At 68.3% G+C, this 113,743-nt stretch carries 100 protein-coding genes and 1 tRNA gene (1 of these 101 cut by a window edge); 45 read left to right on the forward strand and 56 right to left on the reverse strand.

Translation table 11 applies throughout. The features are described 5' to 3' along the window. The coding region (locus JJL56_RS22885; protein WP_282188946.1) for a 1-deoxy-D-xylulose-5-phosphate synthase N-terminal domain-containing protein at positions 1–725 on the reverse strand (725 nt) is incomplete at its 3' end. Between the two features lie 256 nt (positions 726–981). Here JJL56_RS22885 and hpnH point away from each other — a divergent pair. Next, positions 982–2,109 carry an adenosyl-hopene transferase HpnH gene (hpnH, locus tag JJL56_RS22890; protein WP_145629511.1) on the forward strand — a complete coding sequence of 376 codons (1,128 nt, stop codon included), beginning with the start codon at positions 982–984 and terminating at the stop codon, positions 2,107–2,109. Here hpnH and JJL56_RS22895 read toward each other — a convergent pair. From JJL56_RS22895 to shc, 3 genes are read right to left on the reverse strand one after another with little or no spacing between them, the layout of a single operon-like run. Next, positions 2,050–2,757 (reverse strand): phosphorylase family protein, encoded by a 708-nt coding sequence (locus tag JJL56_RS22895; RefSeq protein WP_200486446.1) that lies wholly within the window; start codon positions 2,755–2,757, stop codon positions 2,050–2,052. The two genes, hpnH and JJL56_RS22895, sit on opposite strands and share 60 nt — an antisense overlap. Before the next feature lie 6 nt (positions 2,758–2,763). Continuing rightward, on the reverse strand, positions 2,764–3,159 hold the full coding sequence (locus JJL56_RS22900) for a DUF2141 domain-containing protein (protein ID WP_247889676.1): 396 nt from the start codon (positions 3,157–3,159) through the stop codon (positions 2,764–2,766). 11 nt (positions 3,160–3,170) lie between these two features. Next, positions 3,171–5,102: a squalene--hopene cyclase gene (gene shc, locus JJL56_RS22905; protein WP_200486447.1), complete on the reverse strand. Its 1,932-nt coding sequence runs from the start codon at positions 5,100–5,102 to the stop codon at positions 3,171–3,173. A 160-nt stretch (positions 5,103–5,262) separates the two neighbouring features. Between shc and JJL56_RS22910 the strand changes: the two genes are divergently transcribed. Beyond that, entirely contained in the window at positions 5,263–7,950 is a 2,688-nt protein-coding gene (locus JJL56_RS22910) for an MMPL family transporter (protein WP_200486448.1), read from the forward strand. On the opposite strand, the gene JJL56_RS22915 is transcribed toward JJL56_RS22910, so the two are convergent. Together JJL56_RS22915 and JJL56_RS22920 are read right to left on the reverse strand one after the other, a co-directional pair. Beyond that, entirely contained in the window at positions 7,862–8,878 is a 1,017-nt protein-coding gene (locus JJL56_RS22915) for an SMP-30/gluconolactonase/LRE family protein (protein WP_211111950.1), read from the reverse strand. The genes JJL56_RS22910 and JJL56_RS22915 overlap by 89 nt on opposite strands. A gap of 125 nt (positions 8,879–9,003) precedes the next feature. Continuing rightward, positions 9,004–10,131, reverse strand: a complete 1,128-nt coding sequence (locus JJL56_RS22920) for a sulfotransferase family protein (RefSeq protein WP_200486449.1) — start codon at positions 10,129–10,131, stop codon at positions 9,004–9,006. A gap of 174 nt (positions 10,132–10,305) precedes the next feature. Here JJL56_RS22920 and JJL56_RS22925 point away from each other — a divergent pair, with 174 nt between their 5' ends. Further along, a complete protein-coding gene (locus JJL56_RS22925; RefSeq protein ID WP_145629505.1) occupies positions 10,306–10,926 on the forward strand; it encodes an ABC transporter substrate-binding protein in 621 nt (206 codons plus the stop codon). A gap of 4 nt (positions 10,927–10,930) precedes the next feature. Further along, complete coding sequence (locus JJL56_RS22930) at positions 10,931–11,908, forward strand: NAD-dependent epimerase/dehydratase family protein (protein WP_200486450.1); 978 nt, start codon at positions 10,931–10,933, stop codon at positions 11,906–11,908. 102 nt (positions 11,909–12,010) lie between these two features. Here JJL56_RS22930 and cueR read toward each other — a convergent pair whose 3' ends face one another. The 3 genes from cueR to JJL56_RS22945 all read right to left on the reverse strand — a co-directional run bounded on the left by cueR (position 12,011) and on the right by JJL56_RS22945 (position 15,121). Beyond that, positions 12,011–12,445, reverse strand: a complete 435-nt coding sequence (gene cueR / locus JJL56_RS22935) for a Cu(I)-responsive transcriptional regulator (RefSeq protein WP_425599141.1) — start codon at positions 12,443–12,445, stop codon at positions 12,011–12,013. After that, a complete protein-coding gene (locus JJL56_RS22940; RefSeq protein WP_200486451.1) occupies positions 12,442–14,835 on the reverse strand; it encodes a heavy metal translocating P-type ATPase in 2,394 nt (797 codons plus the stop codon). The genes cueR and JJL56_RS22940 overlap by 4 nt, the downstream gene beginning before the upstream one ends. Positions 14,836–14,914: 79 nt before the next feature. Beyond that, positions 14,915–15,121 (reverse strand): heavy-metal-associated domain-containing protein, encoded by a 207-nt coding sequence (locus JJL56_RS22945; protein WP_145629500.1) that lies wholly within the window; start codon positions 15,119–15,121, stop codon positions 14,915–14,917. A gap of 163 nt (positions 15,122–15,284) precedes the next feature. On the opposite strand from JJL56_RS22945, the gene JJL56_RS22950 reads away from it, so the two are divergent. From JJL56_RS22950 to JJL56_RS22960, 3 genes are all read left to right on the forward strand, one after another. Continuing rightward, positions 15,285–16,124: a TIGR02587 family membrane protein gene (locus JJL56_RS22950; protein WP_200486452.1), complete on the forward strand. Its 840-nt coding sequence runs from the start codon at positions 15,285–15,287 to the stop codon at positions 16,122–16,124. A gap of 14 nt (positions 16,125–16,138) precedes the next feature. Continuing rightward, positions 16,139–16,564: a hypothetical protein gene (locus JJL56_RS22955; RefSeq protein ID WP_145629498.1), complete on the forward strand. Its 426-nt coding sequence runs from the start codon at positions 16,139–16,141 to the stop codon at positions 16,562–16,564. Between the two features lie 61 nt (positions 16,565–16,625). Continuing rightward, positions 16,626–17,186: a hypothetical protein gene (locus JJL56_RS22960; RefSeq protein ID WP_040134496.1), complete on the forward strand. Its 561-nt coding sequence runs from the start codon at positions 16,626–16,628 to the stop codon at positions 17,184–17,186. A 33-nt stretch (positions 17,187–17,219) separates the two neighbouring features. Here the strand turns inward: JJL56_RS22960 and JJL56_RS22965 are convergent, their stop codons facing one another. Then, positions 17,220–17,918 (reverse strand): pirin family protein, encoded by a 699-nt coding sequence (locus JJL56_RS22965; protein ID WP_200486453.1) that lies wholly within the window; start codon positions 17,916–17,918, stop codon positions 17,220–17,222. Positions 17,919–18,087: 169 nt separating this feature from the next. On the opposite strand from JJL56_RS22965, the gene JJL56_RS22970 reads away from it, so the two are divergent. Both JJL56_RS22970 and JJL56_RS22975 read left to right on the forward strand, forming a co-directional pair. After that, positions 18,088–18,720, forward strand: coding sequence for a trimeric intracellular cation channel family protein (locus JJL56_RS22970; RefSeq protein ID WP_247889674.1), 633 nt, complete (start codon positions 18,088–18,090; stop codon positions 18,718–18,720). A 43-nt stretch (positions 18,721–18,763) separates the two neighbouring features. After that, positions 18,764–19,042, forward strand: coding sequence for a GNAT family N-acetyltransferase (locus JJL56_RS22975; RefSeq protein WP_145629496.1), 279 nt, complete (start codon positions 18,764–18,766; stop codon positions 19,040–19,042). Positions 19,043–19,047: 5 nt separating this feature from the next. Here JJL56_RS22975 and JJL56_RS22980 read toward each other — a convergent pair whose 3' ends face one another. From JJL56_RS22980 to JJL56_RS22990, 3 genes are all read right to left on the reverse strand, one after another. Beyond that, complete coding sequence (locus JJL56_RS22980) at positions 19,048–19,752, reverse strand: ABC transporter ATP-binding protein (RefSeq protein WP_145629512.1); 705 nt, start codon at positions 19,750–19,752, stop codon at positions 19,048–19,050. A gap of 90 nt (positions 19,753–19,842) precedes the next feature. Next, positions 19,843–20,586 (reverse strand): sulfite exporter TauE/SafE family protein, encoded by a 744-nt coding sequence (locus tag JJL56_RS22985; protein WP_145629495.1) that lies wholly within the window; start codon positions 20,584–20,586, stop codon positions 19,843–19,845. Between the two features lie 117 nt (positions 20,587–20,703). Further along, a complete protein-coding gene (locus tag JJL56_RS22990) occupies positions 20,704–22,320 on the reverse strand; it encodes an acyl-CoA synthetase (protein ID WP_200486454.1) in 1,617 nt (538 codons plus the stop codon). 137 nt (positions 22,321–22,457) lie between these two features. Between JJL56_RS22990 and JJL56_RS22995 the strand changes: the two genes are divergently transcribed. From JJL56_RS22995 to JJL56_RS23005, 3 genes are all read left to right on the forward strand, one after another. Continuing rightward, complete coding sequence (locus tag JJL56_RS22995) at positions 22,458–22,991, forward strand: RT0821/Lpp0805 family surface protein (RefSeq protein WP_345772625.1); 534 nt, start codon at positions 22,458–22,460, stop codon at positions 22,989–22,991. Between the two features lie 59 nt (positions 22,992–23,050). Further along, positions 23,051–25,213 (forward strand): tetratricopeptide repeat protein, encoded by a 2,163-nt coding sequence (locus tag JJL56_RS23000; protein WP_200486455.1) that lies wholly within the window; start codon positions 23,051–23,053, stop codon positions 25,211–25,213. Between the two features lie 115 nt (positions 25,214–25,328). After that, entirely contained in the window at positions 25,329–25,574 is a 246-nt protein-coding gene (locus tag JJL56_RS23005) for a hypothetical protein (protein WP_145629490.1), read from the forward strand. A gap of 1 nt (position 25,575) precedes the next feature. Here the strand turns inward: JJL56_RS23005 and JJL56_RS23010 are convergent, their stop codons facing one another. Then, complete coding sequence (locus tag JJL56_RS23010) at positions 25,576–27,255, reverse strand: CHAT domain-containing protein (RefSeq protein ID WP_200486456.1); 1,680 nt, start codon at positions 27,253–27,255, stop codon at positions 25,576–25,578. A gap of 88 nt (positions 27,256–27,343) precedes the next feature. Here JJL56_RS23010 and JJL56_RS23015 point away from each other — a divergent pair, with 88 nt between their 5' ends. Then, positions 27,344–28,108, forward strand: coding sequence for a glycosyltransferase family 2 protein (locus tag JJL56_RS23015; protein ID WP_200486457.1), 765 nt, complete (start codon positions 27,344–27,346; stop codon positions 28,106–28,108). On the opposite strand, the gene JJL56_RS23020 is transcribed toward JJL56_RS23015, so the two are convergent. From JJL56_RS23020 to JJL56_RS23045, 6 genes are all read right to left on the reverse strand, one after another. Further along, a complete protein-coding gene (locus JJL56_RS23020) occupies positions 28,099–28,332 on the reverse strand; it encodes a hypothetical protein (RefSeq protein WP_035678364.1) in 234 nt (77 codons plus the stop codon). The two genes, JJL56_RS23015 and JJL56_RS23020, sit on opposite strands and share 10 nt — an antisense overlap. A gap of 375 nt (positions 28,333–28,707) precedes the next feature. After that, on the reverse strand, positions 28,708–28,914 hold the full coding sequence (locus JJL56_RS23025) for a DUF1656 domain-containing protein (RefSeq protein ID WP_200486458.1): 207 nt from the start codon (positions 28,912–28,914) through the stop codon (positions 28,708–28,710). After that, positions 28,911–30,983 carry an FUSC family protein gene (locus tag JJL56_RS23030; RefSeq protein ID WP_200486459.1) on the reverse strand — a complete coding sequence of 691 codons (2,073 nt, stop codon included), beginning with the start codon at positions 30,981–30,983 and terminating at the stop codon, positions 28,911–28,913. Before JJL56_RS23030 ends, JJL56_RS23025 begins: the two co-directional genes overlap by 4 nt. Next, the gene (locus JJL56_RS23035) at positions 30,980–31,885 is read right to left on the reverse strand and encodes an efflux RND transporter periplasmic adaptor subunit (RefSeq protein WP_200486460.1); all 906 of its coding nucleotides are present in this window, start codon (positions 31,883–31,885) and stop codon (positions 30,980–30,982) included. Before JJL56_RS23035 ends, JJL56_RS23030 begins: the two co-directional genes overlap by 4 nt. Before the next feature lie 90 nt (positions 31,886–31,975). Next, on the reverse strand, positions 31,976–32,440 hold the full coding sequence (locus JJL56_RS23040; RefSeq protein ID WP_200486461.1) for a MarR family winged helix-turn-helix transcriptional regulator: 465 nt from the start codon (positions 32,438–32,440) through the stop codon (positions 31,976–31,978). Between the two features lie 57 nt (positions 32,441–32,497). Then, on the reverse strand, positions 32,498–33,397 hold the full coding sequence (locus JJL56_RS23045) for a LysR substrate-binding domain-containing protein (RefSeq protein WP_145629483.1): 900 nt from the start codon (positions 33,395–33,397) through the stop codon (positions 32,498–32,500). Positions 33,398–33,526: 129 nt separating this feature from the next. Between JJL56_RS23045 and JJL56_RS23050 the strand changes: the two genes are divergently transcribed. Continuing rightward, positions 33,527–34,720 (forward strand): MFS transporter, encoded by a 1,194-nt coding sequence (locus JJL56_RS23050; protein ID WP_200486462.1) that lies wholly within the window; start codon positions 33,527–33,529, stop codon positions 34,718–34,720. A 40-nt stretch (positions 34,721–34,760) separates the two neighbouring features. Beyond that, entirely contained in the window at positions 34,761–35,585 is an 825-nt protein-coding gene (locus JJL56_RS23055) for an aldo/keto reductase (RefSeq protein WP_200486463.1), read from the forward strand. A 9-nt stretch (positions 35,586–35,594) separates the two neighbouring features. On the opposite strand, the gene JJL56_RS23060 is transcribed toward JJL56_RS23055, so the two are convergent. Continuing rightward, the gene (locus JJL56_RS23060) at positions 35,595–37,376 is read right to left on the reverse strand and encodes an SLC13 family permease (RefSeq protein WP_145628418.1); all 1,782 of its coding nucleotides are present in this window, start codon (positions 37,374–37,376) and stop codon (positions 35,595–35,597) included. 32 nt (positions 37,377–37,408) lie between these two features. Then, positions 37,409–39,427 carry an AsmA family protein gene (locus tag JJL56_RS23065; protein ID WP_200486464.1) on the reverse strand — a complete coding sequence of 673 codons (2,019 nt, stop codon included), beginning with the start codon at positions 39,425–39,427 and terminating at the stop codon, positions 37,409–37,411. 190 nt (positions 39,428–39,617) lie between these two features. Here JJL56_RS23065 and JJL56_RS23070 point away from each other — a divergent pair, with 190 nt between their 5' ends. The 3 genes from JJL56_RS23070 to JJL56_RS23080 are packed head-to-tail and all read left to right on the forward strand — an operon-like array spanning position 39,618 to position 42,434. Beyond that, on the forward strand, positions 39,618–40,721 hold the full coding sequence (locus JJL56_RS23070; protein ID WP_145628414.1) for a hypothetical protein: 1,104 nt from the start codon (positions 39,618–39,620) through the stop codon (positions 40,719–40,721). 2 nt (positions 40,722–40,723) lie between these two features. Next, positions 40,724–42,034 carry a hypothetical protein gene (locus JJL56_RS23075; protein ID WP_200486465.1) on the forward strand — a complete coding sequence of 437 codons (1,311 nt, stop codon included), beginning with the start codon at positions 40,724–40,726 and terminating at the stop codon, positions 42,032–42,034. Between the two features lie 19 nt (positions 42,035–42,053). Further along, on the forward strand, positions 42,054–42,434 hold the full coding sequence (locus tag JJL56_RS23080) for a hypothetical protein (protein ID WP_200486466.1): 381 nt from the start codon (positions 42,054–42,056) through the stop codon (positions 42,432–42,434). On the opposite strand, the gene JJL56_RS23085 is transcribed toward JJL56_RS23080, so the two are convergent. The 3 genes from JJL56_RS23085 to JJL56_RS23095 form a co-directional block, all read right to left on the reverse strand. After that, complete coding sequence (locus JJL56_RS23085) at positions 42,431–43,357, reverse strand: DMT family transporter (RefSeq protein ID WP_014198227.1); 927 nt, start codon at positions 43,355–43,357, stop codon at positions 42,431–42,433. The two genes, JJL56_RS23080 and JJL56_RS23085, sit on opposite strands and share 4 nt — an antisense overlap. An 85-nt stretch (positions 43,358–43,442) precedes the next feature. Then, complete coding sequence (locus JJL56_RS23090; protein ID WP_200486467.1) at positions 43,443–44,645, reverse strand: CaiB/BaiF CoA transferase family protein; 1,203 nt, start codon at positions 44,643–44,645, stop codon at positions 43,443–43,445. Between the two features lie 170 nt (positions 44,646–44,815). Further along, on the reverse strand, positions 44,816–46,018 hold the full coding sequence (locus JJL56_RS23095) for an acyl-CoA dehydrogenase (protein WP_145628406.1): 1,203 nt from the start codon (positions 46,016–46,018) through the stop codon (positions 44,816–44,818). 108 nt (positions 46,019–46,126) lie between these two features. On the opposite strand from JJL56_RS23095, the gene JJL56_RS23100 reads away from it, so the two are divergent. From JJL56_RS23100 to JJL56_RS23120, 5 genes are all read left to right on the forward strand, one after another. Continuing rightward, positions 46,127–47,044 carry a LysR substrate-binding domain-containing protein gene (locus JJL56_RS23100; protein WP_200486468.1) on the forward strand — a complete coding sequence of 306 codons (918 nt, stop codon included), beginning with the start codon at positions 46,127–46,129 and terminating at the stop codon, positions 47,042–47,044. A 301-nt stretch (positions 47,045–47,345) separates the two neighbouring features. Further along, positions 47,346–48,443 (forward strand): ABC transporter ATP-binding protein, encoded by a 1,098-nt coding sequence (locus JJL56_RS23105; RefSeq protein ID WP_247889618.1) that lies wholly within the window; start codon positions 47,346–47,348, stop codon positions 48,441–48,443. Between the two features lie 95 nt (positions 48,444–48,538). Beyond that, a complete protein-coding gene (locus tag JJL56_RS23110) occupies positions 48,539–49,585 on the forward strand; it encodes an ABC transporter substrate-binding protein (protein ID WP_145628402.1) in 1,047 nt (348 codons plus the stop codon). 170 nt (positions 49,586–49,755) lie between these two features. After that, positions 49,756–51,018, forward strand: a complete 1,263-nt coding sequence (locus JJL56_RS23115) for an ABC transporter permease (RefSeq protein WP_145628399.1) — start codon at positions 49,756–49,758, stop codon at positions 51,016–51,018. Further along, complete coding sequence (locus JJL56_RS23120) at positions 51,015–51,845, forward strand: ABC transporter permease (RefSeq protein ID WP_186453036.1); 831 nt, start codon at positions 51,015–51,017, stop codon at positions 51,843–51,845. The genes JJL56_RS23115 and JJL56_RS23120 overlap by 4 nt, the downstream gene beginning before the upstream one ends. 61 nt (positions 51,846–51,906) lie before the next feature. On the opposite strand, the gene JJL56_RS23125 is transcribed toward JJL56_RS23120, so the two are convergent. Further along, positions 51,907–52,491 (reverse strand): cupin domain-containing protein, encoded by a 585-nt coding sequence (locus tag JJL56_RS23125; protein ID WP_145628397.1) that lies wholly within the window; start codon positions 52,489–52,491, stop codon positions 51,907–51,909. A gap of 140 nt (positions 52,492–52,631) precedes the next feature. Here JJL56_RS23125 and gabD point away from each other — a divergent pair, with 140 nt between their 5' ends. The 3 genes from gabD (at position 52,632) to JJL56_RS23140 (ending at position 56,410) form a co-directional block, all read left to right on the forward strand. Next, a complete protein-coding gene (gabD, locus tag JJL56_RS23130; RefSeq protein WP_200486469.1) occupies positions 52,632–54,092 on the forward strand; it encodes an NADP-dependent succinate-semialdehyde dehydrogenase in 1,461 nt (486 codons plus the stop codon). 28 nt (positions 54,093–54,120) lie between these two features. Next, the gene (gabT, locus tag JJL56_RS23135) at positions 54,121–55,407 is read left to right on the forward strand and encodes a 4-aminobutyrate--2-oxoglutarate transaminase (RefSeq protein WP_200486470.1); all 1,287 of its coding nucleotides are present in this window, start codon (positions 54,121–54,123) and stop codon (positions 55,405–55,407) included. Positions 55,408–55,525: 118 nt separating this feature from the next. After that, a complete protein-coding gene (locus JJL56_RS23140) occupies positions 55,526–56,410 on the forward strand; it encodes a CgeB family protein (protein ID WP_200486471.1) in 885 nt (294 codons plus the stop codon). A gap of 9 nt (positions 56,411–56,419) precedes the next feature. Here the strand turns inward: JJL56_RS23140 and JJL56_RS23145 are convergent, their stop codons facing one another. From JJL56_RS23145 to rocF, 8 genes are all read right to left on the reverse strand, one after another. Further along, a complete protein-coding gene (locus tag JJL56_RS23145; RefSeq protein ID WP_145628391.1) occupies positions 56,420–56,785 on the reverse strand; it encodes a DUF1428 domain-containing protein in 366 nt (121 codons plus the stop codon). A gap of 40 nt (positions 56,786–56,825) precedes the next feature. Continuing rightward, on the reverse strand, positions 56,826–57,260 hold the full coding sequence (locus JJL56_RS23150; RefSeq protein WP_145628389.1) for a VOC family protein: 435 nt from the start codon (positions 57,258–57,260) through the stop codon (positions 56,826–56,828). A gap of 34 nt (positions 57,261–57,294) precedes the next feature. Beyond that, positions 57,295–57,759 carry an SRPBCC family protein gene (locus JJL56_RS23155; RefSeq protein ID WP_145628387.1) on the reverse strand — a complete coding sequence of 155 codons (465 nt, stop codon included), beginning with the start codon at positions 57,757–57,759 and terminating at the stop codon, positions 57,295–57,297. Continuing rightward, entirely contained in the window at positions 57,746–58,396 is a 651-nt protein-coding gene (locus JJL56_RS23160) for a TetR/AcrR family transcriptional regulator (protein ID WP_145628386.1), read from the reverse strand. Before JJL56_RS23160 ends, JJL56_RS23155 begins: the two co-directional genes overlap by 14 nt. 273 nt (positions 58,397–58,669) lie before the next feature. Further along, complete coding sequence (locus JJL56_RS23165) at positions 58,670–59,845, reverse strand: hypothetical protein (protein WP_200486473.1); 1,176 nt, start codon at positions 59,843–59,845, stop codon at positions 58,670–58,672. Positions 59,846–60,321: 476 nt separating this feature from the next. After that, entirely contained in the window at positions 60,322–61,437 is a 1,116-nt protein-coding gene (locus tag JJL56_RS23170) for a M14 family metallopeptidase (RefSeq protein ID WP_145628383.1), read from the reverse strand. Between the two features lie 247 nt (positions 61,438–61,684). After that, the gene (gene rocD / locus JJL56_RS23175) at positions 61,685–62,902 is read right to left on the reverse strand and encodes an ornithine--oxo-acid transaminase (protein WP_200486474.1); all 1,218 of its coding nucleotides are present in this window, start codon (positions 62,900–62,902) and stop codon (positions 61,685–61,687) included. Positions 62,903–62,930: 28 nt separating this feature from the next. Further along, positions 62,931–63,896: an arginase gene (rocF, locus tag JJL56_RS23180; protein ID WP_200486475.1), complete on the reverse strand. Its 966-nt coding sequence runs from the start codon at positions 63,894–63,896 to the stop codon at positions 62,931–62,933. Between the two features lie 130 nt (positions 63,897–64,026). Here rocF and JJL56_RS23185 point away from each other — a divergent pair, with 130 nt between their 5' ends. Beyond that, positions 64,027–64,455, forward strand: coding sequence for an Lrp/AsnC family transcriptional regulator (locus JJL56_RS23185; RefSeq protein ID WP_200486476.1), 429 nt, complete (start codon positions 64,027–64,029; stop codon positions 64,453–64,455). 16 nt (positions 64,456–64,471) lie between these two features. Here JJL56_RS23185 and JJL56_RS23190 read toward each other — a convergent pair whose 3' ends face one another. The 16 genes from JJL56_RS23190 to hisG all read right to left on the reverse strand — a co-directional run bounded on the left by JJL56_RS23190 (position 64,472) and on the right by hisG (position 80,019). Then, the gene (locus JJL56_RS23190) at positions 64,472–65,548 is read right to left on the reverse strand and encodes a ParA family protein (protein ID WP_200486477.1); all 1,077 of its coding nucleotides are present in this window, start codon (positions 65,546–65,548) and stop codon (positions 64,472–64,474) included. 131 nt (positions 65,549–65,679) lie between these two features. Then, positions 65,680–66,465, reverse strand: a complete 786-nt coding sequence (locus JJL56_RS23195; RefSeq protein WP_200486478.1) for a galactosyltransferase-related protein — start codon at positions 66,463–66,465, stop codon at positions 65,680–65,682. Then, complete coding sequence (locus JJL56_RS23200; protein WP_200486479.1) at positions 66,462–68,948, reverse strand: tetratricopeptide repeat protein; 2,487 nt, start codon at positions 68,946–68,948, stop codon at positions 66,462–66,464. The genes JJL56_RS23195 and JJL56_RS23200 overlap by 4 nt, the downstream gene beginning before the upstream one ends. 10 nt (positions 68,949–68,958) lie before the next feature. Then, positions 68,959–69,681, reverse strand: coding sequence for a hypothetical protein (locus JJL56_RS23205; protein ID WP_200486480.1), 723 nt, complete (start codon positions 69,679–69,681; stop codon positions 68,959–68,961). A 22-nt stretch (positions 69,682–69,703) separates the two neighbouring features. Next, positions 69,704–70,681: a glycosyltransferase family 10 domain-containing protein gene (locus JJL56_RS23210; RefSeq protein ID WP_200486481.1), complete on the reverse strand. Its 978-nt coding sequence runs from the start codon at positions 70,679–70,681 to the stop codon at positions 69,704–69,706. 166 nt (positions 70,682–70,847) lie between these two features. Then, positions 70,848–70,923, reverse strand: a tRNA-Phe gene (locus tag JJL56_RS23215). A gap of 98 nt (positions 70,924–71,021) precedes the next feature. Beyond that, the gene (yacG, locus tag JJL56_RS23220) at positions 71,022–71,207 is read right to left on the reverse strand and encodes a DNA gyrase inhibitor YacG (protein ID WP_145628363.1); all 186 of its coding nucleotides are present in this window, start codon (positions 71,205–71,207) and stop codon (positions 71,022–71,024) included. Positions 71,208–71,210: 3 nt separating this feature from the next. Next, positions 71,211–72,452 carry a ribonuclease E/G gene (locus tag JJL56_RS23225; protein ID WP_200486482.1) on the reverse strand — a complete coding sequence of 414 codons (1,242 nt, stop codon included), beginning with the start codon at positions 72,450–72,452 and terminating at the stop codon, positions 71,211–71,213. Further along, positions 72,449–73,054 carry a Maf family protein gene (locus tag JJL56_RS23230; RefSeq protein WP_200486483.1) on the reverse strand — a complete coding sequence of 202 codons (606 nt, stop codon included), beginning with the start codon at positions 73,052–73,054 and terminating at the stop codon, positions 72,449–72,451. The genes JJL56_RS23225 and JJL56_RS23230 overlap by 4 nt, the downstream gene beginning before the upstream one ends. A gap of 56 nt (positions 73,055–73,110) precedes the next feature. After that, entirely contained in the window at positions 73,111–73,329 is a 219-nt protein-coding gene (gene infA / locus JJL56_RS23235) for a translation initiation factor IF-1 (RefSeq protein WP_014198195.1), read from the reverse strand. Positions 73,330–73,472: 143 nt separating this feature from the next. Further along, the gene (locus JJL56_RS23240) at positions 73,473–74,552 is read right to left on the reverse strand and encodes a lysozyme family protein (RefSeq protein ID WP_145628357.1); all 1,080 of its coding nucleotides are present in this window, start codon (positions 74,550–74,552) and stop codon (positions 73,473–73,475) included. A gap of 110 nt (positions 74,553–74,662) precedes the next feature. Further along, the gene (locus JJL56_RS23245; protein WP_145628355.1) at positions 74,663–76,966 is read right to left on the reverse strand and encodes a hybrid sensor histidine kinase/response regulator; all 2,304 of its coding nucleotides are present in this window, start codon (positions 76,964–76,966) and stop codon (positions 74,663–74,665) included. A gap of 136 nt (positions 76,967–77,102) precedes the next feature. Beyond that, complete coding sequence (locus tag JJL56_RS23250; protein WP_145628353.1) at positions 77,103–77,564, reverse strand: arsenate-mycothiol transferase ArsC; 462 nt, start codon at positions 77,562–77,564, stop codon at positions 77,103–77,105. Between the two features lie 16 nt (positions 77,565–77,580). Next, entirely contained in the window at positions 77,581–78,063 is a 483-nt protein-coding gene (locus JJL56_RS33280; protein ID WP_145628351.1) for a UPF0262 family protein, read from the reverse strand. After that, positions 78,060–79,367 carry a histidinol dehydrogenase gene (gene hisD, locus JJL56_RS23260; RefSeq protein ID WP_200486484.1) on the reverse strand — a complete coding sequence of 436 codons (1,308 nt, stop codon included), beginning with the start codon at positions 79,365–79,367 and terminating at the stop codon, positions 78,060–78,062. Before hisD ends, JJL56_RS33280 begins: the two co-directional genes overlap by 4 nt. Next, positions 79,351–80,019, reverse strand: coding sequence for an ATP phosphoribosyltransferase (gene hisG / locus JJL56_RS23265; RefSeq protein ID WP_200486499.1), 669 nt, complete (start codon positions 80,017–80,019; stop codon positions 79,351–79,353). Before hisG ends, hisD begins: the two co-directional genes overlap by 17 nt. Positions 80,020–80,604: 585 nt before the next feature. Here hisG and JJL56_RS23270 point away from each other — a divergent pair. The 7 genes from JJL56_RS23270 to JJL56_RS23300 all read left to right on the forward strand — a co-directional run bounded on the left by JJL56_RS23270 (position 80,605) and on the right by JJL56_RS23300 (position 87,940). Next, the gene (locus JJL56_RS23270; RefSeq protein ID WP_014198188.1) at positions 80,605–80,805 is read left to right on the forward strand and encodes a hypothetical protein; all 201 of its coding nucleotides are present in this window, start codon (positions 80,605–80,607) and stop codon (positions 80,803–80,805) included. A gap of 73 nt (positions 80,806–80,878) precedes the next feature. Next, positions 80,879–81,658, forward strand: coding sequence for a MetQ/NlpA family ABC transporter substrate-binding protein (locus JJL56_RS23275; RefSeq protein ID WP_145628345.1), 780 nt, complete (start codon positions 80,879–80,881; stop codon positions 81,656–81,658). 172 nt (positions 81,659–81,830) lie between these two features. After that, a complete protein-coding gene (locus tag JJL56_RS23280; protein WP_200486485.1) occupies positions 81,831–83,501 on the forward strand; it encodes an acyl-CoA synthetase in 1,671 nt (556 codons plus the stop codon). Further along, the gene (locus tag JJL56_RS23285) at positions 83,498–84,562 is read left to right on the forward strand and encodes a methionine ABC transporter ATP-binding protein (RefSeq protein ID WP_145628341.1); all 1,065 of its coding nucleotides are present in this window, start codon (positions 83,498–83,500) and stop codon (positions 84,560–84,562) included. Before JJL56_RS23280 ends, JJL56_RS23285 begins: the two co-directional genes overlap by 4 nt. Continuing rightward, complete coding sequence (locus JJL56_RS23290) at positions 84,528–85,196, forward strand: methionine ABC transporter permease (RefSeq protein WP_104675398.1); 669 nt, start codon at positions 84,528–84,530, stop codon at positions 85,194–85,196. Before JJL56_RS23285 ends, JJL56_RS23290 begins: the two co-directional genes overlap by 35 nt. A 10-nt stretch (positions 85,197–85,206) precedes the next feature. Next, positions 85,207–86,007, forward strand: coding sequence for a MetQ/NlpA family ABC transporter substrate-binding protein (locus JJL56_RS23295; RefSeq protein ID WP_051140568.1), 801 nt, complete (start codon positions 85,207–85,209; stop codon positions 86,005–86,007). Positions 86,008–86,194: 187 nt separating this feature from the next. Beyond that, positions 86,195–87,940, forward strand: coding sequence for a hypothetical protein (locus JJL56_RS23300; RefSeq protein WP_200486486.1), 1,746 nt, complete (start codon positions 86,195–86,197; stop codon positions 87,938–87,940). 103 nt (positions 87,941–88,043) lie between these two features. Here JJL56_RS23300 and JJL56_RS23305 read toward each other — a convergent pair whose 3' ends face one another. Both JJL56_RS23305 and JJL56_RS23310 read right to left on the reverse strand, forming a co-directional pair. After that, positions 88,044–89,336, reverse strand: coding sequence for a pentapeptide repeat-containing protein (locus JJL56_RS23305; RefSeq protein ID WP_145628336.1), 1,293 nt, complete (start codon positions 89,334–89,336; stop codon positions 88,044–88,046). A gap of 112 nt (positions 89,337–89,448) precedes the next feature. After that, positions 89,449–91,599 (reverse strand): hybrid sensor histidine kinase/response regulator, encoded by a 2,151-nt coding sequence (locus tag JJL56_RS23310; protein ID WP_145628334.1) that lies wholly within the window; start codon positions 91,597–91,599, stop codon positions 89,449–89,451. Between the two features lie 569 nt (positions 91,600–92,168). Here JJL56_RS23310 and glgX point away from each other — a divergent pair. Further along, on the forward strand, positions 92,169–94,454 hold the full coding sequence (gene glgX, locus JJL56_RS23315) for a glycogen debranching protein GlgX (RefSeq protein ID WP_145628332.1): 2,286 nt from the start codon (positions 92,169–92,171) through the stop codon (positions 94,452–94,454). A 207-nt stretch (positions 94,455–94,661) separates the two neighbouring features. After that, positions 94,662–94,859 carry a Nif11-like leader peptide family natural product precursor gene (locus JJL56_RS23320; RefSeq protein ID WP_145628330.1) on the forward strand — a complete coding sequence of 66 codons (198 nt, stop codon included), beginning with the start codon at positions 94,662–94,664 and terminating at the stop codon, positions 94,857–94,859. A gap of 15 nt (positions 94,860–94,874) precedes the next feature. Here JJL56_RS23320 and JJL56_RS23325 read toward each other — a convergent pair whose 3' ends face one another. Both JJL56_RS23325 and JJL56_RS23330 read right to left on the reverse strand, forming a co-directional pair. Further along, on the reverse strand, positions 94,875–95,216 hold the full coding sequence (locus JJL56_RS23325; RefSeq protein ID WP_145628327.1) for a hypothetical protein: 342 nt from the start codon (positions 95,214–95,216) through the stop codon (positions 94,875–94,877). 12 nt (positions 95,217–95,228) lie between these two features. Then, complete coding sequence (locus JJL56_RS23330; RefSeq protein ID WP_236778250.1) at positions 95,229–95,507, reverse strand: MarR family transcriptional regulator; 279 nt, start codon at positions 95,505–95,507, stop codon at positions 95,229–95,231. 225 nt (positions 95,508–95,732) lie between these two features. Here JJL56_RS23330 and gpmA point away from each other — a divergent pair, with 225 nt between their 5' ends. After that, positions 95,733–96,494: a 2,3-diphosphoglycerate-dependent phosphoglycerate mutase gene (gene gpmA, locus JJL56_RS23335; protein WP_200486487.1), complete on the forward strand. Its 762-nt coding sequence runs from the start codon at positions 95,733–95,735 to the stop codon at positions 96,492–96,494. A 136-nt stretch (positions 96,495–96,630) separates the two neighbouring features. On the opposite strand, the gene JJL56_RS23340 is transcribed toward gpmA, so the two are convergent. After that, the gene (locus tag JJL56_RS23340; protein WP_145628321.1) at positions 96,631–98,910 is read right to left on the reverse strand and encodes a helicase-related protein; all 2,280 of its coding nucleotides are present in this window, start codon (positions 98,908–98,910) and stop codon (positions 96,631–96,633) included. 558 nt (positions 98,911–99,468) lie between these two features. Here JJL56_RS23340 and JJL56_RS23345 point away from each other — a divergent pair. The 5 genes from JJL56_RS23345 to JJL56_RS23365 all read left to right on the forward strand — a co-directional run bounded on the left by JJL56_RS23345 (position 99,469) and on the right by JJL56_RS23365 (position 107,740). Beyond that, positions 99,469–100,161 (forward strand): WecB/TagA/CpsF family glycosyltransferase, encoded by a 693-nt coding sequence (locus tag JJL56_RS23345; protein WP_145628319.1) that lies wholly within the window; start codon positions 99,469–99,471, stop codon positions 100,159–100,161. A gap of 3 nt (positions 100,162–100,164) precedes the next feature. Further along, positions 100,165–102,531, forward strand: a complete 2,367-nt coding sequence (locus JJL56_RS23350; protein ID WP_247889616.1) for a GumC family protein — start codon at positions 100,165–100,167, stop codon at positions 102,529–102,531. Positions 102,532–102,718: 187 nt separating this feature from the next. Continuing rightward, positions 102,719–103,960, forward strand: coding sequence for an endo-1,4-beta-xylanase (locus JJL56_RS23355; protein ID WP_200486488.1), 1,242 nt, complete (start codon positions 102,719–102,721; stop codon positions 103,958–103,960). A 146-nt stretch (positions 103,961–104,106) separates the two neighbouring features. After that, positions 104,107–105,033, forward strand: coding sequence for a class I SAM-dependent methyltransferase (locus JJL56_RS23360; protein ID WP_145628315.1), 927 nt, complete (start codon positions 104,107–104,109; stop codon positions 105,031–105,033). A 229-nt stretch (positions 105,034–105,262) separates the two neighbouring features. Next, the gene (locus tag JJL56_RS23365) at positions 105,263–107,740 is read left to right on the forward strand and encodes a cellulase family glycosylhydrolase (RefSeq protein WP_200486489.1); all 2,478 of its coding nucleotides are present in this window, start codon (positions 105,263–105,265) and stop codon (positions 107,738–107,740) included. Between the two features lie 76 nt (positions 107,741–107,816). Here JJL56_RS23365 and JJL56_RS23370 read toward each other — a convergent pair whose 3' ends face one another. Further along, on the reverse strand, positions 107,817–109,298 hold the full coding sequence (locus tag JJL56_RS23370) for a lipopolysaccharide biosynthesis protein (RefSeq protein WP_145628311.1): 1,482 nt from the start codon (positions 109,296–109,298) through the stop codon (positions 107,817–107,819). A gap of 871 nt (positions 109,299–110,169) precedes the next feature. On the opposite strand from JJL56_RS23370, the gene JJL56_RS23375 reads away from it, so the two are divergent. From JJL56_RS23375 to JJL56_RS23385, 3 genes are all read left to right on the forward strand, one after another. After that, entirely contained in the window at positions 110,170–111,615 is a 1,446-nt protein-coding gene (locus tag JJL56_RS23375) for an exopolysaccharide biosynthesis polyprenyl glycosylphosphotransferase (RefSeq protein ID WP_145628309.1), read from the forward strand. A gap of 282 nt (positions 111,616–111,897) precedes the next feature. Next, on the forward strand, positions 111,898–113,235 hold the full coding sequence (locus JJL56_RS23380) for an O-antigen ligase family protein (protein ID WP_145628307.1): 1,338 nt from the start codon (positions 111,898–111,900) through the stop codon (positions 113,233–113,235). Positions 113,236–113,296: 61 nt separating this feature from the next. Continuing rightward, positions 113,297–113,743, forward strand: partial view of a glycosyltransferase family 2 protein gene (locus JJL56_RS23385; protein WP_247891206.1) — the beginning only. 516 nt of this gene lie beyond the right edge of the window; only the first 447 of its 963 coding nucleotides appear in the window; its start codon is at positions 113,297–113,299; its stop codon lies off the right edge, out of view.

The following is a 113,743-nucleotide window of genomic DNA, read 5'->3' on the forward strand; positions in this document are numbered from 1 at the left end:
CCGGTGACCATGCCGCGGGCGTACTCCTCCGCCCGCCGCGCCGCCGTGCGCAACGGACGCGGCATGTGTCCGGCCAGATCCTCCGCGAAATGCCGCAGGGTCAGGAAGGGCTTGGAGGAGATCAGCCGCGACAGATAGGCCGACAGGGCGCCGACCGGCGGGGCGATCGACATGTTGTTGTCGTTGAGCACCACGATCACCCGGCTGTCGCCGGAACCGATGTTGTTCATCGCCTCATAGGCCATGCCGGCGCTCATCGCGCCGTCGCCGACCACCGCGACCACGTGGTTGCGGCGGCCCAGCCGGTCGCGCGCCACCGCCATGCCCAGCCCCGCCGACATGGCGGTGGAACTGTGAGCCGCCCCGAAGGGGTCGTACGCGCTCTCCGTACGTCTCGTGAATCCGCTCAAGCCCCCGCCGGTACGGAGCGTACGGATGCGGTCGCGGCGTCCGGTCAGGATCTTGTGCGGGTAGCACTGGTGCCCGACGTCCCAGATCAGCCGGTCCACCGGCGTGTCGAAGACGTAGTGCAGCGCCACGGTCAATTCGACCACCCCCAGCCCGGCGCCCAGATGACCGCCGGTCACCGACACCGCGCCGATCGTCTCGGCTCGCAGTTCGTCGGCCAGCTGTCGCAGTTGGCGCGGTTTCAAGCGGCGCAAATCGACGGGAGTGCGCACCCGGTCGAGCAGAGGCGTCCCGCTGGGCGGGGTCTTGTTCTTCATGGCCGGTGCCTCCCCCTTTATGGGCCGTCAACCGGTACAGCGGCCGGCGCGGCGGTCGCGCGCGCTGTGGTTTTACGGCCTACGAAGGATGAAAGGCGGAGCCGGACCACACCAGAGTCCGGCAAGTATCATACAGTAATCTACCTGCCGTGCGTCTCCGGACGCTCCAAACTGGAGCGCGACGCAATTTCAGGGATAGGCGCATGACGGCGATTCACCAGACGGCAATCCATGATGGTCCGGGAGAGGCGTAACCATGGCCGTTCCCGCGATCCAGGCGGCGCTGGTCGGCGCCTACGTGCTGCGCCAGCGCCTCAGCGGCAACCGGCGCTTCCCGCTGGTGCTGATGATGGAGCCGCTGTTCCGCTGCAACCTCGCCTGTGCGGGCTGCGGCAAGATCGACTATCCCGACCCGATCCTGCGCCGCCGCCTGTCGGTGGAGGAGGCGCTGGGCGCGGTGGACGAGTGCGGCGCCCCGGTGGTCTCCATCGCCGGTGGCGAGCCGCTGCTGCACCCCGAGATCCACACCATCGCCGCGGGGATCGTGGCGCGCCGCAAGTTCGTCTATCTCTGCACCAACGCCCTGCTGATGGAAAAGCGGCTCGACCGCTTCACACCCAGCCCCTTCTTCACATGGTCGGTCCATCTCGACGGCGGGCGGGAGGAGCATGACAAGGCGGTCTGCCAGCCGGGTGTCTACGACCGCGCCGTCGCGGCGATCCGCACCGCCAAGGCGCGCGGCTTCCGCGTCAACATCAATTGCACCCTGTTCGACGGGGCGGAGCCGGAGAAGATCGCCGCCTTTTTCGACGAGGCCATGGCCGCCGGCATCGACGCCGTCACCGTGTCGCCCGGCTACGCCTATGAACGCGCGCCGGACCAGGAGCATTTCCTGAACCGCCGCAAGACCAAGGAGCTGTTCCGCGACGTCTTCGCGCGCGGGCGGGGTAAAAAATGGCGCTTCTCGCAATCGTCCCTGTTCCTGGACTTCCTGGCCGGCAACCGCAGCTACCGTTGCGCGCCGTGGGGCAACCCGACGCGCAACGTCTTCGGCTGGCAGCGTCCCTGCTACCTGCTGGGCGAGGGCTATGCCCCGACCTTCAAGGCGCTGATGGAGGAGACGGACTGGGACGCCTACGGCACCGGCAATTACGAGAAATGCGCCGACTGCATGGTCCACAGCGGCTATGAGCCGACCGCGGTGGAGGACACGCTGCGCCACCCGCTGTCGGCGCTGGCGGTCAGCCTGCGCGGCCCGCGCACGGACGGGCCGATGGCGCCGGAAATCCCGCTGGACCGCCAGCGCCCGGCAGATGAGGTCTTCTCACGCCACGTCGCGGACACCCTGCGCCGGATCGAGGCCGAGCGGGCCGCCGCCGAGTAAATCCGCTGGAATGGCTTGGGCAGCCCGGCGGAGCGCCGCCAGGGCACGGCCGAGGTCCCAGGCCAGCCGGCCCAGCGCCATGAGTTGGCCGGGGTCGGCGGCCAGCCGCGCCAGCACGGCGCCGGGAGTGATGCGCCCTGCCCCGTCCAACCCGGCCAGCGCCGCCGTGGGCAGCGCCCGCCACGCCGGGTCGGCGACCGCCCGCAAAACGGCGAAGGGCCGCCCCCAGGCTCGGCAGACACGCGCGACGGCCAAGCTTTCCAGATCGACCGCCACAGCGCCGCTCAGCGCCCGCAGCCGTGCCTTGTCACCGACCGTCGCCGTGGGCATGCGGGCGCCGGCCACCAACGCGGAGTGCGCCTGCGGCAAGGCGTCGCGCAGTCGATCCTGCCAGAACCGGCAAGCCTCAAAGACGGCGCCGTCCTCATCGACGACGGCCCTCGCCAGGACCAGCGATCCGGGCCGCAGGTCAGCTGCCAAGCCGCCCGCGATGCCGAAGCTGACGATCCCGCAGGCGCCCCCCTCCAGCAGCCGATGCGCCGCCACCGCGGCGGCGGCGTCCCCGGTGGCGCAGGCAACGGGCAGCCCGCTGCGGCGGGCCAGATGGGCTTCGAGCGCCATGCCGGTGAGGATCGCGGCGACCATCATGCCTCCCTACGGCGATATCCAGTAACGCAGCGTCAACGCCGTCTCCACGCCATCCTCTCCCACCGTCACGGCGGCGTCGCGGAAGCTCGGCGGCGCCAGGAGCACAGGGGCGTCGTTGCCGAAGCCGAGGCCTTCCCGCGGCACGCCGAGAAGGTTGCGGTCCAACTGTCCGTTGCCGTTCTCGTCGTGATAGGCGCGCAACGCGTAGGTCCCCGGCGGCAGATCGGGCACGGCGACGCGCACCGAACCCTCCGCCGCCGGGGCGGTGATCCGGAAGGCGCAGCGCCCCGCCGGATAGGTCTCCTCCGCGCAGACGGCGAGGACGATCCGACCGTCGCCGTTGCGCACGCCCTGGACGGTCACCATCAGCGCCGCGGCCAAAACCGCCGCCGTTCCTTTCACGCCCTCAGGTTTCACGCCCTCAAGGCCCGGTAGCGGGCCAGCGCCCACAGTGGAAAGCTCGCCGCGTAGCCGTGGTACTTGAGATAGAAGACACGCGGGAACCCCACGGCGGTGAAGGGCTCCTCGCTCCACAGCCCCTCGGCGTCGCGGGCGGACAGCAGATAGTCCACGCCGCGCTCCACCGCCGGGTGATCGCCCTTGCCGGCCGCCATCAGCCCCAGCAGCGCCCAGGCGGTCTGCGAGGCGGTGGAGACCGCCCCCTCGCCGCGCGGGTTGCCGGCCCAGTAGCTGGCGCCGTCCTCGCCCCAGCCGCCGTCCGCGCGCTGGTGCGCCAGCAGCCACCGCGCGGCGCGCTGCACGGCCGGGGCGGCGTGCGGCACCCCGCCGGCGTTCAGCGCCTCCAGCGCCGACCAGGTGCCGTAGACGTAGTTGGTGCCCCAGCGCCCGAACCAGGCCCCATCACTTTCCTGCTCGCGCTCCAGGAAGGTCAGGCCGCGGCGGGTCGGCACGGTGTCGCGCCCCTCGCCCAGCCGGGCCAGCATCGTGACGCAGCGCGCCGTCACGTCGGCGGTCGGCGGGTCGAGCAGGGCGCCGTGGTCGGCGAAGGGGATGTGGTTGAGGAAGTCGTGCTGGTTCTCGGCGTCGAAGGCGCCCCAGCCGCCGTTGCGGCTCTGCATCCCGACAATCCAGTCCCGCGCGCGGCGGATCGGCTCGCCATAGCGGTCGGCGTCCAGCCGCTGCAGGGCCATCACCACCATGGCGGTGTCGTCGGTGTCGGGGTAATGGGCGTTGTTGTACTGGAAGGCCCAGCCGCCCGACGCCAGCCCCGGACGCTGCCACGCCCAATCGCCCTCCACGTCCAGGATCTGCCGGTCGACCAGCCAGTCCGCCCCGCGCCGGGCCGCGGCGCGGGCCCGCGGGCTGCCGGTTTCCAGCAGGGCGTTGCAGATGATCGCGGTGTCCCACACCGGCGACAGGCAGGGCTGGCAATAGACCCGCCCCGACTGACGCACCACCAGCCCGCGCAGCGCGCGGCGCGCCGTGGCCGCGTCGGGATGGTCGGGCGGCAACCCCAGGCAATGGAACATCAGCACGGCATTGACCATCGCCGGAAAGATGGCGCCCAGCCCGTCCTCCCCGTTCAGCCGCTCGGTCACGAAGCGCACGGCGCGGTCGATGGCCGTCTGGCGCCCATTGGCCGGCAGGCGCGGCTCCACCGCGTGCAGCGCCGCGTCCAGCGCCCGGAACAGCGTGGCCCAGCCGCCGCGCCCGTTGTTGCTGTGCCAGTTGCGCACACGCTCCGGCGGCTCAGTGAACAGCTCCGCGATGCCGATGCCGCGCGGGTTGCGGGCGCGCAGCCGGTGCGCCATGACGACCAGCAGCGGCACCACGACCGTCCGCGACCAGTAGGAGATGCGGGAGATGTGGAAGGGCGACCAGGGCGGCAGGTTCATCACCTCCACCGGCATCGCCGGCACCGCCCGCCAGGGAATCTGCCCGAACTGGGCCAGCAGGATGCGGGTGAAGACGTTGCAGCGCGCCGCCCCGCCGCGCGCCAGGATCGCCTCGCGGGCGCGGCGCATGTGCGCAGCGTCGGGGCTGTCCCCCGCGGCCTTCAGCGCGAAGTAGGCCTTCACGCTGCAGCTGATGTCCATGGCGCCGCCGAAGAACAGCGGCCAGCCGCCGTCCTTGCCCTGCCGCCCGCGGATGAAGGTCGCCAGACCGGCTTCCAGTTCCGGATCGATCTCGTCGAGGATGTGGTGCAGCAGCAGATATTCGGACGGGATGGTGGCGTCGGCCTCCAGTTCGAACACCCAATGGCCGTCGGCCTGCTGGCGGCGGATCAGGGCGTCCGTGGCCTCGGCCACGGCGTCGCTCACGGCCTTGGCCGAAGGATCGGTCCGTTGGACCCGCAAGGTTGTGCTTGCGTTGTGGTCTTGCATCGGCGCTCCCGCTTTGCCCCGGTGTTCCCCATGGTGGAGGTATCAGGGTAACGAGGTGCCGCGCTTCGCCCATGGGTTGGAAGTAAGATACGGTAGCGTACGTTGGGTGCCAAAGGTTGTCCTGGCAGACTGCGTACGCTTCTAGGGAGGGACGTACAGCGTGACAGAACGGCAAGGTGTCCTGGGCCGGATGGCGGACTTCGGCCGCGCCATGATCGGGGGCCTGGGCGCCCTGTCCTGCCGAAGGCCGCGGGTGACGCTGGCGGTCGGGGTGCTGCTGTCCGTCCTGGCCGGCTGGTATTCCGCCGAAAACCTGACAATGAGCACCAGCACGGCGGACATGATCGCGCCGGACACCGCCTTCCGCCAGCACACGGAGGAATACCGGCGGGCTTTTCCCTTCGCCGACGACCAGATCGTCGTGGTGGTGGATAGCCCGTCTCCCGACCAGTCGGACGCCGCCGCCGTACGCCTGGCGGAGCGCATGTCCGCCCGTACGGACGTGCTGTCGGCGGTGGAGGTGCCGTCCGCCGATCTGTACTTCCTGCGGTACGGGCTGCTTTTTCTCGACACGGAAAAATTGCAGGATCTGGCCACCCGGCTGGCCGGGGCGCAGGCGGCGCTGGGGGCGCTCAACGCCGCCCCGAACCTTCAGGGGCTGGCCGATCTGCTGGACCTCATCCTGACCCACGCGGACGAGGGGGCGCCGGCTTCTCCCGCCAATCTGCTGGACCGTCTGGCGGTGAGCACCGCGACGGTGGCGGACGGACATCCGGTGCCGCTGTCCTGGACCGGGCTGGTGCAGGCCGCGGAGGAGGAGGACCGGGCAGCCAACCGCCGCTTCGTTCTGGCCCGGCCCATCCTGGACAACAACTCCTTCGGGCGCGGGCGGCCCGCGGTGACCGCGGTGCACGAGGCCATTGGCGCGGTGATGGCGGAGCCGGTCGGCCAGGGGGTCGAGATGCGGGTCACCGGTGCCGTACCGCTGCGCCAGACGGAGCTGGACACGGTGGCCAACAGCGCCGGCCTCGCCAGCATCCTGTCCTTCATCCTGGTCTCGGCGGTGCTGATCGCCGGGATGCGGTCGGGGCGGCTGATCGCCTGCATCATGGTGGTCCTGCTGCTGGGCCTGACGCTGAGCGCCGGGGCGGCGGCGCTGACCGTGGGGCGGCTGAACCTGATCTCGGTCACTTGCGCGGTGATGTTCTTCGGGCTGGGCGACGATTACGGCGGGCATCTCGGCCTGCGCTACCAGGAGGAGCTGCGCCGCGGCCTGCCGCCGCTGGCCGCCGCCATCGAGGCGGTGCGGGCGGTCGGGCCGGCGCTGGTGCTCAGCACCCTGTGCGCCATCATCGGCTTCCTGTCCTTCGTACCGACCGCCTATCTGGGGCTGGCGGAGTTCGGCATCATCTCCGCCGTCGGCATGGTGGTGGCCCTGCTCATCAGCCTGACCCTTCTGCCCGCCCTGATCGTCCTGCTGCGCCCCGGCCCCGGCGTCCCCGCGCCGGAACGCGAAGACCGCGGCTTCGCCGGCTGGGTCACCCGCCACCACCGCGCCATCCTGGCCCTGGCCGGGGCCAGCGTCGTCCTGTCCATGGCGGCGCTGCCGCTGGTGCGGCTGGACGTCAACCCGCTGAACCTGCAAGACGAACGGACGGAGGCCGTCGCCACCTACCGCGATCTGGCGACCACCCCGCGCACCTCCCCCTATTCCGTCAACATCCTGACTCCGGATCTCGGTGCCGCGCAGGCGCTGGCCGACCGGCTGCGCAGCCTGCCGGAGTCGGGCGGCGTGCGCACCTTCGCCAGCTTCATCCCCAAGGACCAGGAGGCCAAGCTGCCGATTCTGGCGGACATGTCGCTGCTGATCGGCCCCAGCCTCACCGCGCCGGCCACCCTGGCCGCGCTGGACCAGGGCGGGTTGGAGCGCGCCTTCGCCACGCTGAAAACGGTCCTGGAGGGCTATCGGACGGACAAGCGCGACGGACCGCCCGAGTTGCGCGCCGCCGTGCTGCGTTTCGACGGCTCGCTGGCCCGCATCCAGCCGGGGCAACTCACCACGCTCGACGCCGCCCTGACCGGGGGCGTTCCGCCGCTGCTCGACCGGCTGCGCGAGGGCATGGCGGTGGAGCAGCCGGTGACCGCCGCCGACGTGCCGGACAGCCTGAAGGCCCGCTGGGTCGCCGCGGACGGACGGGCGCGCGTCGAGGTGCTGCCCACCCACGACATTTCCGACAGCCGGGACATGGCCGATTTCGCCGACGCGGTGCTGGCCGTGGCACCCAACGCCACCGGCGCCCCGGTCACGGTGACGGAGGCGGCACGGGTCGTCGGCACCTCCTTTCTGGAGGCGACGGCGCTGACGCTGGTGCTGATGGTGCTGCTGCTGGTCGCCGTGCAGCGCTCGGTGACCGGGATGGTGCTGATCCTGGCGCCGCTGGTCCTGGCCGCCCTGTGGACGATGGCGACCGCCGGGCTGCTGGACATCCCCTTCAACTTCGCCAACGTCATCGTCATCCCGCTGCTGTTCGCGCTCGGCGTGTCGAGCAGCATCCACATGGTCTCGCGCGGGCAGGATCTGGTGCGGGAAGGGGCATCGGACAGCGCCTTCGGCATCGAGCTTCTGGTGACCAGCACGCCGCGCGCGGTGCTGGTCAGCACGCTGACCACCAGCACCGCCTTCGCCACGCTGGCGCTGTCCAGCCACCGCGGGCTGTCCAGCATGGGGGTGCTGCTGGCGGTGTCGATCACCTACACGGTCATCTCGTCGCTGGTGGTGCTGCCGGCGCTGATGATCCTGTGGCACCGCTGGCGCCTTCGTCGCAGATCAGCAGTCCCGGCGCGGTGACCGAGCCGACGATCAGCCGCCCGTTCCACGAGAGGGCGACCGTGGCGGCGGAAAAGCGCCGCCCGTCCTCGTCCAGCAGGATTTCCGTTCCGGCAGGGCCGAGGGCCGCGACGCGAGTCGGTGCCGCCGCCCCGCCCGGCCATCCGTAGCGGTGCAGCGCCAGTTGGAACGGCGACGGGTGCAACGCCACCAGCAGGCGCCCGTCCGGGGCCATCGTCAGGTTGTCCGGCCCGCCCGGCACGGCGATGCGCCGCGGCGGCGCCTGCGGATCGGACAGGCGGTAGACGAGCAGCACGTTCTCCCGCGTGGCGGCGACGGTCAGCCGGTCGTGCTTCGGGTCGGGAAACAGGCCGTTGGCGAAGCCGATCCCACCGATCAGAACGCGGGCGTTGTTGTTTTCCACCAGACCGACGAAGCCGTGGCGCCCGCCGAGGAGGTTGTCCTCGATCACGGCGCCCCAGCCGCACCCGCCGTGGCTGCTGGTGAACAGGAAACGCTCACCATCGAGGAAAGCGACGTCGTTGGCCCGGCAGAGCAAGGGGCTGGCGGTGGTGCCTTGGTGGGTAAGGGTGGCGCCGTCCAGGCGGTAGCGCTCGACCGTGGCCGACCCGTCCACCCGGCGGCTGATGGCGAGCAGGGACCGCGCGCCGTCCGGTTCCGCGCGCAGGTCGATGCCCGCCGGGCGCAGGCCGCTGGCGAGGGGGGTTGCGGCGACGGCCGGTGAGTCGAGGGATTGCAGGTTCAGCAGGTAGAGTCCGCCCGTGGTTCCGGCCCGGCGGTCGTAAGCGGACAGCACCGCCTGACCGCGCGTGGCGTCGAGCGCCATGTCCTCGATGCCGGTGACGGGAGCGCCGTTGGCGGTGACGGAGATGGTGCGGCAGGCGGCATGGGCGGGGTGGGTGAGGAGAGCAAGGAGAAGCAAGGTCATTGCCCCCACCCTCCCCACTTCGTGGGTCCCCTCCCTCCCCCGCTGGGCGGGGGAGGGCCACATTCCCTCCCCCGCCCAGCGGGGGAGGGTCAGGGTGGGGGCAAAACTCCGCCACGCCACGCCCTTCACGCCACACCGGCCCCCCAGCGCGCGACGAAGGGTGCCCATTCGCGGTCCACCCGCTCCCGCCCTTCGTCCGACAGGCGGTGACGGTTCTTCGCGTAATCGCTCACCGCCCCCAGATACGCCGCGAAATTCGGCTGCGCCGCCGCGTAACCCGGCAGGTCCAGCGTCAGGTACAGCCGCTCCACCTCCTCCAGCGGCGCTTGCTCGAACCGTTCGAAGGGGACTTCGGCGAAGCGGTTCGCCGGCAGGTTCGCCGTGTCGTCGATCAGCGTCTGCATGATGCGCGGGTAATGGTCCAGCACCACCCGCTCCACGTCGATGTGCCCGTGCGGCTGGAGCGCCAGCCGCGCCAGCAGCGTCCGGTAGAAGCCGACCGTCGACACGAACACCGCCCGCGGGTCGCGGTGGATGTGGATGAAGCGCGCGTCGGGCCAGATCTCCCGCATCATGGCGACCCGCGCGCTGTAGACCGGGTTCTTCAGCAGGATGCAGCGCCCGCCCTGGGCAATCGACACCTTCTCCAGGAAATACAGGAAGCGGCGCTTCCATGCGTCCCGCTCCGCCGCCGTGCAGCCGTCGAAATAGAGGCCGCGCCGCAGATTCTCGTCGAACCGCTCCGGGAAGTAGAGGCCATGGTAGAAGGAGATCGGCGACATGTTCGCCAGCGCGATCTCGTCCTCCTGCGGGCTGTCGGCCTTGACCGGTACGTTGTCGATGTAGCGCCGCTCCGGCAGGGCGCGGGCCAGCAACGGCCGCAGCACCGACCCCAGCCCCAGCATGTCCCAGGGCAGGCCGACCGCGAAGGGGTCGATGATGCCGAATTGCGGGTCGCGGCTCAGCACGTTGTAGAGATGGGTGGTGCCGCTGCGCCAATGGCCGAGGATGAAGACCGGCGGCGGCAGTCCGGCGGATTTTCGCCGCCGCGCCGCCACCCATCCCGCCTCCGCCAACGAGAAGGGCGCACGCCCGAGGGCCGAGGCCAGCGCCGCCAGCGCTGTCGGCCAGCCGCGCCCCCGCGGCCCGCCGTTGCGCGCCAGCACGGTCAGCAGGGTAATGGCGTCGCAGCCATACAGCGGATGATCCGGGATCGGTGACCATCCACTTCGCCTCTTCGCCGGTCCACCCATCCGGACACCTCCCTTCGACAGCATCGCGCAGGAGGATAGACCGGGCCGGACGCTGTTACATCCCACACGGACGGTTGAATCCGCCTGCCCCGAACGGGCAGATTTCCTGTCGACTCTTGCCGGAACAGGACGGGGCGCACCGCGATGACTGGGTCTTCCTCACGCCGAACATGGATGCGCGCCGCGCTCGCGCTGGCCGTCCTGGCGGCTGGCCTGCTGCCGGTTCCCGCCGTGGCGCAGCAAGCCGGCACCACGCCGGGCGCCCGCGCCACGGTGGCGCGTCTGAACGAGGCCATCCTGTCCCTGATGCGGGAGGCCGCGGGACGGGAGCCGGCGCGGGCGCGCCTGCAGCGCTTCCTGCCGGTGATGCTGGACACCTTCGATCTGGAGGCCGCTCTGCGGGTCGCCGCCGCCCCCTATTTCGACCAGTCCGCCGAGCCGGAGAAGCGGCAGGCGCTGGACGCCTTCGCCCGGCGCAGCGCCGCCCAATATGTGGACCGGTTCGACAGCTACGACGGCCAGCGTCTTGAGATCGTCGGCGAGCGGCCCGCCCCGCGCGGCATGCTGCTGGTCGACACCGATCTGGTGCGCGCGGGCAAGGCGCCGGTGCGGCTGAGCTACCTGCTGCGCCCGGAGGGTGACCGCTGGCGCATCCTCGACGTGCTGGCCAAGGGCACGGTCAGCCAGCTCGCCACCCAGCGCTCGGAGTTCCAGAGCACGCTGCGCGGCGGCGGGCTGGCCGCCCTGACCCGCGACCTGAACAGCAACGCCGACCGCATCCTCGGCGGGGCGTAAAGGCATGGGCATCACCCTCGTCACCGGGGGCAGCGGTTTCATCGGCGGGCATCTGGTGGCCGCGCTGGCGGCGCGGGGCGCGCGGGTGCGCATCCTCGACCTTCAGGAGCCGCCAAATGACGCGCCGCCGGACGTGGAGTTCCAGCGCGGCTCCATCCTCGACGCGGCGGCGGTGGCCCGCGCGCTGGAGGGGGTGGAGCGGGTCTATCACCTCGCCGCCGTGGCAACCTTGTGGGACCGCGACCCGACCGTCTTCGACCGGGTGAACCGGCAGGGCACACGGGTTGTTCTGGACGCGGCGGCGCGGGTGCCGGGATTGCGGCGCGTCGTCCATTGCTCGACGGAGGCCGTGATGATCGGCCACCCGCCGCCCCGCCGTCTGCCCCAACGGCTGGATGAGAGCGCCGATCCGGGGCTGGAGGCGCTGGCCGGTCCCTATTGCCGGTCCAAGTATATCGCGGAAAAGGACGCGCTGGCCGCCGCCGCGCAGGGGCTGCCGGTGGTGGTGGTCAACCCCACAGCGCCCATCGGCCCCGGCGACCGGCTGCCCACCCCGCCCAACGCCATGCTGCGCCTGTTCCGGCGCGGCGGGCCGCGGCTGATCCTGGACTGCGTGCTGAACCTCGTGGACGTGCGCGACGTCGCACAGGGGATGATCCTGGCCGCCGAGCGAGGCCGGGTCGGAGAGCGCTACATTCTGGGAGGAGTGGACATCGGGTTGGGCGATCTGGTGCGGCGGATCGACCAGCTTTGCGGGCGTCAGCCCATCCGTCGCCACCCCGTGCCGCCCGCCCTGGCGCTGGGCGCGGCGCGGGCGGAGGAATGGCTGTCCGACCATGTGACCGGCCACCCACCCACCGCCTCGGTCACCGGGGTCCGGCTGGCGCTGGGCGGCGGCGGGTTCGACAGCGGGAAAGCGATGCGGGAGTTGGGCTACACGGTGCGGCCGCTGGAGGCGAGCTTGAGGGCGGCGTTGGAGTGACCATTGCCCCCACCCTTCCCACGGCTCGCGCCGTGGCCCCCTTCCCTCCCCCGCTGGGCGGGAGAGGGAGCTTGTCCCCTCCCCTGCGTTAGCGGGGGAGGGTCAGGGTGGGGGCTCGTGGCAGCAACTCCCTCCACCCTCCTCCAGATCCCGCAGGATCGGGCAATCCGGACGCTCGTCGCCGTGGCAGGCGTGGGCCAGATGGGTGAGCGTGTCGCGCATCGCGCGCAACTCGGCGATCTTGGCCTCCAGTTCCGCCACATGGTCGAGCGCCACGCGCTTCACCTCGGCGCTGGAGCGGCTGCGGTCCTGCCACAACCCGACCAGGATCTGGATGCGCTCGATGCTGAAGCCCAGCGTCCGCGCCCGCTTGACGAAGCGCAGGACGTTCACCTCGCTGGATGAATAGACGCGGTAGCCCGCCGCCGTGCGCCCTGCCGCCGGGATCAGGCCGATGGATTCGTAGTAGCGGATCAGCTTGGCGTTCACGCCGGACGCCTTCGCCGCATCCCCGATGGTCATGCCGCCGGCGCTCATGGCTTCCACCCCCGCAGCGACAGGGCGTTCAGCACGACGCTGACCGAACTCAGCGCCATCGCCGCCCCGGCCAGCACCGGGCTGAGCAGGCCCGACGCCGCCAGCGGGATGCCCACCAGATTGTAGATGAAGGCCCAGAACAGCCCCTGGCGGATCTTGGAGTAGGTGCGGCGCGACACGTCGATGGCGCCGGCCACCAACGCCGGATCGCCGCGCATCAGCGTGACCCCGGCGGTGTGCATCGCCACGTCGGTGCCGGTCGCCATGGCGATGCCGACGTCGGCGGCGGCCAGCGCCGGGGCGTCGTTGATGCCGTCGCCGACCATGCCGACCACCTTGCCCTCCGCCTTCAACGTCGCCACCACGTCGGCCTTGCCGTCCGGCAGCACCTCCGCGAAGACGCGGTCGATGCCCAGGTCGACGGCCACCGCGCGGGCGGCCCCGGCGCCGTCGCCGGTGACCATCACCGTCTCCACGCCCTGCGCCTTCAGGGACCGGACGGCGGCGCGGGCGCTGTCCTTCACCGTGTCGCCGAATGCGACGAGGCCCAGCACGCGCCGCTCCGGCGCCGTTTCGACCAGCCATGACACGGTGCGCCCGGCGGATTCCAGCACCGCCGCCCACGCCTCCAGCGCCGCGTCGGACAGGCCGCCTTCCACGATCAGCCGCCTGCTGCCCAGCAACAGGGCGCGGCCCTCCACGGTGGCCGACACGCCGCGCCCGGCCAGCGCCTTGAAGCCCTCCGGCGTCGTGGCCGGCATGCCCTGTTCCTCCGCACGGTCGCGGACGGCGCGGGCGAGCGGGTGTTCGCTGCCGCTCTGCAGCGCCGCGGCCAGCCGCAGCAACTCAGCGTCGTCGAAGCCATCCGCAGCGACCAGATCGGTGACGCGGGGCTTGCCCTCGGTCAGCGTGCCGGTCTTGTCGAAGGCGACGGCGGTGATGGCGTGGGCGCGCTCCAGCGCCTCCGCGTCCTTGATCAGGATGCCGTGGCGAGCCGCCGCCCCGGTGCCGACCATGATGGCGGTCGGCGTGGCGAGGCCCAGTGCGCAGGGGCAGGCGATGACCAGCACCGACACCGCCGTGATGATCGCCGTCTCCACATTCCCCGTGCCAATCCACCAGCCGGCCAGCGTCACCGCGGCGATGACCAGCACCACCGGCACGAAGACCGCCGCCACCTTATCGACCAGCCTCTGGATCGGCGCCTTGGACGCCTGGGCGCCCTCGACCATGCGGACGATCTTGGCGAGCATCGTCTCGGCGCCCACCGCCACCGTCTCGACCAGCAGCAACCCGTCCACATTGATGGAGCCGCCGGTGACGCGGGAGCCCGGCACCTTCTCCACCGGCAGGCTTTCGCCGGTCAGCATGGATTCGTCGACGCTGCCCGCCCCCTCCGCCACGCGCCCGTCCACGGGGATGCGCTCGCCGGGGCGGACCGCCACGCGGTCGCCGACGCGCACCTGGGCGATGGGCAGTTCCGTCTCCACGCCGTCGCGGCGGACGCGGGCGGTGTCGGGACGAAGCTGCATCAGCGCACGGATCGCCGCCGCCGTCCGGCCCTTGGCGCGGGCCTCCAGCCACTTGCCGAGCAGCACGAAGGTGATGAGCACCGCCGACGCCTCGAAATAGAGATGCGGCGTGTGGCCCGGATGCGCCGTCAGCATCATGTAGACGCTGAGCCCCCAGGCCGCGGAGGTGCCGAGCGCCACCAGCAGGTCCATGTTGCCGGACCCGGCGCGCGCCGCCATCCAGCCCGCCCGGTAGAAGCGCCAGCCCAGCCAGAACTGCACCGGGGTCGCCAAAAGGAACTGCGCCCAGGGCGGCAGCATCAGGTTCAGCCCCAGCAGGTCCCCAGCCATGCCGAGAACCAGCGGCGCCGACAGGGCGGCGGCGATCAACACATGGTGAAGGTCCCGCCGGTTGCGATCCTGCGCCGGGTCCTCCGCCGCCGCGTCGGAGTCGGCATCGGCGACGGAGGCGGCGGTGAATCCGGTCATCTCCACCGCCTCGGCCAGACGGGCGGCGTCCACCGTTCCGGCATAGGCGGTGACGTGCGCCCGCTCCGTCGCGAGGTTCACGGCGGCGGATTCCACCCCCGGCACGCGCAGCAGCGCCTTCTCGACGCGCGCGACGCAGGAGGCGCAGGTCATCCCGCCGACCGTCAGGTCGAACTCCTGCCTCTGCGGTTCGAAGCCGACGTTTTCGATGGCCTCCGCCACCGCCCGCGGATCGGGATCGCCCGCGAAGGCGACCCGCGCCCGCTCGGTGGCGAGGTTGACCGACACGTCGGTGACGCCCGGCAGGCGCGATAGCGCCTTTTCCACCCGCCCCACGCAGGAGGCGCAGGTCATGCCGGAAATGCCGATGTCGAGGTCGGTGGTGGACATGATCGTCCTTTCTTCGTCGTCAACCGGCACCCTCACATAAGGCTTCCAATGACTGGAAGGTCAAGGGTGCCGAAAACCGTTACGCGACAGGCAGCCCTTCGGCCTCGAAACCCGCCTTCTCCAGGGCCGTCCGCAGGGCATCGGCGCTGGGCGCACCGCTGATGCGGACGTCCTTCGAGTCCAGGTCGATCTGCACATCCTCGACCCCGGCAACGGCGCCGAGCGCGCGGCGGACGGAGGCGGCGCAGCCGCCGCAGGTCATGCCGGGAACCTTGAACGCAACCATGACGAACTCCTTCCCACAAGGTGTGTGTTGCCGCCAGCTTCCGCCTTCCAGCGATTGGAAGGTCAAGAGGAAAGTCGCGGCCCCGATCATGGCCCCGATCATGGCCCCGATCGCTGCCGTGGTACCGCCGGAACCAACCGCTGCGCTCACGCATTCATGGGCCATGGACATCACCCGCCAGCGCAGCTTTCTCCATGACGAGGCGCAGTTCGCCCGCGCGCTGGCCCGCGCGTCGGCGGGGGCGATCATCTTCGCCCTGCCGCTGCTGATGACCATGGAGATGTGGGAGCTGGGCTTCTACATGGACCGCTTCCGGCTGGCCCTGTTCATCCTGGTGACGCTGCCGGTGCTGTTCGGCCTGTCCTACTTCGCCGGGTTCGAGGAAACCTTCTGCTGGCAGGACGACCTGATCGACGCGCTGTCGGCCTTCGCCGTCGGCTTCCTGATGTCGGCGGCGCTGCTGACCGTCTTCGCCATCGTGCGCCTGGACCAGCCATTGCCGGAGATCATCGGCAAGATCGCGCTCCAGTCCGTGCCGGCCAGCATCGGCGCCATGCTGGCGCGCAAGCAACTCGGCCAGCAGGACGACAGCGACAAGGAGCGGCGCATCCGCTCCAGCTATCCGGGGGAATTGTTCCTGATGGGGGCGGGCGCGCTGTTCGTCGGCTTCAACGTCGCCCCGACCGAGGAGATGATCCTGATCTCCTACAAGATGTCGCCCTGGCACGCGGTGGCGCTGGCGGTGCTGTCGCTGGGGCTGCTGCACGTCTTCGTCTACACGGTGGGCTTCGCCGGGCAGGAGAGCGCCGGGGACGACGGGTTCCTGTCCGTCTTCCTGCGCTTCTCGGTCGCCGGCTACGGCATCGCCCTGCTTATCAGCCTCTATCTGCTGTGGACCTTCGAGCGGGTCGCCGGCCTGTCGATGATGGAGCTGGTGACCGCCACGGTGGTGCTGGGCTTCCCCAGCGCGCTGGGCGCCGCCACCGCCCGCCTGATCGTGTGACGGGAGGGACACCGATGGCCGACATCCGGGAAAACGACATCGAATCCAGGGACGAGGACGGCAGCGCGTCGGTGTCGCGGCTGGCCTGGATCTCGTCGGGGGTGGGGCTCTTGCTGTTCCTGGGCTCGGTGGGGGTGCTGGGCTACGAGGGCATCACTCGCGGCAGCGGCCCACCGGCGATCACCGCCGTCGTGGAGGAGGTGGTTCCCGCGGGCCCGCGCTGGCTCGCCCACATCCGGGTCACCAACGACGGCGGCAAGACCGGTGCGAAGGTCCAGGTGGAGGGACAGTTGATGGCAGGCGACGAGGCTTTGGAAACGTCCGTGGCCGAGTTCGACTATGTGCCCGCCGGCTCCGAACAGAAAGGCGGCCTGTTCTTCGACCGCGACCCGCGGGCGCACGACCTGCGCCTGCGTGTGCTGGGCTACGTGGAGCCCTGAACCAAGCGCCCGCCGGCCTGTTGTCCTGAAACCAAGGACCAAGAGGGACACCGACCCCGCGATGACCCGCCTGACCATCGACGAGGCGCAGCAGCGCATCCGCCTTTTCCTGACCGGCGACATGGTGGAGGCGCTGCGCGCCGTGGACTATGAATCGCCGCCGCTGGCCGACCAACCGTCCGGCCTGACGCTGGAGGCCGCAAGGCGGGCCGCGGTGCGCTTCAGCCATGTGGAGGGGGCGTCCGACTGCCTGTACCGCGTGGACGCCTTCGACGAATCGCTGGTGATGCGCCTGCAACTGAACGTCCGCCGCTTCGTGGCGATCTATCAGGTGCCGGTCGCCGATCCGGTGGCCAGCGCCACCATCTCCCCGCATTTCGAACGCTGGGCCATCGGCGCCGGCCACGCCGGCTGGACCATCGGCTGGCGCGACGGCGCCGACCCCTGGCAACCCGACCGGCGCGTGGTGGAGACCTACTGCTACGCCATGCTGCCCGAGGACTTCCTCGACAACCCGCTGGAGCAGCTCTACTGGCGCACCGACTTGGTGCAGATGACCCGCGCCTTCATGCTGGAGGCCCGCCGCATGGGCATCCGCCTGGCTGTCCCGGAGGGGATGTGAAGGTCCCCACGCCCTGCGGGGACCTTCCTCACCTCACGCCAGATCGAACAGCAGGACCTCGGCGCTGACCACGCCGTCCAGCGTCAGGGATTCCTCCTTGCTGATCGCGGCGCCGTCACCTTCCTTCAGGACCGTGCCGTTCAGCCGGACCTGACCGCGGGCGACCTGCACCCAGGCGTGGCGGCCCGGACGCAGCTCGTGGGTCACGCTGTCGCCCTCGTCCAGAAGCGTGGCGTAGAGGTCCACGTCCTGGTGGATGGTCACGCTGCCGTCGCGCCCGTCCCGGGAACCGACAAGGCGCAGGCGCCCCTGCTTCTCCTCCTGCGCGAAGGCCTTCTGCTCATAGCCGGGGACCATCCCCTCCTCGTCGGGCAGAATCCAGATCTGCAGGAAGTGCGCCGGGTCCTTCTTGGAAGCGTTGTACTCGCTGTGCCGGATGCCCGACCCGGCGCTCATCCGCTGCACCTCGCCGGGACGGATGACCGAGCTGGTGCCCAGCGTGTCCTTGTGCTCCAGCGCGCCGTCCAGGACGTAGGACACGATCTCCATGTCGGCGTGCCCGTGGGTGGGGAAGCCAGCGCCGGGGATCACGCGGTCGTCGTTGATGACGCGCAGAGCGCGGAAGCCCATATGGGCCGGGTCGTAGTAATGGCCGAACGAGAAGCTGTGCTTGCTGTTCAGCCAGCCCATGTTGACGGCGCCCCGTTCGTCGCGGTTGCGGATCGTGATCATCTCTGCTCCTCCGGTTCCTGTGCGAGGCCCTGTGGCCCCTCGTCTGGAGAGGAATGTGCCCCCGTTTCCGCAAAACAACAATTGCCGGAGTTGCGGCTTATCTGTTCCATGAGGCGCAACAAACGACTATGATGCCGGCTCCCCTCAACCAGCGTCGCCGACCGCCATCATGCCCGCCATCATACCCGATGTTTCGCCCCTCCTCCTCGCCATGGACCTGACCGGGATCTTCATCTTCGGGTTGACGGGAGGGACGCTGGCCGTGCGGCACCGTCTGGACATCTTCGGCGTGATGGTGCTGGCGCTGGTGACGGCGCTGGCCGGCGGCGTGCTGCGCGACCTGCTGATCGGGGCGATCCCGCCCGCCACCATGCAGGACGAGCGGTACCTGATCACGGCGCTGGCCTCCGGCCTGTTCGCCTTCTTCTTCCACCCCTTCATCAACCGGCTGGTCAAGCCGGTGATGGTGCTGGACGCGGCCGGTCTCGGCATCTTCGCGGTGGCCGGCTGCGGCAAGGCGCTGGCCTATGGGCTGGGTCCGCTGCCGGCGGTTCTGCTCGGCGTGCTGACCGCCTGCGGCGGGGGGCTGGTGCGCGACGTGCTGGTGGCCGAGGTGCCGCGCGTGCTGCGCGAGGAGATCTACGCGGTGGCCGCCCTGCTGGGTGCGGCGATCGTCATCGCCGGGGCCATGCTGGACCTGCCGAAGGCGCCGGTCGCCATCGTCGGAGCGGCGGCGGCCTTCCTGCTGCGGGTGGTCAGCGTGCTGCGCGGCTGGAGCGCGCCGCGCGCCCCCGGTTCGTAATATTCGCGGTGAACAACCTCAGGCTTCGGCTGTTGAAACGCGCATGAGCACATCCGTGACCGACAACCCGGCCATGAGCCGATTCGAACTGGACGTGAACGGCCAGACGGTCTTCGCGACCTACCGCCGCCGCGGCACCATCCTGCACATCCCCTATGTCGAGGCGCCGCCGTCCCTGCGCGGCACCGGGGCCGCCGGGCGGCTGCTGGAGGGGGTGATGGCCATCGCCCGCGCCGAGGGGCTGACCATCGTCCCGATCTGCGGCTACGCCGCCAATTGGATGCACCGCCACCGCGAGCATCACGACCTGCTGGCGCGGTAGGCCGACTACAGACCGAGATAAGCCTGCTTCACCGCGGGATCGGCCAGCAACTCCTCGCCCGTGCCGGCCAGAACGACGCGCCCGTTCTCCAGCACATAGGCTCGTTGCGCCAGCTTCAGCGACGCGGCGACGTTCTGTTCCACCAGGATGATCGTCATGCCCTCGGCGGCGAGCGCGCGGATGGTGCGGAACAGCTCCTGCACCATGGTGGGGGAGAGGCCGAGCGACGGCTCGTCGAACATGATCAGGTCGGGCTTGCCCATCAGGCAGCGCCCGATGGCCAGCATCTGCTGCTCGCCGCCCGACAGCGTGCCGGCGGCCTGCTCCAGCCGCTCGTTCAGGCGGGGGAACAGGGTCAGCACCCGTTCGAACGTGTCCTTCGCCCCGGCGCGGGCGCGTGGGATGACGGCGCCCATCTCCAGATTCTCGCGGATGCTGAGCGTCGGGAAGATCTGCCGCCCTTCCGCCACCTGCCCGATGCCGAGGTCGCAGACGACATGGCTGGGCAGGCCGGCGATGTCCTTGCCGCGGAAGCGGATGATGCCGCGGGCCGGCTTCAGGATGCCGGAAATGGTGCGGATCAGCGAGGTCTTGCCCGCCCCGTTGGCGCCGACGATGGCGGTCGTCGTGCCCTCTGCCACCGCGATGGACACGCCGTCGAGCGCCTGGGCGTCGCCGTAGAAGAGGTCGAGGTCGGATACGGTCAGCATGGCGTCTTGCGTCGTGGCGGCCTTCATGGAGAGGGCCGCCACCTTAGCGCAGGCGCCGCCGGAACCGAACGGCTTTTGCTTCAGCCCGCCTTACTTCAGGAAGAACAGGACGCTCATCGCCAGGCCCACGGCGATGATCCCCGCGCGCAGGATGCGCGAGGGGATCTTGCGCCCGACCCGCGCCCCGACATAACCACCGGCCACCGCCGCCACGGTCATCAGCGCGGCGTAGGACCATTCCACCGCCCCGCCGACCGCGTAGGCGGCCACCGCGATGGCCGTCAGCACGGCGGAGAACAGGTTCTTCAGCGCGTTCATGGCGTTCAGGTTGGTCATCCCGAACAGGCTCAGCTGCGCCAGCAGCAGGATGCCGAGGCCGCCGTTGAAATAGCCGCCATAGACCGACACCACGAACAGTGTGGCGAGCATCGCCCCGGTCCCGTGCAACCCCACCGCCCGCAGCCGGGCCGCGAGCATCCCGCCGAAGGCGAACAGCGCGGTGGCCACCAGCAGCAGCCAGGGCACGATGCTGCGGAACACCGAATCCGGGGTCACCAGCAGCAGCGCCGCCCCGATCAGCCCGCCGGTCAGGCTGACCACCGACAGCGTGACCAGCCCGACCCCGCCGACCGGCTCCAGATCATGGCGATAGCCGTAGACACCGCTGGCATAGCCGGGCAGCAGCGCCACCGTGCCGGTGGCGTTCGCCGCCACCGGTGGAACCCCGGCGTAGATCAGCGCAGGAAGTGTGAGGAAGCTGCCGCCGCCGGCGACCGCGTTCATCGCCCCGGCCAGGAAGGCCGCGGCGAGCAGGAGCAGGGATGTCGTCACCATCGTTCGGGTCGTTTTCGTTTCTTGTTGTTTGTTTATCCCCTCGCCCCTCTGGGGAGAGGGTTAGGGTGGGGGCGCCCGTAGGGCGTCCAAGCACTGCAATGAGGAGGCGTTGTCGGCCTACCCCCGCCCCCTCAACTCACGGCGGATGATCTTGCCCGTGGTCGTCATCGGCAGGCTGTCCACGAACTCCACGGCGCGCGGGTATTCGTGGGCGGCCAGCCGCGTCTTCACATGGGCCTGGATCTCCGCCGCCAGTTCGTCGCTGGGGCGCACGCCGTCCTGAAGGACGATGAAGGCCTTCACGATCTCGGTGCGCAGGGGGTCGGGCACGCCGACCACGGCGGCCATGCGGACGGCGGGGTGGCCGATCAGGCAATCCTCGATCTCGCCGGGGCCGATGCGGTAGCCCGCCGAGGTGATGACGTCGTCGTCCCGCCCGACGAAGCGGATGTAGCCGTCCGCGTCAAGCTCGCCCTGGTCGCCGGTGACCAGCCAGTCGCCGATGAACTTCGCCGCCGTGGCTTCCGGGTTGTTCCAGTATTGCAGGAACATCACCGGGTCCGGGCGGTGCACGGCGATCAGGCCGATCTCACCGGGAGGACAGCGGTCGCCCCGCCCGTCGATCACCGCCACGTCGTGACCGGGCGCCGGGCGGCCCATGACGCCGGGCTTGGGCGGCATGACCTTGGCGCAGGAGGACACGATCATGTTGCACTCGGTCTGGCCGTAGAACTCGTTGATGGTCAGCCCGAAGGTCTGGCGGCCCCAGTCGAGAAGCTCCGCCCCCAGGGTCTCGCCGCCGCTGGCGACGGAGCGCATGCTGTAGGCCCAGCGCGTCTGCGGGTCCTTGACCGCGCGCATCATCTTCAGCGCGGTCGGCGGCAGGAAGGCGTTGCGCACCTGGAAATCGGCGATCAGGCGGAAAGCCTCCTCCGCGTCGAACTTCTCGAAGCGGTGGGAGACGACGGTGACGCCATGGTGCCAGGCGGGCATCAGCACGTCGAGCAAGCCGCCGATCCACGCCCAGTCCGCCGGGGTCCAGATGCGGTCGCCCGGCTGCGGGAACAGGTCGTGGGAGATCTCCACCCCCGGCAAATGGCCGAGCAGCACCCGGTGCGCGTGCAGAGCGCCCTTGGGCTGGCCGGTGGTGCCTGACGTGTAGATGATCACCGCCGGGTCGTCGGCCGCCGTATCCACCGGCGTAAAGTCCTCCGACGCGGCCTCGACCAGCGCGTGCCAGTCCAGCTCGCCCTCCCCGGCCTCGTCGATGCGCAGAACGAGTTTCAGTTCGGGCAGGCGGTCGCGGATCTGGGCGATCTTGGCCGCACCCACGGCGTCGGTCACCACCGCCCGCGCCCCGCAATTGCCGAGGCGGTACTCCAGCGCCTCCACCCCGAACAGCGAGAAGAGGGGGACGGCGACGCCGCCCATCTTGTAGACGGCGACGTGGCTGACCGCTGTTTCCGGCGCCTGGGGCAGCAGGATGCCCACCCGGTCGCCGCGCGCCACCCCATGGGCGGCCAGCGCGTTGGCGAGGCGATTCGACAGGCGGCGGATGTCGGCGAAGCTGTAAGTCTCCACCGCGCCGTCGCGGCGCTTGTGGATCAGGGCGGTGCGGTCCGGATCGCGCTCCGCCCACTTGTCGCAGACGTCCACGCCGATGTTGTAACGCTCCGGCACCGACCAGACGAATCGGTCGCGCAGGCCCTCGTAGCTGTCCGCTTCCGGCAGCATGCTTTTCCTCCCGACGGGTTCTTGCCGGCCGCTTGGACGCGGCCATTTCCTTGCATCATAGGGGCAACGGCGGCGGTCCGTCACGCGGACGGAATAGTTTGCGGGGCAGCCATGTTCATGAACACAGGTTTTGTACCGTGGGGTTCGACATGAAGGCCAAGGGGATCGTTGCGGTTGTTCTGTCCGTGGGCCTGCTGGCCGGCTGCGCCAGCCCCTATGGCTATGGCCCCGGTTACGGCGCCTATGGGAGCGGCTACGCCCCTGGTTATGGCAACAAGACGGCGGCGGGGACGCTGCTGGGCGGCGTGGCCGGCGGCCTCGCCGGGTCGCGCTTCGGCGGCGGCACGGGCAAGCTGGTGGCGGTCGGCATCGGCACGCTGCTCGGCGCCGCGCTGGGCAACGCCGCCGGCCAGTCGATGGACCGCGCCGACATGATGTACGCGCAGCAGGCGGCGGGGCAGGCCTACATGGCGCCGACCGGTGCGACCGTGCAGTGGAACAACCCGCAGACCGGCAACTGGGGCACCTACACCCCGACCCGCGACGGCACCGGCCCCTATGGCGAGCCGTGCCGGGAGTTCCAGACCAGCATCGTGGTCGGCGGGCAGCTTCAGCAGGGCTACGGCACCGCCTGCCGCCAGGCGGACGGAAGCTGGCGCATGGTGAGCTGAGGCGGCCCCTTCGACCATGCGTCTTCAACCAAGCGGGGAAATGCTCTAGACAGTCGGGCATGGCGACGATCAAGGACGTGCTGGCCGCGGCGCTGGCCCATCATCAGGCCGGCCGGCTGGCGCAGGCCGCCGCCGGCTATCAGGCCGTCCTCGACACCCTGCCCGACCACCCCGACGCGCTGCACCTTCTGGGCGTCGTCTATCTCCAGGCCGGGCACCCGGCGGAGGCCGAGCCGCGCATCCGCGCCGCCCTCCGCGCCGACGCGACCGTGGCCGACTATCACGACAATCTCGGCAGCGCCCTGCGCGCCATGGACCGGGCGGCGGAGGCGGCGGAAGCCCACCGCGCGGCAATCCGCCGGCGCCCGGCCTTCGCCCAGGCCCATTACAACCTCGGCAACGCACTCGACACGCTGGGCCGGCTGGAGGAGGCCGCGGACGCCTACCGGCAGGCCGCCGCGCTGCGCCCTGGCTACGCGCGGGCGCGCTTCAACCTCGGCAACACGCTGACGGCGCTCGGTCGGCTGGCCGAGGCTGACGACGCTTTCCGCGCCGCCCTGGCCGACGATCCCGGATTCGGGGAGGCGCACGCCAACCGCGCCTCGCTGATGTTGCAACGCGGGCGGGCGGTGGAGGCGGAGCGGGCCTTGCGCCGCGCGCTGGCGCTGCGTCCCGACCACGCCACGGCGCTCGCCAACCTGTCCGCCGCTCTGCTCGCCCTGGAAGCCCCAACCGAGGCCGAACAGGCGGCCCGCCGCGCCGAATCCGCGCGCCCGGACTTCGCGGAGGCCGCCCTGCGCCGGGGCGACGCGCTGCAAAAGCGCAACCGTCTGGCCGAGGCCGGCCGCGCCTACGCCCGTGCCGTCGCCCAGTGCCCCGACTTGGCGGAGGCCTACGCGAACCTCGCGCTGGTGCGCCAGACGCAGGGCGACCGGGACGGCGCGGCGGCCGGCTACCGCCGCGCGCTGACCCTACGGCCCGATCTGGCGGAGGTGCGCTCCAACCTCGCCTATCTGGAACTGTTCCGGCCCGGCGTGACGTTGGCCCGCGTGCTGGAGGCGCACCGCGGCTGGGACGCCGTGCACGGCGCGCCGTTGCGCGCCGATTGGGCGCCGCGCGCCCCGGCGGTACGAGACGACGCCCGTCCGCTGCGCGTCGGCATCCTGTCCGGCGACTTCCGCCGCCACCCGGCGGGCCAGTTCGCGGTGCGGGCGGTCGAGGCGCTGCCGGACTTCGGCGTCGAACTGACCCTCTACGCCAACCAGATGGAGACGGACGACCTGACCGAGCGCTTCCGCGCCGCGGCGGCGCGCTGGGTGCCGGTCGCCGACCGGACCGACGCTGAACTTGCAACGCTGATTCGGAACGACCGGCTGGACGCGCTGATCGACCTCGCCGGGCACAACGCCCGCGGGCGGCTGGGCGTCTTCGCGCGCAAGCCGGCACCGGTGCAGGTCGCTTGGTCCGGCTACATGGCGACCACCGGGCTCGCCGCCATGGACGCGCTGGTCGCCGACGCCCACCATGTGCCGGAGGGGGCGGAGCGCTTCTACAGCGAGCGCATCCTGCGCATGCCCGGCGCCTTCATCGCCTACGACCCTCCGCCGGACGCGCCGGAGCCCGGACCGCCGCCCTGCCTGTCCGGCCAGCCGGTCACCTTCGGCGCCTTCAACATCCTGACCAAGCTGACCGACGAGGTCCTCACCACCTGGGCCGCCCTGCTTGCCCGCGTGCCCGAGTCGCGCCTGCTGCTGAAGACCAAGGCGCTGTCCTGCCCGGAAACCGCCGCCCAGTGGCGCTGGCGGCTGGCCGCGGCGGGCATCGCGCCGGAGCGGCTGATCCTGGCCGGGGCCACCGGCAGCCGGGAGCATATGGGCTGGTGCGCCCGCGTGGACGTGGCGCTGGACCCCTTCCCCTTCGCCGGCAGCACGACGACGCTGGAGACGCTGTGGATGGGCGTGCCGGTCGTCACCCTGCCCGGCGACACCTTCTCCAGCCGCCATTCGCTGGCTTTCCTGAGCGTGGCGGGGGTCGAAGGCTGCATCGCCCGCCACCCGGCGGACTATGTGGATCGCGCCGCCGGCTGGGCCGCCGACCCGGCGCGGCTGGCGGAACTGCGACGGACCCTGCGCCCGCGCATGGCGAACGGACCGCTCTGCGACGGGCGAATCCTGGCCGAAGCGCTGGCGAAGTCTCTGCGGGACTTGACGAAGGGCACCTAGCCTTTCCGGATAGGACAGCCCCGAACCCTAAATTAAGGGTTGTTTCGTCAACGTATTTTCGTCACATGTTGTATATCAGATTCATCAAAGGGTCGTGATGCCCAGGGGGTCCTGGATGCTGAACCTTTCGGTTGTCCGCAAAGCCATCGAGGACGTGGAGCAGGCCATCGCCGCGATGCTGGCGCCGGAGACGCTGGCCGCCAAGACGGTTGCCATGAACCGGCGGGCGCTGGCGCGTCTCTATACGGCCTATGCCCAGGGTCTTCTCAAGCGGCACGGCATTGCCGTGGATCTCGACGACATCTGCGGGCAATGCTGCCACGATTGCCCGGATGGACGCTGCGCCCGGCTTGCCTGTTGACTCACTTTTCCCCGATGAAGCGGACCCAGGGGAAGTCCAGAACGTCGAACCAGCGCACCCGCGGCCCTTCCCCGCACCATTCCAGCGCGTCGAGCACCGCGAAGGGCGCGGCCTGATCCAGCATCCAGAATCCACGCCCCTCCCGCAGAAAGGCCCCGATGTAGGTCGCGGTCAAGGCGAGGAAGGCACGACCCCGCGGGGTCGGCTGGAACCCAGCAAAGCAGACGGTGATCTCCCGCGTCGGGCCGCGCCAGCGGGCGTCGCGCAACAGCCCGACGTCGGCCCCCTCCAGCAGCGCCGCCAGATCATTCAGCCCCCCAGCCAGCGTGCAGTCAGCGTCCAGATGCAGCAGAGGCCGCCCCCAGAGCGCCATGAGCTGGTGCCAGCGCAGGAAGCGGATGCAGGCGTAGTAGGTGGTCCGCCGGTGGTCGTCCCAGCCCGTGAAGTCCACCGCTTCCCGGCTGTAGCCCAACGGCAGGCGTTCCCGCCGCCGGGCGAGGTCGGCCAGAGTCTCCGGCGAGGGATTCACCACATGGACGTGGACCGCCACGCTCTCCGCTTGCGCCTCCACCGAATCGAGCAGGCCGGTGGCGAAGCGCCGGTAATAGTCGTCGTCGCAGGACACCGCCAGCAGCGGCCCGCTCCCCGTGGAAGGCTCGGCCAGCAGTTCCAGCGGCGGGAAGGCGCCGAACAGGGCGTCGGCGTCGGCGTCGGGCAGATCCTCCAGCGCGCGGCGCCCGGCCCGCACCATCGACCACAGGCGCAGCTCGAAATCCGCCGCCACCTCCGCCGCCGTGAAGCGCCGGGAAACGCGCCGCATGAAGCGGCTGGCGAGATCCGTCCGCCCCCGACGGTAGAAGCGGTAGGCGACCACGGCCGCCGCCCTTGTGTCGCGCGGGTTCCGGCGCAGGGCCGTCAGGGCGGTGCGGGCGGTGCGGTCCAGCAGCCATTCCGGCGCCTGCCCGGCCTGGACGAGCGCCAGCGCCGTCCCGATCAGCGCGTCCGCCGCCGCCCCGTGCTGCGGATCGGCGGCCAGGGCGCGAATCAGGGCGCCGACCGCGCGCTCCACCCGTTCCGGGTCGAGGCGCCGGGCGTGCGACAGCGGGCGGTCCAGCCCGGCGTCGGCCAGCGCGCTCACCGCGGCGTTGTGCAGCGCGTCGGGGTGGCCCGGCGCCAGGGCCACCGCCTGTCGGCGCAGCCGTGCCGCGTCCTCCGGCCGGTCCAGCGCGGCCAGGGCGTTGGCGCGGTTGATGCGCGCTTCCGCGAAGTCCGGGCGCCGGGCCAGCGCCTGGGCGAAGGCCGCCGCCGCACCCGCCGCGTCCCCGCGCTCCAGCCGCAGCGAGCCCAGCGTGAAGGCGGTCTGGGCGTCCGCCGGGTCGAGCGCCGCCGTGCGGGCGAAGACATGCTCCGCCGCGTCGGACTGCCCCGCCGCGCGCAGGGTCCGCGCCAGATTGCCGAGGAAATCCACGTCGCCGGGCAGCAATGCCACGGCGCGGCGCAGCAGCGGCAGCGCCGCGCCCGGCCGGCCGCTCTGGCTTTCTAGGACGCCCAGCAGGTGAAGCGCGTCGGGATGGCCCGGCTGGCTGCGCAGGATGCTATGATAAAGGGGCCGGGCCGCGTCCAGCCGGCCCGCCTGATGGTGGCCGACCGCGGCGGCCAGGGCATCCCGAAGTGTCACCATGCCGCCTGTCTACACGCGCCGCCGGGCCGGAGTCCATGCGGCGCAGCAGTCGGGGGCGCCGCCCGTCGTTACGTTGTAAGGAGAGACCATGGCCGACCGGCCGCTCGTCAGCGTCATCACGCCAAGCTGGGGACGGGAGGCGTTCCTGCCGCTGTGCCACGCCCGCGTCCTGTCGCAGAACGTCCCCGACATCGAATGGCTGGTGTTCGACGACAGCCCGCGCCCATCCGCCTATCTCCAGCCGCTCGCCGGGCCGCGGCTGAAGTATTTCTATTCGCCGCGCCGCTACGCCATCGGGGAGAAGCGCAACATCCTGGCCGAGCACGCGCGCGGCGACGTCATCGTCCATTTCGACGACGACGACTTCTACGCGCCCTGTTACGTGGAGCGGCTTCTCGGCTGGCTGGAGGCGGGACACGACGCGGTGACCCTGTCCGGCTGGTTCCTGCACAGCGCGGTGCACGGGACCTTCGGCTATTGGGACACCGCGCGCGGCGGCTCCCACCATCGCTGGGGCCGGACGGTTCGGTCCTATGTGGAGGCGCCGGACGCGCCGCCGTCCGACGACAATCGGCTGGGCTACGGCTTCTCCTACGCCTACCGGCGGTCGGTGTGGGAGGCGGTGCGCTTCCCGCCGGTCAACGCCTGCGAGGACGCGCCGTTCATGAAGAGCGCGCAGGAGCGCTTCCGCGTCGCCGCCTTTCCGGACGCCGAGGGGCTGTGCCTGCACACCCTGCACGCCCGCAGCACGAGCCTGTGCCTGCCGCAGTACGAATTGCCGCCCCTGCTGCTGGAGCGCCTGTTCGGACCGGAGATCACGGCTTACACGGGGAGTGGAGTGGGTCAGACCTGAACGTCGAGATACATGCCGCGACGGTAATTGCGCGGCAGCGTCAGGATGCCGTTCACCAGCAGGCTGGCGAGTTCGCGGACGCTGGGGATGCGCTGGCGCCCGCCGCCGACCTGCTCCGCCCGGTTGCGGACGCCGACCGCGCCCGGCGACGCGACGCGCCCGCCCCCGACCTCGGAGCGGATCGGTTCGTTGGAGCGGTCACCGGTGCGTCGCGTTTCAACCATGCCCGATATGTACCGCAAAGGCCGCCCCACCGGCAAGGCGGAGGCGGCGCGGTCCAACCGTTGTCGCGCGGAAGCGTCGATATCCCCTCTCCCCTCAGGGGAGAGGGTTAGGGTGAGGGGGTTGCGCTTTTGCCGAACGCAGCGACACGCGCATCCCCCTCACCGGCCCTGCGTGCCACCCTCTCCCCAGAGGGGAGAGGGTTATTAAGAGCCGGATAAGACCATCCCCATTCCCAACCGTCCCATCGCTTGACAAACTGTTATATCAGCGGTAACCGATACGTCTCTAAACCTTACGGTTTGGATGGGTATAGGCGGTTCGGAGCGTCGGAGGGAAGTCCATAACAATAAGCGCCCCGATCCGCCTTTTCCCCTTCACCGCAGCCAAGCGGTCAGCGCCGTCAGCGCGCTCAGCACCAGCACATAGAGCGCCAAGTCGAACAGCGGCGGGTGCCAGACCCAGCCGTAGAACCCCACCGCCCGCAGGCCACGGCGCACCAAGCCCGAGACGAACCAGGCCACGATGGCCAGGATCAGCAGCGGAGGAATGAACAGCCCGTAGATGTCGATTTCGCCGATCATGCGGTCACCGCTTCGCGGAGCGATTCGCTGGAGGACTCCGGGGCGGCGAAGGTCAGGTGGGGGAACAGCGCGCGGCGCAGCCCGGCCAGCGCGATCACCGCCCGGTCGCGCTCCGCCGACCACGGCTCGGCGGACAGGTTGGACAGGGCGGCGTCCATCATCGGCAGGACCTCCGCCGGGGGCGTGCCGAGACGGCGGCTGGACAGGCCGCGGAAATGCTGTCCCACCGCACCCAGGAGCCGCGCCACATGGGGCGCTGCCGGACCTCCCAGCGCGCGGCGGGCGCGCTGCAGTTCCGCCACGTTCAGCCCGACCCGCAGATCGTTCACCGCATCCGCCGCCGCCAGATCCTGTTGCGGACCGGCCAACGCCAGACGGGAGGACAGCAGCCCCACCCGGTCGAGCATCCGGTTCTCGAAACTGCCCACCGGAATGCCGGAGCGGGCGGCGGTCATCGCCGCGATCTCGCTCCAGCCGGCGCGGAGCAGACGCCGGGCGCTCCAGGCCGCGCCGACCGAGCGGCAGAGCTGGGTGACCAGAAGCGCCGTGGCGATGCCCACCACCTGCGCCACGGTGCTGTTGAGGAAGGAGGCGAAATCCCCCGTCCCGAGGTCGAGCAGGCTGAGCGAGCCGACCACCCCCATCAGCAGGGCCATAGCCTTGCCCATGGTCGCCGGCCGGGCCACGAAGACCCCCAGCGCCAGGAAGGTCGGGGCGAGGCCCAGCACCAGCATGGGGAAGCTGTCGAAAGACGGCAGCACGACCAGCAGGTAGAAGGCGGCCAGCGGCACCGACAGCAGGGTGAAGACAAGGAACAGCCGGATGCCCGGCGCGGGATCGTCCAGCGAGGCGAAGAAGCAGCAGAAGACCGCCGTCATCATCGCCGCCGCCGATCCCGACGACCAGCCGGTGCCGATCCAGAAGGCGCAGACCACCGCGATCCCGAGCAGCGCCGCGAAGCCCGACCACAGCGCCATGCCGGCGTCCAGATGGAAGACGTCGCGCGAGCGGCGGCGGGTCAGCGGGTCGAGACGCTCCGGCAGGCTGCTCTTGCCGTCGCGGATGTGCGCCCGCAGGTCGCGGCAGTCCTGGTGGATGTCCACCAGCGAGCGCAGCCGGGTCAGCAGGTTGAGAAGCGTCGCCTCCTTCCAGCCGGTGCCCCCGCCGATGGCCGGCGACAGCCGGGCGATCTCCGCGCGCAGGCGGTCGACTCCGCCCTCCGCATCATCGCCCTCAACCGATTCGCCACCCACCCAGCGGTCGAGATCGGCCAGCAGGGCCGAGACCTCGGCGGGCAACTGGCCGCGCAGGGCGTCCAGCCGGTCCTCGATGCCGGCGGTCAGCGGCAGCAGATAGGCCATGCGGTCCTGCATCGCCCGCACCGCCCGCGTCATCCAGCGCACCTCCGACGTGTCGTAGGGCAGATGGGTCGCCATGACGCGCAGTTCGGTGATGTCGCGCGCCAGCTTCTGCCGGTCGCCGCCGGATTCGGCTTTGCCGGACAGGGCCTCGCGCGTCCAGCGCTCCGCGTCGCGCAGCGTGGCGTCCAGCCGGCCCAGCAGCGCCGGCCCGACGCTCTGCGGGAAGACCACGCTGTGCACCACCGTGGCGCAGAGGATGCCGATCAGGATCTCCTCGACGCGGGCCAGACCGGTGTCGAAGATGGCCGACGGGTCGGTCACCGCGGGAAAGCCGATCAGGCCGATGGTGTAGCCGGCCAGCATGAAGAGATAGCTGCGCGGCGTGCGGTCGAGCAGCGAGATGAACAGGCAGACCGCCACCCACAGCCCCAGCGCCAGGGTCAGCAGTTCCGGCGAATCGGCGAGCGCCGGCACCAGGGCGATAGCCCCGGCACAGCCCAGCACGGTCCCGGCGACGCGGAAGACCGCCTTCGACCGTACCGCGCCCGACAGCGGGCCGGAGACGATGTAGGCGGTCGCCATCGCCCAGAAGGGCCGCGGCAGCCCCATGGAGAAGGCGATGTAGAGCGCCGCCATGGCCGCCGCGAAGGCCTTGACCGAGAACAGCGCCTCGTTCAGCGAGACCAGTTTCAGGGCGGGCGTCTTCATTGCCCGGCCACCCGCTTCGCGGGCGCTCCCTGCTCCGTCCCCCGCACCACCTCGACGGTCACGGTGCGCCCGGCGACGAGGTCGCGGGGGTCGGGGATCTGCTCCAGCGCGACGCGCACGGGAATGCGCTGGGCCAGACGGACCCAGTTGAAGGTCGGGTTGACGTTGGGCAGCAGGCCGGTGCCTTCGGTGCGGTCGCGGTCCACGATGGCGTGGGTCACGCTGTCCACCCGGCCGGTCAGCCGCTCCGGCTCGCCCATGATGGTGACGCGGACCGGATCGCCAATGCGGATGCGCGGCAGCTTGGTCTCTTCGAAATAGCCGACGACGTAGAAGGAATGGCGGTCGATCACCGCGACCACCGGCTGGCCCGCCGTCACGTAGTTGCCGGCCTTGAGCTGGAGGTTGGTGACGAAGCCGTCCACCGTCGCCCGCACCTCCGTCCGCTCCAGGTTGAAGCGGGCGAGGTCGAGCGCCGCCTCCATCTGCCGGGCGGCGGCGGCGGCCTTCGCCTGCGCGGCGGAGACCTCCTGCCGCTGGGCGGTGGAGACGACGTTGTTGCCGAGCTGCGCGTAGCGGTCGGCCTCGGCCTTGCGGAAGGACAGCTCGGCGCGCGCACTTTCCAGGTTGGCGTCGGCCTGATCGACGGCGAGGCGGTAGCGGCTGGGGTCCACGACGAACAGGACGTCGCCCTTGCGGACCGCCTGGTTGTCGATAACCCGGACCTCGGTCACCAGCCCGGCGACATCGGAGGACACCTGCACCACGTCGGCGCGCACCCGCCCGTCGCGGGTCCAGGGTTGGTTCATGTAGTAGTCCCACAGCCACCAGCCGCCGCCGACGGCGCCCAGGGTGACGGCCAGCGTGACCGTGATCCGAATGAGGAGGGAGAAGAGTTTCACCGTGGTTCGTCCTTGCGCTCGACCGGCGCGGCCGGGAGCGATCATTCCGTATCCCGCCGCTGCGGGACGCGCTGCTGTGTAGAACCGCCGTCAGCCCTTCATGGCTCGGGCGTTCGACTCGATCGCCGCCATGACGCGCACCGCGCCGGCGATCTCCGGGCCGGAGGCGCCTTGGAGCAGGCGGCGGCGCACGTCGTTCAGCGCGGCGTTCACGCGGGCCAGCAGGTCGCGGCCCTCTTCGGTCAGGTGCAGGGTCTTGGCCCGCCGATCGTCCGGGGCCTCCCGGCGCTCGACCAGCTTCGCGGCCTCCAGGCTGTCGAGAAGCCGGACCAGCGACGGCCCTTCCACCCCCATCTCCTCGGCCAGCTCGCGCTGGCGCATCCCGTCGCCGAGTTCGTTCAAAAGCATCAGCGGCGAGATGACGGAGGAGGAAAAGCCGCTCTCCGCCAGCACCTTGTTCGCCTCCCGCCGCCACAGATGGGCGGCGCGGAACAGGTGGATGCCGAAGTTGGACGGAAAGTCCGGGGCGGGCGTAGACGGGTCATTCGATTGCATGCCTATTTAATAGCTTTGCTATCTATTTTCGGCAAGACGTCCCACCCCGTCGCTCGGTCATTGCAGACATGCGCGCATCCGCGGCGTCATGTGATCGAGGAAGGCGCGGACCCGGTGGGGCACCCGTTCCCGTCCGGTGTAGACGGCGTGGATCTCCTCGCGGTCGACCAGCACGTCGTCGAGCACGCTGACCAGCCGCCCGGCGGCGAGGTCGGCGCGGATGTGGTATTCGGCCAGCCGCGCCAGCCCGAGGCCGAGCAGGGCCATGTGGCGCACCGTCTCGCCGTTGTTGGCGACGATGCGCGTGTCGATCTCGCGGTCGACCAGCCGCCCGCCGGACTTCAGCGGCCAGACCGCGGCGGCGCGGCGGAAATTGAAGCCCAGGCAGTCGTGGCGCTCCAGATCGGCGGCGCTCAGCGGCGTGCTCTTGCGCTCCAGATAGTCCGGCGACGCCACGATGCGCCGCCGCACGTCGCCCAGCCGCACCGCCAGCAGCGCCGAGTCGGACAGCCGCCCGGCGCGGAAGGCCACGTCGGTCCGCGCCGCGTAGAGGTCCACCACCTCGTCGGTCAGGGTCAGGTCCAGCCGGATGCCGGGATAGTCCCGCGTGAAGTCGGGCAGCAGCGGCAGCAGGCAATGCCGCCCGAAGGGCACCGACACGCTGACGCGGATCGTTCCGGTGGGCGAGCGGGCGCCGCCCGCCACTTCCGCCTCCATGGCGTCGAGGTCGCCCAACAGGCTTTCCGCCCGCTCGCGGTAGAGTTCGCCCTCCGCGGTCAGGCGCAGCCGGCGGGTGGAGCGCTCGACCAGCCGCACGCCGAGCCGCTCCTCCAGCCGGGTCACCAGCTTGGCGGTGGAGGACGGGGTCATGCCGACCTCGCGCCCGGCGGCACTGAAGCTGCCCAGCGCCGCGACGCGCAGGAAGACCCTCATGTCCCAGGCGCGGCTGTCGCTCATCGGAGGCGTCCTTCCGTCGATCTTGTCATTGAATGACACGATCATGCGAAAACGGACGGCATTCCGCATCCTGACTTTTTGGCTCATCTGATGCGTCCTGCACAGCTCGCATGGATGGAGCCTTCAGTCATGCCACTCGCACTGCTGGCGCTGGCGATCAGCGCCTACGCCATCGGAACGACGGAGTTCGTCGTCGTCGGCCTGCTGCCGACCGTCGCCACCGACCTGAATGTCAGCCTGCCGATGGCCGGAATGGTGGTCAGCGTCTACGCGCTGGGCGTCACCTTCGGCGCCCCGGTCCTGACCGCGCTGACCGGGCGGCTGCGGCGCAAGCCGCTGCTGCTCGGCCTGATGGGCGTCTTCGTCGCCGGCAACCTGCTGGCCGGGGTCAGCCCCAATTACGAAACGCTGCTGGCCGCCCGCGTGCTCAGCGCCTTCGCGCACGGCGTCTTCTTCTCGGTCGGCGCGACCATCGCCGCCGATCTGGTGCCGGAGGACAAGCGGGCCTCGGCCATCGCCATGATGTTCTCCGGCCTGACCATCGCCATCGTCACCGGCGTGCCGATGGGCACCTGGATCGGCCAGCATTTCGGCTGGCGCGCCACCTTCCTGGCGGTCTCCGCGCTGGGCGTGATCGGCGCGCTGGGCGTCGCGGCGCTGGTCCCGGCGAAGCTCAGCCAGCCGCCCGCCGCCGGCCTCGGCACGCAGGTCCGCGTGCTGGCCAAGCCGCGCCTGCTGCTGGCCTTCGCCATCACGGCGCTGGGCTATGGCGGGACCTTCGTCGCCTTCACCTATCTGGCGCCGATCCTGGAGACGATCACCGGCTTCTCCAGCGGCACGGTCAGCCTCGTCCTGGTGCTCTACGGGGCGGCCATCGCGGTCGGCAACATGGTGGGCGGCAAGCTCGCCAACCGCAACCCGGTTCGCGCGCTGGCCTGGCTGTTCGCCCTTCAGGCGGTCGTGCTGATCGTCTTCACCTTCACCGCCTCCAGCCCGGTTCCGGCGCTGGTGACGCTGGCCGGCATGGGCGCGCTGGCTTTCGCCAACGTGCCGGGGCTCCAGCTCTACGTCGTGCAGCTGGCGCAGCGCCACGCGCCCGGCGCGGTGGACGTGGCCTCGGCCCTGAACATCGCCGCCTTCAACCTAGGCATCGCCGCCGGCGCCTTCTTCGGCGGGCGGGTGGTGGACAGCGCGCTCGGCCTCGCGGCAACACCGTGGGTGGGTGGGCTGTTCGTCCTGGGTGGGCTGGCGCTGACCCTGCTCAGCGGCGCGCTCGACCGCAAGGACGGGCGCCGCGGCGAGGCCGTCGCCCAGCCGGCCTGATACACTGACAAAAACTCAGCATTCGAGAGGATCGAAACCAATGCACACCGTGAGCGCCAACGGCGCGGCCATCCCCGCCCTCGGCTTCGGCACCTTCCGCATGAGCGGCCCCGACGTGCTGCGCATGGTGCCGGAGGTCCTGAAGCTCGGCTTCCGCCACATCGACACCGCGCAGATCTACGGCAACGAGAGCGAGGTCGGCGAGGCCATCAAGGCGTCCGGCCTGCCGCGCGGCGAGGTCTTCCTGACCACCAAGGTGTGGGTCAGCAACTACAAGGCCGACGATTTCCGCCGCTCGGTGGACGAGAGCCTGGCGAAGTTGCGGACCGACTACGTCGACCTGCTGCTCCTCCACTGGCCGAACGAGGCCGTTCCGCTCGCCGAGCAGATCGAGGCGCTGAACGCCGTCCAGGCCGCCGGCAAGACCCGCCACATCGGCGTCAGCAACTTCAACCGGACGCTGCTGGACGAGTCCGTGCGCCTCAGCAAGGCGCCGATCGTGACCAACCAGATCGAATACCACCCCTATCTCGACCAGTCGGTGATGCTGGAGGCGGCGCGCCGCCACGGCCAGTCGGTCACCGCCTATTACGCGATGGCCGACGGCAAGGTCTTCAAGGACCCGGTGCTGACCGACATCGCCGCCCGGATGGGCAGGAGCCCCGCCCAGGTGGTCCTGCGCTGGCTGGTCCAGCAGGAGGGGGTGATCGCCCTGTCGAAGACGGTCGGCGAAAAGCGCGCCGCCGAGAATCTCGCCGTCTTCGACTTTGAGCTGTCGGAGGCGGACATGGCGGCCATCCACGGCCTCGCCCGTCCCGACGGACGGATCGTCAGCCCGGACGGTCTGGCGCCCGCCTGGGATTGACGTTTGGGGCTAATGCGGCATCAGGGGCCAGAACAGCGCGATCGCCGTCGTGCCCAGCACGATGACGATCAGCGACAGCGGCAAACCGAGCCGCGCGTAGTCGCTGAAGCGATAGCCGCCCGGCCCCATGACCAGCGTGTTGCACTGGTGCCCGATGGGGGTGAGGAAGTCGCAGCCCGCCCCCACGGCCACCGCCATCAGGAAGGCGTCGGGCCGCAGGCCCAAATGGTTGGCGAGGCTGGCCGCGATGGGGGCCATCACCAGCACGGTGGCGGCATTGTTCAGGAAGGGCGTCACCGCCATCGCCGCCACCAGCATCATCGCCAGCGCCCCGATCGGCGGCAATCCCTGAGCGGCGACGGACAGCCAGCCGGCGATCAACTCCGTCCCGCCGGTGGTGCGCAACGCCTCGCTGACCGGGATCAGGGCGCCCAGCAGCACCAGGATCGGCCACTCGATCGACTCGTAGGCCTCCTTCAGCGTCACCACCCGCAGCGCCGTCATGGCGACCGCCGCGCCGAAGAAGGCCAACGTCACCGGCACGAGGCTGGTCGCCACCAGCCCGATGGTCACCGCCATCACGGCCAGCGCGATCCGCCGCTTGCGCCGCCGCCCGATGGACAGGTTGCGCTCCGCCAGCGGCAGGCAGCCGAGTTCGTTCAGCGTGTCCGATAGCCCCGCCGCGCGCGCCTGGAGCACCACCAGATCGCCCGGCTGGAAGCGAACGCGGCGCAGCCTCTGGCGGATCGGCCGCCCGCGCCGGCTGAGGGCCAGCAGGTTGGCGCCGTAGCGCTCCCGCAGTTCCACATCCTCCACGTTGCTGCCGATCAGGGGGGAGCGCGGCTCCACCACCGCTTCGAGGACCGCCAGATCCTCGTCGCTCTGCACCCCTTCCAGTTCCTTCTCGTGCATCAGCTCCAGGCCGGCGTGCTTCACGAGGTCGCCCAGCGCCTGGGTGTCGGCCTCCAGCACCAGCACGTCGCCCGCCAGCAGCACCCAATGGCCGGACGGGATGAAGCGGCGATGCCGCTCGCGGATGATCGCCGCGACCGTCACGTCGCCCTCGCCGTAGGCCTCCAGGTCGGCGACCGTCTTGCCGACGAAGGGCGACTTCTCCGGCAGCAGCGCCTCCGCCGTGTAGTCGTCGATGGAGAAGCCCCCGGCGCTGCCCGACGCCGCCTGACGACCGGTGGGCAGCAGGCGGTAACCGACCGTCAGGAAGGCCACCCCCGCCACCGCGACGGTCAGCCCGACCGGCGTGAAGTCGAACATGCCGAAGGGCTCGCCGACCATCTCGTTGCGCAGGCGGCTGACGATGATGTTGGGGGAGGTGCCGACCAGCGTCATCAGCCCGCCCAGCAGCGAGCCGAAGGCCATGGGCATCAGCAGCAACGACACCTTCGTCCCGTTGCGCCGCGCCACCTGCATGGCGATGGGCATGAAGATGGCGAGCGCCCCGATGTTCTTGACCACCGCGGACAGCAGCGTCACCGCCCCGGTCAGCACGATGATTTGCGCCGGCACGGTCTTCATGCGGGCGCCGAGGGGGCGCATCACCTCCTCGACGATGCCGGAGCGGCCGACCGCGGCGCTGACCACCAGCGCGGAGCCGACGATGATGACGATGTCGTCGGAGAAGCCGCTGAAGGCGTCCTTTGGTTTGACGATCCCGACGGCCACCGCCGCCAGCAGCGCCAGCATGGCGACGAGATCGTAGCGCAGCTTGTCCCAGATCAGCAGCGCGATCACCGCGCCGATGATACCGAAGGCGAGTCCCTGGTCGAGCGTCATGCAGCCCTTTTTGGGGAATTGTTGGTGCGTCGTTACTGCGATTTGCCGGATTGGGAGCCCGAGGGGGCCGCGTCGCGCCCCTTGCCGGTCCCGCTGGAGCCGGTGTTGGCGTTCGACGGCGACCGGGCGTTCCGGACGAGTTCGCCGCAGTGTGGCTGCTCGTCACTGCCTGGGTCAAGAAAAGGCAGGACGCTGGCCAGCGGGGTCAGCAGAACGCCGAGCGCCACCGCCGCCGCGCCGCGCGCCGCCGATTCCGCCGCGTTCACCCCGATGTCCGGCGACCCCAGCGTGCCGCGCACATGGACCGGGACGTGGGTGGCGAAGATCTGGGGGCTCTTGGCGCGCCCCAGCACGGTTATGTCCATCGCCTCGCTGCGCAGGTTGATCGTGCCGTCCGCCGTCACCAGCGTTTCCGGCGTGTCGAGCACCAGCGCGCGGCTTTCCACCAGCCCGTCCTTCACCGTCACGTCGGCGACCAGACAGTTGAAGGGCAAGGGCCGGTCGCCCGAGAGGACGACGCCCAGCGTTTCCAGGATGTTGGTCTTCAGCCCCTTGACCGCATAGCTGGTGATCCGCCCGCCGTCCACCGCCACGCCCAGCTTGCCGTCGGAGGCGCCCAGAATGTTGGCGACCGTGGTCCCCTGCCCCTTCAGCTGGATGCGCCCGCTGGCCGTGCCGCCCATCTCCTGCGCGAAGGCCGTCTCGCGGAACAGGCGGGCCAGCTTGATCTGCCGGACGTCCAGATTCACGTCCAGCGCCGGTGTCTTGCGGCTTCCATCCAGCACCGCCGTCCCGGCAATCCGGCCGCCGCCGACGCCGAGCGACAGCGGGTCGAGCACCAGCCGCCCGTTCTCCAGCTTCGCCCGCGCGTCGAGGGCATCCAGCGTGGAGAAGGGAGCCTCCACATGCTCGCCGCGGAACTTCACGTCCATGTCGGCGGTGCGCAGCTTTTCCAGCGGAACCTCGGTGGCCGGGATGATCCGCTCCCGCCCCTTGGTCGGGTAGCCGCCGCGACCTTCCGGGGAGGCGCCGATAAAGCCCGCCAGATCGACCGCGGCCAGCTTGCGCGAGGTCAGGTCGCCGGTGATCCGCGGGCGCTCGCCGCCCAGGTCGACCGCCACTTGCCCGGACAGGTCGCTTTCGCCCACCTTGCCGTTCATCCCCCCGAACCGCCAGACGTCGCCCTCGCGGCCGAGATGGCCGGAGATGGCGTAGGGCCGCGTCGTCGGCACGGGAATGCCCAGGATCGGGAAGACGTCGGCCAGGTCGTCGCCGCGCAGTTCCACCGACAGGTCGACGCCCTGGAGCAGCACCGGTTCGGCGATGGAGCCCTCGATCTTGCCGCGGGTCTTGCCGATGGCCGTCTCGACCCGCAGGGGATAGGGTTTGGGATCGTCGCGCAGATATTCAAGCGAGCCGCCGGCCGCCATCAGGGTGAAGGGCTTGCCGGCGAAGTCACCCTTGCCCTCCAGCCGGACCTCCTGGTCGCCGTTGCCGCCAACCGCCGTGTTGACGCCGCTGTCGATATCGATCTTGCGGATGGGGTCGCGGAAGCGCAGCCGCCCCTCCTCGACCACGAGCGTTTCGATGATCGGCAGGTCGGTGCGGTCTTCCGGCTTTACCGTCTCCTTCGCCGCCTCCTTGCGCGGGTCCGGCCCGCCGAAGGCCCAGTTGGCGGCACCCTCCCGGTTCTTCTCCAGAAGCAGCTTGGGACCGGTAAGGCGGATCTCCGGAAACTCGAAGTCGCCGCGCAGCAGCGGCCAGGGGCGGAGTTGAAGGTCCAGCACCCGCAGCTCCGCCATCGTCTTGTCGTCGCTCCATTCCGCGTTGGCGACCCGGAGTCCCTCGACACGGATGCGCAGCGGGTCCCCCAACCGGAAGTTGAGGTTGCCGTCGATGGCGACCTCGCGGTTCAGCGCCTTGGACGCCTGCCGGGCGATGAAGCCGCGGGCGTCGTTCCAGTCGAAGACGGCCAGGGCTATGCCGACGCCCGCCGCCACGGTCACCACCAGCCCCAACAGGCCGTAGCCGATCCATTTCACCACGGCCATCCGCCGCGCCCCCCCTGCCTGTCTGCGCCGCACCCTCTGGCTGAATAACGGGCAAAGGACCGGTGGTGTGACGCCCTACCTCCAAAGGGCAGAGGAGAAGACGATCTTGTGCGGATTTAACGAAAAATTGAGCGAATCAGGCTACGGGTGGTACCGCGCGGATGTCCACTTCCCTCCCGACCCGAGAACTATGCGTTCACTTACGAATTTTGCTCCCTCCACCTTCGAGGAGCGCGGCGCCGCCGTGGCCTTCACCACCCCGGTTCTGGCGCAGACACGGGTGCGCAAGGATGACCGGGACAAGCTGGAGGTTCTGATCCCCAACCTGTCGGAAGGGCACGGCGTCTATGTGGTGCCGTGGAAGGGCCTGCCGCTCGCCTTCCCGATGACCGTCCACGACCGCATGTTGCAGGACCTGATCCGCAAGGCCGACGGCTGCTCGCCGGACGACATCCGCAAGGCGGTGCTCCAGGCCGCGCGCTGCGGCCTTGCCGGGCCGCTGGCCGTGGAGGCGGCGGAGGCCGCGCTCCGCGACGAGGACGAGCAGCGGCTGCTCATCAACTACCAGCTCATCGTCGAGGTGCTGAAGGCGGTCGGGCTGGAATCCACGGACATCCTGCGCGCCGGCCTCGGCTCCGAGAAGGGCGAGCAGCTGACCCGCAGCTACATGACCAAGGCGGCGCAGAGCCTCGCCTTGGAGCCGACCGAGCTGTACGCGCGCGTGGCCGAGCTGGCGACCTTCATGGAGCCGGTGGGCATCGCCACCTCGCCGAGGCCGGCCCGGCTGCGCCGTCTGGCGCGCGACCTGCTGCAGTTCCGCGACAGCATGACAGAATGGTCGACCGGCAACGTGTCGGAGGCCGCCCCCATCGGCACCTTCTGCGCGGAGGTGGCGGAGCACACGCTAAATCAGGTTCGCAACGTGGTGAACCAGCTCGACCAGTCCGTTGCCGCCTTCGAACTGCTGCTGCGCCAGTGGGACACCAAGCGCACGCTGGTGCGGAGGTCGACCACCCGGCTGTCCTGGCTGCTCGACGGCTGGGACTTCATCATCACGAGCTGGGCGGAGGCCCAGACCCGGAGCAAGCATGAGCAGGACATGGCCGTGCACGAGCTGTTCCGCGTCCTGCCCCTGCTGCCCAGGGACGAGGAGAAGTCCGACCACGCGCTTTTGGCCGATGGGCTGCTGGCCGCGAACCGCCGCACGGTGCGCGCCTATGTGGATTGGCGCAGCGGCCAGCTCGACACGGACCTCGTGATGCGGATCGAGGCGATCAAGGGGAAGGCCGCCTGACCATGACCACGGACCCCAAGGCCCTTCTCAGCCTCGGCACCAAGCTGCTGGACATCGACGAGGCCCGGTTCCGGCAGGTGGTCGATCTGTTGCAGCAGATCGGCGACCATCCGGAGGTCCGGCACACCTTCTCGCTGATCCGCCCCCGTCTGGCGGAGGTGCGGCCCCGGCGGCGCGCGACCTTTAAGCGGCTGTTCTGCGAACCGTTCGAGGACCTGTTCCAGCTTCCCACCGGCAACCAGCCGGCTCCGCTGAACAAGGTGGACCGCGACGCCGTCAACGCCCTGTGGCCGCTGGTGGAAGGACGGATCGGCAAGGAGCGGCTGCGCGGCGTCGCCGGCGCGCTGGGCGACGGCGCATCGCGGGCGGAGCCGGCCCGCGCCTTCTGGTCCATGGCCTCCGCCGCCGTGGCCGACATTCTGGAGCAGACGGAAACGGGGCGCTTCGCGGACGAACTGGGGCTGCGGCTGAATCCCGACCGCCTCCGCACCATCGAGGACATCGCCCGCATCCTGACCATCGCCCAGCCGGTGGCCGAACTGAAGGCCGTCCTGTCGCCCAAGCCGATCCAGAAGCTGCACAAGGACCACCTGGACGGCATCCAGGCCATCGGGCGGCTGGTCGCGCGCGGGCGGCCGGAAGCGCTGAAGCTGTTCATCCTGCTGGCCGCGGCCCGCCTGTCCGACCCGTCGATCCTGCTGGGCAACCTGTGGGACATGGATCTGGGCCAGAAGTCCAGCGACCGCGCCGCCCTGTTCCTGGATCTCAGCGGCACGGTGGTGGCGCAGATCGAGGAACGGTCGCGCGGCGCCTCCGCCGCGGCCGGCGGCACGGTGGACCGCATGGCCGCCGCCAACCTCGCGGTCGATCTGGTGGCCAGCCTGGAGGCCACGCGCAATGCCATGGAGCACAGCCGCAACAAGGACTTCGACCAGCGGCTGAAGATCATCCGGAACTCCGTGCACGAGCTGGTGCGCACCCAGGTGCTCGATGGGGCTGAAACCGAAATCCTCGCCGCGGTGGAGACCGTGGCTCCCGGCACCGACACGGCGCGGATGGCGCAGGCGGAGAACCAGGCCCGCGCCCTGCGCAAATGCTCGACCATCGCCGACACGCTGGGCCTGCGCGGCGAGCTGAAGAGCGTGACCCAGCAGGCCACCGCCTCGCTGACGGGCACGGCGCGGCAGTCGCTGGCCGACGGCGTCGGCGACATGCGGACCGGCTACACCGCCATCCGCATGATCGAGCTGATTGCCGGACCGGCGGAGGCCAACCAGATCATGGACGACATCCTGAGAGGTGGACGCCGCTGAGCGGCGCCGGGGAGAGCGCATGAAGCGTCGCGGAGGGTACGTCGGCTGGGCGCTGCCGGAAGCGGATCGCGCCCGCCTGCTGGCCCTGTTCCCGCCGCGCTACGCCCGCACCGTCGCCCATCACGTCACGCTGGCCCACGGCGTCGGGGCGGGCCATCCGCTGCCCACGGAGCGTGAGGGAATGGTCATGGGACTGGCAGACGATGGGGAGGGCGTGCAGGCGCTGGTCGTGTCCATCGCCGGGACGACCGACCGGCCCGGCGGCGGCGCCTACCACGTCACATGGTCGCTGGAACCGGGCCGCCGGGCGGTGGAAGCGAACGCGGTGATCGCCCGCCTCGGCTGGAGTCCGGTGGAGCCGGTTGCCGTCCGGCTGGAGCCGCGCTTCTTCCCGCTTTAAGCGCCGGGACCGCCGCTGGCGTTGGCCTCCGCCGCCGCGCCGCGATTCAGCGCCTGCTCGCGGTGGAAGACGAACAAGCCGCTGCCGATGATGAGCAGCGCGCCGACGATGATGCGCAGGGTCGGCGCCGTTCCCCAGACCAGCAGGTCCAGCACCACCGCCCAGATGATCGACACATACTGGAACGGCACCACGACCGCCGCCGGGCTGAGCTGGAGCGAGCGGTTCATCGCCGCGTGCCCGGCCAGAGCCGTGACGCCCAGCGCCCCCAGGAGCAGGAAATCCAGCCCCGGCGGCGGCACCCAGACCAGCGGCAGCGCCGCACTGCCGAGCAGGCCGGTGCCGAAGGTCTGGAAGCTGACCAGGGACAGGTTGCTCGAATCGCGCAGCAAGCGGGTGGAGATCAGGCCGGTGGAGAAGACCAGCGTGCCGAACAGGGCGACCAGCGACGGCACCGCGTCGAACTGGCCCGTTGGGTTCAGCACGATCACCACCCCGGCGAAACCGACCACCACCGCGGCCCAGCGGCGCCAGCCCACCTTTTCGCCGAGCAGCGGCACCGACAGCGCGGTGACGATCAGCGGGGCGGCCATGTAGATGGTCATGACGTTGGCGAGCGGCAGCGACCGCACCGCCCAGTAGAAGCAGGCGACCTCCCCCGCCACGCAGCCGACGCGCAGAAGATGCAACGGCAGCCGCTTCACCGCGAAGACGGACCGCACCCCCTCGCGCAGGATCAGCGGGGCCAGCAGCATCGCGCCGAACAGGCTGCGGATGGCCAGCAGCATCGCCACCGGATAGTCGGCGACCAGCCATTTGCCGAGCGCGTCGTTGACGGTGAACAGCGACATGCCCAGCAGCATCAGCAGGATGCCCAGGCGGGTGTCGGTGGCGGCGGAGGACGGGGTGCTGGAGGCGATCATCTCGGTTCACGCAAAAAATCCCTCCCCCCGCGCACGGCGGGGGAAGGGATGGGACAGGGGCGGCAAAATGACGGGTCTGCGCGGTTCAGACCACGCCCTTCTCCCGCAGGGCCGCGATGTCCGCCGCGCATAGGCCCAGCGCCTGCTCCAGCACGGCGTCGGTGTGCTGGCCGAGCGTCGGCGGGGCCACCGTGTGCTCGATGGGGGTCGCGGAGTAGCGGATCGGGCTCGCCACGGTCGGCACCGTCCCGGCGGTCGGGTGCGGCAGGTCCTGGTGGATGTGGCGGGCCCGGACGTGGGGGTCGGCGAAGACCTGCGACACGTCGTTGATCGGCCCGCAGGGCACGCCCACCGCCTCCAGCGCCGACAGCCAGTCGCGGCTGGTCCGCTGCTCCAGCAGAAGTTCCAGGATCGGCACCAGCTCCTTGCGGTTGGCGACGCGGGCCGGGTTGGTGGCGTAGCGCGGGTCCTGCGCCAGCTCCGGACGCCCGGCGACCTGACAGAACTTGGCGAACTGCCCGTCGTTGCCGACCGCCAGGATGATGTGGCCGTCCAGCGTGGCGAAGGCCTGATAGGGCACGATGTTCGGATGCGCGTTGCCCAGCCGCTGCGGCGCCTTGCCGCCGACCAGATAGTTCATGGCCTGGTTTGCCAGCACCGCCACCTGCACGTCGAGCAGGGCGAGGTTCACCCACTGTCCCTCCCCCGTTCGCTCGCGGTGGGCCAGCGCGCCGAGCACGCCGATGGTGGCGTAGAGGCCGGTGAAGACGTCGGTGACCGCGACGCCGACCTTGACCGGCCCGCCGCCCGCCTCGGCGTCCGGCTGGCCGGTGATGCTCATCAGCCCGCCCATGCCCTGGATCATGAAATCGTAGCCGGCGCGCTTGGCGTAGGGGCCGTCCTGACCGAACCCGGTGATCGAGCAGTAGACGAGGCCCGGATTGATCGCCTTCAGGCTGTCATAGTCCAGCCCGTACTTGACCAGCCCGCCGACCTTGAAGTTCTCGATCACGACATCGGCCTGGGCGGCCAGCTTGCGGACCAGCTCCTGCCCCTCCGGGCGCTCGAAGTCGATGGTGATCGACCGCTTGCCACGGTTGGTCGAGAGGAAATAGGCCGACTCCTCCCCGGCCCAGGGGGGACCCCAGGCGCGGGTGTCGTCCCCGGCGCCGGGCCGTTCGACCTTGATGACGTCGGCGCCGAGATCGGCCAGCGTCTGCGCCGCCCACGGCCCGGCGAGCACGCGGGAGAGTTCCAGGACACGGACATGGGAAAGCGGGCCGGGCATGGTGGGGGTCCTTCACGAAATCTGAAATCCCCTCTCCCCTCTGGGGAGAGGGTCAGGGTGAGGGGGCGCCCGCCAGGGCGTCCACGCAGCCTCATTGCAGCGCGTGTCCGGCCTTCGGCCGCCCCCTCATCCAACCTTCTCCCCAGAAGGGAGAAGGCTCTTTACTCACCTCACGCGAAGGCCTGGATGCCGGTGATGGCGCGGCCCAGGATCAGGGCATGGATGTCGTGCGTGCCCTCATAGGTGTTCACCGCCTCCAGGTTCATCACATGGCGGATGACGTGGAACTCGTCGGCGATGCCGTTGCCGCCGTGCATGTCACGGGCGACGCGGGCGATCTCCAGGGCCTTGCCGCAGTTGTTGCGCTTGATGAGCGAGATCATCTCCGGCGCCGCCTTGCCGGCGTCGAGCAGGCGGCCGACCTGCAGCGCGGCCTGGAGGCCGAGCGCGATCTCCGTCTGCATGTTGGCGAACTTGAGTTGCGGAATCTGGTTCGCGGCCAGCGGGCGGCCGAACTGCTTGCGGTCGATCTGGTACTGGCGGGCGGCGTGGAAGCAGAACTCGGCGGCGCCCATGGCGCCCCAGGCGATGCCGTAGCGGGCGCGGTTCAGGCAGCCGAACGGGCCGACGATGCCCTCGATGTTCGGCAGGCGGTTCTCCTCCGGCACGAAGACCTCGTCCATGACGATCTCGCCGGTGGCCGAGGCGCGCAGCGAGAACTTGCCCTCGATCTTCGGCGCCGACAGGCCCTTCATGCCCTTTTCGAGCACGAAACCGTTGATCTTGCCCTCGTCGTTCTTCGCCCAGACGACGAAGACGTCGGCGACCGGCGAGTTGGTGATCCACATCTTCGCGCCGCTGACGATGTAGCCGTCCGCGACCTTCTTCGCGCGGGTCTTCATGCCGGCGGGGTCGGAGCCGGCGTCCGGCTCGGTCAGGCCGAAGCAGCCGATCCACTCGCCGGTGGCGAGCTTGGGCAGGTACTTCTCGCGCTGGGCGTCGCTGCCGTAGGCGTAGATCGGGTGCATGACCAGCGAGGACTGCACCGACATGGCAGAGCGGTAGCCGCTGTCCACCCGCTCGACCTCGCGGGCGACCAGACCGTAGGAGACGTAATTGACCCCGGCGCAGCCGTAGCCGTCGATGGTGGAGCCGAGGAAGCCCAGCTCGCCCATCTCGTTCATGATCTCGCGGTGGAAGATCTCGTGCCGGTTGGCCTCGGTCACGCGCGGCAGCAGCTTGTCCTGGCAATAGCTGCGCGCGGCGTCGCGGATCATCCGCTCGTCCTCGGTCAGCTGCTCGTCGAGGAGCAGCGGGTCCTCCCAGGCGAAGGAAGCGAGCTTGGCGGAGGCGGCTCCGGTCTTGGCGGCCATATTCAGTGTCTCCCTAGGTCCGATGCGCCCCAACATGGCGCGGTCTCTTTCATGGTTCAAATACATTTATCAGGGGACTTTAATATGATCCTCATATAAGAAACTGGCATGGACCTGCGCCATCTCCGCCATTTCGTCGCCGTCGCCGAGGAGCTGCATTTCAGCCGTGCCGCCGCCCGGCTGGGCATCGGTCAGCCGCCGCTCAGCCAGTCGATCCAGGCGCTGGAGGCCGAACTCGGCGCCCGCCTGTTCGAGCGCACCAAGCGCCGGGTCGAGCTGACCGAGCCGGGGCAACTCCTTCTCGGCGAGGCGCGGGAGATCCTGGCGCGGGCGGAACGCGCCGCCGTGCTGACCCGCCGCGCCGCCAAGGGAGAGGTCGGCGAGCTGCGCGTCGGCTTTACCGCGGCGGCGCCCTTCCTGCCGATGGTGCCGCGGATCATCGACGCCTACCGCCGCGCCCATCCCGACGTGCATCTGACCCTGGTCGAGCTGCCGTCCAAGCAGCAGTTGACGGCGCTGGCCGACCGCCGGCTCGACGTCGGCTTCATCCGGGAGCCGCGCTTCATCCCCGAGCCCGAGTCCTTCCGCTTCCACGACGTGGTGCGGGAGCCGCTGCTGGCGGTGATGCGCGCCGACCATCCGCTGGCCGGGCGGGAGGTCGTGCCGCTGGCGGCGCTGCGCGACGAGCCCTTCGTCTTCTACCCCGCCGATTTCGGCACCAGCACGCACGAGCAGGTCTTCGCGCTGTGCGCCGCCGCCGGATTCCGCCCCAACGTGACCCAGGACGCGCGGGAAGCCTTCACCATCATCGGGCTGATCGCCGCCGGGCTGGGCGTGTCGATTCTGCCCGGCCAGCTTCGGCAGGTGGCCTTGGAAGGGGTGGTGTACCGGCCGCTCGACACGCCGGACGCCGTCACCACCCTGCAACTGGCCCAACGCAGCAACGAAAATTCGCCCCTGGTGAAAAAATTCACCGGCCTCGTGGAGCGGATCGTTCCTTTTGTACCGCCCATCTCCGGCGCGTGAGCGGCGACTCGGGAAAAATCGCCCCTCCGGACCCCAAACCTCCCAAAGTCTGGGTTTTCAAGCGGTCAAGGAAGGAGCAAACTCCCGTTCAAACCGCGTGCACAGTCTTCGCAGATGCACAAAATTTCGTCACGCCGATGCTGAACCGTTGAATTGATCACAATGCGAGCATCGGGCTTGTCGAATTTATTAAACGGGTATACCGTCTGGCCCATTGCATAGGTCCTGTGTCGGGAACGCAACCCTGACCCCGGACCGCGCTCGGGACACCTCGGACGGGGGGAGGATGATGGACGGCGGCATGGTCACGACCGCACAGGCACTGGTGCGCTTCGTCGGGGTCCAGAAGACCTATGACGGCGAACACCTCGTGGTGAAGAACCTCGACCTCGACATCAAGAAGGGCGAGTTCGTCACCCTGCTCGGCCCTTCGGGCTCGGGCAAGACGACCACGCTGATGATGCTGGCCGGCTTCGAGGTCCCCACCCACGGCGATATCTATCTCGCCGACCGGCCGATCAAGAACATGCCGCCGCACAAGCGCGACATCGGCATGGTCTTCCAGAACTACGCGCTGTTCCCCCACCTGACGATCGAGGAGAACGTCGCCTTCCCGCTGACCGTGCGCAAGATGTCGCGGTCAGAGGTGAAGGAGCGGGTGCGGTCGGCGCTGCGCATGATCAAGCTGGAGACTCTGGCGCACCGCCATCCCGGCCAGCTGTCGGGCGGACAGCAGCAGCGCGTGGCGCTTGCCCGCGCGCTGGTCTTCAACCCGCAGCTCGTCCTGATGGACGAGCCGCTGGGCGCGCTGGACAAGCGGCTGCGCGAGCACATGCAGCTCGAGATCAAGCAGCTGCACGAGACGATGGGCATCACCGTCGTCTACGTCACCCACGACCAGAGCGAGGCGCTGACCATGTCGGACCGCATCGCTGTGTTCAACGACGGCATCGTGCAGCAGATCGACAAGCCGGACGCGCTTTACGAACGCCCGGTCAACAGCTTCGTCGCCAACTTCATCGGCGAGAACAACGTACTGGCCGGCACCGTCGAGAATATCGAACAGGGCTTCTGCCGGGTGGCGCTGGCGTCGGGCGGTTCGGTCGTGGCCCAGGCGGTCAACGTGGCCGGCGCCGGGGCCGCCACCGCGCTGTCGGTCCGGCCGGAGCGCGTCAGCATCCTGACCGACGGGCAGGCGCCGGACGGCATGAACGCCCTGCCCGCCCATGTCCAGGACACCATCTATCTCGGCGACCACGCGCTGGCCGTGCTGAAGGTCGCCGGCAACGGGGAATTCATGGTCAAGCTGCCGCCGGGCGCCCATGCGGGACTCAGCCACGGCCAGAGCGTGTCCATCGGCTTCCGCCCCGAGGACTGCCGGGCGCTCGATCCCGTGTGATCGGCCGCACCCGTCCGTCCGGTCTCTCCGGGAGGGGGGACCGGGGGCGCGCAACACCTCCTGACGCAACCACACATAATGAAGGAACGGGGACGATGTCGAAGCTTAAGGTGGCAGTTGGGTTCCTTGCGACGTTCACCGCCGGTGTGGCGCTGGCCACCGCCGCGCAGGCCCGCGACCTGACGGTCGTGTCCTGGGGCGGCGCCTATCAGGAAGCCCAGAAGAAGGTGTTCTTCGAGCCGTTCAAGAAGGCCGGCACCCCGATGAACGACGAGTCCTGGGACGGCGGCATCGGCGTTCTGCGCGCCAAGGTCCAGGGCGGTGCGGCGACCTGGGACGTCGTGCAGGTGGAAAGCGAGGAACTGGCCGTCGGTTGTGAAGAGGGCCTGTTCGAGACGATGGAGTTCAACCGGATCGGCGGCGAGCAGGCCTACCTGCCGCAGACGGTCGATGCCTGCGGCGTCGGCGCGATCGTGTACGACTTCGTGCTCGGCTACGACAAGGACAAGCTGAAGGACGCGCCGAAGAGCTGGGCCGACTTCTTCGACACCACCAAGTATCCGGGCAAGCGCGGCCTGCGCCAGGGCGCCAAGACTACCCTTGAGATCGCCTTGATGGCCGACGGCGTCGCGCCGAAGGACGTCTACAAGGTTCTGGGCACCGAAGAGGGCCTGGAGCGCGCCTTCAAGAAGCTCGACACCATCAAGAACGACATCGTCTGGTGGAAGGCCGGCGCCCAGCCGCCGCAGCTGCTGGCGTCGGGCGAAGTGGCGATGACGTCCGTCTACAACGGCCGCATCGACGCCGCCAACAAGGCCGAGAAGAAGAACTTCGGCATGGTGTGGAACGGCGCGCTCTACACCATCGACAGCTGGGTGATCCTGAAGGGCAGCCCGAACAAGGAAGCCGCCTACAAGTTCCTGGAGTTCGCCGGCAAGGCGGAGAACCAGGCCAAGCTGTCCGAAAACATCGCCTACGGCACCTCCAACAAGGATGCCCCGTCCAAGCTGGCGCCCGCCGTCCTGAAGGACCTGCCGACCGCTCCGGACAACATGAAGAACGCGGTCGAGATCAGCGTTCCCTTCTGGCTGGAGAACATCGACCGCCTGACCGAGCGCTTCAACAAGTGGGCGGCGAAGTAAGCCGCTTCAGTCTCTGAGTGGTTGCAACGGGCCCCCTCCCTAACCCTCCCCCGCTTTGCAAGGGAGGGGACCAATCTCCCTCCCCTGCGTCAGCGGGGGAGGGCCGGGGTGGGGGCCCACCTCGACCACCCATACACAATCTCTACCGCATTTTTCGAAATAGGCCGCCCATGACAGCCGCGTTCGTCGCCGGCGCCGATGCGTCGTCCGAGGTGCCTCTCAAGCGCCGCCTGAAACGGGCGGAGCGGACGCGCCGGCTCAAGGCCCTGGCGCTGATCCTGCCGCTCCTCCTCTTCCTGCTGTTCACCTTCCTCGGTCCCATCGCCGGCATGCTCTGGCGGTCGGTCGACGACTGGGAGGTGCGTCAGGTCCTGCCCCACACCGTCGCGGCCCTGGCCGACTGGGACGGCAAGGACGTTCCGGGCGAACCCACCTTCGCCGCGCTGGCTGGCGACATCCGCACGGCGCGCGACGCCGGCACCATCGCCATCGCGTCCAAGCGGCTGAACTACGCGCTGAACGGCTTCCGCACCATCATGTCGGGCACGGCGCGCAATCTGAAGACCCTGCCGGAACCCGGCACCGCCAAGGACACCCTGATCGGCATCAACCCGGCCTGGGGCGAACGCGCCACCTGGGTGGCGATCAAGGGCGCCAGCGGGCCGCTCACCAGCTTCTACCTGCTGGGGGCGCTGGACCTGACGCGCAACCTGGACGGCGCCATCGTCGCCGCGCCCGAGGAGCAGGCGATCTACCGCGACGTCTTCGGGCGCACCTTTACCATCAGCTTGGGCGTGACGGTCCTCTGCCTGATCCTGGGCTTCCCGGTCGCCTACATGCTGGCGACGCTGCCCACGGGCCAGTCGAACGTGCTGATGATCTTCGTGCTGCTGCCCTTCTGGACCTCGCTTCTGGTGCGCACCTGCGCCTGGATCGTCGTGCTGCAGAGCGAGGGCATCGTCAACGACAGCCTGCGCTGGATCGGCCTGATCGACGAGCCGCTGCGGCTGATCTACAACCGCTTCGGCGTCTATGTGGCGATGACGCACGTGCTGCTGCCCTTCATGATCCTGCCGCTCTACAGCAGCATGCGGTCGATCTCCCCGGCCTACATGCGGGCCGCGGCGTCGCTCGGCGCCTCGCCGGTCACCGCCTTCCTGCGCATCTACCTGCCGCAGACCGTGCCCGGCATCGGGGCGGGCAGCCTGCTCGTCTTCATCCTGGCCATCGGCTACTACATCACGCCGGCCCTGGTGGGCGGTGCCGCCGACCAGATGATCAGCTACTTCATCGCCTTCTACACGACGGAAACCGTCAACTGGGGTCTGGCCTCGGCGCTGGGTGCGGTGCTTCTGCTCGCCACGCTGCTGCTGGCCGTCGTCTATGGAAAGCTGGTCCACGGCCAGCAGGTCACGGGAGGGATGAAGAATTGAGCCAGAACCACTCCCCCCGCACCACAAGCCAGCGCGTCGCCTGGATCACCACCGTGGTCGTCGCCTCGCTGGTGCTGGTCTTCCTGATGGCGCCGATCCTGGCGATCATGCCGCTGTCCTTCAGCTCCGGCTCCTACCTGACCTACCCGCTGCCGGGCCTGTCGCTGCGCTGGTACGAGGATTTCCTGAACTCGCCACGCTGGGTGTCGTCGCTGAAGAACAGCGTCATCATCGGGGTGGCCTCGACCATCCTGTCGATGGTGCTGGGCACGCTCGCCTCGCTCGGCCTCGCCCAGTGGAAGAGCAAGTTCAAGCCGCTGGTGCTGGCCATCGTGCTGTCGCCGGTCGTCGTGCCGGGCGTCATCACCGCGGTCGGCCTGTACTTCTTCTTCGCACCGCTGGGCCTGACGGGCAGCTACGCCGGGCTGATCCTGGCGCACACGGCGCTGTCCACGCCCTTCGTGGTCATCACGGTCAGCGCGACGCTGCAGAGCTTCGACATGAATCTGGCGCGGGCCGCCGCCTCGCTCGGCGCCTCGCCGATCTATGCCTTCCGCCGGGTGATCCTGCCGCTGATCCTGCCGGGTCTGGCCTCGGGCGCCCTGTTCGCCTTCGCCACCAGCTTCGACGAGGTGGTGGTGGTGCTGTTCATGGCCGGACCGGAGCAGCGCACCCTGCCCCGCGAAATGTTCAGCGGCATCCGCGAGAACATCAGCCCGACCATCACGGCGGCGGCGGTGATCCTGACGACCATCTCGGTCATCCTGCTCGCCACGCTGGAGGCGCTGCGCCGCCGCAACGAGCGGCTGAAGGGCAACCTGCGCTGACATGAAAAAGCCGGGCGGCCGATGGGCGGCCCGGCCTTTCCTCAAATCCGGTGGAGTGATGTCACAGGTACGGCGGGGTGCAGGCGCTGATGATTTCGCATTCCTCGTCGCCGAGGTTGCGGAAGCGGTGCGGGATGCGGCTGTCGAACAGATAGGCATCGCCGGGGCCGAGGATCTCCTTGCGGTCGCCGACCGTCAGCTCGATCCGGCCCTTGATGATGACGCCGCCCTCCTCCGATTCATGCTGGAGCATGGTGCGGCCGCCGGTGTCGGCGCCGGGGGCGTACTTCTCGTGCAGCACCTGGAGGTTGCGGCCGCGCAGGTCGCCCACCTGCCGGAAGGAGATCGAGCCGACCCGGCTCTTCACCAGCCCGGTCAGCTCGACCAGATCGCCGCCCTTGAAGAAGATCTGCTCGCGGGGCGGCAGGTCGTCGGAGGAGAAGAACTCCGCCAGGGTCATCGGAATGCCCTGGAGCACCTTGCGCAGCGAGGAGACGGACGGGCTGCACCGGTTCTGTTCGATCAGCGAGATGGTGCCGTTGGTCACGCCCGCCCGTTGCGCCAACTGGCGCTGGGACAGGGCGTTCGCTTCCCGAACCTGCTTCAGGCGCGCGCCCACGTTGAAATCGACAGCGTCCACATCCATGGATCGGTTCCTCGCTCCTGACCGGAAGGCATACCGGATTCGCGTGTGTGCGTCATTAAAAACTCAACACCCGATTAGGGTTGTTTAATTTATTAAACATGGGTACGCTCCCTTCACATCGCAAATCGAGGCTGATTCCCATGCTGTCGCTGAACGACCAGAGCCTTCTTCGGACGCAAGCCTATGTGAACGGCGCGTGGCGCGACGCCTTCTCCGGCAAGACCTTCGCGGTCACCAACCCGGCGACGGGCGAGGAGCTGGCCCGGGTCGCCGACGTCGGCGCGGAAGAGACGCGGCAGGCCATCAACGCCGCCGACGCCGCCCTGCCGGCCTGGCGCGCCAAGACCGCGAAGGAGCGCGCGGCCATCCTGCGCCGCTGGTTCGAGCTGATCATGGCGGCGCAGGAGGATCTGGCCGTTCTGATGACGCTGGAGCAGGGCAAGCCGCTGGCTGAGGCCCGCGGCGAGGTCGCCTATGGCGCCAGCTTCATCGAGTGGTTCGCCGAGGAGGGCAAGCGGGTCTACGGCGACGTGATCCCCAGCTTCGCCGGCAACAAGCGCATCGTCGTCCTGAAGGAACCGATCGGCGTCGTCGCGGCGATCACCCCGTGGAACTTCCCCAACGCGATGATCACCCGCAAGGTCGGCCCGGCGCTGGCCGCCGGCTGCACCATCGTGGTCAAGCCGGCGGAGGACACCCCGCTGTCCGCTCTGGCGCTGGCCGAGCTGGCCGAGCGCGCCGGCGTGCCGGCCGGGGTGTTTAACATCGTCACCGGGTCCGACCCGGTCGCCATCGGCGGCGAGCTGACCGCCAGCCCGATCGTGCGCAAGCTGTCCTTCACCGGCTCGACCGAGGTCGGCAAGATCCTGATGCGCCAGTCGGCGGACACGGTGAAGAAGGTGTCGCTGGAGCTGGGCGGCAACGCGCCCTTCATCGTGTTCGACGACGCCGACCTGGACGAGGCGGTCAAGGGTGCGCTCGCCTCCAAGTACCGCAACTCCGGCCAGACCTGTGTCTGCGCGAACCGCCTGCTGGTCCAGGCCGGCGTCTACGACGCCTTCGCCGCCAAGCTGGCCGAGGCGGTGAAGCAGATCCGCGTCGGCAACGGCATGGAGGCCGGGGTCACCCAGGGCCCGATGATCAACGGCCAGGCCGTCGAGAAGGTCGAGGAGCTGATGGGCGACGCGCTGGCCAAGGGCGCCACGGTCGCGCTCGGCGGCAAGCGCCATGGCCTGGGCGGCACCTTCTTCGAGCCGACGATCCTGACCGGCGTCACCACCGAGATGCGCGTGGCCCGCGAGGAGATCTTCGGCCCGGTGGCCCCGCTGTTCAAGTTCGAGACGGAGGCCGACGCCATCCGCATGGCGAACGATACCGAGTTCGGTCTGGCGGCCTATTTCTACAGCCGGGACATCGGCCGGGTGTGGCGCGTGGCCGAGCAGCTGGAATACGGCATGGTCGGGATCAACGAAGGCATCCTGTCGACCGAGGTCGCGCCGTTCGGCGGCATCAAGCAGTCGGGCATCGGGCGGGAAGGCTCCAAGTACGGTGTGGAGGACTTCCTGGAGATCAAGTACCTGTGCGTCGGCCTGGGCGCCTGACGCCATCCTTTCCAATCGGGGGTTTGAGATGAGCAACCAGTCCTTCCAGGATCGTCGCAACGCCGCCGTTCCGCGCGGCCTTGCCAACGCCATGCCGGTCTATGTCGACCGCGCCGAGAACGCCGAGCTGTGGGACGTCGAGGGCAACCGCTTCATCGACTTCGCGGGCGGCATCGCGGTGCTGAACACCGGCCACCGCCATCCGAAGATCATCGAGGCGGTGAAGGCCCAGCTCGACCGCTTCACCCACACCTGCGCGATGGTCACGCCCTACGAGTCCTTCGTGACCCTGGCGGAGCGGCTGAACGCGCTGGTTCCGGGCTCCACGCCGAAGAAGACCGCCTTCTTCACCACCGGTGCCGAAGCCGTCGAGAACGCCGTGAAGATCGCCCGCGCCCACACAGGCCGTCCGGGCGTGATCGCCTTCTCCGGCGCCTTCCACGGCCGCACGCTTCTGGCGATGGCGCTGACCGGCAAGGTCGTGCCCTACAAGGTCGGCTTCGGTCCCTTCCCGGCCGAGGTCTACCACGCGCCCTTCCCCAACGCCTATCGCGGGGTCAGCGTCAAGGACAGCCTGACGGCGCTGGAGCAGCTGTTCAAGTCGGACGTCGACGCCACCCGCGTCGCCGCGATCATCGTGGAGCCGGTGCAGGGTGAGGGCGGCTTCAACATCGCCCCGACGGAGTTCCTGCAGGCGCTGCGCAAGGTCTGCGACGACAACGGCATCCTGCTGATCATCGACGAGATCCAGACCGGCTTCGCCCGCACCGGCAAGATGTTCGCCATCGAGCATTCCGGCGTCGAGCCCGACCTGATGACCATGGCGAAGAGCTTGGCCGGCGGATTCCCGCTGTCGGCGGTCACCGGCAAGGCGGAGATCATGGACGCCCCGATCCCCGGCGGCATCGGCGGCACCTACGCCGGCAGCCCGCTGGCGACCACCGCGGCTCTGGCCGTGCTGGACGTCATCGAGGAGGAGAAGCTGATCCAGCGCTCCAACGACCTGGGCGAGCGCATCGCCGGCCGCTTCCGCAGCATGGCCCAGCGCAACACGCTGTCGGTGATCGGCGACGTGCGCAACCTGGGCGGCATGATCGCCATGGAGCTGGTGAAGGACCGCGGCACCAAGGAGCCGGCGCCGGAGCTGACCAAGGCGCTGGTCGCCAAGGCGGCGGAGAAGGGCCTCGTCCTGCTGTCCTGCGGCACCTACGGCAACGTGATCCGCATCCTGGTTCCGCTGACCGCGTCGGACGCGCTGGTGGACGAGGGCCTGGACATCATCGAGCGCTCCCTGGAGGAGCTGGTTTCGGCCTGATCTTTTCGCGAAGTCCCCTGACTGCACACCCTCCTTCCCGCAAGGGGAGGAGGGTTTCTTTTTGTGCGCCCGCCCGCCCGCGCTTTAGGATGAGGGCGCGGGGCGGAGGGGCAAGCGCATGGCCGGCGGGATCGACATCGTCATCATCAAGAAGAGCGGTCTGGGCGACGCCGGGGCCAGCGTCTTCGCGGAGGTCGCGGAAACCCTGCGTTTCGCGCTGCGCCGCCTGGGCATCGACGCGGAAATCGTGTGGAACCGCGTCGGCCGGCGACGCCGCGCCATCGTCCTGGGCGGGCACGACCTGACGGCGGAGGAAGGCGACCGGCTGCCCAGCGGCACCATCCTCTACAATCTGGAGCAGATCGCCACGCTCCACCCGCGCAACGCCCATTACCTGGACCTGCTGCGCCGCTGCCGGGTGTGGGACTACAGCACGCGAAACATCGCCGATCTGGCCCGCCAGGGCATCCGGGCGCGCCTCGTTCCCATCGGCCATGCCGACGCGATGACCCGCATCCCGAACAGCCCCGCCCCCGGCATCGACGTGCTGTTCTACGGCGCGGTGAACCCGCGCCGCCGCGCGATCCTCGACGCGCTGGGCGAGCGCGGCCTGACCGTGGTCAGCCTCCAGCATTATTACGGAGATCTGCGCGACCGCTTCGTCGCCGACGCCAAGCTGGTGCTGAACCTGCATTACTACGAGGCGGGCATCTTCGAGATCGTCCGCGTCTCGCACCTGCTGTCGAACCGCAAGGCGGTGCTGGCCGAGCGCCACCCCGACACCGAAATCGACCCCGACCTGCTGGACGCCATGGCCTTCGCCCCCTACGACGGGCTGGTCGAGGCCGCCTGCGCGCTGGTCGCCGACGGTGCGCGGCGGGAGGCGCTGGCCGAGGCCGGTTACCGGCGCATGAGGAACCGGGACGCGGTGGCGCTGATGCGCAGCGCCGCCGCGGACCTCGGTCTTTCAAACAGCGAGGCCGGCGCGCTCACCGGCTCCTGAAGCGCCCGTTCACAGCTCGACGACCGGCGCAAACCCGCCGAAGATCAGCCGCTTCCCATCGAAGGGCATCGGATTCGTCTCCGGACTGAACCGCTCGTCGATCTTCATCAACTCTTCCATCCGCCCCATGGCGGCGTCCCGCGTCGCCTTGTCCGGCCATTCGATCCAGGAGAAGACGACCGTCTCGTCCTCCGTCGCCTGCACGGCGCGGCGGAAATCGGTGAGCTTGCCGTTGGGCACATCGTCGCCCCAGCATTCGAGGATGCGCGTCGCGCCAAGCTCCTTGAACACGCTGTCGGCCTTGTTCGCGTGGTCGATGAAGGCCTGCCGGTTGGCCGTCGGAACCGCGATGACGAATCCGTCGATGTAAGCCATGCCCTTCCTCCCTTTTTGATTGAAGCTTCGGCCCCGCCCGTCAGGACGCGGTCGGGTCCGGGCACTTCGCACCGGTGTGGTTCAGCATCCAGGGCGTGCCGAAGCGGTCGGTGACCATGGCAAAGCGATCGGCCCAGAAGGTCTCGCCCGGCGGCATCTCGACGGACCGGGCGTCCTTCGCCAGCACCGCGAAGATACGCTCGAACTCGGCGAGCGACGGCGGGGCGATCTGCACCCGGAATCCCTGCGGCGTGCTGTACATGCTGTCCGGCGAGTCGGACGCCATCACCGTGGTCGCCCCCAGCTTCACCATCATGTTCATCACGAGGTCATCGCCGCCGGGCATGCGGCTGTCCGCATCCGGGGCGTCGCCGTTGCGGAACACGTAGACGATGTCGCCGCCGAGGGTCTCGGCGTAGTGGGTCATCGCCTCCAGGCAGGTCCCGTTGAAGAACAGGTAGATCGTCGGTTCCATGGATTCGTTTCCTCCGGTTAAGACTGTTTTTGGATCAGAGCGTTCTGGCGAGGGCTTCGAGCTGATCGGTCGCTTTGCCCCAGCCTTCGTGGAAGCCCATCTTTTCGTGCTCGTCGCGCGCCTCGGCGCTCCAGTGCATGGCGCGGGCGGTGTAGAGGGTCCGGCCGTCGCCCGCGTCCTCGAAGCGCACCTCGGCGGTCATGAAGGCCCGGCCCGACGGCCGCCAGCCGGGGCGGAAGGCGTCGGTGAAGACGAGACGCCGCCCCTCCTCCACGTCGAGGAAGACGCCGGGCTCGCCGAAGGATTCGCCGTTCGGGCCGTTCATCCGCGTGAAGAACTCGCCGCCCGGCCGCAGGTCCATCCGCGCCTCGGACACGAACCAGGGCTTGGGGCAGAACCACTGTTTCAGCAGCTCGGGTTCGGTCCAGCAGCGCCACAGCGCGCCGCGCGGCGCGTCGAGGCTGCGGGTCAGAACGAGGTCGCGCTCACCTTCCGTCATGGGTGTTCCCTTTCGAACGGGGCTGTGAAAAGAGCAGCGTGAGGTAGCGTTTCAGGTGATCGACGCTGTCCAGCGCATCCTCGCGCCCGCCCGTCGCCTTGGCGAGGATGAAGGCGCCCTGGAGCACGGCCTGGGTGTGCCGCGCGAGGCTCGCCGGGGTCCAGTCGGCCTCGATGCCGCGCGCCGCCATGGCCGCCGCGATGTCCGGTTCGAGCGTCGCCGCGTGGCCGAAGATGCTGGCGGCGCAGGCGTCGCGGATCGCCGGGTGCGACCCGTAGACCTCCTGCGTCATGGTCCCGACGAGGCAGGTGAATTCGGCGGGATCGCCGTCGATGATCGTCTTGCGGAACTCGACATAGCCGAACAGGCGGTCGAGCGGGTCGTCGAGCCGGTGGTACGGCGCGTTCGCGAAGAAGGCCGAGGTGGTTTCCGCCCAATAGGCGGCGGCGGCGACGCCGAGCGCTTCCTTGGTCTCGAAATGATGGAAGAACGCGCCCTTGCTGACCCCCGCCGCCTTGCAGAGATCATCGACGGACGTCGCCGCGAAGCCCTTGGCCCGGATGACGTCCCGCGCCGCTTCGAGGAGCCGGGTGCGGGCGTCGCCGCGTTCGGGGTGATGTTTGGCGGGTCTCGGCATGGGATGAAACATACCGGTCGGTTGGTATATCCGTCAAGTGTGGGGAGAGGGTGTCACGTCATCCGTTGCGGCATGCATGCCGCTTCGGGCGAGCGTGGCGTGACCGCCCCCCCTTGTTCTGAGCTAGGTTAATGGTTTGAAACCAAGGGGCCGAGGTTCTGCTCTCCGCACCTAGGATGCGGACACATTTGCCTCAGGTGCATGATGCTATGCACGCCTCAACACACCAGCGAAATTACCACAAGACGTTTATCAAACGGAACCCTACTGGCTTTATTCGCTCAAAAGCACACCACGATTCGGCTTGTTTGGAAACTTAATGGAGTGTATATCCGATCTATTAAATATGACCGTGTCAACAAATTGATATTCATAGATTTTATCTTTTGCTTTGTTCTTGGATAGTTTATCGCAAGATCTATAGTACCCATCAATACTTTGCTCAATCCCCTTTATATTTTTTGTTACAACAGAAGACGATGTAGAGAACATGATACATGTTTTATAAGCAATAATTTTATTTTTTCCATCCTCCTGAATTGACTTAATGTATAATTCAGCATGCACCCCACCACCAGCGCCGATCAACTTTAATATATACGCCGTCATATTGTTCGATCCCGGATATATAGCCAAAAACATCAGCAAATATAATAAGCACATAAAGAGAATATTCTTGAACCTTAGAGAGATTACTGATTGTATAAGATGAACAGATAATACAATAAAAAAAGCAATGTAATCAGGAGGAACTTTTTCATCGCCAAAATGATAAACCATACTTCCTATCTTGTTTAGATCATTATCATTTCGATACGTTTCATCATATAGAATAAAGGTTAATGTAAATAAGTACATCCACACTATAGACTTAGCGTTAACTTTAAAAAAGAATAAAAAAATTTCTTTGAAGCTAGCTTTTCTGTAATTCTTTCTATTTATTATACACGATAGCCCTGACGAGAAAGCCAACGACAGCATGAAGACTATTATATTTTCTATAGAAAACATATATGAGGATAGTTTACCAAATTTATAAGCTGAATAATGAAAAATAACCTCTATTATAAAAGAAAAATTTATTACCGCATATGGGATTATTTTTTTCTTATTATCGTCACTATTGGATATATAGATTGGGAATAGCTTCCTTATTACGCTATCATCCCTAACCTCCCATATAATAGGCAAAAAAAACACGATAAGAAACACTGTAAATATAACAAAAAAAACCACCATAAATATAGCTATCGTGAAACCAAAAGACGCATCTATTGGAGGTAATGGCGTATTTGTCATAATAATATAATTGGATAACAGTAATATTCCAAAAAAACTTGAGGAAGCAACAACAATTTTTGGTATACTCTTAATATCTATACTTGAAGTGTTGGCAATATTTTTTAAATTATCAATTATTATTCCAAATAAAGATGACTTTTTGGTCATCGCGGCTTCCTTTATTTTGATGCAGACAATATCTACTGGAGAAACTTAGAGTTTACTTACCCAATAAATACCCTTTGGGATTTTGCACGCAAATGAATCATCCAGGACCACAGGATTTCCGAATTATACCACTAGGAGGCATGACATGCTATCGGCAAACGACCTATCTAACGCAGGCATGCGAACTGAAAGATGGATATGAGAATAAATAGAGCTTATCTCATTCCCTAGTGGAAACATCAGCAGCCTGGAGCAGGGCAGACTTCAGCGGCAGCTGCAGGTCCTCGGCCCGGCTGCTTTACCCAGCCACTCTCTTTGCAGGACATCAGAGCAGAAATTTAACAAGATGAAGAAGTAACTGACTATCTGCGCTGAATGGCCTGTGTGGTCGGGTCTTATAGTGCAGATCAGAACCTTTGCCTGATCAAGAAAAATCAACGGCTTGAGCCTATGGAGGCGGAGTTTGATCCGCGCTCTTATGCACTGAGCAACGGCCCCGTCCGCCGCAGCGTCGTCCCCGCCACCTTGGCGATCCGCTTGCCCGCCAGGGTGAAGCGGGTCGCGCTGTGGGCGTAGAGCACGCCCGCCGACTCGCTGCGCACCGGGGTCATCTCGCCGGTCAGCGGGTCGAGGATGTCGGCGACCACGGCGCCGGCCTCCACGCGGTCGCCCGCCTTGTGGTGGAAGACCACCACGCCGCCCACCGGGGCGGTCAGCGGTTCGGAGGATTCCAGCGGGGTCGGGGCGCACAGCGGCGCCGGCAGGGCCGGCGGCTCGCCGGACAGGACGCCGGCATGGGTGAGGAAGCCGGCGATGGCCCGGGCGTCCGCTTCGCCTTGGGCGTGCTCCACGTCGGCCTGCCCGCGCAGTTCCACGGTCACGGAATGGCAGCCGAAGGGGATCGGGCGGTCGGGCCAGAGCTTGGCAAGCTCGTTCCAGGGGCGGCTGACCGCCTCGTCGAAGGGGTCGCCGCCGGATTCCTCGGCGAGGAAGACCGCCCGCGCGCCCAGCAGCCGCTGCAACGGGGCGAAGGCCTCCGCCGAGGGCGTCAGGGTGTAGAGGTGCATCACCGCTTCCAGGTCGCAATGCAGGTCCAGCACCCAATCGGCCTGGAGCGCCAGGGCCAGAAGACGGTGCTTCATGTGCTCCGTCTCGGTGCGCGGGGTGCGTTCGGCCAGCGCGTCGGCCAGGGCGGCGCGGATGGCGGCCTTGTTGGCCTCGCCGTCGTCGGTCAGCCGGTCGGCGACGCGCTCGGCCACCGCCTCGGTCAGGTGGGGGTAGTCGCGGTTGAAGTTCTTGCCGTCGTCCTGGTCGAAGCGGCCCAGGTGATGGTCCATCAGCGACTGGCCCAGACCCACCGGGTTGGCGACCGGGACGAGGATCACCTCGCCGGCGATCCGCCCCTCGGCCTCCAGCGCGATCAGGATGCGGCGCAGCTTGTCGGCCACCAGCATCGCCGGGATCTCGTCGGCGTGCAGCGACGCCTGGATGTAGGCGCAAGGCCGCGCGCCCGCCGTGCCGAAGCGCTGAACGGTCAGGGTCCGCCGGGTGCCGGGGGTGGCGGACGGGAGGTCGATGATGGCGCTGTGCATGGCGGATCGCTGCTGGATGGATGGGAAGCCCACCCCACCGTGGCGAAGGCCGGGGCGGGCCGCAAGCGCCTTTTGCGCTGGGCTGTCGCGTTTAAGTCCCCTCTCCCCCCTGGGGAGAGGGTTAGGGTGAGGGGGGTGCGCTTGTGCCGGACGTACCGCCATGCGCACCCCCCTCACCGGCCCTCCGGGCCACCCTCTCCCCAGGGGGGAGAGGGTTAAAAAGGGGCGAACGCCATGCCTCTGCCCTTTACGGAACCGTGGTTCCCGTCAGGACGGCGTCGAACTGCTCCAGCGCCCAATCGACCTGCTCGCGGGTGATGACCAGCGGCGGGGCGATGCGGATGGTGTGGTCGTGGGTGTCCTTCGCCAGGACGCCGCGCGCCCGCAGCGCCTCGCAATAGCGGCGCGCCCCGCCCGCCTCCGGGTGAAGCTCCACCGCCAGCATCAGGCCGCGCCCGCGCGCCTCGCGGATCACGTTGCTGCGGATGGCGCCGAGCTGTTCCAGGAAATAGGCGCCCTGGGCGGCGGCGTTGTCGATCATGCCCTCCTCCACCAGCACCCGCATGGCGGCGCGGGCCACGGCGCAGGCCAGCGGGTTGCCGCCGAAGGTGCTGCCATGCTGGCCGGGCTTCAGCACGCCCAGCACCTCGGAGTTCGACAGCACCGCCGACACCGGGTAGAAGCCGCCGGACAGCGCCTTGCCGATCAGGGTGACGTCGGCCTCCACCCCCTCATGCTCCTCGGCCAGCAGCTTGCCGGTGCGGCCCAGCCCGGTCTGGATCTCGTCCAGGATCATCACGACGTTGCGCTCCGTGCACAGGTCGCGCACCCGGCGCAGATAGCCGGCGGGCGGGATGACCACCCCGGCCTCGCCCTGGATCGGCTCCAGCAGGACGGCCACCGTGTTGGCGGTCATCGCCGCCTCCAGCGCCGCTGCGTCGCCGAAGGGCACGGTGCGGAAGCCCGGCGTGAAGGGGCCGAAGCCGCCGCGGGCGTCCGGGTCGGTGCTGAAGCTGACGATGGTGATGGTGCGCCCGTGGAAATTGTCGGAGCAGACGATGATCTCCGCCTGGTTCTCCGGCACGCCGCGCACCTCGTAGCCCCACTTGCGCACCGTCTTGATCGCCGATTCCACCGCCTCCGCCCCGCTGTTCATCGGCAGGATTTTGTGGGAGCCGGTCAGCGCCGCCAGCTCCTCGTAGAACGGCGCGAGCTGGTCGTTGCGGAAGGCGCGCGAGGTCAGCGTCAGCTTGGAGGCCTGTTGCACCATCGCCTCCAGGATCTTCGGGTGGCAATGGCCCTGATTGACGGCGGAGTAGGCCGAGAGGCAGTCGAGATAGCGGTTGCCCTCGGTGTCCCAGACATAGACGCCCTCGCCGCGCGCCAGCACGACGTCCAGCGGCTTGTAATTGTGGGCGCCCAGGCGGTGTTCGGTCCCGATCAGGTCGGCGGCGTGCGGAAGCATGGCGTTCTCTCCGGGGTTTGTTTCTTCTTCAAACGGCTTGGCCGCCGATCTGCGACTGGGTGACGGCGGGGTCGATGATGCGGCGCCCGAACAGGCTCGCCACCAGATCGACCAGCAGGAGGGCGCTCTTGCCCCGCTCGTCCAGGAAGGGATTCAGTTCCACCACGTCCAGCGAGCCGACGACGCCCGCGTCGTGCAGCATCTCCATGATCAGGTGCGCCTCGCGGTAGGTCGCCCCGCCCAGCACCGCCGTGCCCACCGCGGGGGCGATGGCGGGGTCGAGGAAATCCACGTCCAGGCTGACATGCAGATGGCCATCGGCCTGCCGCACCCGCTCGATGATGCGGCGCATGTGGACGCCGACGCCGTGCTCGTCGATCAGCCGCATGTCCACCACGTCCACCCCGCGGGCGCGCAGCAGGCGCCGCTCGCCGGGGTCGAGGGAGCGGATGCCGAACAGATGCACATGCGCCGGGTTCACCGTGGCCCGCTGCTCCGGCGGGAAGACCTCGTCGAAGCCGTCCTCCCCGCACAGCAAGGCGACCGGCATGCCGTGCATGTTGCCGGACGGCGAGGTGTGGGGGGTGTTGAAGTCGCCGTGCGCGTCCAGCCACAGAACGAACAGCGGCTTGCCGGCCTCCCGGCAATGGCGGGCCACCCCGGTGACCGAGCCCATGGACAGGCTGTGGTCGCCGCCCAGGAAGACCGGCACCCCGCCCGCCTGCATCATGGCGTAGGAGCGGTCGGCCAGCGCCCGCGACCAGGCGGTGATCTCCGCCAGACGGGCCGTGGCGGCGTCGCCCTCGCTCCAGGGGTCGGGGGTCAGATCACCGAGATCGCGGACCTCGTGCCCAAGCTCGCGCAGGGCGCGGACCAGCCCCGCCGTGCGCAGCGCCGCCGGCCCCATCAGGGCGCCGGGATGGCCGGCCCCCGCCTCGATGGGAACGCCGATGATCTCCACGAAGCGCTGATCGTCCCGATCCTCCGACGCCATGCCGTCCCTCTCCCTGTGCGATCGTGCCTCCCATGACTATCGTGGGCGGAGCAGGCGGCAGAAAGACGGAAAAGTGCCAACGAACGGCGGCGTTTTTGACAGTCTGACAAGCCCGACTTATCATTCCGGCATGGACGACCTGGACCACCGCCTGCTGGGCCTGCTGCGCGCCGACGCGCGCCAGCCCGTCGCCGGCCTCGCCGCCGCGTTGAAGGTGTCGCGCGCCACCGTGCGCGCTCGCATCGACCGTCTGGTCGCGAGCGGGGTCATCGCCGGCTTCACGGTGCTGCTTCGCAAGGATCTGCGGCCCGCCATGGTCCGGGCCATCACGATGATCGAGGTGGAGGGCCGCGCCGCCGAGACGGTCATCGCCCGCCTGCACGGCTTTCCGGAGGTGCGGACGGTCTACACCACCAACGGGCGCTGGGACGTCGTCGCTGAAATCGAAACGGAGTCGCTGGAGGCCTTCGACGACACGCTGCGCCGCGTCCGGCAGATCGCCGGCATCGCCTCCACCGAGACCAGCATCCTGCTCTCCGCCCGCAAGGCGGTGCTGTAGCCTACCCGCCGAGAGATCAGCCGCCGAGACCGGCCAGGACCCCGCCCAGAAGCGGCTGGCCGAACAGCGCGCCCAGCGCGAAGCCGACGATCAGCCCGACCGCCGCCGCGACCAGCGCCCGGCCGCCGCCCTTCGGCGCCTCAGCCCCCGCGCCACGCCCGTTGTTGCCGCCCGTGGAGTCGTCGCCCTCGTCCGGCGCCGCCGCGCGGCGGGCGCTGTAGGAGGAGTCGGTGTCGGCGTGCCAGGCGCGGATGCGGTCCTGCGCCGGCTTCAGCTGCTCGTCGGTCGGGGAGGAGCCGCGGCCGTGGACGATTTCCCAGCCCAGCGCCAGGAAGCGCGTGGTCGTCCGCCCCTCCGGGCTGAAGATCGCGGCGGGCATCCGGCGGTAGGTCGCCTTCACCACGTCCACGTCGTAGGGGATCGCCGTGCGGAACATCAGTTCCGGGAACTCGGAGCGCAGCAGGGTCAGCGATTCGCGCCCGACCTCGTCGTTGGTGATCGACAGCATCAGGATGCCGGCCACCGACAGGTTGGGGTTCATGCCCTTCTGGATGTGCTCGACCACCGACAGGGTGCGCTTCAGCCCGTCCAGCGCGTAGCGCCCCGGAAAGACCGGAAGCACCAGCCGGTCCGACGCCGCCAGCGCGCCCGCCGCCAGATGGCCGAGCGCCGGCGGGCAGTCGATCACCACGTAATCCGGCGGGTTGCGCGAGAAGTGCAGCGCCTTGCGCAGGCCGCGCTGCGAGCCGCCGCGGGCGTCCAGAGCGTGCTCCAGCGAATAGAGCTTCCGCGCGCCGACGATCATCGACAGCCCGTCGAAGCTGGTCGGGGTGATGGCGTCCTCGACGAAGGTGTCCTGGCTCAGCAGGTCGTTGATGCCGACCCGCGCCTTCTCCCGCAGCAGGAAGTTGCTGGTGGCGCTGCTCTGCGGGTCGAAGTCGATCAGGACAACGCTCTTGCCCAACGCGGCCAGCGCCAGGGCGAGATTCACGGAGGTGGTCGTCTTGCCGACGCCGCCCTTCTGATTGTACACCGCCAGGATGGTCGGCTGCCGCGTCTCCGGCGCGTCGAAGACGTCTTCGTGGCTGGTCATGTCCGTTCCGCTTCGTCGTTCTGCGGGAATTCGATCTGCGGGCCAAACGCCGCCGCGAGCGCCGCACTATACGCATTCGAACGCGCCGGTGTCTTCCCGCAGATGCGCCGGAGTCCCGAAAGGTAACAGCTTCAGCGCGCCTTGAAGGCCGCCAGCTGGCCGGGCAGCGGCGCCATGGTCAGGCGGACGCGCACGATCTCCCATCGTCCCTCGGCGCCGGGATGGGTGCCATCGCAGGGGCGGCGGTCGAGAATCTCGAAGGACAGGCTGGACAGACCGTCCTCCTCCGGGATCGTCCCGCCGGACCAGTTCGCCTGGAACACCCGCTTGTTGACCCGCGAGATGGGCGAGGCCGAGGCGTCGGGGTTGAAGCCCTCGTTGTCGTGGTCCAGCGGTTCGAACCGGCCGGGCCGCCGCGCGGTCGGGATGCGGCGGGAGCGGATGCGCAGCGACAGGTCGAAATCCTCGTAGCCCCAGCCCCAATAGGCGTTGGAATAGCCGTCGATCCGCCGGAACACGTCGTTCGGCATCAGCAGGACGCCGCCCATCGTGCTCTCCAGGTCGGTGGTCACCGTCTGGTCCGAGCGGCCCGGCGCCACCGGCCGCTGCTCCGCCCCGAAGGACAGGATGGGGGTCGGCCGGTCCACCCGGGAGTAATCGGCGTCGATGGGCAGATAGTCGATGTCGTGCAGGCAGGTGTAGCCGCTGTCGGCCTCGCCCAGCAGGAAGCCGACATTCTTGATGGCGCCCCGGTTGAAGGGCAGCCCGGCCTCCTGCTCAACGATGGTGACGCGGTAGTCGATGGGCTCAGCCAGCGTTGCAAAGTAAGCGCCGACCCGCGGCACGAATTCCCGCAGATGCGCCTCGCGGTCGCGGTAGGGCACGACGATGTGAAGCCGCCGGTCGGTGGTCGTCATCGCGTGTCTCCTGCCGGTGCGAATCGTTGCCGGATGGCGCGATAGGCGTCCTCCAGATCGCGGGCGAAGCGGTCGCCGTCGAACAGCGGGCTGGCCGTCCGCGCGGTTGCCAGACGCGCCTTCAGCCCGGCCAGCCGCCCCGGATCGCGGGCGAGGTCCAGGGCCAGCGCCTCGTAGGCCGCTGGCGAGTCCGTCACCAGTTCCGGCAGCCCCACCGTGTCGAGCAGGCTGGCCGCCACCCGCCCGGCGAAGGTGGCGCCACGGCAGGTCAGCACCGGAAGCCCGGTCCACAGCGCGTCGCTGGCCGTGGTGTGGGCGTTGTAGGGCAGCGTGTCGAGGAACAGGTCGGCCAGCCGGTGCCGCGCCAGATGCTCCGCCAGGGGCCGCGGCGGCGCGAAGACGAGGCGTTCCGGCGCCACCCCGCGGGCCGCCGCCTCGCGCCGCAGGTTGCCGACCACCAGCGGGTTGCCGGCGTAGAGCCACAGCACGCTCCCCGGCACGGCGCGCAGCAGCCGCGCCCAGACGTCGAACAGAGCGGGCGTCAGCTTGTAGGGGCTGTTGAAGCAGCAGAAGACGAAGCCATCCTCCGGCAACCCGCAATCGGCGCGCGTCGGCATGCGCTCCGCGATGGCACGGTGGCGGTCGTTGGGCTGGTAGCAGTGGGGAAGCCGCACCACCGCCTCGCTGTAGAACTCCTCCTCGCCCGGCGGGATGGTCACCGCGTCGGCCAGGATCACGTCGATGAAGTCCGCCCCCATGGTGCCGGGATAGCCCAGCCAGTTCACCTGCACCGGGGCGGGGCGCGCCGCCAGGATCGCCGTGCGGGCGAAGGCCGTGTAGCCCTTCAGGTCCACCAGGATGTCGATGCCGTCGGCGGCGATGGCTTGCGCGGCGTCGCGGTCGGAACGGTCGCGCAGATCCACGAAGCGCTCCACCGCCGTGGTCAGACGCCGCCGCATCGGGCTGCCGTCGTCGATGCCGGTGGAATAGGCGGTGACGGCGAAGCGCGTCCGGTCGTGCCGCTCCAGAAGCTCCGCCATCAGATAGGCGGTGGCGTGCTCGTGGAAGTCGGCGGAGAGGTAACCGACGCGCAGGCGCCCGTCTCCGGGTATGGCGGGCCGTGCCACCGTCGGAACCCCGCGCGCCTTCTGCCGTGCCCAACGCTCCGCCGCCGCCCGCTGGTCCGCCGGCGTCGTGTCCACCGCCAGGAGGCCGAAGGGCGGCACGCCCAGGGCACCGTCGCGCAGCCGCCCGATCAGGTCGCTTTCCAGCGCCGGCAGGTCGCGCCAGTCGCAGGCGTGCCTCTGCTGCTGGACCAGCTGCGCCAGCGCCGGGTTGTAGGCGGGGGAAAGCCGGCGGACACGGCGGAGGGCCTCGATGGACGGTGCGATCCGGTCCGCCAGCGTCGCGGCGGCGGCCAGATCCTCCCACCCCCCCTGGTCGCCGGGATCGAGGGCCACGGCCCGGCGCAGCGCGTCGAGCCCGGCGTCCGGCCGCAAGGCGCCGGTCAGCGTCTGGCCGAGAATCCGCCACGCCATGGCATGCTCCGGATGCCGTCCGATCGCGCCGCGCAACAGCGCCAAGGCGCCCACCGTGTCGTGCAGGCCGCACAGTTCCACCGCCAGATCGACCGCCGCCGCCGGGGAGACGGGCTGGAGCCTGAGAACCTTGCGGTACTCCGCCACCGCCTCATCCCGCCGCCCGGCGGCGGCCAGCGCGTTGGCAAGGTTGTGGCGCACACCGGCATCATCCGGCGCCAGCCGTGCTGCCACCATGTTCGCCGCTACCGCCTCGCCCCAGCGACCTGCCGCGTGGGCGGCGTTGCCGAGCAGCATCCAGCCGTGCCGGTCCGCCGGGTTCAGCGCCGCCATGCGACAGCCGATCCGCCACGCCTCGTCCCGGCGCCCGGCGGCCAGGGCGAGAACGCCGAGATTGTTAAGGGACACCGCATGCTCCGGACTGCGCGACAGCGCCGCACGGTAGGCGGTTTCGGCTTCACCGGTCCGGCCCAGACTTTCCAGCGCAACCGCCAGATTCTTCCAGATGCCGGCGTCCTCCGGCCGGTGGCGCAGGGCCTCGCGGTAGGCCGCCTCCGCCGCGCCGGGTTGGCCCTGCTCCTGAAGCGCCACGCCCAGATTGTTCCACACCTCGCCCAGACCAGGGCAGGCGGCCAGGACGGCACGGTAATGCGGTTCGGCCTCCGCCGGGCGTCCCTGGGCGTGGAGGGACAGCGCCACCCCGTAATGGGCGTCGGGGGAGTCGGGCGCCAGCTTCAACGCCGCGGCGTAGACCGCCCCCGCCGGCCCCCATTGCGACAGCCCCGCCAGCAGGCCGCCGAAATCCAGATAGATGTCGACGTCCTTGCGCAGCGCCAGCGCCTGCTGGAACAGCGCCACGGCCTCGCGGACGCGGCCCTCGCGCTGGGCGGCGACGGCCTGCCGGTGCAGCACAGCGGCCCGTTCGGCGGTTTCGGGGAGGTCCATGCGCGCCCTCTCAATCCCGCTGGCGGGTGTGCAGCAGGATGCGCGGGATCTCCGGCGGGCGGCGGTCGTCGCCCCATTGCGAGATGTCGGCAATCGTGCTCACCCCGCGGCGGCGGGCCAGCAGGCTGAGGATGCTCTGGTCGTGCCGGTGGTCGCGGAACTCCGGGTAGTTGGGCTTGCCGCACTCGTTCGGCGCGTCGGTGAGAATGCGCTCGTCCTGGGCGAAGCGCAGCCATTCGGAGACGAAGGCGATGGTTTCCGGCGTCCGTTCGCAGACGATGAAACTCGCCAGGATCTGGGTGGCGTCGGTGTACTCGGGCCGGTCCAACCGCATGAAATGGAAGCAGTCGCGCTTGGTCCAACCGCGATTCTTGAACTCGTCCTGCAGCGTGAACAGCAGGATGGGCAGGTCGCGCCGCTCCCGGCAGAGGTCGATCACCGGGTCGGCGCGGTGCACGAAATGGGCGCCGCTGTCGCAGTAGAACAGCACGTCGCCGTCCTTCAGATGATCGCGCAGCAGGGTCCACACCGCCCAGGGCTTCCACAGCCAGTAGCCCGCCCCGCGCGGCTGGTCGAGGATAAAGCGGTTGCGCTCGACGAAGGCCGGGTCGATGTGGCTTCGGCCCAGCATCGCCACGGAATCGAAGCCGCCGATTTCCATCCCGCTCCGCGCGTTGCGCTTCTGCGCCGCCAGAAAGTCCCCGTCCGCGTAATTCAGCAACACCCGCGCCATCGGCTCCCCCTCCCCCCGGCCCTTACAGCCGGCTCTCGATCCAGTCGGCGAGGCGGTAGGCGTCGAAATGGAACTCCTCCGTCCCCAGGAAGGGCGCCACGGCGCGGTAGGCGCAGTAGGCGTCGTAATCACCGTCCAGCGCCAGGATGTGCTCCGCCGCCTCCTCGTCCGTGGCGAAGCGCGACACGTCGATGAAGCTGCCCGCCGCCACCTCCCGCTCCACATCGGGATCACCCCAATAGAGCGGCACCGCCCCGGCCTGGAAGACGTCGAGGATCTTTTCCGTCAGATAGCCGGGATGGCTGGCGTTCTCGAAGGCGAAGGCGAAGCGGTAGCGTTCGAAGACGCGGATCTTCGCCAGCCAGCCCATCTTGACGACGCTGCCGGTGTTGTTGAGGTGCCAGCCCACCGAATCGACGCGCCGCCGCGCGTCGAGCGCCGGGAAGAAGCGGTTGCGGCGCTCCCCGTTCGGGTTCTTGTAGAGGAAGGCGCAGAAGTTGCGCTCCGCGAAGGCCGCCCGCGAGGGCGGCACCGGCGGCAGGACGGGCGAGCAGAAATGCGGCACCGCCCCCTCCCGCATGTGCTCGTAGGCGTGCATGACGTAGAGCGGCAGGCGGTAATGGCGCGGGTCGCCAACGCGGTCGAAGGACACCGCCATGTCGAAGCCGTCCAGCGGCGGGCGCACATTCTCCCCGGTGAAGAACAGGGTGCGCCGGCTGCGCGCCGCGCGGTGCCGCCCGCCGAAGACCGACACGATGGCGAGATCGCTGTCGTCCTCGACCACCGACAGATCAAAGCGACTGGACAGGATCTCGATGAAGAAGTTCGTGCCCGTGTCGAACTCCGGCCAGAAGTCGTGGAAGGCCAGCTTCAGCCGGGGTCGGCCGCCGCGCCGCCCGCGGTAGGGGCCGTGCAGCAGGAAGCGGTCGAGCCGCTCCGGGTCGCCGCCGGGCTTCGCCAGGAATTCCTCAAGAAACGCGCTTGTCCGCTGATCGAGCATCCCGCCATCCGCGCCGGATCGTTGCGCGACGCACGATACGGTCGCCGCGGCGCGAACGCCACCTCTTCCGCGCGCTCGTCGGGTCGGGTGGAGCGATGCGGACAACAAAAAACGCCCCGCGGATGACGGAGCGTTCAAAACACCACGGCCCCATAAGGGGATGAAGTGGTGCCCAGGGACGGAGTCGAACCGCCGACACGGGGATTTTCAGTCCCCTGCTCTACCAACTGAGCTACCTGGGCACCGAGGCCGCGGTGGAGACCGCGGCGCGTCGAGGCGCGCTTTGTAGGCAAATTCGCCGGGCCTGTCCAGCCCTAAAATGCAGAAATCCGCCGCCCCGTCACTCCCGCTCGTCGGCCTCCTCGGCGTCCGGACGGTCAGGGCTTTCGATGCGGTAGACGCCCCCCAGCCAGCGCGACAAATCCACGTCGGCGCAGCGCTTGGAGCAGAAGGGCTTGGTCTCCTCCACCGCCGGGCGGCCGCAGATCGGGCAGGCTTTCTCAGAAGGCTTTTCGTTGTCGTTCATCGCTCAATCCTCCACCGCGGCCGTACGGACGGTTCCCAGCAATTCGGCCAGGGCCGTGCCGCGCCGGGCGCGGGTCATCTCCACCAGACCCAGCTTGGACAGGCCATAGACCTGGGTCTGCGCCGGGTCGTCCTCCACCGCGCGGGACAGGGCGTTCAGAAGCCGTTCGGCGTCGCCCCGGTTGCGCATGTTGACGAAATCGACGACGACGATCCCCCCGGCGTTGCGCAGGCGCAGTTGCCGGGCGATCTCCGCCGCCGCCTCCAGATTGACATCCAGCGGGTTGCCGCGCTCCCCCGCATTGACGTCGACGACGGTCATCGCCTCGGTCCGCTCGATCACCAGCGACCCGCCGCCGGACAGCGGCACCCTCGTGCCGAGCAGTGTGTCAATCTCAGCGTCGAGATCCCGCAGGTCAAAGAGGCGCTGCCGGCAATCGGACGGCGCGGCCAGGAGCCGGGCGTCGAACGGCTCCACCCGCTCCTCCAGGTCCGGCGCGCGGTCGGCGCACCAGCCGGCGAGGTCGCGGGCCAGCGTCGAGTCGTCCACGAGTATTCGCGACGGGATGACCGCCCCATGCTCGATCAGGGCACGGCGCGGCGCGTCGGGACCGGTCAGCAGCAATGAGGGTCCGCCGCCGCGCTCCGCCGCGTCGCGAATCTGCCGCCACGCCAGATGCAGCGCGTCCGATTCCGCGGCCAGCAGCCCGTCCGACGCGGCGGCGGCGCCCGCCCGGACGATCCAGCCGGTGCCGGTGGCGATGTCCTGGATGCGCCGGGCCAGCTCGGTGCGCTCCGGCCCGCTGCCCAGCCGCTTCGACACCGCCACGTCGCGTCCCAGCGGCGCGTGCACCAGGAAACGGCCCGGCAGGGTGATGTCCATGGTAAGGGACGGCCCCTTGGCCCCGGTGGCGTCGGCCTTCACCTGCACCAGCACGGTCTGGCCGGTGCGCAGCAGGTTGCCGATACGCTCGCCCTTGGCCTTCGGGCGCCCCTGCGGCCCGCGGGCGTCCAGCGCCGAGAGCAGGCCGGACTTGCCGGTGCCGAGATCGACGAAGGCGCCGTCCAGCCCTGTCGCGATGCGCTCCACCCGGCCGAGGAAGACATGGCCCAGCAGGGACGGACGCTCGGCATGGTCGATGTAGAGGTCGGTCAGCCGCCCGCCGGTCAGCACGGCGGCCCGCGTCAGCGGACCGTCGCGGTCGATGAGGATTTCCGTTCCGCTCCCGCCCGCTGGGCCGCTCACGGCAGCGGGAACCCCGCGCCGCGCAGCAGCGCCGCCACTTCGAACAGGGGCAGCCCGACCACGTTGCTGTAGGAACCGCCGATCCAGCGGATATGGGACGCCGCCCGGCCCTGGATCGCGTAGCCGCCCGCCTTGCCCTGCCATTCGCCGGAAGCGATGTAGGACTCAGTCTCCTCGTGGGACAGCGACTTGAAGGTCACGTCGGTGCGCACCAGCCGATCCGACCGGCGCAGCGCCTCCCCGTCGCCGGTGGGCGACAGCAGCACGACCCCGCCGAGCACCCGGTGCCGACGCCCGGACAGCAGGCCGAGGCAGGCGCGGGCCTGCTTCTCCTCCTCCGCCTTGGGCAGGATGCGGCGGCCGCAGGCGACCACCGTATCGGCGGCCAGCACGAAGGCGCCGGGATGGCGCGCGGCCACGGCGGCGGCCTTCTCGCCGGCCAGACGCAGCGCGTGCTGGGGCGGAAGCTCCCGCGGCAGGGGCGACTCGTCGATGTCTGCGGGGTCGACCGCGTCGGGCACCACGCCGATCTGGCGCAACAGGTCGAGCCGGCGGGGCGAGGCGGACGCCAGCACGAGCCGGTGGGTGGTTTCGGTGCTCATAACGCGGGAAGGATGGCCGACGGTGGAAACCGGTTCAACGCGGGAAACCGGTTCAATCACTTGAACCGGAACGTGATCCGGCCCTTGGTCAGGTCGTAGGGCGTCATCTCGACGTTGACGCGGTCACCGGCCAGCACGCGGATGCGGTTCTTGCGCATCTTGCCGGAGGTGTGCGCCAGCACTTCATGCTCGTTGTCGAGCTTCACACGGAACATCGCGTTCGGCAGCAGCTCGACGACGGTCCCGGAGAACTCGATCAGATCTTCCTTAGCCATAGCCCCTTAAGTCCGTAACAGTTTCGAGGCAATAACTGACCTCCCGAAGCCGCCCGGTCAAGGGGGATTCCACCGGGGGCGGTTGAGCCTCCGGCGTGGGGGTTGGCCAAAGCCTTCCAGATGGGACGGAAACAGCCGGCGGTTCAGCCGAGCGGGTTTCCGTCGCCGTTTTCATACTCCGCCGCGCCGCCCGCGTCCATGCCCGCGGTGCCGCCAAGCGCCGCCGACTGGAAAGAACTGAGCGGCGAGGGGCCGCCATCGAGCCGGACGCGGGGTTCCGCGGCCTGTGCGATGCGCTCGAACATCTCTTTCTGGTCGGTGTCCATGCGGCGCGTCAGCCGCGCGACGGTTTCCGACGCGCTGAGTTCCCGGCCCGAGGCGCGGTCGTAGAACAGACCCCGGTTGCTCCGCGCCGCGGCGGGCAGAAGCTCCGCGGCGGCGGCTCTGGGCGACGACTCGGAGGCGCGGATCAGCTTGGCGGCCCCGCCCACCCCCAGCACATAGGCGATGCGGCTCTCGGTTTCTGACACCGGGCGCTTCAGCCGATCCTCCAGCCGGTCGCGCCCCTCGGACAGGTAGCGCGCGGCCATCCCGGCGGAGAGGTCGACATCGTGGCGCAGCGCCAGGATCTGGCGGCGCAGCGCCGGGTCCTTGACCGAGGGGATGCCGTTGCGGCTCTGGATCGCGCCCGCCAGCTCCCCCTGGCCATAGGCGGCGCCATGGCGGCGGAACAGATCCAGCCACGTCCGCTCCAGGAACTGGAACGGACCGGCGGCGGAGCTGGAGCGGTTGCGGGCCGCCGGGTCCAGGCCGCTTTCCTGGGTCGCCTGGGCGAGGATGGCGGTGAAGCTGTGGCCCGACAGGCCGGCGACCTGCTGGGCCGCCAGAACCACCCGCCCGGCGGCGGGGTTGTTCGCCAGGGCGGCGCCGATCACCGTCGATTGGGTGCCTGACCCAGCAGCAGCCATCGCAGCGGCCTCGGGCTTGCGGGCGGGAAACGGCACGCGGGTCCCGTCGGCGAGCTGGATCGGCGCCTCCGGCTTTGCCGCCGGCAGGGGTGGCACCTTCTGCCCGTTGTTCAATCGCCCGCGGGGGACTGGCTGGGCATCCGCCAGCGCGCTCTGGAACGACCCGCCCGACGCAGCGCCCGTGGAGGACGACGGCGCGGGAACATCCGGCTTGCGCTCGGGAATCGGGGCGAGTGGTGGCAGCGCGACCTTCATGGAACACCGGAACCGTCAGACCGGAACCGCTATCGCGGAACCCTTCGTCGCAGCTTTAGCGCAAAAGCCTTAATTTTTCTTAATCATTGAGCCGGGTCGGCACGAGGGGCTCAATCGCCCGGCGTGTCGGCCATCCGGATGGGGCCGGCGTCGACGGCCGTCCGCCGTCCTTCGCCGTTCCAATGGTCGATGGCGGCCAGAAGGCGTCTCTTTTCCAAGGGCTTGGCCAAGTGATCGTCCATCCCGGCCTGCCGGCAGCGCTCCACCTCCACGGCCAGCACGCCCGCCGACAGGGCCAGGATCGGGATGCGGCCCAGCGGGCCGGGAAGCGCCCGGATGCGCCGCGTCGCCTCCAGCCCGTCCATCACCGGCATCTGCACGTCCATCAGGACGAGGTCGTAGGCGCGCTCCTGCACCGCGGTCACGGCGGCTGAGCCGTCCGGCACCGCGTCCACATGATGCCCGGCCCTGGTCAGCATGGCGATGACCAGATCTCGGTTCATCGCCAGATCCTCGGCGAGCAGAATTCGCGCACCGTGGCTGAACGGCTGATGGTGCAGGGCGCCGCCGTCGTGGTCGTCCCGTTCCGGCGCGCTGGCGGGCTTCAGCGGCAGGCTGAACCAGAAGGTGCTGCCGACGCCGGGACGGCTTTCCACGCCGATCTCGCCGCCCATCAGCTCGATCAGACGGTGGCAGATGGCCAGCCCCAGCCCGGTGCCGCCGCGCCCGCGGTCCAGCTGGCTGAAGCGCTGGAACAGCTCGCGCTGGCGGTCTTCGGGCACGCCGATGCCGGTGTCGCTGACGGTGAAGGTGTAGCGGCGCGCGCCGGCCTCGTCCCCCATGGCCTTGACGGTCAGGCGGACGCTGCCGGTGTCGGTGAACTTCACCGCGTTGCCCAGCAGGTTCAGCAGAATCTGGCGCACCCGGTCGGGGTCGCCCAGCACATAGCCGCGCGCCGCCGCGGAGACGGAGGTGTGCATCTCCAGCCCCTTCTGCTCGGCGGCCAGCCGCACGATGGCCTGGCAGCGGTCGGCCAGATCGTCCAGCCGGAACGGCACGCGGACCAGATCGAGCTTGCCCGCCTCCAGCTTCGAGAGGTCCAGCACGTCGTTGATGACGGTCAGCAGGGAGCGCCCGGCCTCCCGCACCTGGGAGGCGTAGCGCCGCTGTTCCGCGGTCAGCGGCGTTTCCAGGAGCATGTCGGCGAAGCCGATCACGCCGTTCATCGGCGTGCGGATCTCGTGGCTCATGGTCGCCAGGAAATCCTCCTTGGCGCGGCTGCCGGCGCGGGCCTCCTCCATGGCGGCGCGCAACTCATGCTCGCGCCGCTTCAGCCGGCCCGACATGTCGTTGAAGGCGCTGGCCACCAGCCGGATCTCGTCGGGGGCGCCGCGGGCCTCCACCACGATCCCGACGTCGCCGGCCCCGATCCGGGTCGCCGCCTGGCTGAGAACGCGCATCCAGCGCAGGACCGAGGCGTGGAGCAGCGACCACAGCGCCGCCACGCTGAGCAGCCCGGCGATGCCGAGCAGGACCAGCCCACGCACCAGGTCGCGTTGGGCGTCCGCCACGATCGGCCCGGTCGGCATGCCCACGGCGAAGACGGTGTCGGTCTCCGGGGAATGGCGGAAGGCCCAGATGCGGTTCAGCCCATCGGCGCTTTCGCCCTCGAACGCGCCGCTGCCCTCGGCCAGCATGCGCCGGATGTGCGGAAAATCCCCCATGCTGCGCCCGACCCAGCCTTCCGGATCGGGCTGGCGCGCGATCAGCACGCCGTGGCGGTCCAGCACCAGGATGCGCGCGTCGTCCTGCCGCGTCACCTTCACGAGATCGGTCAGCCACGCCAGATCGATGGCGACGCCCAGCACCCGCTCGATCTCGCCCTTCACCAGCACCGGCTGCACCGCCAGGATCAGCGGCTTCCCCGACCGCTTGCCGATCACCACCTCGCTCAGCACGAAGGACTTGGTGTCCAGCGCCCGCTGGAAGTATTCGCGCTCGCGCAGGCTCATTCCGGAGCCGGGGCCGGTGGTGTCGCAGATGAGGAGGCCGTTCGGATCGGTCACCCACACGCCGGTCGTCCAGCGGTGCTGCCGCGGCATCGGCGCCAGCGTGGCGACGCAGGCATCGGTGCTGCTGTGGTCGGCATCGCGGACCGCCGGCACCAGGGCAAGAACGCTCAGCAGGTTCCGCGCCTCCCCGATCAGGTCGCGCTGGCGCTCCACCCCGTCCTCGGTCAGGTGCCGGGCCAGTTCCCGGGCGCTGCTCAGCCGCTGGTCGAGCTGCTGGTCGAAGAAATACAGCGCCCCGGTCAGCGGCAGGGCCAGGGACGCCAGAACGACGCCCATCAGACGCAGACGGAGACTCCGCAGGCCGGTGGCACGAAGCAGGCGGGACGGCAAACCGGCGAGCATCAGGCGGAGAACCTTCTCAAGGGCCTCTAGAGGCTAAGGGGAGGAGCGCACGTCATTCGATGATCCACCTCAATAGCACCTCAACCCATCCTTGAAAAAGGACTTCACATAATCCCGCCGCCAAACCTGCGGATGGTCACACCGTCGGGCCGCGGGTCAGCGGAAACCGTTCCTTGATCCTGCCCAGCAGCCCGTCGCGCACCTTGCGGTAGGCCTCCAGCATGGCCTCGCGGTTGCCGTCCACCAGGGTGGGGTCGAAGGTGTTCCAGAACTCGACGTCGCAGGCCATGGTGCGGGTCATCTCGATGGCGCGGTGCTGCGCCTCCGGCGACAGCGACACGATCAGGTCGAAATTCGTGTCCTCCAGATCCTCGAAGCTGCGGCAGCGGTGGCGGGACAGGTCGATGCCCATTTCCTCCATCACCGCCACGGCGAAGGGATCGACCTCGTCCCCCTCGCGCACGCCGACCGAATCGACATAGACGCGCGTGCCATGGAAATGGCGCATGATCGCGGCCGCCATCGGCGAGCGGATCATGTTGTAGGTGCAGGCGAACAACACGCTCGTCACGGGGAGCGGTTGCAGCACCGGGGCCATGCGCCGCCCGACCCCGTCAGCCGCGGATGTGGAGGACGCAGATCAGCGTGAACAGCCGACGCGCCGTCTGGAGATCCATTTCGACCTTGCCGGCCAGCCGTTCGCGCAGCATCTCCGATCCTTCGTTGTGCAGGCCGCGGCGCCCCATGTCGATCGCCTCGATCTGCGAGGGCGAAGAGCGCTTGATCGCCTGGTAGTAGCTTTCGCAGATCAGGAAATAGTCCCGGACGATCGACCGGAAGCCGGTCACCGGCAGGGTGATCTTGTCCAGCGCGCTGTCGTCGTCGCGCCGCACGTCGAAGACCAGCCGGTTGTCCTCGATCGACAGATGCAGGTGGTAGGGGCCGCAATCGGCGTGGTCGCAGGGGAAGAACTCGTTGTCTTCGAGCAGGTCGAAGATGGCAACCGCGCGCTCGTGCTCGACCTCCGGCTTGCGCCGGATCACGGTCTTCTCATCGAGCGTCACGTGGACGATGCGGCGGTTGCCCTTCGTGCTCACCCCTGACCTCCCCCCGGCAGGCGCAGCGCCACCGACAGCGCGTGCGCGTCCAGACCTTCCGAGCGGGCCAGCGTCACCGCCGCCGGACCGATCGCCGCCACGCTGTCCGCGTCGCAGGCGACGAAGGTCGTCCGCTTCATGAAATCCAGCACGTTCAGGCCGGACGAGAAACGCGCGGAGCGCGCCGTCGGCAGGACGTGGTTCGGCCCGGCGACGTAATCGCCGATGGCCTCCGGCGTGTAGCGGCCGAGGAAGATGGCCCCGGCGTTGCGCACCTTTGCCGCCAGCGCGTCGGGGTCCTCCACCGCCAGTTCCAGATGCTCCGGCGCCAGCCGGTCGATCAGGGCCGGCGACTCGGCCAGCAGGTCGCGCACCACGATGATCGCGCCGTGCTCCCGCCAGCTTTCCCCGGCGATGGCGGCGCGCGGCAGCGTCTCCAGATGCTTGTCCACCGCCGCCGCCACCGCGTCGGCAAAGGCCGGGTCGTCGGTGATCAGGATCGACTGGGCAGACGTGTCGTGCTCCGCCTGGGACAGCAGGTCCATGGCGATCCAGGCCGGGTCGTTCCGGTTGTCGGCGACCACCAGGATCTCCGACGGGCCGGCGATGCTGTCGATGCCCACCGTGCCGTAGACCAGCCGCTTGGCGGCGGCGACGAAGGCGTTGCCGGGGCCGACGATCTTGTCCACCGGGGCGATGGTCTCCGTGCCGTAGGCCAGCGCGGCCACGGCCTGGGCGCCGCCGATGCGGTAGATCTCGGTGATGCCGCAGCGCTTGGCGGCGGCCAGCACCAGCGGGTTGATCGCCCCGTCCGGAGTCGGCACCACCATGACGATGCGCTCCACCCCGGCGACCCTGGCCGGCAGCGCGTTCATCAGGACGGAGCTGGGGTAGGACGCCGTGCCGCCCGGCACATAGAGGCCGGCGGCCCCGACCGCCGTCCAGCGGGCGCCCAGCCGCACGCCCTGGGCGTCGCGGTAGTCGGTCGTCTCCGGCACCTGGAGCCGGTGGAAGCTCTCGATGCGCTCCGCCGCGGTGTCGAGCGCGCGCAGCAGGTCGTCGCCGCACTGCCCGACCGCCGCGTCCACCTCCTCCTGGGAGATGCGCAGGGTCGCGGGGGTCAACGTCTGGCGGTCCCAACGGGCGGTGTAGTCGATCAGCGCCGCGTCGCCGCGCTTGCGCACCGCGTCGATGACGCCGGCGACCAGGGACTGCACATCCTCGCTGGTCTCGCGCTTGGCGTGCAGAAGCCCCTCAAACCCTTCGGCGAAGCGGGGGTCCTGGGCATCAAGCCTGACGGGCATTCACAGCCTCCCGGAAGCGTTCGATCCAGCCGGAGATTTCCTCGGGCCGCGTCTTGAAGGCGGCGCGGTTGACGATCAGGCGGGAGGTGACGTCGGCGATGTGCTCGATCTCCACGAGCCCGTTCGCCTTCAGCGTCGAGCCGGTGGACACCAGATCGACGATCCGGCGGCAGAGACCGAGGGTGGGGGCAAGCTCCATCGCGCCGTTCAGCTTCACGCACTCCGCCTGCACCCCGCGCGCCGCGAAGTGCTTCCTGGTGACCTCCGGGTATTTGGTCGCGACGCGCACGTGGCTCCAACGCGACGGATCGTCGCTCTCCCCCAGTTCGACCGGTTCGGCGACCGACAGGCGGCACTTTCCGATGCCGAGGTCGAGCGGCGCGTAGATCTCCGGATAGTCGAATTCCATCAGCACGTCGTTGCCGGCCACGCCCAGATGGGCGGCGCCGAAGGCGACGAAGGTCGCCACGTCGAAGGACCGGACACGGATGATGCTGAGATTCGGGATGTTGGTCGCAAAGCGCAGGAGCCGGCTGTCCGCGTCGTCGAACGCCGCTTCCGGCTCGATGCCGGCGTGGGCGAGCAATGGGCGCAGCTCCTTCAGGATGCGTCCCTTGGGCAGGGCCAGAACCAGCGGCTGAATGGCCGACACGTTCGACGACGCATCGGCCGGCGTGCTGGGCGCCGGCGCGCCAAGAGCACGGGTATCGGCGGGCAAAGAACTCTCCTCGGGCTGAACCGCTGCCCGGATATACCACATTCCGCGCCGCCGTCACGGTCTTAGGAGGCTTAGTGCGGTGCAGGGCGGCCTTGTTGGCGATGATCGCCGTCCGCGCTTCGTCTGCGGGCATATTTAACAGTATAAAATTGCTCTATTTGCATTTTCACACTTTTCTTCTCATTTTCCACCTTGACCGAATGCCCATCGACATTGTAGATAAATCCCCGGACGCCCAAGGGGGGCGCCCCGCGGCAATTTGATCGCCAGCTTGCGCCGCGTCACCAAACGCTAAAGCGCCACGATACCGGTCGTGGAACTCTGACAGGAGTGACCGGAATGACCATGATGACCCTCCTCTCCCCCGCCGATCGGACCGGCACCGCGATGGGCATGCGTTGCCGAATGCGCAACGCCTCGTGTCGCCGCTGACCCCAGCGCGCCAAGCCAACCAGTCCAGCATCCGATCCGCATGAGTCCCGCGCGCCGCAGCGCCGCGGGCCGAGGGAGAACGCCGTCATGAGCACCTCCAACGCCTACGCCATCGAAGTCCAGGGCCGGTCCGCCGGCATCGTCGTCGCCGGTCAGGGCGGCTTCACCTTCTTCGTGTCCGACTGGTCCTTCAAGGACCTGGACCGCAAGACCTTCCGCAACGTCGGACAGGCCGAGCGCGCCGCCAAGCAGTTGGCAGCCCGGCGCTCCGGCGTGCGGCGGCGCTGACCGCGCGCGCGCATTTCACACACCGCCATCGCCCGACCAAGCCATTCCACACCGCGCACAAAGGACCCGTTCCGTGAAAGCCTTTCTGACGTCCCTTGTCACCGCCGCCCTTCTCACCGTCTCCACCGGCGCCGGCGCCGCGGCCCTGAAGCTCGGCGTGTCCGCCGGCCCCTACGGCGAGATCCTGGAATACACGGCGAAGATCGCCGCCAAGGAGGGCCTGAAGGCGGAGGTGATCGAGTTCACCGACTGGAACATGCCCAACGCCGCCCTCCAGTCCGGCGACATCGACGCCAACAACTTCCAGCACCAGCCCTTCCTGGACAACCAGATCAAGCAGCGCGGCTACGACATCGTGCCGGTCGCCAAGAGCATCGTCGTGCCCATGGGCATCTACGCGAAGAAGGTGTCGTCGCTGGCCGACCTGAAGGAAGGGGCCAGCGTCTCCATCCCCAACGACCCGACCAACGGGGCCCGCGCGCTGTTCCTGCTGGCCAAGGCCGGGGTGATCGGGCTGAAGGACGGGGCGGGCCTGAACACCTCCATCGCCGACATCGCGTCCAACCCGAAAAAGATCAAGCTGGTGGAGTTGGACGCGGCCCAGCTTCCGCGCTCGCTGGACGACGTTGACGCCTCGGTCATCACGCTGAACTACGCGGTCCTGGCCGGGTTGAGCCCGAAGACCGCCCTGGTTCTGGAGGACGACCAGTCGAAATGGCACCTCGTCTGGGCCGTCCGCAAGGATCGCGCCGAGGACCCGGCGATCAAGCGCTTCATCGAGTTGTATCGCTCCGCCGAGGTGCGGGACTTCATCAACACGCGCTTCAACGGCACCATCATCCCGACCTGGTGATTGCCTCCGGTTGTCATAGCCCTCTCCCCTCAGGGGAAAGGGTGCCCGCGAAGCGGGCGGTGAGGGGGTTGCGCTTTTGCCGGACGTACCAAAACGCGCAACCCCCTCACCCTAACCCTCTCCCCTAAGGGGAGAGGGGATCTCGAAAGCGATTCTTTCCAGGAAGTTAGTCATGACCGGCCCGTTCAGCCGCACCGCCTCGATCTTCGACCGCGACCTCGCCCCCGACCCCGCGAACCACGTCCCGCTCAGCCCGCTCAGCTTCCTGAAGCGCGCGGCGAAGGTCTATCCGGACAAGCCGGCCATCCGCCACGGCCGCCGGACCATCACCTACGCCCAGTTCCTGGACCGGGTGCGACGCTTCGCCGGGGCGCTGCTGCGGGCCGGGGTGAGGCGCGGCGACACGGTGTCGGTGCTGGCGCCCAACGTCCCGGCGCTGCTGGAGGCGCATTACGCGGTGCCGCTGGCCGGCGCGGTCCTGAACGCGCTGAACACCCGGCTGGACGCCGCCGCCGTCGCCTTCATCCTGGATCACAGCGAGACGAAACTGCTAATCGTCGACCGCGAGCTGTCTCCGGTCGCCAAGGCGGCGCTCGCCCGGACGGAGCGCCCCATCACGGTGGTGGAGGTCGCCGACGATCTGGCGCCCGACGCGCCGTCGCTGGGTGCCGTGGAGTATGAGGATTTCCTCGCCGCCGCCGACCCCGCCCCCTGGCGCGGGCCGGACGACGAGTGGCAGGCCATCGCGCTGAACTACACCAGCGGCACCACAGGCAACCCCAAGGGCGTCGTCTACCACCACCGCGGCGCCTATCTGAACGCGCTGGGCAACGCCTTCACCCTGAACGTCCGGCCCGACAGCGTCTTCCTGTGGACGCTGCCGATGTTCCACTGCAACGGCTGGACCTACAGCTGGGCGGTCACCGCCGCGGGCGGCACCCATGTCTGCCTGCGCCGGGTGGAGCCGGCGGCGATCTTCGACGCCATCGCGGAGCTGGGCGTCACCCATCTGTGCGGCGCGCCGATCGTACTGAACATGCTGATCCACGCCCCGGCGACGGTGCGGCGGCTCGCCCCCCGCCCGGTGATCGTGGGGACCGGCGGAGCCGCTCCGCCCTCCGCGGTTCTGGCCGGCATGGCGGCGCTGGGCTTCGAAATGGTGCACATGTACGGGCTGACCGAATGCTACGGCCCGGCCACCGTCTGCGCCCCGCAGGACGGCTGGGAGGATCTCGACGCCGACGGGCTGGCCCTGCAGTTCGCGCGGCAGGGGGTGAACCACGTCGCGGTGGAGGACGCCACCGTGCTCGACCGCGAGACAGGCCAGCCGGTCCCCGCCGACGCCCAGACCATCGGCGAGATCGCGCTGCGCGGCAACACGGTGATGAAGGGCTATCTGAAGAACCCCGCGGCGACGAAGGAGGCGTTGAAGGACGGCTGGTTCCGCACCGGGGATCTGGGCGTGCTGCACCCCGACGGCTATATCGAGGTGAAGGACCGCAGCAAGGACATCATCATATCCGGCGGCGAGAACATCTCGTCCCTGGAGGTGGAGGAAGCGTTGTACCGGCACCCCGCCGTTCTGGAGGCCGCCGTGGTCGCCCGCCCCGACGACCGTTGGGGCGAGAGCCCCTGCGCCTTCGTCACGGTGAAGCCCGGCGCGGCGCGCCCCTCTGAGTCCGACATAATTCAATGGTGCCGCGACCGCATTGCGCACTACAAGGTGCCCCGCACCGTCGTGTTCAGCGATCTGCCGAAGACATCGACCGGTAAAATCCAGAAGACCGTCCTGCGCGACGCCGCCCGCGATCTGGGCGCGCGTCGGGAGGCCAAGAGCGTATGATAACCTTCGAACAGCTTCAGAAAACCTATCCGTCCCGCGGCACCGGGCAGCCGGTCCAGGCGCTCGCCGACATCGACCTGACCATCGGCCGCGGCGAGATCTACGGCATCATCGGGCGCTCGGGCGCCGGCAAATCCACGCTGCTGCGCACCGTGAACCTGCTGGAGAAGCCGACGTCGGGCCGGGTGCTGGTGGACGGGGTGGACGTCACCGCCCTGTCGGCCCGCGCGCTGCGCGAGGCGCGGCACAGCATCGGCATGATCTTCCAGCACTTCAACCTGCTGTCCTCGCGCACGGTGTTCGACAACGTCGCCCTGCCGCTGGAACTGGCCGGGGTGGCGAAGGCGCAGATCCGCGCGACGGTGGAGCCGCTGCTCGACCTCGTCGGCCTCACCGACAAGCGCGACCGCTACCCGGCGGAGCTGTCGGGCGGGCAGAAGCAGCGTGTCGGCATCGCCCGCGCGCTGGCCAGCAAGCCCAAGGTGCTGCTGTCGGACGAGGCGACCTCCGCCCTCGATCCGGAAACGACGACCCAGATTCTCCATCTGCTGGCCGACATCAACAAGCGGCTGGGGCTGACCATCGTCCTGATCACCCACGAGATCGCCGTCATCAAGGAGATCTGCCACAAGGTGGCGGTGATGGAGAACGGGCGGATCATCGAGCAGGGGCCGGTCTTCGACATCTTCGCGCACCCCAAGCACGAGACGACGAAGACCTTCGTCGATCCGGTGATCAACCGCGGCATCCCGGACAGTCTGCGCGCCCGCCTGTCGGCCACACCGGTGCCGGGGTCGAACATGGTGCTGCGCATCACCTTCACCGGCGAGCGCGCGACCTCTCCGGTGATCAGCGCGATCAGCCGCAAGCTGAACCTGGACCTGAACATCTGGCACGGCCAGATCGACGAGATCCAGGGCGCGCCCTTCGGAACGCTGGTGGTGGAGGCCATCGGCAACCCGCAGTCCATCGAGGCGGCCATCAGCCTCCTGAACGTCAACAAGCTCGGTGTCGAGGTGCTCGGTCATGCTGTCCCCGGAAATCTACGCGCTGCTGTTTAAGGCGCTTCTCGACACGCTCTACATGGTGGCGGTGTCGGGCCTTCTGGGCACGGCGCTGGGCCTTCCGCTGGGCGTGCTCCTGGCCGTTACCGGCCGGGGGGAGCTGCTGCAGAACCTTGCCTTCAACCGGGTCGCCGGCGTGCTGGTGAACATGACGCGCTCCACCCCCTTCATCATCCTGGTGGTGGCGATCATCCCCTTCACCCGGCTGATCGCCGGCACCTCCATCGGCACCGCCGCGGCCATCGTGCCGCTGACGGTCGCCGCCGTGCCCTTCATCGCCCGCATCGTCGAGGGTGCGGTGCGCGAGGTCGACCGCGGCCTGATCGAGGCGGCGCAGTCCATGGGCGCCACGCCCTTCCAGATCATCCGCAAGGTCCTGCTGCCGGAGGCGATGCCCGCCATCGCGCTGGGCCTGACGCTGTCGGTGGTCAGCCTGATCGGCTATTCGGCCATGGTCGGCGCCGTCGGCGGCGGCGGCCTGGGCGACCTCGGCATCCGCTACGGCTACCAGCGCTTCCTGCCGGAGGTGATGCTGGCGGTGGTCATCGTACTGATCGTGCTGGTGCAGATCGTTCAATCGACGGGCGACTGGATCGCCCGCCGCGTCAACAAACGCAACCTGAAGTCCTGAGGAGTTGGAGATGTTCCGTACCCGTGTGCTCGGCGCGGCCTTTGGTCTGGTGGCCGGCATCGCGACCCTGGCGACCGCCGTCGGCGCGTCGGCCGAAGCCCTGAAGATCGGCGTCACCCCCGGCCCGCACGGCCAGATCCTGGAGAAGGTCAAGCCGCTGGCCGCCAAGGAGGGCCTCGACCTGACGGTGCTGGAGTTCTCCGACTACGTCATCCCGAACCAGGCGCTGTCGCAGGGCGACCTGAACGCCAACTCCTTCCAGCACCAGCCCTACCTGGACAACCAGGTGAAGGACCGCGGCTATGAGCTGGTCAGCGTCGCCAAGACGGTAATCTTCCCAATGGGCGTCTACTCGAAGAAGGTGAAGAGCCTGGACGAGTTGCCCGACGGCGCCAAGGTCTCCATCCCGAACGACCCGACCAACGGCGGCCGCGCCCTGCTGCTGCTCCAGGCCAAGGGGCTGCTGAAGGTGAAGGAGAGCGCCGGCCTGAAGGCGTCGCCGCTCGACATCTCCGAAAACCCGAAGAAGCTGCAGATACTGGAACTGGACGCCGCCCAGCTTCCGCGTTCGCTGGACGACGTGACCGTGGCGGTCATCAACACCAACTTCGCCATGGAATCCGGCCTGGACCCGAACAAGGACGCCATCGCCCGCGAGGCCAGTGAGAGCCCCTACGCCAACGTCATCGCCGTCCGCAAGGTCGACCAGGACAAGCCGTGGGTCGCCACGCTGGTGAAGGTCTACCAGAGCGACGAGGTGAAGCAGTTCATCCTCGACCGCTTCAAGGGTGCCGTGGTTCCGGCTTGGTGAATGCCAAGGGGTCTCTCACGTATTGGTGAGAGACCCCTCTTCTTTGTATGCAAATAAATGTGACAGCTTTTTCTGAAAGTACAGGCGATTAGCGCATTCACAGAATTTTAATTCAAAAATGGGCTTGACCGCTCAACTGGCTTCCTATGGATTGGTGAATGTTTGATTCAAAGTTAAGGAGCTTTCAATGGCAACCCCAGAAAGTGTCAATCAAGAATTACGCGGCGGAGTTGATAAACTCTTTAATCAGAGAGATTCTTTTATAGTTATCGGACTAACCGGAAGAACAGGAAGCGGTTGCAGCACAGCAGCCAAAATATTAGCAAGTGAATTTTCTTCCATTTCACTGCCCCCCATCACCTGCCCCATGAAGGACAATGAGGGTAGGAAATACGGCATTATACGCGAATGGGCAACCAAGCACTGGCAGCCATTCACTGTTATTAATGTTAGCAGTATAATATTTGCTCATCTTTGTATGGTTTCCGAGGGCGAATTTAGGGGAATTGTCGAGAAAAAATGTGATTCCAGTGATTTTGCTAAACTGCTTGGCATTGTTGGCAGTGTTAAAGAAAAATTAGAGAAACATAAAATTGAAAGATACAAATCAAGAGACAACGAGGATATTGACGAGATAAGGCGCGCCTATAATTTCTATTATATTGAGCTTCCGAAGCTCACTCAAGATTTCAAGGAAGAAATCAGCTTAAGCGGTGCTTCTGTTTACACAGATGTAATGCAATCGATCGGAGACGATATCAGGACGTCAGGTGTCGCAGGGGTTCAACGCGCTGACCACAACCAAATTTATACACTTCCAGAGTTCTTAAATAACCTAATTAAGTTAGGAAGACGGTATTCTGAAATAGAGAAGAGGCCGGGCTACTTTGTCATAGATGCCATCAGGAATCCATTCGAGGTAGAGTTCTTTCGAGGAAGGTACTCAGCATTTTATCTTTTTGCGATAACAACAGACGAGGCATGCCGCAAAAGGCGATTGCATGCAATGAACTATACAGATGAAAATATCAAGAAAATTTCGGAGAAGGAGTATCCGGAAAAAGACAACCTTAAAGGATACAATATACTTGTATCTCAACATATCGGGAAATGCCTAGAGCAAGCGGACATTATTGCCGAGAACCCTGATTCAGGGGTGGATGGGACATGCGAGCCTTTATCCATCTCAATTGTTAAATATGTATCACTTATACAACATCCGGGGTTAATTTCTCCAAACCGGGTTGAGCGTTGCATGCAAGTTGCAATCACAGCAAAGTTAAGTTCTGGCTGCATTTCGCGCCAAGTCGGCGCTGTTGTCACTGACGAGAATTTTTCAATTAGAGCTATCGGCTGGAATAGCACTGCAGAGGGGCAAGTGCCATGTAACTTACGAAATGTAATGCGCTTAAAGGATAGAAGTGATGCTAATGCTTTTAGTGATTTTGAAAGAAACTCTTCTAACGAAGAGTTCAAGACTGAATTCAATAAGTTAACAGGATTTATTGGCCACGGGCACTCAATTGAAGGGCGCCCCCTATCCTATTGCTTTAAATCTCTCTACAACAAGGCAACAGGAGAGAAAAACCAAGTGTTTACTCGCGCCCTCCACGCTGAGGAAAACGCATTTATGCAGATAGCAAAATATGGTGGACAGAACATAAAAGGCGGAGTTCTATTTTCCACGGCCAGCCCTTGCGAGCTCTGCTCAAAGAAAGCTTACCAGCTTGGAATATCCAATATCTATTATATCGACCCCTATCCAGGGATTGCAAAAGAATTAATACTATCTTGTGGCGACAACCGCCCCAAGCTGCATCTATTTACTGGAGCGATCGGACGTGCATATGTTCAGCTGTACCAGCCATTAGTTCCTTTCAAAGACGAACTGGAGGCCATAATGGCAGTCAATAATTCAAGTAACAGCCAATAGAGTAATTGTGCCGAATACCCGTCAGGGTCCGTCTGGCTGAGGGCAGGCGGTGTCGTGGCTCGGCTGCGACACGCTCCCACAGGAACTTTGCCGCAGATTGGAACTACAGCTTGAGCCCCGCCACACCGTCGAGAATCGCCCCGTCGGACAGCGAGCGCAGGTCCACCTTCGCCCCGAACATGCGGGCGTTGGTCAGGTCCGTGTTCGTCAGGTCGCAGCCGGACAGGTTGGCGAAGGACAGATCGGCGCCCGCGAAATTCACCTCGCGCAGGCAGGCGCCGCGCAGGTCGGCGTAGCGCAGCCGCGCACCCGACAGGTCGGAAGCCATCGACCGCCTCTCGTCGAAATAGAGCGGGCGCAGGTTGGCCTTGCGCAGGTCGGCGTTGTTCAGCTTGGCAAGGCGCAGATTCACGCCGCGCAGGTCGCCGTTGATCAGTTTGGCGAGGCGCAGGTCGCCCTTCTCCAGCACCGCGGCCTGAAGCTGCACGCTGGTCAGGTCCAGCCCGTACAGGGTCGCCCCGACCGCCCGCAGCATGGTCAGGCAGGTGTGGGCCAGCGACGGGGCGTGCCGCAGGTCGAAGCCCGAGAGGTCGAGCGCCGTTCCCTCCGCCCCGCTGGACCCGACCCAGCGGATGTGCTCGTGCAGCAGCTCGTCCAGCGGGCGCCCGAGTTCGGCGACGACGCGGCCCACCGGATCGTCGGTCAGGGCGTCCTCCATGTCGGCGTCGGCCAGTTCCGTCATGACCATGGTGGCGCCGGTCAGCACCGCGCCGCGCAGGCAGGCGCCGCGCAGATCCGCCCCCGACAGGTCCGCCCCTTCCAGGTTCGAGCCGGTGAAGTTGGCTCCGCGCATGGTCGCACGCACCAGCTTGCACCCGCGCATCAGCGCGTCGGTGAAGTCGGTGTGGATCGCCATGGCCCCGGACAGCCGGGCGTTGGTCAGGTTGGCGCCGGACAGGTCGGCCCCCGACGCTTCCGTCGGCTGGCCCTCCACCCGGATGACGCGCAGGCTGCCGTCGCGGTCCTTTTCCGCCAGCGAGCCGTCGCGCAGGTCGGCCTCGAACAGGTTGGCCCCGATCAGGATGGCCCCGCGCAGGCAGGCGCCGCGCAGGTCCGCCTTGATGAGGCTCGCGTTCTCCAGGTTGGCCAACCGCAGGTCGGTAGCGAACATCGACGCGCAGTCCAGCCGCGCCCCGGCCAGATTGGCGCCGCGCAGGCTGGCCCCGACGAAGTCGGCGTGTGCAAGGTCACGCCCGGTCAGGTCCAGCCCGTTCAGGTCGAAAAAGGACAGCGTCGCCCGCGCCCCGCCGATGCGGGCGTTCCGGAACATCTCGTGCCGGCGCACCACCGCGTCGAGTTGGACCTGATCCAGACGGGTGAGAGGACGCTGCTGCATGGCCGTGTTCGCCTCCGATCACGGTTTCAGAGTATCCTTCGCGGCCTTCACGAATGATTAATGCAGCCCACAATGGGATGTTTTTCCTGGCAGGAAAAGCGCCGTCCGGCCTTCACGCCGCAGACGGTTGGCTTTGCCGCACCGGCACGCGCTCCGCCCCCAGCGCGTTCAGCGCGTCGCGCAGCACATCGGGGGTGACGGGTTTGTGCAGCAGGCGACAGCCGGCGGCCACCGCCTCGCGGATGCGTTCGGGGCCGGTGTCGCCGGTCAGGATGATGCCGGGAATGGGCCGTCCTTCCTGCTCCGCCGCGCGGGTGACCGTCTCGGCCCCGGTCAGCGGACCCGGCAGGCGGAAGTCCGACAGAATCACGTCCGGACAGCGCGGGGCCGCGCGCAAGGTCGCCAACGCCGCCGGCCCGTCCGCCGCCACCAGCACGTCGTGCCCCCAGCTTTCCAGCAGGAGCTGCATTCCGGCGCTCTGCACCGGGTCGTCCTCGACGATCAGGATCAGGCGGGCCGCAAAGTCCTCCGCCCGGCCGGCGGGGGCCGGGGCGGCCGCGTCCATCCGCGATTCGCTGGCCGCCAGCGGGACCATGACGGAGAAGACCGATCCCTGGCCCGGACGCGAGCGGACCTCCACCGCGTGGCCCAGCAGAGCGGCCTTGCGGCGCACCTTGGGCAATCCCAGCCCCAGGCCGCGGCGGCGGTCGCGCTCCGGGTTGCCCAACTGGACGAAGTCTTCGAAGATTGCGTCCAGATGCTCCGCCGCGATGCCGGGGCCGGTGTCCCACACCTCGATGCGCAGCCATTGGCCACGCCGTCGGCAGCCGACCACCACCCCGCCCGCCGGCGTGTAGGCGATGGCGTTGCGCAGCAGGTCGCCCAGCATCCGGGTCAGCAGCGTGGCGTCGGTGCGCACCATGGCGTCGCACGCCCGAACCCGCAAATCCAGCCGCTTGTCCGCCGCCAGCCCCCGGAACTCCGCCGCTACGCCGTCCAGGACGGTGGCGATGGAGACCTCGGCGATGTTCGGGCGGACCACCCCGGCGTCGAGCGTGGCGACCTCCAGCAGCGCGTGCAGCAGCTTTTCACCGCTGTCCAGCGCCTCGCCCATCTTCTCGGCGATGGACCGCTCGCGCGATTCCTTCAGCCGCTCCATCAGCAGATGGTGGAACAGGCGCAGCGCCTGGAAGGGTTGGCGCAGGTCGTGGTTGGCCGCCGACAGGAAACGGGCCTTGGCCTGATTGGCGCGCTCCTTCTCGGCCAGGGCGCGGACCAGCCTCTGGTTCAGAGAGCGCAGGTCGGCGGTGCGTTCCTCCACCCGCTGCTCCAGCCGGGCGTTGGCGTCGCGCAGGGCGTCGCGGGCCGCCGCCTCGCGCCGCAGGCTGGCCCAGCCGAGCGCGGCCAGCCCGAACAGAGCGACGACGCTGACACCGACCATCGTGAAGCCGTGCTGCAGGCGGCTGCTCCACGGCTCCAGAACGACGGCGCGCGGAAGGGCAACCGCCGCCACCGCCGGAAAGTCGCGCATCCGCTTCAGGCCGATGACCACGCCGTCTCCGCCGCCCTTCCCGCCAATGGTCCAATCCCTCTCGCCGCTCTCCGCCCCCGGTTCCAGCGCGGGGAGCCGGCCGATCCCGGCGCCCCCCATGCCGGCCAGCCGCGTGCCGTCCAGGCGGAACAGGCCGGCGACGCTGTACCGCCCGTCGTTGAAGACGTCGGGGACCGTGTGCAGGCTGGAGGAGGGAAGCGCCAGCAGGACCGCACCCTCCAGGGCGCCCCCACGGCCCAGGATGCGGCGGACCATCAGGATGGAATCCAGCCCGTCCACCTGCCCGTGCAACAGCTCCAGCCCGCCGCCCGCTCCCTGGAACAGGCTGGCGATGCCGCCGTCGGGATGGATGGAGGGGCCGAACACCGTCCGGCCTTCGGCGTCCAGGATGGACAGTGCGCCGAACCGCGACGCCGCCAGCGCCTCGCCCAGGGCGCTGTCGGGAAGCGCCGCGAGCCCACCTTCCTCCAGGCGTTCGGAAACCCGCGCCAGGACGGCGGCGCCGCCATCCAGCACGGCGTCGGCGTGCCCCTCCAGAAAGGCCGCGGCCTGCCGGGTGCCGCGTTCCGCCCGGTCGAGCGTGCTGACATAATCGACCAGCGACAGCGCCCCCCAGGCCGCACCGCCGAGCAGCGTCATCACCAGGACGATGGCCGCCAGGATGGCCTTCGGGTGGAAGTTGAGCAGGGCGTTGACCGAAAGCCGGATCATGGGCGGGGGCGTCTTGGTGAGGCGGATCGGGAGCGGTGCCGCCGATCCGCCGGATGCACGATGCCGCCGGGCACCGGCGAAGCCGGCACCTGGGGCGATGACCGATTTGGGTGGTTCAGACCCGAATGCTTGCGGATTTCCGGGTGGAAAATCGTCACTGGACCGAAAAAACTGCAGAAAAACGACGGTTCGCTCTGCCCTTCATTGATCTTTCCGCGCCTTCGGCGCTGAAAAAACTGCGGTGACACGGAAAGGCAAAAATTGACATCTGCGTTTCACCCGATTCCTTGGTCTTTTGCCGAAAAGCTCCCGGACACCCCCCAGAAGTTTACTTGCCTTTATTGTCTGGAACCGATGATAGCATGCGATAGTTATCGGCGCGACCCGCCATGACGACTATGACAATGCTCATACCGGACCCACTCTTTGGGTGAGGTGGCACGAAATGGTTCGGCCAAGAGTTGAAGCTTCGCCGAACATCGGAAATTGCGCCGATGACGGGATCACCGGGGCGGTCTGCGCGTTGCTGTGCTGCTTCATGCCGCAACGCGCCCACACGAGGTTCAACCGTGAAGAAGCCGCCGTTCGCTCCTAAGGTTTTCCGCCAGTCCCGCATCCGGGAAGGTCTTCCCTACCCCCTCGGTGCCACATGGGACGGGCTGGGCGTCAACTTCGCGCTGTTTTCCGCCAACGCCACCAAGGTGGAGCTGTGCCTGTTCGACCAGGAGGGACGCCGCGAGCTGGAACGGATCGAGTTGCCCGAATACACCGACGAGGTGTGGCACGGCTATCTGCCGGACGCCCGGCCCGGCACGGTCTACGGCTACCGCGTGCATGGACCGTACGAGCCCAAGGCGGGCCACCGCTTCAATCCGAACAAGCTGCTGCTCGACCCCTACGCCAAGCACATGGTCGGGCCGCTGCGCTGGTCGGACGCGCATTTCGGCTACCGCGTCGGCTCGCCGCGCGGCGACCTGTCCTTCGACCGGCGCGACAGCGCGCCCGGCATGCCGAAATGCGTGGTGATCGACCCGGCCTTCACCTGGGGCCACGACCGGCACCCGGCGATCCCCTGGGAAAAGTCGATCTTCTACGAGACTCACGTGCGCGGCTACACCATGCGGCACCCGGCGGTTCCCCCGCAGTACCGCGGCACCTTCGCCGGCCTCGCCCAGCAGGAGGTCGTGGAGTACATCCGCTCGCTGGGCGTCACGGCGGTGGAGCTTCTGCCGGTCCACGCCTTCCTGGACGACCGCCATCTGCTGGAAAAGGGGCTGCGCAACTACTGGGGCTACAACAGCATCTCCTTCTTCGCGCCCGACCCGCGCTATCTGGCGACCGGCGCGATCCACGAGTTCAAGGAGATGGTCGCCCGCCTGCACGACGCCGGGATCGAGGTGATCCTCGACGTCGTCTACAACCACACCGCCGAAGGCAACGAGATGGGGCCGACGCTGTCCTTCAAGGGCATCGACAACGCCTCCTACTACCGGCTGGCCCCGGACCCGCGCTACTACATCAACGACACCGGCACCGGGAACACGCTGAACCTCGTGCATTCGCGCGTCCTCCAGATGGTCACCGATTCCTTGCGCTACTGGGTGACCGAGATGCATGTGGACGGCTTCCGCTTCGACCTCGCCACCATCCTGGCGCGGGAAACCTACGGCTTCGACCACAGCGGCGGCTTCCTCGACGCCTGCCGGCAGGACCCGGTGCTGTCGCGCGTCAAACTGATTGCGGAGCCGTGGGACTGCGGCCCCGGCGGCTATCAGGTCGGCGGCTTCCCGCCGGGCTGGGCGGAGTGGAACGACAAGTTCCGCGACACCGTGCGCTCCTATTGGAAGGGCGACGAGGGCAAGCTGCCCGAGTTGGCGACCCGCATGGCCGCCTCGGCGGACGTGTTCAACCGGCGTGGGCGCAAGCCCTGGGCCAGCGTCAACTTCGTCACCGCCCATGACGGCTTCACGCTGCACGACCTCGTCTCCTACAACGACAAGCACAACGACGCGAACGGCGAGGACAACCGCGACGGCCATTCGCACAACATCTCCTGGAACCACGGGGCGGAGGGTCCGACCGACGATCCGGAGATCAACGCCCTGCGCTTCCGCCAGATGCGCAACCTGCTGGCCACGCTGCTGCTGTCCCAGGGCACGCCGATGATCCTGGCCGGCGACGAGTTCGCGCGCAGCCAGAACGGCAACAACAACGCCTATTGCCAGGACAACGAGATCAGCTGGATCGACTGGGAGGGCGTCAGCGACGAGGGCTGGGCGCTGACCGACTTCGTCCGCCACCTGATCGGGCTGCGGCAGAGCCATCCGTTGCTGCGCCGCGGACGCTTCCTCACCGGCGCCTACAACCCCGACCTTGAGGTGAAGGACCTCACCTGGATCACCCCCGCCGGCGAGGAGAAGACGACCGAGCAGTGGCAGGACCCCATGGCCCGCTGCCTGGGCATGCTGCTCGACGGGCGGGCGCAGGCCACCGGCATCAAGAAGGTGGCGTCGGACGCCACGCTTCTTCTCATCATCAACGCCTACCACGACGTGGTGCCCTTCAAGCTGCCGGAGGTCGCCGGTGGCAGCCGCTGGCTGACACTGGTGGACACCACGGAGCCCGACCGGTTGGAGGTCGCCACCGCCCAGACCGGCGACGAGATTCCGGTCAACGGGCGCTCCCTGCTGCTGTTCGAGCTGATGCCCGACCGCCGCCCCGACATCGGGCTGAAGGCCGCCGCGCGGGCTCTGCGCGCCGCCTCCGGGCCGGGTGAGCCGGTGGCGGCCATCACGCCGGACAGCATCGCTTCAGGGGCCAGCCCCGCCGAGACGGTGCAGCAGCCGGGCGAGTGATCGCCAAGTCCGAGCAGACCATGAAGAACGGTGCGGCAGGACGCCGCACCGTTCTTCACCATTTTGTCTACAATTTTAGGCAAATAGGCGATATCAAGACTTCGGACTGTCTGCTTCGGACCATTGCTTGTGCGCGCAACGCCGCATTGGCCGCGCTCCCCTTCCCCAAGGCCAGGGACAGCCGCACCGATTCCGGGAGGTCTGGGCATGTGTCATGGCGACTACATCCGATTCCTGGTCGCGACCGAGGCCGACCCGGCCCTGCGCGCGGCGCTGCGGCGGGCGTCGCGCGGTCTGCTGACCCTGGGTGACTTGGTGGATTTCGCCGCCGGTCACGGGTTTCGCTTCACCGAGGCGGACATTCCCCTGGCCGTGGCCCGACCCACCGCCTGCGGAAACGACTGACCGCCGTCGACGAGGTTACGGCGGCGGCGCCGTCGTGCTGCAACTGCCGCGGATCGTCAGCATGATTCCGTCGTCGGACGGAAAGATGTCCTTGTCGGCGTCGCGCGGAATCGGGATTTTCTGACGGCGGCAGAAAAGCAGGAGGATGCCGAGCGTCTTGCTGGGCATGAAGGCGACGTCCCGCACCTTCGCAGCCCCCTGCTGCACCATGACCACCACGCCCCCGTCCGATTTCGGGACGACGGTGGTGATCATGCCCAACGGAAGATCGGTCTGATTCGGCACCTTCTGGTACCAGCCGAAGGCTTTCTTGAGGGCCGAATTCGTGAAGACAAGGTGACGCGTTTCAAAAATCATTCCGGACCAGTTTCAGGCCCGGCCGCCCTCCAGTTCCGGGTTCAACCGGAACGTGATCGCACGCCCCAGTTTGGAATCCCGCAGAAGGATCTGCTTGGTTTCCAGCAGCTTGATGGCCCGGTTGACGTTGGGCCGCTGCATGCCGAGCGCATCAGCCAGTTCGGACTGGAGCACCGGCACGGGACGGTCGAAATGGAGCCGCCGGCTCAGGTAGGTGAACACACGAAGCGCCTCCAGGGTTATGTCCCGATCGGTCGAAACGGTCCTGGAGAGGAGGTCATGATGCTGCATGGCGGCCTCTGAACGCAAGTTGGCTCGGCGTCGCAGTGCGGCTGCGCACGCGCCGGGCGGATAATTTCGCCTGCCCCGCAAGTTACCCCGCTTTTGTTGTCCGAATGTGTCTCGTGTGTTTCCAAATTGACATAAGGCCGCGCCATTTGTGACGCCGTGCCCGGAACCCTTCCCCCCGCCCTCCCGTTCCCCGAGGGAGACACCGTCACGTCAGGAGGAGGGACCATGCATCGGCTCGTGCTGCTGCGGCACGGACAGAGCGTCTGGAACCGCTCGGATCTGTTCACCGGCTGGACCGACGTCGATCTGACCGAACAGGGGGTGGCCGAAACCCGCCACGCCGCCGGTCTGCTGAGGCAGGCCGGATTCGATTTCGACGTGGCCTTCACCTCCGTCCTGAAGCGGGCGATCAAGACGCTCGACATCGTGCTGGAGGAGATGGACCGGATGTGGCTGCCGGTGCACAAGCACTGGCGCCTGAACGAGCGCCATTACGGCGCGCTCCAGGGATTGAACAAGACGGAGACGGCGGCCCGCCACGGCGCCGATCAGGTCTTCCTCTGGCGGCGCAGCTGGGACGTCCCGCCCCCGCCCGTCGAGCCCGAGGACCCGTGCTCCGCGGTGTCGGACCGGCGCTACGCCGGCATCGGCCGCGCGAACCTGCCCCGCGGCGAAAGCCTGAAGGACACCACGGACCGGGTGATCCCCTTCTGGGAGGAGGGCATCTGCCCCGCCCTGCGGCTGGGCGCGCGGGTGCTGGTGTCGGCCCACGGCAACAGCCTGCGCGGCCTCGTCAAGCATCTGGATAAGGTGCCCGACCGGGACATCCCGCTGTTCGAGATCCCGACCAGCCGCCCGCTGGTCTATGAGCTGGGCGCCGATCTGGTGCCGCTGCGCCGCTATTTCCTGACCGAAGGCGGCGGGACCGAGGAGATCACCTGGACCCGCCGGGATGACTCCGGTCCGAGCGGCGTCGTGGCAGCGTGACGACGACAATTCCCTCTCCCCTTTGGGGAGAGGGTCAGGGTGAGGGGGTTGCGCTTGTGCCGAACCTGCCGCCACGCGCATCCCCCTCACCCGACCCTTCGGGCCACCCTCTCCCCAGTGGGGCGAGGGACTAACCTCACCCCCCGGCCGGGCGGCGCCCGCGATGCCCCGCCCCGCCCTTGCCGCCCTTGCGGCCCGGCAGCGGGTGGTGGAACTGCGGGTGACCGCCCTCCGCTCCGCTCTTCGCCGGCGGCTGCGGGCCGCGCGCTCCGTCCGGACGGCGCCCGCGCCGCTCGCCCTGCCGCTCCTCCACCCGCCCGGCGTAGCAGCTGTCGCAGACACGGAAGCGGTGGTTCGCCTTCAGCCGCGTGCCGCAGACCGGGCAGGCGCGGGCCAGCGAGCGTTCGGCCAGGGTCCGCTCGATGAAGGCGTTCAGCATGGCCCGGCGCTCCTGGCACAGGTCCATGTCGGGATAGGCGTCGGGAAAGCGGTAGGCCAGCCAGGCGTAGGCGGTCAGCTCCTTCACCGCGCGTTCGGCCTTCTCCAGCTCCACGTCGGTGCCAACGCGGTGGTGGAAGCGTTCGGCGGCGTCGGGGGCGGAATTGGGAACGCCCTTGCCTTGGTTCGTCGCCCACAGCGCCAGCAAGCGCAGGTTGTTCTGGTCGCGCACGTCGATGGGGCAGCGCGCCAGCATGTCGCGCTCCGCCAGCGGCAGCTTCGCCCGGTCCACCGCCGTGGCGGCCTGGATGCGCTGCTCCAGGTCGGTCATGCGGAAGGTCTGGTTGGCGCGCAGCAGTTCCTGCCCCGCCGTGCGCAGCACCTTGGCGAGGCTGTCGGTGTCCAGCTCCCGCGCGATGGCCTCGACATGGGTCAGGTTGGGGCTGATCCAGGCCCGCGGGTCCTCGGGCGGGACCGGCGGAGTGGTCAGCGCCCGGCGCACCGGGTTGATGTTCTCCCCCTCCAGCACCGCGACGCGACCTTCCTCGTGCATGCCGAAGCGCCCCGCCCGCCCGCCGATCTGGCGGATTTCGGAGGAATTCAGGTCACGCTCCTCCCGCCCGTCGTACTTGCGGGTGGTGGACAGGACGACGCGGGCGACCGGCAGGTTCAGCCCCATGCCGATGGCGTCGGTCGCCACCAGTACGTCCGCCGAGCCGTCGCGGAAACGACGCGCCTCGGCCCGCCGCACCTCCGGCGACAGGGCACCGTAGATCACCGCCACCGTGTGGTCGCGGGCCAGCAGCTCGCGCCGCAGCCCCATCACGTCCTTGCGCGAGAAGGCGATCACCGCGTCGCCGCGGCGAACATTCTCCAGCGGCACCCGCTCCTCCTGCACGCGCAGCGGCGACTTGCGGGTGAACTCCACGACCTCCAGCTCCTCCCCCAGCGCGGTGGCGAGGCGCTGCACGTAGGGGATGGCGTCGGCGGAGCCGGTCATCAGGATTTCCGGGGCGGCCACGCCGGCCACCGCCTGGGTCCAGGCCCAGCCGCGGTCGGGGTCGCCGATCATCTGGATCTCGTCGATGACGCAAGCGCCCCAGACCTTGGACGTGTTGACCATCTCGATGGTCGATGAGGTGAAGGAGGCGCCGGGCCGCACGTCGCGCTCCTCGCCGGTGACGAGGCTGCACGGGCGCCCGCGCGTCTCCAGCGCCTCCTGCCCCTCCAGCGCCAACAGGCGCAGCGGGGCGAGGTAGCAACCGCTCTGCGCCTCGGCCAGCCGATCCATGGCGGCGTGGGTCTTGCCGGAGTTGGTCGGGCCGACGAACAGCCGCAGCTTGCGCACCATGGCACGGGCCGTGGCGAAGCTGTCGAGATAGACGCCGAGGCCGGAGGCGTTCTCCAGGCGCTCCCGCCGGACCTTCAGGCCGGCCCGCGCGGCGGCGGTGGAGAAGGCCTCCTCCAGCGCGTCCAGCAGGGTCTGCAGACGCGGGATGCGCCCGCCGAAGCCGATCACCCGGCCCAGCTCGTCGGCGAAGCCCTTGGGCCGCCACGCCTCGCCGAAGCCGTTGGCGCGCTGCGCCATGGAGGCGAACCAGCCATCCACCCGCCCGCGCGCCTTCTCGATAGCGGCGGAGGACAGGCAGGCCGCCTTGACCCGCTTGCCCAGCGCCTTCGCCTGAGGACGGCCGAAGCCCTCCTCCGAGGTCATCAGGCCCCAGAGGTCCGCCTCGATGTCGGGCAGCGGGCCGAGCGCCACGCGGAACCGCAGCTTCAGCTTCCGGTCGGTGCCGGGAACGACCACCTCGTGGACGACGGCGACCGACCAGCGGGCCGGGGTGCTGTCGGCGTCCACCTCGATCCCGTCGCCGCGCACCACCGCGGCGATCGCGCGCAGCGCGTCGCGGCGGTCGAATTCGTCAGCCGTGCCTGGGGCCGTACCGGGTTGGCGGGGGGTGGTTTCGTCGTTGCTCATGAACTGGTCTTCTTCCGTCGCCGGCCCCGGAGAGATCGGCCTGTGGATTCAAAGGGCTGGTTGGAGGCTGGCGGTATTGGGGGGCTTCGCCGGATCTGGAACAGTGCCGTGCCGCGGGGCGGACGCCCACCCCCTATTCTGCACACCGGCACCCCACGGGCGTACCTATATGGTCGGAGCCATAGGATAGGGCAAGCCGATTCAGGGGTTCCACCGGCGTGGCCGGGCTAATTCGCCTGAACTTTCCCCTCTCCCATCCCACCGCTGCGAAAAAGGGGCGGTGCCAGCCACATCATTCCCTGTTGTCCGGCGGTCGTGTCGAAAGGGGTACCCGGTAACGGTTTCACCGGCTGCCACCAATCGAAAGTGTTAGCAAGCAATATCGTCTTACTGCACCGCAAACCGTCGGGCATCATCGTTGCACTGACAACGTAACCGTCGTCGCTTCGCTGATTTGGTTAGGAGATGTGCATGCCGACCCCTCGTGACGTCCTGGCACTGATCGAGAGAATACGGTGTATTTCTTGCGAGGACGAGCGCCATGCATTGATAAAGACATTGTCAGCCGTCGAGCGACCGACCATCCTGTCGTTCCTCAACGCTCACGGCGTCAACCTCTGCGCGGGGTCCTCCGCCGCGTGGTCGGCCTTCCGCGCCTCCGACGTCCTTTTGCGGGACGGGGTGGCGCTGGAGACGGCTCTGCCGTGGCTCGACCAGCCGGTCGGGCTGAACATGAACGGCACCGACTTCATCCCGCTTCTCCTCCGCCACCTGTCGCCCCGTCGGGTCGCCGTCTACGGCACCGCGGCGCCCTGGCTGGATGAGGGGATCGAGCGGCTGAAGGAGCGGACCCCGCACGACTATGTCGATGCCCAGCACGGGTTCCATTCCGTGGAGCATTACATCGCCCGTGCGCGGGAGCTTCGGCCCGACATCATCATCCTGGCCATGGGCATGCCCCGCCAGGAGGAGGTCGCGGTGCAGCTCAAGCGCGCGCTGGACCATAAGGTGCTGATCGTCAACGGCGGCGCCATCATCGATTTCCTCGCCGGGCGCTTCACCCGGGCCCCCGCCGCCGTCCAGCGCATCGGGCTGGAATGGGCGTTCCGGCTGGTCCAGGAGCCCCGCCGTCTGTTTCGCCGCTATTGCGTCGGCGCTTTCGGCTTCGCCCACACCGTCATGCTTATGCGCCGTGCCGCCATGCGTTCGTCCAGCGCCCCTGCACCCGCGCCCATGCATAAGGAGCTTTGAGACGTGGAAAATCTGCCCCAAGTCAATCACGGCGGCCACCACGGCGGTCCGCCGGCTCCGGTTCCGGCATGGCCCGCCTCCCCCGGCCCGTCCCGGCGCAGCGAGTTCGAATCCCAGACCCCGTCCATGGGTCCCGACTTCCGCTTCATCCTGCGCGTGCTGGGCAGCCACAAGTGGCTGATCGCGGCCATCGTGGTGGTGCTGACCGGGTTGTCGGCCCTGGGCGTCTCCACGCTCAAGGACCAGTACACCTCCGAAGCGCTTCTTCTGGTCGACAACCGGCAGGTCCGCGTCGTCCGCGAGGTCGAGCAAGTGGTGGGCGCCATCCCCACCGAGGACGCGGCGATCCTGAGCGAGATCGAGATCCTGAAGTCGCCGCAGGTGCTGAACCAGGTGGTGAACGATCTCCAGCTCGCCCAGCATCCGGAATTCAACCCGCCGGCGCAGGAGGACGAGACGCTCCCGCTGGTCGAGCGCGCGGTGGCCTATGGCCGCGGCCTCGCCAACCGCTTCTGGGACGGCGCCCCGCCGGCCCCGGTCGCCTGGCTGCTGAGCCACGGCGACGAGGTGGCGCAGGACATCCGGGCGCGCGAGGCGCACGCGGCTCTGGGCAACGACCAGATCATCGCGCGCATCCACCGCAAGCTGGACGTCGCCATCGTCGGCCGGTCGCGCGTGATCCAGGTGCGCTTCACCTCCAAGGAGCCCCAGCTGAGCCGCGACGTGGTGGACGGCATCGTCCGCCGCTACATGGAAACCCGCCAGCAGATGGACCGCGACCTGTCGACCAGCGCGATCTCCTGGCTGCAGGACCGCATCGTCCTGCTGCGCCGCGAGGTTGCCGAGGCCGACTCCAAGGTCGAGGAGGCCCGCGTCAAGGGCGGCCTGCTGAAGGGCGGCACCGGCCTGATGGCCCAGAACGAGCTTGAGCAGACCCGCCTGCGCCTGAGCGAGGCGTCGGCCATCCGCGCCCGCTCGGTCGCCCAGGCCGACACGCTGGAGCGCAACCTGAAGGCCGGCAACTGGAACGCCATCGGCGGCAGCATCGCCTCGCCGGTCGTCGCCCAGCTCCGCGCCACGGTCGCCGCCATCTCCACGGAAATGGCCCAGCTGTCCCGCCAGTACGGGCCGAAGCACCCGCGCATCCTCGAACTTCAGGGCCGCCTGAACGAGGCCAACTCCTCGCTCCAGCAGGAAATCCGCCGCGAGATCAACGGTGTCCGCGAAGCCGCCCAGGTCGCGGTGGAGCAGGAGACCGCGCTCCGCTCGATGATCACCCGCATGGAGGGCAGCTACGCCACCATGCAGGAGCAGGCCATCCCGCTGCGCACCCTGGAATCCGAGGCGACCGCCAAGCGCCAGCTTCTCGACAGCCTGCTGGGCCGTCTGGAAGAGGTCGAGGCCCAGAAGGACAGCCGCGCCTTCCCGGCCGCCGTCAAGCTGGTCTCCGCGCCGCAGGTGCCGCACGAGCCGTCGGGCCCCCTCCGCGTCCTCCTGCTGCTGGCCGGCTTCGTCGCCTCTCTCGCGCTCGCCATCTTCAGCGTCTTCGGTCTGGAGCTTCTCCAGCGCCGCATCCACACCCCGGACGCCGTGCGCCGCATCCTGGGCGTCGGCACCGTCCACATCGTGCCGCACCACAGCGACCGCGGGGCCAAGGGCCGGCTCTACAAGATCTTCCAGCGCCATCCCTTCTCGCTGTTCAGCGAATCCCTGCGCGCCCTGTTCCGCAACCATCTGTCGGATCTCGGTCCGGTCGGCGCGCTGGCGGTGACCTCGGCCCGCCCGCAGGACGGCAAGACCTCGCTGACGCTCGCCGTCGCCCAGGTCGCCAGCCAGGCCGGCCGCCGGGTGGTGGTGGTGGACACCGACTTCCGCCGCTCCCGCATGGAGGGTCTGTTCGACCTGTCCACCAAGAAGGGCCTGTCGGACTGGATCTCCGGTGACGCCACGCTGGACGAGATCGTCCACACCTCCGACGACGTGCCCTTCGCCATGGTTCCGGCGGGCAAGCTGAACCCGATGACGCTGGACCGCTTCAACGTCGATAGCCTGGTGCAGCTGATGGCCGGCCTGTCGCCCAGCTTCGATCTGGTGGTGTTCGACACCGCCCCGGCGCTGGCCGTGTCGGATGCCCGCATCGTCTGCGGCGCCGCCTCCAAGGTGCTCTTCGTCACCCGCTGGGGCCACACCACGGCGAGCGACCTGAACGCGGTGGCCGACCTCGGTCCGATCGACCACAGCAAGTTCGTCTGCGTGATGACCGACGTGAACCTGAAGAAGGCCGCCAGCAAGGGCTACCAGGGCCCGTACAACAGCTACGTCGCCACGCGGAAATACTACGGCGACCAGACCCTGCGCGCCGCGCCGTAAGCGAGGCGTCCTTCACCTCTGTCCGCATAGCCCTCTCCCCTCCGGGGAGAGGGTGGCCCGGAGGGCCGGTGAGGGGGTTGTGCTTTGCGGAACGTTCGGCAAAAGCGCACCCCCCTCACCCTAACCCTCTCCCTAGAGGGGAGAGGGAATTCTCATTTCATTTCAAGCCATACGAGGCCCGACGCCCATGGCCCAGACCTCGCCAAAGACAACCTCACTCTCCCGCCGGGACGCGCTGCGCGCCGCCGCCGCGGCCGCGGTGCTGGCAAGCTGCAAGGCCGCCGCCGGCCCCGCCGTCGCCGAGGCGGCTTCCGCCGCGGTGCCGAACCCCACCCTGCGCGACGCCTGCCGGGCCGCTGGCATCCTCCACGGCGCCGCCCGCGACCATCTGATCGAGCCGGAAGACCCGATGCTCGACACGCTGATGGCGCGGGAATGCGACGTGGTAACGCCCGAGAACGGCGGCAAATGGGCCGTTTTCCAGCCGCAGGAGGGCAATTTCGACTGGGGCCGCTTCGACGCCGGGGTGGAGCTGGCCCGCCGCATCGGCGCCAAGCCCAACTGGCACTGCGCCCTGTGGCAGCACATGGGCATGCCCGACTACATGACGCTGCCAGCCAGCCGCCAGCGCGCGCTGGGCATCGGGGAGAGCGCCTATTTCTCGGCGGACGGCACGCTGTCCGAAGACAATTACTGGCCGCGCTTCACCGCCATGGTCGCGGCGGTCAAGAAGCGCTACGGCGACAATTTCTACCGCATCGACGTGATGAACGAGGCCTTCTTCTGGGAGACCGAGCGCAGCCACCCCCAGGAGCAGGACCGCTACGGCTTCCGCAAGGGCATGTGGTGGGTGGTGGCCGGCGGCGCCAAGGGGCCGGAGTGGCTGGACCCCTTCTTCCACCACATCCGCAAGGAGTTCCCCTCCGCCAAGCTGGTCATCAACGAGTTCGGCATCGAGATCGACGAGGGTTGGCAGCAGCGCAAGCGCTCCTATTTCCAGACCTGGCTGACCGACGCGGTCAAACGCGGCGTGCCGATCGACGGGGTGGGGCTGCAAAGCCACCTGATGGCCGGCAAGCCCTACGACCGCGAGGGCATGAAGGGCTTCCTGCGGGCCATGGACCGGCTGGGCCTGCCCATCCACGTCACCGAATTCGACGTGAACGAGAAGCACCTGCCGCGCTCCTGGTCGCGGGCGGAGAAGGACCGCGCCATGGCCTTCCTGGCCGGGCAGTATCTGGGCGACATCGCCGGCAACGCGCGGCTGGCCGAGCTGTGCTGGTGGCACCTGCGCTCCGACCTGAACTACATCGCGCGGGAGACGCCGGAGCTGAGGCCCCACCCCTCGCCCTACGACGCGGCCTCCCGCCCGCTGCCGCTGTACGAGGCGTCGGTGCAGGCGCTGCGCGGGCGCAACCGGTCAGGGTGACTCCGGTCGGGAAGCTGTGCGGTACCCCTTCCGGTCCCGCTACCCCGCCCGATCGCGCGGCCCGATCCGCCGTCCGCGCCTGTAAGGATTTCCGACAGCGCTCTTAGATTATCGGAACAGCGGCGTTTCTCCCAACGAGGTGATCTGTGGACACGTTGACGTCGGATGAGCTGGTCGCCCGCTACAAGCGGAAGTTCGGTCTGGCCCCGAACTACCCCCTCAGCGAAACCATGGTCCGCCAGCACTGGGACTTGGAACGCCAGCTCGCCCGCGAGCTGCTGGACTCCCGCCGCGAAGAGCGCTGGACGGTGTTCGAGCGGAACTACACCACCCTCTACAGCGAATGCCCCTGGCTGAACGACGCGGTGGACACGGCGGCGCAGAACGACGAGCTTGACTTCCGCCACTTCCTGACGCTGCTCAAGGGCGCGCGGGACGTCTACGAGGTCGGGTCGGGCAAGGGCCGGCTGCTCAGCTATCTGGCCCGCCACGGCCACCGCTGCGTCGCCACCGAGATCACCCGCGAGCGTGGAGAGCGCTGGACCGACGAGCGCTCAAACGTGACGTGGCGCTGCTGCGACGGCGTCAACCTTGCCGAGTTCGAGCCGCGCGGCCATTACGACGCCGTCGTCTCCACCCACGTCATCGAGCATCTCCACCCCGAGGACGTGTCCGTGCATCTGTCCAACGTGCACGCCATCCTCAAGCCGGGCGGCCGCTACGTGCTCAGCATGCCGCACAAGCACGCCGGGCCGATGGACCTGTCGGAGGTCTTCGGGCTGGACGAGCCGATCTGCATGCATCTGCGCGAATACACCTGGAGCGAGACCGAGCGCGCGCTGCGCGAGGCCGGCTTCACCCGGATGGAGGCCGTCTACATCGCTCCGATGGCGGTCCGCCGGCGGATGCACATCCATGGTTCCGGGCGCGGTTACCTCGCCTATGTAAAGGCCGTGGAATCCGTCATGGGGGCGATGCCGTTAACCCTGCGGCGCAAGCTCGGCAAGCTCGGCCAGCTCTACCTGTTCCGGCCGGAGGTCTTCATGGTGGCTCACAAAAGTCACGAGGGCTGAGGCGCCCGATTCCGGAAACCTTTCTGTAACAAGACTTTACACTTTCCCCTCCCCGTGGCCGCAAGGCCCCACTGTGGCGCGGAAACCGCAGTGAAGGCGGTTTTTCGCGCCTCATTCTTTTCACAGCCTGTCGTGGCTTTTGAGTCGCATTTCCCTAAAATCCGAAATACCTCGTTAACCAATTGGGCGCCACCTTTGCTCCACCGAAAATGGAGAGAGGTTACTTCCAATGGCAACGACCACCACGGGTCTCGTCGACACGACCTTCGTCGTCAACGCCTCGGGGCAGGCTGCCGGCGGGATCTGGCCGCAGTTCCGGCTGCTCCTGGATGGTGTCAATCTCGGTCAGGCGACGGTCGGCTCGACCAGCGACGGCCGCTACACCTTCAAGGCCCAGGTCGCACCGGATCAGGCGCACAAGCTTCAGATCGTCTACTTCAACGACGGCTATGTGAACGGGCAGGACCGCAACCTGCTCGTCAAGTCGCTGGAAGTGAACGGCAAGCCCGTCGCCTCCACCAGCTCGCTGGTCAGCTACGACCGCGGCGCCTCCGACGGCAAGGACGTGATTCCCGGCCAGGAAGGCATGTGGTGGGACGGTTCGCTCGATTTCGCGCTGACCAAGGACTATTTCCCGGTCCCGACGCCGCCGGCCCCGGCCGGCAACACCCAGGTCATCCTGAACCTGCAGGGCAACGCCGCGGGCGGTGTCAACGCGCATTTCAACCTGCTGATCGACGGCAAGAAGGTCGGCGAGGGCATGGCCGGCGCGTCGGCCAAGGACTACGCCTTCTCGATCAACGCCACGGCGGATCAGGCGCACAAGGTCCAGATCCAGTACGACAACGACGCCACGGTGAACGGCCAGGACCGCAACCTGCTGGTCAACAAGATCACCATCAACGGCAAGTCGGTCATGCCCACCGACAGCAACGTCACCTATGACAAGGGTGCCTTGGACGGCAAGGACGTGGTCAAGGGCCAGTCCGGCATGTGGTGGAACGGCACGCTGGTGGTGGACGCCGACAAGAGCTTCTTCCCCGGCTCCTCCAACCCGACCAACCCCACCACGCCGCCGGCCCCCACCCCGACGAAGCCGACCCTGTCGGTCAGCGACGTGTCGGTGACCGAGCCGACCGGCAAGACCGCCGGCATCGCGCCGGGCTTCCTGCACACCGAGGGCGGCCAGATCATGGACAGCAGCGGCAAGGCCGTGAAGCTGACCGGCGTGAACTGGTTCGGGTCCGAAGGCTACGCCTTCGCGCCGCAGGGGCTGTGGATGGACAGCTACCAGAGCCACATGAAGCAGATGCAGGATCTGGGCTTCAACACCATCCGCCTGCCCTACTCCGACGCGATGCTCGACAACGGCCGCATGCCGACCGGCATCGACTATTCGAAGAACCCCGACCTGCGCGGCAAGACCTCGCTGGAGGTGTTCGACAAGATCATCGAGCACGCCGATAAGATCGGCATGAAGATCATCCTCGACCACCATCGCTCCGGCGACGGCGCGTCGGCCAACGAGAACGGGCTCTGGTACACCAGCCAGTATCCGGAATCGAAGATGATCGAGAACTGGAAGATGCTGGCGACCCGTTACAAGGGCAACGACGCCGTCATCGGCGCCGACCTGCACAACGAGCCGCACAACCCGGCGACCTGGGGCGACGGCGGCCCGAACGACTGGGCCCGCGCCGCGGAGCGCATCGGCAACGCCATCCAGTCGGTCAACAAGGACTGGCTGCTGATCGTCGAGGGCATCGAGACCTACCAGAACCAGTGGTACTGGTGGGGCGGCAACCTGCTGGGCGAGAAGAACTACGAGGTCAAGTTCAACGAGCCGGGCAAGCTGGTCTACTCGGTCCACGATTACGGCCCGTCGCTGTATATGATGGACTGGTTCAAGGCCGGCAACTTCCCGAACAACATGCCGGCGAAGTGGGACCAGATGTGGGGCCACTTCATCCAGAACGACGAGACCCCGATCCTGGTCGGCGAGTTCGGCAGCCGCATGGAAACCGCCATCGACAAGGCGTGGATGCCCAAGCTGATCCAGTACATGAACGGCGACTGGAACGGCGACGGCAAGATCGACCTCGCCGCGGGCGACCAGGGGGCGAGCTGGACCTATTGGGCCTGGAGCCCCGGTTCGGGCGACACCGGCGGCATCATGAACGATAGCTGGAAGGTGGACTACAACAAGTACAACGCCATCAAGTCCGGCCTGTACAGCAGCACCGCCGCCAGCCCGGTCACCACCGACGCGGTGTTCACGGTGAAGCTGTCCCAGGCCTACAGCCAGACGGTGACGGTGGACTACGCCACGGCGGACGGCACCGCCAAGGCCGGTTCGGACTACCTGGCGACCAACGGCAAGCTGACCTTCGCCGCCGGCGAGACCACCAAGACGGTCGCCGTCAAGGTGCTGAGCGACGATGTCGTCGAGGGCGTCGAGACCTTCAACCTGAAGCTCTCCAACCCGACGCAGGCGACCATCGCCGACGGGACCGGCATCGGCACCATCAACGCGCCGGGCAGCGCCCAGGCCCTGTCGGCGGACCTGCTGGCCCACAGCCTGGCCCAGGACACGGCGACGGTGCAGTCGGTGGGCGTGCAGTCCGCGCTCGACCTGTCGTCGGTCGACTTCTCGCACATGATGACGGTGGACGCCGCGAACCTGATGCTCGAACATCAGGCCGCGTAACGACCGCCGAGGCGGACCATGAGGAAGGGCCGGCGGAGCGATCCGCCGGCCCTTTCCGTTTTCAGGGCATGCGCCTTCAGGACGCCGATTGCAGGCGGCGGACGCGGCCCAGCAGCAGCTTGCCCAGCATGGCCCGGCCCGCCGTCCCCATGCCAGGACCGAACACCGCCGCCGTCAGGAACACCAGCACCAGCAGCACCTTCTCCGCGGTGAAGGCCGGGTCGATCTCGGTGCCGAACAGGTACCAGCCCGCCGCGTAGGCGAAGGCGGCCGGCACCAGGATCCAGCCGATCCGCACGGCGTTCAGAGGCGCCTCGTCGCGGCAGATGCGGCGGCGGACCGTCTCGGTCAGGACGATCTGGAAGACCTCGCGCCCGAGGTTGGCCAGCGCGGCGCCGAGCAGGCCCCACTGCCAGACCAGCGCCAGGGCCAGCGCCGACCCCACGGCGAGGCTGGCCGCGGAGATCCAGGGCAGCACGCCAACGCGCTTGGCCTTCAGGATCGCCACCTCCGGGTTCATGCGCACCCCGTGCAGCACATAGGCCAGCACCAGGAAGGGCATGCTGGTCAGCACCGGCGTGTAGTCGGCCGACGCGATCAGCCAGAGGATCTCCGGCGCGGTCAGCGCCAGCCCCAGCCCGGCCCCGGTCAGCAGCACGACGAAGAGGTGGAAGACGAAATCCGCCTGGGCGTTGTCCGCCGCGCCATGCTGCGCCTCCAACCGGCTGACCGACCAGATCTGCAGGAAGGAGGCGGTCAGGAACATGAAGAGGATCTGCGACAGCCGCATTCCGAAGGCGAACAGACCCACCGCCGCCGTGGACAGCAGGATGTTCAGCAGCCAGCGCGAGACGAAGTTGTTGGCGATGTCCAGCAGCGACTGCGGCGCGTAGGGCAGCCCCAGCGCCGCCACCCGCTTCAGGATCGGGAAGGAGAAGGAGAAGCCCGTGTCCTTCAGGATCGCCACCACCAGCAGAAGGCCGAGCGCCAGGAAGGACGCGCCGTTCGCCAGGAAGATGCCCTCCACGCCGAGGCCGAGCGCCCACAGGAACAGCAGGTTGAAGGCGAGCAGGGCCACCACCTTGGCCAGCGACACCAGCAGGCACAGGCCCGACCGCTTGCGCGCCCGGTAATAGGCCAGCGCCAGCTCGAACAGGGTGGTCAGGGCGACGCCGGCCAGCGCGATCGCCATCACCGCCGCGTGGCCGGTGTCGCCGAACATCGCCCAGCTTCCCGCCATGCCCAGCGGCCAGGCCAGCCCGACCATCGCCACCGAGGTGCCGACCACCGCCAGCAGGCAGGTGCTGGCGACGCGCCGTCGGTCGCCCTCCTCGGCATGTTCGAAATAGACGGCGGTGAAGGCGTTGTTCATGCCGATCATCAGCATGACCGCCAGCAGGTCGGCGACCACCACCACCAGCGCGTAGACGCCGAATTCGGAAGGGCTGAGAAGCCGGGTGTAGAGCGGCAGGAGCAGAAGCCCGGCAGCCCGGTTCACCACGTTGGCCAGCATGAACAGCCAACCGTGTTTCAAGATCGTCGCTGCTTCGGACGCCATCAGGAACTCCGCCTAGAACTCCGGTGGGGCGGCGCTGCCGCACCCGCGAACGCAATTCCGATGATTGGAACCGGACCGGGACGTTTCAATTTCGCGTTGGTGCCGTCGCACTGTTCTTCAGGCTTATCCCCATGAAGGCGCGTCGGCGACGTCCCCGCCCCCACCCTAACCCTCCCCCGCTGGCGCAGGGGAGGGGACTGCCGCCGCTTCGCAGAAGGCACCCTCCCCTGCGCCAGCGGGGGAGGGCCGGGGTGGGGGCAATCGGCCGAACCACCCGGCAGACAAGCCACCCAGCCTGCGAGGGCACTCCACCGCGATCAACGGGGCGTTGGAGACGCCGCCTCATCCGGAATCGCCCGGCGGCTTCTTATGGGATACGTCCGCGCCGTCGCCTCGGCGGGACGGACAGACCAACCCGGCGAAGCCCGCCGCCCCCCGGCGTCGCACCCCACCATAGGGGACGCGGAACATCCCCCGAATACCCCCAATTTGCGGGGAGGAAAGGAGTAGCCGGGGAACGGCGGTGGCAGCGTCGCCACCGATCCGGATGACCCGGACGAAGTCACCCACTTTCCTTAATCTCTTCAAACTCACCCAAGGGAATCCACTCAGGATGTAAGGGGTATCGCCGCTGGCGGGGGAGGCCTCTTGTGATTTGTTGATTGACGGCAGCCTTTATCCTAATTCGTGGAGAACAGCGCAACCTTCTGATCTGTCTGCACAGAGGCAGGGCAAGCGCTGATATTTGTGTGTCTTTCTGAACACAGAAGGACTCAAAGAAAAAGCTGATGAGACGCCGTCTTTCGCTGCGCCGCGTTAGGTCAGGCGCGAGACGGATGACATTCCGTTTCACACATAAATGGGACCTGCGATGAGCAAACTCGACCCAGAAGCGGTCATCAACCTGGCCCCGGTGAAGAAGACGGCCATGCCGACGGTGGGACCCGGGCTGCTGTTGGCGCTGTCCGACGGCTTCATGCTCGCCCTGCTCGGCTGGACACTCATCCAACTGTTCGGAAGCGACACCCTGACCGCGGAAGCGGACCTGTCGCAGCGTGCCCTGGTCACCGGCCTGATGCTGGTGCCGCTGGTGAAATCGGTTTTCGGAATTTATTCGCTGGGTCGCTTCGACTATCTGGAGCGGACCCGCCGCACCTTCCAGGCGGCCCTGCTGTCGGTCGCCGTGCTGGCCGTGCCCTTCATCGTCATGGACGGCTTCCGCTCCTTCTTCGTGGAGGCGCTGTCGGTCGCCCTGATCGGCTTCGCGATCACCTACGCCGCCGATCTGCTGCTGGTGCATGGGCTGATGGCCAGCGCGCTGAACTGGCGCACCCCGGTGGTGATCGTCGGGGCCGGCCCGCAGGGTGCCGCCATCGCCGAGAAGCTGCAGCGCCTGCCCTGGCTGGGGATGCGCCCGGTCTGCTTCTTCGACGACGACGACACGCTGTGGCAGACCCGCGTCGCCAACCTGCCGGTGGTCGGCTCGACCGACCTGCTCGCCAAGTCCCCGGCCTACGCCCAACAGGCCCAGGCCGCCATCGTCGCCGACATCGGGCGCCACAAGAAGGAGTTGACCGCCCTGGTCGAGCGGCTGCCCTTCAAGCAGGTCTATTGCCTGCTGGGCGAGGGCAACGTCAGCGCGGTGGACGCCACCTACCACAACCTGCACGGCTCGCTGGCGCTGCGCGTCTCGGTCCGGCCGCCGACCAGCTACCTGCGCATCCGCCGCGCGCTGGACATCCTGCTGTCGGGCATCCTGCTGGTGGCGGTGGCGCCGCTGATGCTGGGCATCGCCGCGGCGATCCGTCTGGACAGTCCCGGCCCGGTCATGTTCCGCCAGAAGCGCTGGGCCGGCGGCGACAAGACCTTCGACGTGCTGAAGTTCCGCTCGATGCACATCAACGCGGAGGAGCATCTCCAGCGCCTGCTGGAGAACGATCCGAAGATGCGCGAAGAGTACATGACATACCACAAGCTGACCTACGACCCGCGCATCACCCCGGTCGGCCGTTTCCTGCGCAAGACCTCGCTCGACGAGCTGCCGCAGTTGGTGAACATCCTGATGGGCGACATGAGCCTGATCGGCCCGCGCGCCTACATGCCGAAGGAACTGCCGGAGGTCGGTGCGTCGGCGGAGGTCATCGGCTCCGTCCGTCCGGGCCTGACCGGCTACTGGCAGGTGTCGGGACGCCACCGCACCACCTTCCAGGAGCGCGTCGCCATGGACGTCTTCTACGTCCGCAACTGCGGCCTGCTGTTCGACTTCTACATCCTGTGCAAGACCGCGGTGATCGTCCTCAAGGGCGACGGGTCATGACCCTGCGGCGCCCCATCCAGGCCCCTCTTCCCACGCGGGAGAGGGGCTTTCCCTTTTCTGGGCTCATTTCCGGACCTGGACGGCCTATGCCCTGCGGGAGCCGCAAGATCGGGGTGGATGGCCCACCCGGAGGTAGCCCCGACGGGGACGGCCTCCTTCGGCCTAATGCCTCCGCCCGGCTACAGGTCCGGGCATCGGGTAGGCATCTTCAGAAGACGATGCGGTGCGCCCGTCATGGGCGTTCACTGCCATAGCAGCCCTTTTCACCGGAACAGCGGCCCCATGAAAGTCCTCGAAGTTCTGGAAAAGAGCATCACCGTCTTCTGCATCGTCTCGTTCGGCGGGTCGGTGCTCCCGGCGCTGCTGACCGGCGGCGGCACGACCGATCCGGACGCGCCGGGCGCTGTGATCTACTTCATGGCCGTCTACGTCATGATCCTGGGCCTGATCGCGCTGCGGCCGAGCCTGGCCTTCCGCATCCCGACGGGAAGCCCGGCGGTGTCGCTGATCGTGGCGCTGGCCTTCCTGTCGGCCCTGTGGTCGATCTACCCGGACGTGACGCTGCGCCGCGCGGTGGCCTTCCTGTTCACCACCGCCTTCGCCGTCTATCTGGCCCTGCGCTACACCTTTCCGGAGATCGTCCGGATGCTGGCGACGGGCCTGTCGATCCTGATGGTGCTGTCCTACGTCTCGGTCTTCGCCATGCCGGCGGTCGGGCTCGACCACGAGCAGCATGTCGGCGCCTGGAAGGGCATCTTCTGGCAGAAGAACGTGACGGGCCGCATGATGGTCTGGCTGGTGCTCTGCCTGCTCTGGCTCGACTGGACGCGCGAGGGCAAGCGCTGGGTGGTGCGCCCGCTGCTGCTGATGGCCCTGCTGCTGATCGTGATGAGCCGGTCGGGCACCGGCCTGGTGACCTCGATCCTGGTCGCCGGCCTGCTGCTGGCCAGCGGCTTCGTGCGCGGCGGCATCCGCAGCTTCGCGCCGGCCATGGCCTTCATCCTGCTGGTCGCGGTGATCGGCATCACCAGCGGCACGACCTTCTGGCACGACATCCTCTACATGCTGGGCCGCGACCCGACGCTGACCGGACGCACGGTGCTGTGGGAACACACGCTGATGTCGATCCAGGACCGCTTCCTGCTCGGCTGGGGCTACGGCGCCTACTGGTACGGGGCGTATGGTCCGGGCAGCACCTTCACCCAGGGCTGGGGCATCAACTCCGCCCACAACGGTTGGATGGAGGCGTGGCTCGACCTCGGCCTGGCCGGCGTGATCCTGACGGCGATGCTGATGGGCCGCCTGCTGATCCAGGGCTTCGCCGCCATCCGCTACAGCGAGAACCGCTCCGAGCCCGCCTGGATCTTCACGGTCGGCTGCGCCCTGCTGCTGATCTCGGTGTCGGAGAGCGTGTTCCTGGAACGCCATTCCCTGAACTGGATCGTGCTGGTGATCGCGGTGACCCGCCTCGTGCAGCGCCGCCGCTGGGCGAAGATGCAGACCCGGATTCAGGACCAGCATCAGGCGTCCCACGCCGCCTTCGCCAGTTCCTCCCCCTACGGAACCTCCTACGGCGGGCCGCCGGCCGCCGGCTGGAGCGGTCCGGTCCGGCCCGGCTGACGGAAAGGAGCCCCCGCATGTTCCGCTCTCCGAAATCTCCGTCGCGACAGAAGGTAATGTCATGACGCCCCCGCAAGAGATGAGCCCGCAAGAAATGGGCCTGCAAGAGATGGTCACCGTCGTCATTCCCACCCGCAACCGGCCGGATATGGTCGCGCGTGCCGTGGAAAGCGCCCTGGCCCAGACCTACGCCCCGCTCGAGGTCGTCGTCATCATCGACGGACCCGACCCCGCCACCGAGGAGCGCCTGAGGGCGTTCGGCGATCCGCGGCTGACCGTGATCGCGCTGGAACAGAACCGCGGCGCCGCCGGCGCCCGCAATCTGGGCGTGGAACGCGCGAAGGGCGCCTGGATCGCCTTCCTCGACGATGACGACGAATGGATGCCGGGCAAGATCGCCCTGCAGATGGCCGCCCGCCCGCCCGGCGTGCGCTACCCGATCATGAGCTGCCGCTGCAAGGTGGTGACGGCCCGCGGCGACTTCGAATGGCCGCGGCGCCTATGCACC

The sequence above is a fragment of the Azospirillum aestuarii genome (assembly GCF_016632405.1).
In the GTDB taxonomy this organism is placed as follows: Bacteria; Pseudomonadota; Alphaproteobacteria; order Azospirillales; family Azospirillaceae; genus Azospirillum; species Azospirillum aestuarii.

Bases quoted from the DNA above. Each gene is read 5' to 3' on its own strand.
- JJL56_RS23030 (WP_200486459.1), bottom strand. From the start codon at position 30,983: ATGAAGACGCCCGCCCTGAAACTGGTCTCGCTGAACGAGGCGCTGTTC.
- JJL56_RS22940 (WP_200486451.1), bottom strand. From the start codon at position 14,835: ATGTCCACCACCGACCTCGACATCGGCATTTCCGGCATGACCTGCGCC.
- JJL56_RS23270 (WP_014198188.1), top strand. From the start codon at position 80,605: ATGAGCACCTCCAACGCCTACGCCATCGAAGTCCAGGGCCGGTCCGCC.
- hpnH (WP_145629511.1), top strand. From the start codon at position 982: ATGGCCGTTCCCGCGATCCAGGCGGCGCTGGTCGGCGCCTACGTGCTG.
- JJL56_RS23115 (WP_145628399.1), top strand. From the start codon at position 49,756: ATGACAGCCGCGTTCGTCGCCGGCGCCGATGCGTCGTCCGAGGTGCCT.
- cueR (WP_425599141.1), bottom strand. From the start codon at position 12,445: ATGAGCGCCGGCGGCATGACCATCGGGGATGCGGCGAAGGCGTCCGGC.
- JJL56_RS22895 (WP_200486446.1), bottom strand. From the start codon at position 2,757: ATGATGGTCGCCGCGATCCTCACCGGCATGGCGCTCGAAGCCCATCTG.
- JJL56_RS23085 (WP_014198227.1), bottom strand. From the start codon at position 43,357: ATGATCGCCTCCAGCACCCCGTCCTCCGCCGCCACCGACACCCGCCTG.
- JJL56_RS23375 (WP_145628309.1), top strand. From the start codon at position 110,170: ATGAGCAAACTCGACCCAGAAGCGGTCATCAACCTGGCCCCGGTGAAG.
- JJL56_RS23210 (WP_200486481.1), bottom strand. From the start codon at position 70,681: ATGCTCGATCAGCGGACAAGCGCGTTTCTTGAGGAATTCCTGGCGAAG.
- JJL56_RS23145 (WP_145628391.1), bottom strand. From the start codon at position 56,785: ATGGCTTACATCGACGGATTCGTCATCGCGGTTCCGACGGCCAACCGG.
- JJL56_RS23330 (WP_236778250.1), bottom strand. From the start codon at position 95,507: ATGCAGCATCATGACCTCCTCTCCAGGACCGTTTCGACCGATCGGGAC.
- JJL56_RS22985 (WP_145629495.1), bottom strand. From the start codon at position 20,586: ATGGTGACGACATCCCTGCTCCTGCTCGCCGCGGCCTTCCTGGCCGGG.
- JJL56_RS23190 (WP_200486477.1), bottom strand. From the start codon at position 65,548: ATGACCAGCCACGAAGACGTCTTCGACGCGCCGGAGACGCGGCAGCCG.
- JJL56_RS23285 (WP_145628341.1), top strand. From the start codon at position 83,498: ATGATAACCTTCGAACAGCTTCAGAAAACCTATCCGTCCCGCGGCACC.
- JJL56_RS23185 (WP_200486476.1), top strand. From the start codon at position 64,027: ATGGACGACCTGGACCACCGCCTGCTGGGCCTGCTGCGCGCCGACGCG.
- JJL56_RS23240 (WP_145628357.1), bottom strand. From the start codon at position 74,552: ATGAAGGTCGCGCTGCCACCACTCGCCCCGATTCCCGAGCGCAAGCCG.
- JJL56_RS22980 (WP_145629512.1), bottom strand. From the start codon at position 19,752: ATGCTGACCGTATCCGACCTCGACCTCTTCTACGGCGACGCCCAGGCG.
- JJL56_RS23320 (WP_145628330.1), top strand. From the start codon at position 94,662: ATGTGTCATGGCGACTACATCCGATTCCTGGTCGCGACCGAGGCCGAC.
- gabT (WP_200486470.1), top strand. From the start codon at position 54,121: ATGAGCAACCAGTCCTTCCAGGATCGTCGCAACGCCGCCGTTCCGCGC.
- JJL56_RS23095 (WP_145628406.1), bottom strand. From the start codon at position 46,018: ATGGCCGCCAAGACCGGAGCCGCCTCCGCCAAGCTCGCTTCCTTCGCC.
- JJL56_RS23055 (WP_200486463.1), top strand. From the start codon at position 34,761: ATGCACACCGTGAGCGCCAACGGCGCGGCCATCCCCGCCCTCGGCTTC.
- JJL56_RS22990 (WP_200486454.1), bottom strand. From the start codon at position 22,320: ATGCTGCCGGAAGCGGACAGCTACGAGGGCCTGCGCGACCGATTCGTC.
- JJL56_RS23050 (WP_200486462.1), top strand. From the start codon at position 33,527: ATGCCACTCGCACTGCTGGCGCTGGCGATCAGCGCCTACGCCATCGGA.
- JJL56_RS23100 (WP_200486468.1), top strand. From the start codon at position 46,127: ATGGACCTGCGCCATCTCCGCCATTTCGTCGCCGTCGCCGAGGAGCTG.
- JJL56_RS23040 (WP_200486461.1), bottom strand. From the start codon at position 32,440: ATGCAATCGAATGACCCGTCTACGCCCGCCCCGGACTTTCCGTCCAAC.
- JJL56_RS23205 (WP_200486480.1), bottom strand. From the start codon at position 69,681: ATGGCGCGGGTGTTGCTGAATTACGCGGACGGGGACTTTCTGGCGGCG.
- rocD (WP_200486474.1), bottom strand. From the start codon at position 62,902: ATGCTTCCGCACGCCGCCGACCTGATCGGGACCGAACACCGCCTGGGC.
- JJL56_RS23020 (WP_035678364.1), bottom strand. From the start codon at position 28,332: ATGGTTGAAACGCGACGCACCGGTGACCGCTCCAACGAACCGATCCGC.
- JJL56_RS23105 (WP_247889618.1), top strand. From the start codon at position 47,346: ATGGTCACGACCGCACAGGCACTGGTGCGCTTCGTCGGGGTCCAGAAG.
- JJL56_RS22965 (WP_200486453.1), bottom strand. From the start codon at position 17,918: ATGATCACGATCCGCAACCGCGACGAACGGGGCGCCGTCAACATGGGC.
- JJL56_RS23090 (WP_200486467.1), bottom strand. From the start codon at position 44,645: ATGCCCGGCCCGCTTTCCCATGTCCGTGTCCTGGAACTCTCCCGCGTG.
- JJL56_RS22955 (WP_145629498.1), top strand. From the start codon at position 16,139: ATGGCCGACATCCGGGAAAACGACATCGAATCCAGGGACGAGGACGGC.
- hisD (WP_200486484.1), bottom strand. From the start codon at position 79,367: ATGCCCGTCAGGCTTGATGCCCAGGACCCCCGCTTCGCCGAAGGGTTT.
- JJL56_RS22920 (WP_200486449.1), bottom strand. From the start codon at position 10,131: ATGGGTGGACCGGCGAAGAGGCGAAGTGGATGGTCACCGATCCCGGAT.
- JJL56_RS23300 (WP_200486486.1), top strand. From the start codon at position 86,195: ATGGCAACCCCAGAAAGTGTCAATCAAGAATTACGCGGCGGAGTTGAT.
- JJL56_RS23295 (WP_051140568.1), top strand. From the start codon at position 85,207: ATGTTCCGTACCCGTGTGCTCGGCGCGGCCTTTGGTCTGGTGGCCGGC.
- JJL56_RS23110 (WP_145628402.1), top strand. From the start codon at position 48,539: ATGTCGAAGCTTAAGGTGGCAGTTGGGTTCCTTGCGACGTTCACCGCC.
- JJL56_RS22960 (WP_040134496.1), top strand. From the start codon at position 16,626: ATGACCCGCCTGACCATCGACGAGGCGCAGCAGCGCATCCGCCTTTTC.
- JJL56_RS23140 (WP_200486471.1), top strand. From the start codon at position 55,526: ATGGCCGGCGGGATCGACATCGTCATCATCAAGAAGAGCGGTCTGGGC.
- JJL56_RS22915 (WP_211111950.1), bottom strand. From the start codon at position 8,878: ATGACCTTGCTTCTCCTTGCTCTCCTCACCCACCCCGCCCATGCCGCC.
- shc (WP_200486447.1), bottom strand. From the start codon at position 5,102: ATGCAAGACCACAACGCAAGCACAACCTTGCGGGTCCAACGGACCGAT.
- JJL56_RS23280 (WP_200486485.1), top strand. From the start codon at position 81,831: ATGACCGGCCCGTTCAGCCGCACCGCCTCGATCTTCGACCGCGACCTC.
- JJL56_RS23195 (WP_200486478.1), bottom strand. From the start codon at position 66,465: ATGACGACCACCGACCGGCGGCTTCACATCGTCGTGCCCTACCGCGAC.
- JJL56_RS23165 (WP_200486473.1), bottom strand. From the start codon at position 59,845: ATGACCAAAAAGTCATCTTTATTTGGAATAATAATTGATAATTTAAAA.
- JJL56_RS23125 (WP_145628397.1), bottom strand. From the start codon at position 52,491: ATGGATGTGGACGCTGTCGATTTCAACGTGGGCGCGCGCCTGAAGCAG.
- JJL56_RS23200 (WP_200486479.1), bottom strand. From the start codon at position 68,948: ATGGACCTCCCCGAAACCGCCGAACGGGCCGCTGTGCTGCACCGGCAG.
- JJL56_RS22970 (WP_247889674.1), top strand. From the start codon at position 18,088: ATGCCCGCCATCATACCCGATGTTTCGCCCCTCCTCCTCGCCATGGAC.
- JJL56_RS23380 (WP_145628307.1), top strand. From the start codon at position 111,898: ATGAAAGTCCTCGAAGTTCTGGAAAAGAGCATCACCGTCTTCTGCATC.
- JJL56_RS23370 (WP_145628311.1), bottom strand. From the start codon at position 109,298: ATGGCGTCCGAAGCAGCGACGATCTTGAAACACGGTTGGCTGTTCATG.
- JJL56_RS23015 (WP_200486457.1), top strand. From the start codon at position 27,344: ATGGCCGACCGGCCGCTCGTCAGCGTCATCACGCCAAGCTGGGGACGG.
- JJL56_RS23155 (WP_145628387.1), bottom strand. From the start codon at position 57,759: ATGACGGAAGGTGAGCGCGACCTCGTTCTGACCCGCAGCCTCGACGCG.
- gabD (WP_200486469.1), top strand. From the start codon at position 52,632: ATGCTGTCGCTGAACGACCAGAGCCTTCTTCGGACGCAAGCCTATGTG.
- JJL56_RS23250 (WP_145628353.1), bottom strand. From the start codon at position 77,564: ATGGCCCCGGTGCTGCAACCGCTCCCCGTGACGAGCGTGTTGTTCGCC.
- JJL56_RS23065 (WP_200486464.1), bottom strand. From the start codon at position 39,427: ATGGCCGTGGTGAAATGGATCGGCTACGGCCTGTTGGGGCTGGTGGTG.
- JJL56_RS23070 (WP_145628414.1), top strand. From the start codon at position 39,618: ATGCGTTCACTTACGAATTTTGCTCCCTCCACCTTCGAGGAGCGCGGC.
- rocF (WP_200486475.1), bottom strand. From the start codon at position 63,896: ATGGCGTCGGAGGATCGGGACGATCAGCGCTTCGTGGAGATCATCGGC.
- JJL56_RS23290 (WP_104675398.1), top strand. From the start codon at position 84,528: ATGCTGTCCCCGGAAATCTACGCGCTGCTGTTTAAGGCGCTTCTCGAC.
- JJL56_RS23150 (WP_145628389.1), bottom strand. From the start codon at position 57,260: ATGGAACCGACGATCTACCTGTTCTTCAACGGGACCTGCCTGGAGGCG.
- JJL56_RS23160 (WP_145628386.1), bottom strand. From the start codon at position 58,396: ATGCCGAGACCCGCCAAACATCACCCCGAACGCGGCGACGCCCGCACC.
- JJL56_RS23310 (WP_145628334.1), bottom strand. From the start codon at position 91,599: ATGATCCGGCTTTCGGTCAACGCCCTGCTCAACTTCCACCCGAAGGCC.
- JJL56_RS23170 (WP_145628383.1), bottom strand. From the start codon at position 61,437: ATGCACAGCGCCATCATCGACCTCCCGTCCGCCACCCCCGGCACCCGG.
- JJL56_RS23245 (WP_145628355.1), bottom strand. From the start codon at position 76,966: ATGCTCGCCGGTTTGCCGTCCCGCCTGCTTCGTGCCACCGGCCTGCGG.
- JJL56_RS23080 (WP_200486466.1), top strand. From the start codon at position 42,054: ATGAAGCGTCGCGGAGGGTACGTCGGCTGGGCGCTGCCGGAAGCGGAT.
- JJL56_RS23060 (WP_145628418.1), bottom strand. From the start codon at position 37,376: ATGACGCTCGACCAGGGACTCGCCTTCGGTATCATCGGCGCGGTGATC.
- JJL56_RS23365 (WP_200486489.1), top strand. From the start codon at position 105,263: ATGGCAACGACCACCACGGGTCTCGTCGACACGACCTTCGTCGTCAAC.
- JJL56_RS23025 (WP_200486458.1), bottom strand. From the start codon at position 28,914: ATGATCGGCGAAATCGACATCTACGGGCTGTTCATTCCTCCGCTGCTG.
- yacG (WP_145628363.1), bottom strand. From the start codon at position 71,207: ATGAACGACAACGAAAAGCCTTCTGAGAAAGCCTGCCCGATCTGCGGC.
- JJL56_RS22950 (WP_200486452.1), top strand. From the start codon at position 15,285: ATGGACATCACCCGCCAGCGCAGCTTTCTCCATGACGAGGCGCAGTTC.
- JJL56_RS23000 (WP_200486455.1), top strand. From the start codon at position 23,051: ATGGCGACGATCAAGGACGTGCTGGCCGCGGCGCTGGCCCATCATCAG.
- JJL56_RS22945 (WP_145629500.1), bottom strand. From the start codon at position 15,121: ATGGTTGCGTTCAAGGTTCCCGGCATGACCTGCGGCGGCTGCGCCGCC.
- JJL56_RS22925 (WP_145629505.1), top strand. From the start codon at position 10,306: ATGCGCGCCGCGCTCGCGCTGGCCGTCCTGGCGGCTGGCCTGCTGCCG.
- infA (WP_014198195.1), bottom strand. From the start codon at position 73,329: ATGGCTAAGGAAGATCTGATCGAGTTCTCCGGGACCGTCGTCGAGCTG.
- gpmA (WP_200486487.1), top strand. From the start codon at position 95,733: ATGCATCGGCTCGTGCTGCTGCGGCACGGACAGAGCGTCTGGAACCGC.
- JJL56_RS23305 (WP_145628336.1), bottom strand. From the start codon at position 89,336: ATGCAGCAGCGTCCTCTCACCCGTCTGGATCAGGTCCAACTCGACGCG.
- JJL56_RS23340 (WP_145628321.1), bottom strand. From the start codon at position 98,910: ATGAGCAACGACGAAACCACCCCCCGCCAACCCGGTACGGCCCCAGGC.
- JJL56_RS23325 (WP_145628327.1), bottom strand. From the start codon at position 95,216: ATGATTTTTGAAACGCGTCACCTTGTCTTCACGAATTCGGCCCTCAAG.
- JJL56_RS23230 (WP_200486483.1), bottom strand. From the start codon at position 73,054: ATGAGCACCGAAACCACCCACCGGCTCGTGCTGGCGTCCGCCTCGCCC.
- JJL56_RS23075 (WP_200486465.1), top strand. From the start codon at position 40,724: ATGACCACGGACCCCAAGGCCCTTCTCAGCCTCGGCACCAAGCTGCTG.
- JJL56_RS23010 (WP_200486456.1), bottom strand. From the start codon at position 27,255: ATGGTGACACTTCGGGATGCCCTGGCCGCCGCGGTCGGCCACCATCAG.
- JJL56_RS23355 (WP_200486488.1), top strand. From the start codon at position 102,719: ATGGCCCAGACCTCGCCAAAGACAACCTCACTCTCCCGCCGGGACGCG.
- JJL56_RS23045 (WP_145629483.1), bottom strand. From the start codon at position 33,397: ATGAGCGACAGCCGCGCCTGGGACATGAGGGTCTTCCTGCGCGTCGCG.
- JJL56_RS22930 (WP_200486450.1), top strand. From the start codon at position 10,931: ATGGGCATCACCCTCGTCACCGGGGGCAGCGGTTTCATCGGCGGGCAT.
- JJL56_RS23005 (WP_145629490.1), top strand. From the start codon at position 25,329: ATGCTGAACCTTTCGGTTGTCCGCAAAGCCATCGAGGACGTGGAGCAG.
- JJL56_RS22975 (WP_145629496.1), top strand. From the start codon at position 18,764: ATGAGCACATCCGTGACCGACAACCCGGCCATGAGCCGATTCGAACTG.